This is a genomic window from Flagellimonas okinawensis (assembly GCF_029194005.1).
In the GTDB taxonomy this organism is placed as follows: domain Bacteria; phylum Bacteroidota; class Bacteroidia; order Flavobacteriales; family Flavobacteriaceae; genus Flagellimonas; species Flagellimonas okinawensis.
Map to the genome: position 1 here is coordinate 575,982 of NZ_JARFVA010000001.1, position 115,343 is coordinate 691,324.

Annotated in this window: 105 protein-coding genes (2 of these 105 cut by a window edge); 44 read left to right on the forward strand and 61 right to left on the reverse strand. The window is 42.0% G+C overall.

All coding sequences use genetic code 11. The features are described from left to right. The 5 genes from PY091_RS02770 to PY091_RS02790 all read left to right on the forward strand — a co-directional run. Positions 1 to 515: the end of a bifunctional alpha,alpha-trehalose-phosphate synthase (UDP-forming)/trehalose-phosphatase gene (locus tag PY091_RS02770; protein WP_275648228.1), read on the forward strand. Its footprint begins 1,696 nt before the window's first position; only the last 515 of its 2,211 coding nucleotides appear in the window; the start codon falls outside the window, past its left edge; the stop codon is at positions 513 to 515. Further along, positions 512 to 2,038: a nuclear transport factor 2 family protein gene (locus tag PY091_RS02775; RefSeq protein ID WP_275648229.1), complete on the forward strand. Its 1,527-nt coding sequence runs from the start codon at positions 512 to 514 to the stop codon at positions 2,036 to 2,038. Before PY091_RS02770 ends, PY091_RS02775 begins: the two co-directional genes overlap by 4 nt. Positions 2,039 to 2,146: 108 nt before the next feature. Continuing rightward, positions 2,147 to 3,481, forward strand: coding sequence for a M28 family metallopeptidase (locus tag PY091_RS02780; RefSeq protein WP_275648230.1), 1,335 nt, complete (start codon positions 2,147 to 2,149; stop codon positions 3,479 to 3,481). 16 nt (positions 3,482 to 3,497) lie between these two features. After that, positions 3,498 to 5,111 carry a M1 family metallopeptidase gene (locus tag PY091_RS02785; RefSeq protein ID WP_275648231.1) on the forward strand — a complete coding sequence of 538 codons (1,614 nt, stop codon included), beginning with the start codon at positions 3,498 to 3,500 and terminating at the stop codon, positions 5,109 to 5,111. Position 5,112: 1 nt separating this feature from the next. Beyond that, positions 5,113 to 5,685, forward strand: coding sequence for a YdeI/OmpD-associated family protein (locus tag PY091_RS02790; RefSeq protein ID WP_275648232.1), 573 nt, complete (start codon positions 5,113 to 5,115; stop codon positions 5,683 to 5,685). Positions 5,686 to 5,689: 4 nt separating this feature from the next. Here PY091_RS02790 and PY091_RS02795 read toward each other — a convergent pair whose 3' ends face one another. Further along, positions 5,690 to 6,943 (reverse strand): MFS transporter, encoded by a 1,254-nt coding sequence (locus PY091_RS02795; protein WP_275648233.1) that lies wholly within the window; start codon positions 6,941 to 6,943, stop codon positions 5,690 to 5,692. 32 nt (positions 6,944 to 6,975) lie between these two features. Here PY091_RS02795 and PY091_RS02800 point away from each other — a divergent pair, with 32 nt between their 5' ends. The 8 genes from PY091_RS02800 to PY091_RS02835 all read left to right on the forward strand — a co-directional run bounded on the left by PY091_RS02800 (position 6,976) and on the right by PY091_RS02835 (position 16,610). Further along, entirely contained in the window at positions 6,976 to 8,445 is a 1,470-nt protein-coding gene (locus tag PY091_RS02800) for an amidohydrolase family protein (RefSeq protein WP_275648234.1), read from the forward strand. A gap of 17 nt (positions 8,446 to 8,462) precedes the next feature. Next, positions 8,463 to 9,722 carry a metal-dependent hydrolase family protein gene (locus PY091_RS02805; protein WP_275648235.1) on the forward strand — a complete coding sequence of 420 codons (1,260 nt, stop codon included), beginning with the start codon at positions 8,463 to 8,465 and terminating at the stop codon, positions 9,720 to 9,722. A gap of 148 nt (positions 9,723 to 9,870) precedes the next feature. After that, positions 9,871 to 13,068: a WD40/YVTN/BNR-like repeat-containing protein gene (locus tag PY091_RS02810; RefSeq protein ID WP_275648236.1), complete on the forward strand. Its 3,198-nt coding sequence runs from the start codon at positions 9,871 to 9,873 to the stop codon at positions 13,066 to 13,068. Between the two features lie 43 nt (positions 13,069 to 13,111). After that, the gene (locus tag PY091_RS02815) at positions 13,112 to 13,807 is read left to right on the forward strand and encodes a DUF2490 domain-containing protein (RefSeq protein ID WP_275648237.1); all 696 of its coding nucleotides are present in this window, start codon (positions 13,112 to 13,114) and stop codon (positions 13,805 to 13,807) included. Positions 13,808 to 13,885: 78 nt separating this feature from the next. Continuing rightward, on the forward strand, positions 13,886 to 14,473 hold the full coding sequence (locus tag PY091_RS02820; protein ID WP_275648238.1) for a superoxide dismutase family protein: 588 nt from the start codon (positions 13,886 to 13,888) through the stop codon (positions 14,471 to 14,473). Between the two features lie 107 nt (positions 14,474 to 14,580). Continuing rightward, the gene (locus PY091_RS02825) at positions 14,581 to 15,204 is read left to right on the forward strand and encodes a hypothetical protein (RefSeq protein WP_275648239.1); all 624 of its coding nucleotides are present in this window, start codon (positions 14,581 to 14,583) and stop codon (positions 15,202 to 15,204) included. Between the two features lie 75 nt (positions 15,205 to 15,279). After that, positions 15,280 to 15,807, forward strand: coding sequence for an RNA polymerase sigma factor (locus PY091_RS02830; RefSeq protein WP_275648240.1), 528 nt, complete (start codon positions 15,280 to 15,282; stop codon positions 15,805 to 15,807). A 5-nt stretch (positions 15,808 to 15,812) separates the two neighbouring features. After that, a complete protein-coding gene (locus PY091_RS02835) occupies positions 15,813 to 16,610 on the forward strand; it encodes an anti-sigma factor (protein ID WP_275648241.1) in 798 nt (265 codons plus the stop codon). Between the two features lie 70 nt (positions 16,611 to 16,680). On the opposite strand, the gene PY091_RS02840 is transcribed toward PY091_RS02835, so the two are convergent. Both PY091_RS02840 and PY091_RS02845 read right to left on the reverse strand, forming a co-directional pair. Continuing rightward, positions 16,681 to 17,328, reverse strand: coding sequence for an OmpW/AlkL family protein (locus tag PY091_RS02840; RefSeq protein ID WP_275648242.1), 648 nt, complete (start codon positions 17,326 to 17,328; stop codon positions 16,681 to 16,683). A gap of 135 nt (positions 17,329 to 17,463) precedes the next feature. Continuing rightward, positions 17,464 to 18,444 (reverse strand): CorA family divalent cation transporter, encoded by a 981-nt coding sequence (locus tag PY091_RS02845; RefSeq protein ID WP_275648243.1) that lies wholly within the window; start codon positions 18,442 to 18,444, stop codon positions 17,464 to 17,466. 70 nt (positions 18,445 to 18,514) lie between these two features. Here PY091_RS02845 and PY091_RS02850 point away from each other — a divergent pair, with 70 nt between their 5' ends. Then, on the forward strand, positions 18,515 to 19,036 hold the full coding sequence (locus PY091_RS02850) for a mechanosensitive ion channel family protein (protein ID WP_275648244.1): 522 nt from the start codon (positions 18,515 to 18,517) through the stop codon (positions 19,034 to 19,036). A 109-nt stretch (positions 19,037 to 19,145) separates the two neighbouring features. Here PY091_RS02850 and PY091_RS02855 read toward each other — a convergent pair whose 3' ends face one another. From PY091_RS02855 to PY091_RS02865, 3 genes are all read right to left on the reverse strand, one after another. Then, positions 19,146 to 20,435 (reverse strand): tetratricopeptide repeat protein, encoded by a 1,290-nt coding sequence (locus PY091_RS02855; RefSeq protein ID WP_275648245.1) that lies wholly within the window; start codon positions 20,433 to 20,435, stop codon positions 19,146 to 19,148. 66 nt (positions 20,436 to 20,501) lie between these two features. After that, entirely contained in the window at positions 20,502 to 21,215 is a 714-nt protein-coding gene (locus PY091_RS02860) for a DUF4331 family protein (protein WP_275648246.1), read from the reverse strand. Between the two features lie 19 nt (positions 21,216 to 21,234). After that, a complete protein-coding gene (locus PY091_RS02865; protein ID WP_275648247.1) occupies positions 21,235 to 21,927 on the reverse strand; it encodes a DUF4331 family protein in 693 nt (230 codons plus the stop codon). Positions 21,928 to 22,093: 166 nt separating this feature from the next. Between PY091_RS02865 and PY091_RS02870 the strand changes: the two genes are divergently transcribed. Next, positions 22,094 to 23,284: an LETM1-related biofilm-associated protein gene (locus PY091_RS02870; RefSeq protein ID WP_275648248.1), complete on the forward strand. Its 1,191-nt coding sequence runs from the start codon at positions 22,094 to 22,096 to the stop codon at positions 23,282 to 23,284. 89 nt (positions 23,285 to 23,373) lie between these two features. Here PY091_RS02870 and PY091_RS02875 read toward each other — a convergent pair whose 3' ends face one another. The 7 genes from PY091_RS02875 to PY091_RS02905 all read right to left on the reverse strand — a co-directional run bounded on the left by PY091_RS02875 (position 23,374) and on the right by PY091_RS02905 (position 27,702). Further along, positions 23,374 to 24,129, reverse strand: coding sequence for a LytR/AlgR family response regulator transcription factor (locus PY091_RS02875; RefSeq protein ID WP_275648249.1), 756 nt, complete (start codon positions 24,127 to 24,129; stop codon positions 23,374 to 23,376). Positions 24,130 to 24,249: 120 nt separating this feature from the next. After that, the gene (locus PY091_RS02880; protein ID WP_275648250.1) at positions 24,250 to 24,585 is read right to left on the reverse strand and encodes a 2TM domain-containing protein; all 336 of its coding nucleotides are present in this window, start codon (positions 24,583 to 24,585) and stop codon (positions 24,250 to 24,252) included. Between the two features lies 1 nt (position 24,586). After that, positions 24,587 to 24,904: a 2TM domain-containing protein gene (locus PY091_RS02885; protein WP_275648251.1), complete on the reverse strand. Its 318-nt coding sequence runs from the start codon at positions 24,902 to 24,904 to the stop codon at positions 24,587 to 24,589. Next, positions 24,895 to 25,197: a 2TM domain-containing protein gene (locus tag PY091_RS02890; protein ID WP_275648252.1), complete on the reverse strand. Its 303-nt coding sequence runs from the start codon at positions 25,195 to 25,197 to the stop codon at positions 24,895 to 24,897. The genes PY091_RS02885 and PY091_RS02890 overlap by 10 nt, the downstream gene beginning before the upstream one ends. Before the next feature lie 44 nt (positions 25,198 to 25,241). After that, the gene (locus PY091_RS02895; protein ID WP_275648253.1) at positions 25,242 to 25,523 is read right to left on the reverse strand and encodes a 2TM domain-containing protein; all 282 of its coding nucleotides are present in this window, start codon (positions 25,521 to 25,523) and stop codon (positions 25,242 to 25,244) included. Between the two features lie 219 nt (positions 25,524 to 25,742). After that, on the reverse strand, positions 25,743 to 27,071 hold the full coding sequence (locus PY091_RS02900; RefSeq protein ID WP_275648254.1) for a 2TM domain-containing protein: 1,329 nt from the start codon (positions 27,069 to 27,071) through the stop codon (positions 25,743 to 25,745). A 7-nt stretch (positions 27,072 to 27,078) separates the two neighbouring features. Further along, positions 27,079 to 27,702, reverse strand: coding sequence for a tetratricopeptide repeat protein (locus PY091_RS02905; RefSeq protein WP_275648255.1), 624 nt, complete (start codon positions 27,700 to 27,702; stop codon positions 27,079 to 27,081). Between the two features lie 181 nt (positions 27,703 to 27,883). On the opposite strand from PY091_RS02905, the gene PY091_RS02910 reads away from it, so the two are divergent. Further along, positions 27,884 to 28,495 carry an FMN-binding negative transcriptional regulator gene (locus PY091_RS02910; RefSeq protein ID WP_275648256.1) on the forward strand — a complete coding sequence of 204 codons (612 nt, stop codon included), beginning with the start codon at positions 27,884 to 27,886 and terminating at the stop codon, positions 28,493 to 28,495. 7 nt (positions 28,496 to 28,502) lie between these two features. Here PY091_RS02910 and PY091_RS02915 read toward each other — a convergent pair whose 3' ends face one another. Then, positions 28,503 to 30,290, reverse strand: a complete 1,788-nt coding sequence (locus PY091_RS02915; protein WP_275648257.1) for a PorP/SprF family type IX secretion system membrane protein — start codon at positions 30,288 to 30,290, stop codon at positions 28,503 to 28,505. A gap of 267 nt (positions 30,291 to 30,557) precedes the next feature. On the opposite strand from PY091_RS02915, the gene PY091_RS02920 reads away from it, so the two are divergent. Next, positions 30,558 to 31,037 carry a GNAT family N-acetyltransferase gene (locus PY091_RS02920; RefSeq protein ID WP_275648258.1) on the forward strand — a complete coding sequence of 160 codons (480 nt, stop codon included), beginning with the start codon at positions 30,558 to 30,560 and terminating at the stop codon, positions 31,035 to 31,037. 108 nt (positions 31,038 to 31,145) lie between these two features. Then, positions 31,146 to 31,568, forward strand: coding sequence for a DoxX family protein (locus PY091_RS02925; protein ID WP_275648259.1), 423 nt, complete (start codon positions 31,146 to 31,148; stop codon positions 31,566 to 31,568). Position 31,569: 1 nt separating this feature from the next. Here PY091_RS02925 and PY091_RS02930 read toward each other — a convergent pair whose 3' ends face one another. Continuing rightward, entirely contained in the window at positions 31,570 to 33,732 is a 2,163-nt protein-coding gene (locus PY091_RS02930; RefSeq protein ID WP_275648260.1) for a TonB-dependent receptor, read from the reverse strand. Positions 33,733 to 33,943: 211 nt separating this feature from the next. Between PY091_RS02930 and PY091_RS02935 the strand changes: the two genes are divergently transcribed. Both PY091_RS02935 and PY091_RS02940 read left to right on the forward strand, forming a co-directional pair. Continuing rightward, entirely contained in the window at positions 33,944 to 34,363 is a 420-nt protein-coding gene (locus tag PY091_RS02935; RefSeq protein ID WP_275648261.1) for a DUF2141 domain-containing protein, read from the forward strand. A gap of 141 nt (positions 34,364 to 34,504) precedes the next feature. Beyond that, positions 34,505 to 35,446: a LysR substrate-binding domain-containing protein gene (locus PY091_RS02940; RefSeq protein ID WP_275648262.1), complete on the forward strand. Its 942-nt coding sequence runs from the start codon at positions 34,505 to 34,507 to the stop codon at positions 35,444 to 35,446. Between the two features lie 32 nt (positions 35,447 to 35,478). Here the strand turns inward: PY091_RS02940 and PY091_RS02945 are convergent, their stop codons facing one another. Beyond that, positions 35,479 to 35,676, reverse strand: a complete 198-nt coding sequence (locus PY091_RS02945) for a hypothetical protein (RefSeq protein WP_275648263.1) — start codon at positions 35,674 to 35,676, stop codon at positions 35,479 to 35,481. Positions 35,677 to 35,795: 119 nt separating this feature from the next. On the opposite strand from PY091_RS02945, the gene PY091_RS02950 reads away from it, so the two are divergent. Next, complete coding sequence (locus PY091_RS02950) at positions 35,796 to 37,079, forward strand: D-alanyl-D-alanine carboxypeptidase (RefSeq protein ID WP_275648264.1); 1,284 nt, start codon at positions 35,796 to 35,798, stop codon at positions 37,077 to 37,079. On the opposite strand, the gene PY091_RS02955 is transcribed toward PY091_RS02950, so the two are convergent. Beyond that, complete coding sequence (locus PY091_RS02955) at positions 37,073 to 37,660, reverse strand: NUDIX domain-containing protein (protein WP_275648265.1); 588 nt, start codon at positions 37,658 to 37,660, stop codon at positions 37,073 to 37,075. The genes PY091_RS02950 and PY091_RS02955 overlap by 7 nt on opposite strands. 84 nt (positions 37,661 to 37,744) lie before the next feature. On the opposite strand from PY091_RS02955, the gene PY091_RS02960 reads away from it, so the two are divergent. Then, positions 37,745 to 39,301, forward strand: coding sequence for a M81 family metallopeptidase (locus tag PY091_RS02960; RefSeq protein WP_275648266.1), 1,557 nt, complete (start codon positions 37,745 to 37,747; stop codon positions 39,299 to 39,301). Here PY091_RS02960 and PY091_RS02965 read toward each other — a convergent pair. The 4 genes from PY091_RS02965 to PY091_RS02980 form a co-directional block, all read right to left on the reverse strand. Then, positions 39,298 to 39,951, reverse strand: a complete 654-nt coding sequence (locus PY091_RS02965; protein WP_275648764.1) for a DUF2461 domain-containing protein — start codon at positions 39,949 to 39,951, stop codon at positions 39,298 to 39,300. The two genes, PY091_RS02960 and PY091_RS02965, sit on opposite strands and share 4 nt — an antisense overlap. Before the next feature lie 77 nt (positions 39,952 to 40,028). Further along, the gene (locus PY091_RS02970; protein WP_275648267.1) at positions 40,029 to 40,184 is read right to left on the reverse strand and encodes a hypothetical protein; all 156 of its coding nucleotides are present in this window, start codon (positions 40,182 to 40,184) and stop codon (positions 40,029 to 40,031) included. 14 nt (positions 40,185 to 40,198) lie between these two features. Beyond that, positions 40,199 to 40,999: a TIGR00266 family protein gene (locus tag PY091_RS02975; RefSeq protein WP_275648268.1), complete on the reverse strand. Its 801-nt coding sequence runs from the start codon at positions 40,997 to 40,999 to the stop codon at positions 40,199 to 40,201. A gap of 111 nt (positions 41,000 to 41,110) precedes the next feature. Next, positions 41,111 to 41,566 carry a DUF4442 domain-containing protein gene (locus PY091_RS02980; RefSeq protein ID WP_275648269.1) on the reverse strand — a complete coding sequence of 152 codons (456 nt, stop codon included), beginning with the start codon at positions 41,564 to 41,566 and terminating at the stop codon, positions 41,111 to 41,113. A gap of 167 nt (positions 41,567 to 41,733) precedes the next feature. On the opposite strand from PY091_RS02980, the gene PY091_RS02985 reads away from it, so the two are divergent. The 8 genes from PY091_RS02985 to PY091_RS03020 all read left to right on the forward strand — a co-directional run bounded on the left by PY091_RS02985 (position 41,734) and on the right by PY091_RS03020 (position 49,420). After that, entirely contained in the window at positions 41,734 to 42,216 is a 483-nt protein-coding gene (locus PY091_RS02985) for a DUF4870 domain-containing protein (RefSeq protein ID WP_275648270.1), read from the forward strand. A gap of 232 nt (positions 42,217 to 42,448) precedes the next feature. Continuing rightward, the gene (locus PY091_RS02990) at positions 42,449 to 42,778 is read left to right on the forward strand and encodes a PadR family transcriptional regulator (protein ID WP_036385693.1); all 330 of its coding nucleotides are present in this window, start codon (positions 42,449 to 42,451) and stop codon (positions 42,776 to 42,778) included. A gap of 9 nt (positions 42,779 to 42,787) precedes the next feature. Beyond that, a complete protein-coding gene (locus PY091_RS02995; protein ID WP_275648271.1) occupies positions 42,788 to 44,530 on the forward strand; it encodes a PspC domain-containing protein in 1,743 nt (580 codons plus the stop codon). A gap of 129 nt (positions 44,531 to 44,659) precedes the next feature. Continuing rightward, a complete protein-coding gene (locus tag PY091_RS03000) occupies positions 44,660 to 45,382 on the forward strand; it encodes a head GIN domain-containing protein (RefSeq protein ID WP_275648272.1) in 723 nt (240 codons plus the stop codon). 108 nt (positions 45,383 to 45,490) lie between these two features. Beyond that, entirely contained in the window at positions 45,491 to 46,501 is a 1,011-nt protein-coding gene (locus PY091_RS03005; RefSeq protein WP_275648273.1) for a dipeptide epimerase, read from the forward strand. Further along, complete coding sequence (locus PY091_RS03010; protein WP_275648274.1) at positions 46,501 to 47,544, forward strand: PLP-dependent aminotransferase family protein; 1,044 nt, start codon at positions 46,501 to 46,503, stop codon at positions 47,542 to 47,544. The genes PY091_RS03005 and PY091_RS03010 overlap by 1 nt, the downstream gene beginning before the upstream one ends. A 67-nt stretch (positions 47,545 to 47,611) precedes the next feature. Then, positions 47,612 to 48,814 (forward strand): C40 family peptidase, encoded by a 1,203-nt coding sequence (locus tag PY091_RS03015; RefSeq protein WP_275648275.1) that lies wholly within the window; start codon positions 47,612 to 47,614, stop codon positions 48,812 to 48,814. A 162-nt stretch (positions 48,815 to 48,976) separates the two neighbouring features. Then, complete coding sequence (locus PY091_RS03020) at positions 48,977 to 49,420, forward strand: hypothetical protein (protein ID WP_275648276.1); 444 nt, start codon at positions 48,977 to 48,979, stop codon at positions 49,418 to 49,420. A 77-nt stretch (positions 49,421 to 49,497) separates the two neighbouring features. On the opposite strand, the gene trxB is transcribed toward PY091_RS03020, so the two are convergent. The 21 genes from trxB to PY091_RS03125 form a co-directional block, all read right to left on the reverse strand. Continuing rightward, a complete protein-coding gene (gene trxB, locus PY091_RS03025) occupies positions 49,498 to 50,466 on the reverse strand; it encodes a thioredoxin-disulfide reductase (protein WP_275648277.1) in 969 nt (322 codons plus the stop codon). Positions 50,467 to 51,007: 541 nt separating this feature from the next. Further along, positions 51,008 to 52,378, reverse strand: coding sequence for a 30S ribosomal protein S6--L-glutamate ligase (gene rimK, locus PY091_RS03030; protein ID WP_275648278.1), 1,371 nt, complete (start codon positions 52,376 to 52,378; stop codon positions 51,008 to 51,010). A 12-nt stretch (positions 52,379 to 52,390) separates the two neighbouring features. Further along, positions 52,391 to 53,176, reverse strand: coding sequence for an RMD1 family protein (locus PY091_RS03035; RefSeq protein ID WP_275648279.1), 786 nt, complete (start codon positions 53,174 to 53,176; stop codon positions 52,391 to 52,393). Positions 53,177 to 53,201: 25 nt separating this feature from the next. Further along, positions 53,202 to 53,516 (reverse strand): hypothetical protein, encoded by a 315-nt coding sequence (locus PY091_RS03040; protein WP_275648280.1) that lies wholly within the window; start codon positions 53,514 to 53,516, stop codon positions 53,202 to 53,204. Between the two features lie 2 nt (positions 53,517 to 53,518). Beyond that, positions 53,519 to 54,493 (reverse strand): deoxyhypusine synthase family protein, encoded by a 975-nt coding sequence (locus PY091_RS03045; RefSeq protein ID WP_275648281.1) that lies wholly within the window; start codon positions 54,491 to 54,493, stop codon positions 53,519 to 53,521. Beyond that, entirely contained in the window at positions 54,486 to 55,424 is a 939-nt protein-coding gene (gene speB / locus PY091_RS03050) for an agmatinase (protein ID WP_275648282.1), read from the reverse strand. The genes PY091_RS03045 and speB overlap by 8 nt, the downstream gene beginning before the upstream one ends. Positions 55,425 to 55,444: 20 nt before the next feature. Beyond that, on the reverse strand, positions 55,445 to 56,899 hold the full coding sequence (locus tag PY091_RS03055) for an arginine decarboxylase (RefSeq protein ID WP_275648283.1): 1,455 nt from the start codon (positions 56,897 to 56,899) through the stop codon (positions 55,445 to 55,447). 459 nt (positions 56,900 to 57,358) lie between these two features. After that, positions 57,359 to 59,560: a xanthine dehydrogenase family protein molybdopterin-binding subunit gene (locus tag PY091_RS03060; RefSeq protein WP_275648284.1), complete on the reverse strand. Its 2,202-nt coding sequence runs from the start codon at positions 59,558 to 59,560 to the stop codon at positions 57,359 to 57,361. Positions 59,561 to 59,577: 17 nt separating this feature from the next. Then, complete coding sequence (locus PY091_RS03065; RefSeq protein ID WP_275648285.1) at positions 59,578 to 60,033, reverse strand: (2Fe-2S)-binding protein; 456 nt, start codon at positions 60,031 to 60,033, stop codon at positions 59,578 to 59,580. Between the two features lie 193 nt (positions 60,034 to 60,226). Continuing rightward, positions 60,227 to 61,057, reverse strand: coding sequence for an endonuclease/exonuclease/phosphatase family protein (locus PY091_RS03070; RefSeq protein ID WP_275648286.1), 831 nt, complete (start codon positions 61,055 to 61,057; stop codon positions 60,227 to 60,229). After that, positions 61,054 to 62,682: a sulfatase family protein gene (locus PY091_RS03075; protein WP_275648287.1), complete on the reverse strand. Its 1,629-nt coding sequence runs from the start codon at positions 62,680 to 62,682 to the stop codon at positions 61,054 to 61,056. Before PY091_RS03075 ends, PY091_RS03070 begins: the two co-directional genes overlap by 4 nt. Positions 62,683 to 62,691: 9 nt before the next feature. Next, on the reverse strand, positions 62,692 to 64,959 hold the full coding sequence (gene bglX, locus PY091_RS03080) for a beta-glucosidase BglX (protein WP_275648288.1): 2,268 nt from the start codon (positions 64,957 to 64,959) through the stop codon (positions 62,692 to 62,694). 28 nt (positions 64,960 to 64,987) lie between these two features. Then, positions 64,988 to 65,791, reverse strand: a complete 804-nt coding sequence (locus tag PY091_RS03085; RefSeq protein WP_275648289.1) for a carboxylesterase family protein — start codon at positions 65,789 to 65,791, stop codon at positions 64,988 to 64,990. A gap of 1 nt (position 65,792) precedes the next feature. Further along, positions 65,793 to 67,166 carry a glucoamylase family protein gene (locus tag PY091_RS03090; RefSeq protein WP_275648290.1) on the reverse strand — a complete coding sequence of 458 codons (1,374 nt, stop codon included), beginning with the start codon at positions 67,164 to 67,166 and terminating at the stop codon, positions 65,793 to 65,795. Beyond that, the gene (locus PY091_RS03095; RefSeq protein WP_275648291.1) at positions 67,167 to 68,534 is read right to left on the reverse strand and encodes a glucoamylase family protein; all 1,368 of its coding nucleotides are present in this window, start codon (positions 68,532 to 68,534) and stop codon (positions 67,167 to 67,169) included. A gap of 46 nt (positions 68,535 to 68,580) precedes the next feature. Then, a complete protein-coding gene (locus PY091_RS03100; protein WP_275648292.1) occupies positions 68,581 to 70,953 on the reverse strand; it encodes a LamG-like jellyroll fold domain-containing protein in 2,373 nt (790 codons plus the stop codon). Positions 70,954 to 70,974: 21 nt separating this feature from the next. Then, positions 70,975 to 72,519, reverse strand: a complete 1,545-nt coding sequence (locus tag PY091_RS03105) for a RagB/SusD family nutrient uptake outer membrane protein (RefSeq protein WP_275648293.1) — start codon at positions 72,517 to 72,519, stop codon at positions 70,975 to 70,977. 13 nt (positions 72,520 to 72,532) lie between these two features. Next, positions 72,533 to 75,571, reverse strand: coding sequence for a SusC/RagA family TonB-linked outer membrane protein (locus PY091_RS03110; protein WP_275648294.1), 3,039 nt, complete (start codon positions 75,569 to 75,571; stop codon positions 72,533 to 72,535). A gap of 232 nt (positions 75,572 to 75,803) precedes the next feature. Then, positions 75,804 to 78,533: a Two component regulator three Y domain-containing protein gene (locus PY091_RS03115; protein WP_275648295.1), complete on the reverse strand. Its 2,730-nt coding sequence runs from the start codon at positions 78,531 to 78,533 to the stop codon at positions 75,804 to 75,806. Between the two features lie 117 nt (positions 78,534 to 78,650). Beyond that, entirely contained in the window at positions 78,651 to 79,265 is a 615-nt protein-coding gene (locus PY091_RS03120; protein WP_275648296.1) for an alpha-ketoglutarate-dependent dioxygenase AlkB family protein, read from the reverse strand. A gap of 17 nt (positions 79,266 to 79,282) precedes the next feature. Next, on the reverse strand, positions 79,283 to 80,245 hold the full coding sequence (locus tag PY091_RS03125) for a helix-turn-helix transcriptional regulator (protein WP_275648765.1): 963 nt from the start codon (positions 80,243 to 80,245) through the stop codon (positions 79,283 to 79,285). Positions 80,246 to 80,484: 239 nt separating this feature from the next. On the opposite strand from PY091_RS03125, the gene PY091_RS03130 reads away from it, so the two are divergent. Together PY091_RS03130 and PY091_RS03135 are read left to right on the forward strand one after the other, a co-directional pair. Further along, the gene (locus PY091_RS03130) at positions 80,485 to 80,982 is read left to right on the forward strand and encodes a DinB family protein (RefSeq protein ID WP_275648297.1); all 498 of its coding nucleotides are present in this window, start codon (positions 80,485 to 80,487) and stop codon (positions 80,980 to 80,982) included. Between the two features lie 3 nt (positions 80,983 to 80,985). Continuing rightward, positions 80,986 to 81,201, forward strand: coding sequence for a hypothetical protein (locus PY091_RS03135; RefSeq protein ID WP_275648298.1), 216 nt, complete (start codon positions 80,986 to 80,988; stop codon positions 81,199 to 81,201). Positions 81,202 to 81,236: 35 nt separating this feature from the next. Here the strand turns inward: PY091_RS03135 and PY091_RS03140 are convergent, their stop codons facing one another. From PY091_RS03140 to PY091_RS03230, 19 genes are all read right to left on the reverse strand, one after another. Next, positions 81,237 to 84,251 carry a VPS10 domain-containing protein gene (locus PY091_RS03140; protein ID WP_275648299.1) on the reverse strand — a complete coding sequence of 1,005 codons (3,015 nt, stop codon included), beginning with the start codon at positions 84,249 to 84,251 and terminating at the stop codon, positions 81,237 to 81,239. A gap of 207 nt (positions 84,252 to 84,458) precedes the next feature. Next, entirely contained in the window at positions 84,459 to 86,729 is a 2,271-nt protein-coding gene (locus tag PY091_RS03145) for a xanthine dehydrogenase family protein molybdopterin-binding subunit (protein ID WP_275648300.1), read from the reverse strand. 33 nt (positions 86,730 to 86,762) lie between these two features. Further along, entirely contained in the window at positions 86,763 to 87,221 is a 459-nt protein-coding gene (locus PY091_RS03150) for a (2Fe-2S)-binding protein (protein WP_275648301.1), read from the reverse strand. Between the two features lie 106 nt (positions 87,222 to 87,327). Next, on the reverse strand, positions 87,328 to 89,529 hold the full coding sequence (locus tag PY091_RS03155; protein ID WP_275648302.1) for a DUF5916 domain-containing protein: 2,202 nt from the start codon (positions 89,527 to 89,529) through the stop codon (positions 87,328 to 87,330). A gap of 757 nt (positions 89,530 to 90,286) precedes the next feature. Then, entirely contained in the window at positions 90,287 to 90,496 is a 210-nt protein-coding gene (locus PY091_RS03160; protein ID WP_090297511.1) for a heavy-metal-associated domain-containing protein, read from the reverse strand. 27 nt (positions 90,497 to 90,523) lie between these two features. Next, entirely contained in the window at positions 90,524 to 92,782 is a 2,259-nt protein-coding gene (locus PY091_RS03165; protein WP_275648303.1) for a heavy metal translocating P-type ATPase, read from the reverse strand. A 297-nt stretch (positions 92,783 to 93,079) separates the two neighbouring features. Beyond that, positions 93,080 to 93,475: a DUF305 domain-containing protein gene (locus tag PY091_RS03170; RefSeq protein ID WP_275648304.1), complete on the reverse strand. Its 396-nt coding sequence runs from the start codon at positions 93,473 to 93,475 to the stop codon at positions 93,080 to 93,082. 279 nt (positions 93,476 to 93,754) lie between these two features. Next, positions 93,755 to 93,979 carry a heavy-metal-associated domain-containing protein gene (locus PY091_RS03175; protein ID WP_090294903.1) on the reverse strand — a complete coding sequence of 75 codons (225 nt, stop codon included), beginning with the start codon at positions 93,977 to 93,979 and terminating at the stop codon, positions 93,755 to 93,757. 204 nt (positions 93,980 to 94,183) lie between these two features. Further along, the gene (locus PY091_RS03180; protein WP_036383511.1) at positions 94,184 to 94,771 is read right to left on the reverse strand and encodes a helix-turn-helix domain-containing protein; all 588 of its coding nucleotides are present in this window, start codon (positions 94,769 to 94,771) and stop codon (positions 94,184 to 94,186) included. Between the two features lie 272 nt (positions 94,772 to 95,043). Further along, positions 95,044 to 95,745 carry a PepSY domain-containing protein gene (locus PY091_RS03185; RefSeq protein ID WP_225604824.1) on the reverse strand — a complete coding sequence of 234 codons (702 nt, stop codon included), beginning with the start codon at positions 95,743 to 95,745 and terminating at the stop codon, positions 95,044 to 95,046. Continuing rightward, positions 95,745 to 96,242, reverse strand: coding sequence for a YybH family protein (locus PY091_RS03190; RefSeq protein ID WP_275648305.1), 498 nt, complete (start codon positions 96,240 to 96,242; stop codon positions 95,745 to 95,747). Before PY091_RS03190 ends, PY091_RS03185 begins: the two co-directional genes overlap by 1 nt. Before the next feature lie 340 nt (positions 96,243 to 96,582). Continuing rightward, entirely contained in the window at positions 96,583 to 97,041 is a 459-nt protein-coding gene (locus tag PY091_RS03195) for a heme-binding domain-containing protein (RefSeq protein ID WP_036385864.1), read from the reverse strand. Further along, on the reverse strand, positions 97,042 to 97,671 hold the full coding sequence (locus tag PY091_RS03200; RefSeq protein WP_119647252.1) for a DUF3347 domain-containing protein: 630 nt from the start codon (positions 97,669 to 97,671) through the stop codon (positions 97,042 to 97,044). It abuts the gene before it with no gap. 131 nt (positions 97,672 to 97,802) lie between these two features. Next, a complete protein-coding gene (locus tag PY091_RS03205; RefSeq protein ID WP_036385867.1) occupies positions 97,803 to 99,110 on the reverse strand; it encodes an APC family permease in 1,308 nt (435 codons plus the stop codon). After that, positions 99,111 to 101,567 (reverse strand): multicopper oxidase domain-containing protein, encoded by a 2,457-nt coding sequence (locus tag PY091_RS03210; protein ID WP_275648766.1) that lies wholly within the window; start codon positions 101,565 to 101,567, stop codon positions 99,111 to 99,113. Positions 101,568 to 101,592: 25 nt separating this feature from the next. Continuing rightward, the gene (locus tag PY091_RS03215) at positions 101,593 to 103,434 is read right to left on the reverse strand and encodes an efflux RND transporter periplasmic adaptor subunit (RefSeq protein ID WP_275648306.1); all 1,842 of its coding nucleotides are present in this window, start codon (positions 103,432 to 103,434) and stop codon (positions 101,593 to 101,595) included. Between the two features lie 4 nt (positions 103,435 to 103,438). Further along, entirely contained in the window at positions 103,439 to 104,662 is a 1,224-nt protein-coding gene (locus PY091_RS03220) for a TolC family protein (RefSeq protein ID WP_275648307.1), read from the reverse strand. Between the two features lies 1 nt (position 104,663). Beyond that, the gene (locus PY091_RS03225) at positions 104,664 to 108,500 is read right to left on the reverse strand and encodes an efflux RND transporter permease subunit (RefSeq protein WP_275648308.1); all 3,837 of its coding nucleotides are present in this window, start codon (positions 108,498 to 108,500) and stop codon (positions 104,664 to 104,666) included. A 104-nt stretch (positions 108,501 to 108,604) separates the two neighbouring features. Further along, complete coding sequence (locus PY091_RS03230) at positions 108,605 to 109,021, reverse strand: HYC_CC_PP family protein (protein ID WP_417956552.1); 417 nt, start codon at positions 109,019 to 109,021, stop codon at positions 108,605 to 108,607. Positions 109,022 to 109,121: 100 nt separating this feature from the next. On the opposite strand from PY091_RS03230, the gene PY091_RS03235 reads away from it, so the two are divergent. From PY091_RS03235 to PY091_RS03290, 12 genes are all read left to right on the forward strand, one after another. Next, on the forward strand, positions 109,122 to 109,301 hold the full coding sequence (locus PY091_RS03235) for a hypothetical protein (protein WP_139297725.1): 180 nt from the start codon (positions 109,122 to 109,124) through the stop codon (positions 109,299 to 109,301). Between the two features lie 283 nt (positions 109,302 to 109,584). Next, a complete protein-coding gene (locus PY091_RS03240; protein WP_275648309.1) occupies positions 109,585 to 110,004 on the forward strand; it encodes an HYC_CC_PP family protein in 420 nt (139 codons plus the stop codon). A 166-nt stretch (positions 110,005 to 110,170) separates the two neighbouring features. Continuing rightward, positions 110,171 to 110,752, forward strand: a complete 582-nt coding sequence (locus PY091_RS03245; protein WP_036385881.1) for a helix-turn-helix domain-containing protein — start codon at positions 110,171 to 110,173, stop codon at positions 110,750 to 110,752. 107 nt (positions 110,753 to 110,859) lie between these two features. Further along, the gene (locus PY091_RS03250) at positions 110,860 to 111,234 is read left to right on the forward strand and encodes a c-type cytochrome (RefSeq protein ID WP_226789941.1); all 375 of its coding nucleotides are present in this window, start codon (positions 110,860 to 110,862) and stop codon (positions 111,232 to 111,234) included. Beyond that, entirely contained in the window at positions 111,231 to 112,388 is a 1,158-nt protein-coding gene (locus PY091_RS03255) for a hypothetical protein (protein WP_090294894.1), read from the forward strand. Before PY091_RS03250 ends, PY091_RS03255 begins: the two co-directional genes overlap by 4 nt. 20 nt (positions 112,389 to 112,408) lie before the next feature. Continuing rightward, complete coding sequence (locus PY091_RS03260; protein ID WP_139150385.1) at positions 112,409 to 112,726, forward strand: hypothetical protein; 318 nt, start codon at positions 112,409 to 112,411, stop codon at positions 112,724 to 112,726. A gap of 24 nt (positions 112,727 to 112,750) precedes the next feature. Further along, positions 112,751 to 113,203 carry a hypothetical protein gene (locus PY091_RS03265; protein WP_090294890.1) on the forward strand — a complete coding sequence of 151 codons (453 nt, stop codon included), beginning with the start codon at positions 112,751 to 112,753 and terminating at the stop codon, positions 113,201 to 113,203. A 62-nt stretch (positions 113,204 to 113,265) separates the two neighbouring features. After that, positions 113,266 to 113,472, forward strand: a complete 207-nt coding sequence (locus PY091_RS03270) for a hypothetical protein (protein ID WP_275648310.1) — start codon at positions 113,266 to 113,268, stop codon at positions 113,470 to 113,472. A gap of 66 nt (positions 113,473 to 113,538) precedes the next feature. Continuing rightward, positions 113,539 to 113,778: an SHOCT domain-containing protein gene (locus PY091_RS03275; RefSeq protein WP_090294886.1), complete on the forward strand. Its 240-nt coding sequence runs from the start codon at positions 113,539 to 113,541 to the stop codon at positions 113,776 to 113,778. Beyond that, positions 113,775 to 114,053: a DUF5676 family membrane protein gene (locus tag PY091_RS03280; protein ID WP_090294883.1), complete on the forward strand. Its 279-nt coding sequence runs from the start codon at positions 113,775 to 113,777 to the stop codon at positions 114,051 to 114,053. Before PY091_RS03275 ends, PY091_RS03280 begins: the two co-directional genes overlap by 4 nt. Positions 114,054 to 114,071: 18 nt before the next feature. Continuing rightward, positions 114,072 to 114,794 (forward strand): lycopene cyclase domain-containing protein, encoded by a 723-nt coding sequence (locus PY091_RS03285; RefSeq protein ID WP_090294881.1) that lies wholly within the window; start codon positions 114,072 to 114,074, stop codon positions 114,792 to 114,794. A gap of 2 nt (positions 114,795 to 114,796) precedes the next feature. Further along, positions 114,797 to 115,343, forward strand: the 5' portion of a protein-coding gene (locus PY091_RS03290; RefSeq protein ID WP_090294879.1) for an NAD(P)/FAD-dependent oxidoreductase. The gene runs 821 nt beyond the window's last position; only the first 547 of its 1,368 coding nucleotides appear in the window; its start codon is at positions 114,797 to 114,799; the stop codon falls past the right edge of the window.

The following is a 115,343-nucleotide window of genomic DNA, read 5'->3' on the forward strand; positions in this document are numbered from 1 at the left end:
TGATCGTAGAGCACGGGGTATGGATCTCCAGGGATGGTCAAGAATTTAAACTATTGGAGCAGGTAAAAGGCGACTGGATGGATAAAATTAGACCCGTTCTAGAGTCTTTTGTAGACAGGACACCAGGCTCTTTTATTGAAGAAAAAAATTATTCCTTAGCCTGGCATTATCGAAATACAGACCCCGATTTTGGTGAAAAAAGAGCCACTGAACTCAATACCGTACTGCGAAGTTTAATAGGCAACGACGACATTAGCGTACTCAATGGAAACAAAGTAATGGAAATAAAAAGCAGTAACGTGAACAAAGGTAGGGCTGCCACTCGTATGTTAAGTGAAGATGATTACGACTTTGTTTTTGCCATTGGGGATGATTGGACAGATGAATTCATGTTTCAAGAACTGCCCGATTCAACAGTTACGGTAAAAGTCGGGCTTCAGAAAACACAAGCCAAATACCATGTGGAAAATACCACAAGGGTAAGGCAACTTTTAAAACGATTTACAAAACCATGAAACGAGCGTTTTACCTAATTTGCTTTTTAGCCCTATCCCTACAAACTTGGGGACAGGCAGAAACTGAAGTATATCTCTTTGATTTAAAAGTAAATAACGGTAAAGCTATATTGAGCAACCCCAAAAACATTTCAAACAATCCGGGGTACGACAATCAGCCATCTTTTTGGGATGATGACACTGTACTGTTCGCTGCCACCAGAAATGGTCAAACCGATATTCTTCAATTTAATGTAAACAAGGGCAGTACCTCGTCTTGGTTAACATATACCACCGCAGGAAGCGAGTACTCCCCACTTCGGATACCGGGCAAAAATGCTTTTTCCGCTATCCGTTTGGATGTAGATGGACTCCAACGGCTTTACGAGTATAATTTTAAAACGGGTGAATCCATACCAATTTCAGATTTAAAAATTGGGTATCATGTGTGGTTGGATGAACATACCCTAGTTGCCACGGTTTTGATCGAGAACCGTATGGACCTTGTGGTCATTGACCTCAAAGAAAAAACCCATAATACCGTTTATCAAAATGTGGGTCGGTCACTACACCAGATACCAAATTCGCATTTAGTGAGTTTCATTGGTAAAAAAAATAGTGCGTGGGAGATTTTGTCCTTGAATCCGATTACAAACGAAGTCAAAAAAATTGTGGATACATATGGTCAAGAGGAGGACATCTGCTGGTTGAACGAGAACACTATCATTACAGGAGCAGGTAAAAAACTAATGTCAAAAAAAATAGGTTCGGATAGTGAGTGGGAACCCATTATCGTTTTTGACCAAGAGGAAATCAACAATATAAGTCGGATTGCCATTAGCCCAAACCATAATAGATTGGCATTTGTTGCGGAAGAATCCCCTTCAAAAGTCATTCAAAATCAAGTGAACTCCTTCAACAAAAGAGATTTGGAGGGTTTTGTAGCTTGTTTTGCTGACAATGTACTGGTTAGCAAATTCCCGGAGGAAAAAATGTACCAGGGAACAACCGCCATGCGGGAAAATTACGAACGGTTCTTCGCTAATGTAAAAACTTCAAGTGTAGAAGTTGCAAATCGCATAATTCTGGGCAATACCATAATTGATGAAGAAATTACCAAAGTAGACGGACGGGAAGGTCAGCAAGTAGCAATCTATCAAGTGGGCTCTGGCAAAATCTCTTCAATGACCTTTATATTCCCCGATGGCCCCTTAACCGATGCGGAAACCATAGTTGAAGAACAATTGAAAGCTTACAACAATAGAGATGTTGATGCTTTCGCCGAAACATATGCGGAAGATGTTGAACTGTATCAATTCCCTCATAAACTCAATTTAAAAGGCAATTCTCAACTTAAACAACAGTATAAAGGATTTTTTGACAACACTCCGGATCTTCATTGTGAAATTAAGAACAGAATAGTATTGGGCAACAAGGTGATTGATGAAGAATCTGTATCAGTGAACGGTTCCATTTTTAGAGCTGTGGCCATATATGAAGTGGAAAATGGTCAGATTGCCAAAGTTACTTTTATCCAAAACTAAGTATCACTGTTTTTAACATAACTAGAAATTCCCCATAAGGTAGCTTTGGGTAGTTTTTCCTATTTTTATAGCTTAGATTTTCTAGGAAAAACTCAACTCAAACAAATTATGAAGAATTACCTCCCCCTTCTTTCTGCACTTTTTATTCTTTCTACTACAGCAGCGCAGACCGATACGAGAATTTACGATATCATCAATGCAGTTTCCGCTGAACGAATCGAGAGTGATGTTACCACGTTGGTGAATTTTGGAACACGGCATACATTAAGCGACACTGTTTCCCAAACCCGAGGAATCGGAGCTGCCAGAAGATGGATTAAATCAGAATTCGAAAAAATATCTTCGGACTGTGATAATTGCCTCGAAGTTTTCTATCAAAAAAACTTGATAGAAAAAGGCGATAATGCCCGAATTGTGAAGGATGTGGAAATTGTAAATGTGGTAGCCATCAAAAGAGGAACCAAATTCCCGAACCGTTTTATAATAATGAGCGGTGATATTGATTCACGAGTCAGTGACCCAACCAATTACACTTCCGATTCACCAGGTGCCAACGATAACGCCAGTGGAATGGCCGGAACCATAGAGGCAGCTCGGGTGCTATCCAAATACAATTTTGAAAGTAGTATTATATTTGTTGGCTTATCGGGTGAAGAGCAAGGCCTTTATGGAGGAAAAGGATTGGCAGCCTATGCCAAGGAAAAAGAATGGGACATTGTGGGTATCCTTAACAATGATATGATCGGGAACATTACCGGAGTCGATGGGGTTGTCAGCAATAGGGATTTTAGGATTTTCTCCGAACCTGTACCTCCTACGGAAACAGAGCAAGAGCGAAGAGCAAGACGTTTTTATGGAGGTGAAGTGGATGGTATTTCTAGGCAATTGGCGAGATATGTTTACAAAACAACCAAAACCTATATGCCCGAAATGAATCCGATGATGATCTATCGTTTGGATAGATTCGGGAGAGGCGGGCATCACAGACCTTTTAACGACGCTGGCTATGCAGGCATACGGATTATGGAGGCACACGAAAACTACACACAGCAACACCAAGACATACGCGTAGAAGATGGTATTGCTTATGGTGATGTTTTGGAGCATGTAAACTTTGAATATGCAAAAAAACTTACGGCCGTAAATGCCATAAACCTAGCTTCCATTGCATGGGCACCACCTGCACCTGAAACCGTGGAAATAGGCGGAATCGTGGAACCAAATGCCAAATTAAGATGGAGTGAGGTTGATGGCGCCGTTGGATACAAGATTTATTGGAGGGATACCACCTCGCCTACTTGGGACAATTACAGATATGTTGGTGATGTAACGGAGCACACTTTAGAGGGAATTGTAATCGATAACTTTTTCTTTGGTGTTTCTTCCGTTGGCAAAGATGGCCACGAAAGTCCAGTGGTTTTCCCAAATAAGGTTTTTAGATAAAAACAAAATCATATAAATGAGATTAAGTTTTCCGACCATTACCCTCTTATTTTTGGCATGGAGCATCAATGCGCAAGAATTCACTAGACAGGACACCTTAAGGGGGACCATAACCCCAGAAAGGGAATGGTGGGACTTGAACTATTATGACCTCAACGTAAAAGTAGAGCCTTTCAAGAAATATATTTCTGGCTACAATGTGGTGAGGTACAAAGTTTTGCAAGAGGCAAAAACCCTACAGATCGACCTTCAGGAACCTATGGTCATTGAATCTATTACCCAGGAAGGCAAGAAGTTAAAGTTTACTTCGGAAGGAAACGCACATTTCATCAAACTAAAGAAAAAACAGGTTCCAGGAGATTTTAACGAGCTTAAAATTGTGTACTCTGGTTATCCTCGTGAAGCGGTCCGTGCCCCTTGGGACGGAGGTTTTTCGTGGAAAGAGGACGAAAATGGCAATCCATTTGTCGCCACATCTTGCCAAGGTCTAGGAGCAAGTGTTTGGTGGCCCAATAAAGACCACATGTATGATGAAGTGGATAGCATGCGAATCAGCATCACTGTTCCCGACCACCTCATGGATGTTTCCAACGGACAGTTGGAGAGTGTTGAAGAAAATGGTGAATCCAAAACTTTTAATTGGGTGGTTAAAAACCCGATAAATAACTACGGAGTAAATGTAAATATTGGAAATTACACCCATTTTGGTGAAACATACGAAGGTGAAAATGGTTCGCTGCAACTGGATTATTATGTGTTGCCCGAAAACTTGGATAAAGCCAAAACTCAATTTGCCCAAACCCCAATGATGATTCGCGCCTTTGAACAATGGTTTGGCCCCTACCCTTTTTACGAAGACGGTTTTAAATTAGTGGAAGTGCCCTATTTGGGTATGGAACACCAAAGTTCGGTAACCTACGGTAATAAATTTGAAAATGGTTATTTGGGCCGTGATCTTTCAGGTACTGGTTGGGGTCTTAAATTTGATTTTATCATTATCCACGAAGCAGGCCATGAGTGGTTTGCCAACAACATCACCTATAAAGATATTGCCGATATGTGGGTGCACGAGGGCTTTACAGCCTATTCGGAGAACCTGTACCTCGATTATCATTTTGGCAAAAAGGCCGCTGCGGAATATGTGATCGGAACCCGTGCTAATATCCAAAACGACCGCCCAATAATTGGTCCGTATGGGGTAAACAAAAGTGGCTCTGGAGACATGTACTACAAGGGAGCAAACATGCTTCATACCCTTCGTCAATTGATTGAGGATGATAATAAATGGCGAGATATACTGAGGGGTCTCAACAAAGATTTTTATCATCAAACCGTTACATCGGAACAAATAGAAAATTATCTGAGTGATAAATCCGGGAAGGATTTATCCGCTTTTTTTGATCAATACCTTCGAACAACCATGATTCCCAAACTGGAATATCAAATCAATGGCAAAACCATCAGATATAGATATGTGAACATTGTGGACCATTTTGATATGCCCATTAAAATAGTTGTGGATAATACCGAAAAATGGTTGTTCCCCAATGCGGAATGGAAGACAGAAAAATTGGAAAGTTCTCAAGTTGAATTTGATAAAAACTTCTACATAGAGACCCAAAAAATATAACTTGAAAAAGTATCCGGAACACTATTTTAAAAATGATACAGCGTGGCGCGAATGGCTTCATGAAAATCATGAAACCCAAACAGGTGTCCACCTTATTTTTTACAAAGTGGAGCACCATAAAGAAAGTATGCGATGGGAAGAAGCCGTTAAAGTCGCACTTTGCTATGGATGGATAGACAGCACAGTAAAAAGCTTGGGGGATGGCAAGCGCAAGCAATACTTCTGCCCCAGAAAACCAAAAAGCACATGGAGCAAAGTAAACAAGGACTATATCAAAGATTTAACCACTGATGGCCTGATGCACAAAAGTGGGCTCCTTGCCATTAAAGTCGCTAAAGAGAATGGTTCTTGGACCGAACTGGACGATGTGGAAAATGGTGTGATTCCTGTAGACTTGCAAAAAGCATTTGACAGCCATCAAACTGCCCAAGAAAACTTTAAATGTTTTACCAAGAGTCAGCAAAAAAGTTATCTCTATTGGCTTAAACAGGCCAAACGAGACGAGACAAGAAAAAAAAGAATCAAGGAAATCGTAGTGCTCGCAGAACAAAACATCAAATACAGAAACCAATAAAGGTTCACTTACCATATTTTCTATGGTAAATGAATGCGGCGATTCCGCCGACCAGAGCAAATGCGCTCAACATCCAAAACACATGTTGATGACCTATTTCTTCACCCGGGTGAGCATCCAATAGCATTCCGTAAGCAGGACCTGCAAAAACATCGGGTGTATAGCCAATCAATGAAATAAGTCCCACCGCCGTACCGGTCAAAGTCAATGGAATTTTGCCTACTTGCATCACGCCAAAATAAAGTGCCCTTGTGGCATAAACACCTGCCGCGATAACCACAACCGACATAAAGAACAAAAGTGTGGTTGTTGGGGCAATTACTCCGCTAGCAAAGAGCAAACCTCCGATCAGAGTCAAAATAAAACTGACCACCAATAACCAGGTGATTTTTAATTTATCCGCAATTAAGCCAAAAAGTATACCTGTAGTCGGCCTAAGAAATTGAAGCAGTGTTCCCACTTTAGCGGCATCCACTTGATTATACTGCATCACTTCTTCCGCATATTGAGAAATAATATCGGTAATCTTATATCCCACATAACCACAGAGAATAATAACCATCAGCAACCATACAGATGGTAACCGTAATACTTGTTTCATCTCTGGCCAAGCGATTCGCTCCAACGTATCGCGCTCCGATGTATCTTTGGATTTCATAAAAAACCATACCAATACCCCGATACATATGATTATGACCGAAGAAAAATACAGCACATAGGTAAATGCTTCCTTGCGGTCATTTAAATCTGCCAACTCTGGTGTCTTCACCAAGAAAAAAGAAAAGACGACTACACCCAACAAACTGAACAAGCCACCAGTAAGGCCACGACCTCCATCCAAAAAACCAAAAGCTTTCCCTTGAGAATCGGCTCCACCCCATATTCGGGTTGCCTTGATCATTGGGGCCCAAAACAAAAAGATAGTGGTAAATCCCCACCAACCGTATAAAATTTGCAGAATCACTAAATCAGGATATTGCGCAAAAAGAAAACCTCCCAAAGCGGTCATCCATAACGCAAGGGCAATTAATTTTCTTGGTGGGTATTTATCGGCCAAAGGCCCTCCGACAACATAGGAAACCATGGCCACCAATCCATAAACTGAAAAGCAAAGTCCGAGCTGAACATTGTCCAACTCCAAAACATCGAGTACCGTAGGTCTAAAAACACGGGGCAAAACAAATGGAAGAATAAAAATTGCCTCCCCTGACAGAATCAGTAATAGTAAATAGACCCAACTTGGTTTTGTTTCCTTCAAAACTTGTATTTGGTTAAAAATCACCAAAAAAAATGGAAAATCCCAAAGGGTTGAAGAATAAAAAATCGGGTATCTTTAAGAATTCAAAAAATCAACCATTTATGACCCGACTCCTGTTTTCCGCCCTACTATTTCTTCTTGCAATAGGATGTAAAAAGGACAAGACCAACCATTATGACCTTGCCATAACCAATGCCCAGATAATAGATTTGGAGGATGGCATAGTGGAACAAAAGAACATTTATATTACCAATGGAAAGATTGAAGCGGTGGATGCCTGTATATTTAAGGCAGACTCCATTATCGATGCGACAGGAAAGTATGTACTGCCGGGTTTTTGGGACAATCACATTCACTTACGGGGTGGTGATTCACTCATATCGAACAACAAAAATTTCTTGAAACTTTTTATTGCCAATGGCATCACAACCGTTCGTGATGCAGGTGGTGACCTCACCCACGAAGTAATGAAATGGAAAAGCCAAATCGCCAAAGAAGAAATGGTTGGGCCTACCATTTTTACGGCTGGACCAAAAATTGATGGCCCCGACGGAAGCTGGGCGGGTTCGTTAGAAGTGGAATCCGAAACTGATGTGATAAATGCCTTGGATTCTTTGGAAGCCTTGAATGTGGATTTCGTAAAAATTTACGACAGCAGAATTTCCCCTGAAAACTATATACATTCCATTGAAGAAGCCAAAAAAAGAGGTTTCACCGTTTCTGGCCATATGCCCTTCACCGTTACATTGGATGAAACCATAAATGCCGGCATGGATGGGATTGAGCACCTTTATTATATAATGAAAGGCTGCGCCAGCAACGAAATTGAGGTAACCGATAAACTGAACAAGGGAGAAATGGGGTTCTGGGGAGCCATGCCCGCTTTAATGGAAGGGTACGCGGATAGTACAGCTCAGAAAACTTTTACCAAGTTAAAGTCAAACAATGTCTTTGTAGTGCCCACGCTTCATATTGGCAAAACCTTAAGTTATCTGGATGAAGTAGACCACAGTAAGGACGAATACTTAAAATATATGGGCAGTGGATTGATCCAGACCTATCAAGGAAGAATACAATCGGCCCTAAATTCATCGGAAGAGGCCCGAGCCAACCGCAAAAATTTGGATGCATTTTTTGGCGAATTGGCTTATGATCTAAACAATGCAGGAGTACAGTTATTGGCTGGTTCGGATAGCGGAGCATTTAACTCTTACACCTACCCTGGCATATCATTGCATAAAGAACTGCAGGCTATGGTAAAGAATGGTATCTCTCCGCTTCATGCACTGAGAACATCCACAGTGAACGGAGCAGAATTTCTAGGTAAAACCGAAGGATATGGAAACATTTCCAAAGGAAAGGTTTCAGATATAGTGATTTTAGATGCCAATCCTCTGGAAGACATTAAAAACACCGAAAAAATCTTCACGGTCATCAAAGGAACACAAGTGTTTTCTAAAAGCCAATTAGAACAACTATTGCAAAACGCCGTAATGGATTAATCCAAAAAGAACAAACCATGCAACCAAAACATCTCATCCTTTTTATTCTTGTTTTAAGTTTCAATAGCATTCAGTCTCAAACCCTGCTTATACCCGAACGTGTTTTTGATGGAATCGCCATGCATGAGGACTGGGTGGTTGCCGTGGAGGAAAATCGTATCACTTATACTGGTCCCATTAATGGGTTGAAACAAGTCAATTCCTATGTAAAGCAAGAATTAAAGGGCATGACCTTAATGCCCGGTATTATCGAGGGTCATTCCCACTTATTGTTGCATCCTTACAACGAAACCGAATGGAACGACCAAGTTTTGAAGGAATCACCCACCGAAAGAGCGGTCCGCGGTGTGGTCCATGCCAAAAAGTCCTTGATGGCCGGGGTTACCGCCATGCGCGATTTGGGCTCCGAAGGTGCTGGCTATACAGATGTTTACCTTAAAAAGACCATTGATGACGGTATAATCCCCGGTCCCCGTACACTAATGGCAGGGCCAGCGATTGTTGCAACCGGTGCTTATGGTCCAAAAGGGTTCCATGATGGTGTTACCGTTCCGTTAGGTGCAATGCCCGTAACTGGAACAGATGAGGCTATAAGGGAAGTCAGAACCCAAATGGGCAATGGAGCTAACCTTATCAAAATATATGCTGATTATCGGTGGGGAGCAGGCGAACCCTCGCAACCTACATTTTTACAGGAAGAAATAAATGCCATGGTTGCTGCCGCCAATACCGCTGGACGTTATGTTGTGGCCCATGCCAGTACACCAGAAGGGATGCGCAGGGCAATTTTGGGCGGTGTGGAAACCATAGAGCATGGTCACGAAGGCTCATTGGAAATCTTTACATTGATGAAGGAAAGAAATGTAGGCTACTGTCCCACCCTTGCCGCTGTTGAATCCATTTCACAATACCAAGGATGGCAAAAGGGCAAAGAACCAGATCCTGACCGAGTGGCCCAAAAGAAGAAATCCTTTAAACTGGCATTAGAATCTGGAGTGGATATTGTTTTTGGAGGTGATGTCGGTGTTTTTACCCATGGCGAGAATTACCGCGAATTGGAGTTAATGGTGGAATATGGAATGGAAGCAATTAAAGCTTTGCAATCGGCTACTTCTTTAAATGCGCGAGTGCTTCATTTTGATGAATTGGGAATATTAAAGGAAGGATATTTGGCCGATATAATTGCCGTGGAAGGTAACCCGGCGGAAAACATTTCTACTATGAAAAACGTCAAATTTGTAATGAAGGACGGTATCGTTTACAAAAACGAACAATAGCATATTCAAGAATCTTTCATTAACATCATTTTAAGAAATGAGGCAATGGTTTTTGGTATCTTTAGGCGACCGAAAAAATGACCATACCTCTTCAATGTATGCCCTTTTATCAGGTTAAAACTAAACTCAAATACAACAAACTCAACTAATGAAAAAATCAATCCTCTACCTTGTATTGCTGGTTACCGCTAGCATCACTGCACAAGATTTTGATGTAGAATTGTTACAGGACATCAAGCCCAGAAATATTGGTCCTGCGGGAATGAGCGGACGGGTAACTTCCATTGATGTGGTACACTCCAACCCCGATGTCATGTTCGTAGGAACTGCATCTGGCGGTCTATGGAAATCTACCTCCGGTGGTATTAAATGGGAGCCTGTTTTTGATAACGAAGTAACGGCATCCATTGGTGCAGTTGCCATTCAACAGTCCAATCCATCCGTAATCTGGGTAGGTACAGGAGAAGGTAACCCAAGAAACAGTCTTAATGGCGGATATGGTATTTATAAGTCCTTGGACGGAGGCAAAACCTGGAAGCCCATGGGATTGGAAAAAACCAGGCATATCCACAGGGTGATTATCGACCCAACAAACCCCGATGTTGTTTATGTCGGTGCCATTGGCTCACCTTGGGGAGAACACCCGGAACGAGGAGTTTTTAAAACTACCGATGGTGGTGAAACTTGGGAAAAGGTCTTGTTCGTAAACAACAAAACAGGTGTTGCCGATTTGGTAATGGACCCAAAAAATCCAAACAAATTGATTGCTGCCATGTGGGAACACAAAAGAGACCCTTGGTTCTTTAAATCTGGTGGTGAAGGAAGTGGCTTGCACATTACCCATGATGGCGGTAAAACCTGGAAAAAAATTACAGAGGAAGATGGACTGCCCAAAGGAGATTTGGGTAGGATCGGGGTTGCAATAGCTAGGAACAAACCCAATATCATCTATGCCTTGGTAGAAGCAAAAAAGAACGCACTTTACAAATCTACCGATGGCGGTTTTAAATGGGAGAAAGTAAACGATAAAAGCGATATTGGAAATCGACCATTTTACTATTCAGAAATATACGTTGACCCACAAAATGAGAATCGTGTGTATTCCGTTTTCACGTACATAAATGTGTCCGAGGACGGTGGTAAAAACTTTACACAATTAATGCCATCCTATGGAGTGGACAATGGTGTTCACCCCGATCACCATGCCTGGTGGATTCATCCTAAAAACGGACAATTTATGCTAGATGGGAACGATGGAGGGCTAAACATAACCAAAAACGGAGGTAAAACATGGCGCTTTATTGGCAATCTACCTGTGGCCCAGTTCTACCACATTAATACGGACAATGAATATCCTTACAATGTGTACGGTGGAATGCAGGACAATGGCTCTTGGAGAGGACCGGCCTATGTGTGGAAAGCCCAAGGTATAAGAAACAGTTATTGGCAAGAAATCGCCTTTGGTGATGGTTTCGATGTAGTTCCAGATAGGGACGACAGTCAATATGGATATGCGATGAGCCAACAAGGTTTTGTTAGCCGATACGATTGGAAAACAGGCGATGGTTACATTGTTCGCCCTACCCCTCCCGATGCGGATACACAATTAAGATTTAACTGGAACGCTGCCATTGGTCAAGACCCTTTTAACAATAGCACCGTTTATTTTGGAAGTCAATTTGTACACAAATCCACGGATAAAGGTTTGACCTGGGAGGTGATTTCCCCAGATTTGACCACCAATGATAAAGAAAAACAAAAGCAAAGCGAAAGTGGTGGCCTGACAATGGATGCCACTGGAGCCGAAAATCACTGTACCATTATTGTAATAGAACCTTCGCCTGTGGAAGAGAACATGCTTTGGGTAGGTACGGATGATGGACGAGTTCACTTTACACAAAATGGCGGTGAAACATGGGTCGATGTTACCAAAAACATCAAAGGTTTACCCACAGGAAGCTGGATTCCACAGATCAAAGCATCACAAAATAACAAAGGTGAAGCCTTATTGGTGGCCAACGATTATAGGAGATTCAATTATGCTCCATATGCCTACCGAACCACAGACTACGGAAAAACCTGGACCCGAATAGTTGACGAAAATGATGTGGCCAGCTATGCGCTTTCCATAATTGAAGACCCAGAAAACCCAAACCTTATGTTCTTGGGAACCGATGACGGACTTTACATTTCTTTGGATGCTGGAAAAACTTGGAAAAAATGGAACAAGGATTTCCCTACCGTTTCCACCAAGGATTTGGCCATTCACCCAAGAGAACAAGATTTGGTTATTGGAACTTTTGGAAGGGCAGCTTGGGTTTTGGATGATATTCGTCCGTTACGGAAATTGGCAGGAAATACATCCATATTACAGAAAGAGGTGAGTTTGTTCGATAGTCCGGATGCTTATTTAGCGGCTTATCAGCAACCTACCGGAGGTAGATTTGGTGGCGATGCTATTTATAGTGGAGAAAACCGCAATTCAGGTGCGATGATCACGTACTACTTAAAAGAAGCGGTCAGCAAGGATAAAGAAGAAAAGAAAGAGGACAACGAAGCTGAGGAGGAAAAAGCCGAAGCAAAAACCAAAGATTCCATTTTCTTTGAATTTTATGACGGTGACAGACTCATTAGAACTTTAAAACAAAAAGCGCCGAAAAAAGCTGGATTCCATAGAATCTATTGGAACTTGGATGAAAAAGGACCTGAAAGACCTTCAAGAACCATCAGGAAAAATTCTAGAGAACGTGGCGGAGTCACTGTTAAACCTGGCACTTACAAAGTAAAGGTGATATACGGAGAGGCATCCGATTCAACTTCCGTTACGGTAAAAACGGACCCCAGACTTAAAGTTAACCTAGCTTCCATTGATGAAGTTTACGAAACAGGTAAAAAGCTGGAAGGTTATACTCAAACCGCAGCAGATGCAGTAAAACAACTGGTGGAAAGTAAAAATTTGGCCGAGAAGTTTAAAAAAGAGCTTAAGGAACTGGATAAAGACAAGTTCAAAGATCAAATCAAAGCATCGGAAGACATTGTAAAGGAAATCGATTCTGTGATAGCACTTTATTTGGGCAAAGAAGATAAAAGACAGGGAATCACCGATGACCCAAACCCTAACGTAATGTCCAGATTGGGAACTGCTTCTTACTATGTAAACACAAGGAAATCTGGTATCACAGCGACGGAAACAAGAATGATTCGATTTGCTGAAGAGGAACTAAAGGCAGCATTGGATAAAACCAATGCCTTCTTTAATGGAGATTGGAAATCGTATAGAACTTCCATTGAATCATTGGATCTATCTCCTTTTAAAGAGACCGAAAGTTTCAATTTAAAAAAGTAGAACTCCCCCATAATTGTTATGGGAGCATAAAAGAAGAAAATAAATGATCAAAAGATTAGCTGGCATACTATTTATCATATTTGGATTATCGACCGTACATGCGCAACAACCTGGAGAAGATGAACTAGGAGCTTGGTACATGTATTTTGGAACCAACAAGGTATCTGAGCGCTGGAGTGTGCATACGGAAGCCCAGTTCCGTTTTTATGAGACCACCTCCAATTTCAACCAAATGCTCTTAAGAACAGGGCTCAATTATCACATCAATGAGAATGCCATTGCAACCGGAGGGTATGCGTTTATTGATACGGACAACACTTTCTATGAGTTTGAAGGTGAACTGAACTCCAAAGAGCATAGGATTTTTGAGCAGTTTATTTTAAAGAACAAGGTGTGGGAACTTTTGTTCGAGCATCGGTACAGATTGGAACAGCGGTTCTTGGATTTTGGGGAGACCACCGATACTCAGCATCGTGCACGTTATCGAATTCAAATGACATTGCCACTCACCAACACTTTTTTTCTCAACTTTTATGATGAATTATTCATCAACTTGCAAGACGATCTTTTTGGACAAAACAGATTGTATGGTGCTGTTGGTGTGAACATTACCGAAAACAGCAATATTCAAATCGGCTACCTGCGCAATCAGTTTTCCAATGCTGTTTATGACCGTTTACAGTTGGCCATTTTTTACAATCCAGACCTAAGAGGCCTTTTTAAAAAGAACAAGCCATAAAAATTGAACGGGTAAATGGTTGACAGCAGTTCAAATATTCCCTAACTTATAGGCTAACCTTAAAAAATTTCATTTTTAATGAGAAAAGTACAAATAACGGCCCTAGCGCTAGTATTTATAACAGCTTTTAGCTGCAAACAAGCAAAAAAAGAAGCAGAAGAAACAACAGAAGAAGTTGAAGCCACTGTTGATGAAGTGGTCGAGACCATAGACCCCGAAGTCATAACTTTTTCCATGGAACCAAAAAGTGATAGCAACGTAAACGGTGAAGTTGTTTTTACCGAAAATGAAGGCGAAGTGATCATGAGAGCCACCTTTACCGGACTGGATGAAGGAGAGCACGCCATTCATTTGCACGAGAAAGCGGATTGCTCCTCTGCCGACGGTAAATCCACGGGAGGACATTGGAACCCTACATTTGAACAACATGGAAAATGGGGCTCCGAAGACGGATACCACAAAGGGGATATCGGCAACTTTACCGCAACAGCCGAAGGAACGGCCACCGTTGAGTTTGCAACAGACGAATGGTGCATTGGTTGTGGCGATGAGAAAAAGGATATTCTTGGAAAAGCGGTTATTGTACACCAAGGAACAGATGACTTTACTTCTCAACCTTCTGGTGCTGCTGGTGCAAGAATTGCTTGTACAGGCATCATTCAATAACAGCACTTACAGAATACATTATTAAAAGCTGTCCCATGTGGCAGCTTTTTTTATTGACCACCCTTTAATTATTGCCTAACTTAGACAAGAAATTTAAAATATCCAGAATGAAAAAAATTCAAGTTGCTGTTTTGGGACTATTTTTAGTAGCCGCCTTCAGTTGCAAGCAAACAAAAAAAGAAGAAGAAAAAACGGAAGAAGCAGTTACAACTTATAGCATTGTAGAGGACTCCACCAATGTTAAGTTCACTGCTTACAAAACAACGGACAAAGTTCCTGTTGGTGGAACCTTCAAAGAAATTGAGTTGACCTATACCGCAGGTGAAACGCCAATCGAAACTTTAGACGGTTTGGAATTTAGCATTCCGATCAGCAGTCTATTCACAAATGACCCGACAAACACAAGGGATCCAAAAATCATAGAATTCTTTTTTGACAAAATGGTAGAGACCCAATCCATAAGTGGGACTTTTACATTTAAAGAAGATAACAGCTGTGCCGTATTATTGAGCATGAACGGAGTGTCCACCGAACTTCCAATGGAGTATGAGATTACCGACGATAATCGCGTAAACTTCTCCGGAGTAATGGATTTAAAAGAATGGGATGCTTTGGAAGCATTGGCCTCTTTGAACGAAGCCTGTAAAATATTACATACTGGCGCCGACGGTGTTAGCAAAACTTGGGAAGATGTTGCCATTGAAGGATCTGTACTTTTAGTACAAGAGTAAAACTCCCCATACCGAACATTTATATTAAGAGGGTCGCCTTTGGCGGTCCTTTTTTTATATATTTAGGGATATAGCATGGATTTGGACAACCTCATAAAACAATTTCAACAAAAGGATTCAGTCGCTTTTGAGGCTTTGTACAATATGTACGCAGAGAATATTTGTGGGGTAATCAATGTAATCGTTAAGGATCCCGAACGCTCCCAAGAAATTTGTCAGGATGTTTTTGTCAAGATTTGGGAGAAATCAGACCAATATGACGCCTCCAAAGGTCGATTTTTCACATGGATACTCAATATTGCTCGAAATGCAGCAATTGACGAGGTGCGGTCCAAAGCACATAAAAATCAAAAAAAGAACCTAGCTGTTGATTCTCTCGTAGGTATTTTTGAAAGCGAGGAGGATTTAAACAGTAAAATGGATACCATTGGCCTAAAATCCCTTTTAAAGGGATTAAAACAAAAGTGTATTTTACTTATTGATATGCTTTACTTTAAAGGCTATACACAAAAAGAAGCTGCCAAAGAGTTGGATACTCCCATTGGCACGATTAAAACTAGAATAAGAAGCTGTATTTCCAACATTAGAAAAAATATGGCATAGGAATCATGGATGTGAAAGAATACATAGCATCTGGAATATTGGAGCTCTACGTTGCCGGAGCCCTTTCACCTGAAGAAAACCTTGAGGTGCAGCACTATGCCATTCAATATCCAGAAATTAGAAAGGAGATTGAAGCTATTGAGCACGCCATTTTAAAACTTACGGAATCTTCCTCTCCAAAAATGCCCGAAAACGGATTTGTGAAAATCAAGGAAGAAATAAAGAATGTAATCCAATTTACACCGGAAAGTTCCATGAGCAAGAAAACTGCTTGGGGCAGTTATCTGGGATGGGCAGCATCTATTTTATTGGCCATAGGCCTATTCTGGATGTATTCCGAAAATTCAAAATTGAAATCGGAGATAGAGCTCACCAATCAAGAAAAGCAAAGCTTGGAAGATATACTTACGGATACACAGGAAGAAATAACGTATCAGGAGCGTCTTCTACAGGACATTAGGGATAAAAATGTAACCGTTATCGCCCTTGGAGGACAAACGGTATCTCCTACATCCTATGCAAAAGCCTATTGGAACAAAGAAGAACAAAAAGTAATCATTGATGCTCAGGGTCTTCCGGAACCACCGGATGGTTTTACTTATCAAGTATGGTCGTTAAAATTAGACCCTCTTACGCCTACCAGTATTGGTTTGTTGGATGATTTTGCATCCCAGGACAAGAAATTGTTCACTTTGGAAAATGCCAACGAATCAGAAGCATTTGGTATTACGTTGGAACCTGAGGGAGGTAGCGAGTCGCCTACACTGGAACAGTTGTACACGCTAGGTGCAGTAGGTACATAAAAAAGAAGGTGGCCCGGATAAACCAAAACCACCTTCAAAACTTAGATTACCTAAAAAAACAATTCGAATATTAAAGTTTTAATCCTATTCCAAATCCAAATATCCATGGATTGATGTCAACATCGGCATCTACCGTAGCTCCTAAAGCACTTGTGGCATCCACTGTTGCTGTAGTGTTCAAGAACAGTTTTTTAACATCAAAGTTCAGGAACCACTTATCGTTGAGCATATAATCGAAACCACCTTGTAGCGCAAAACCAACAGCTGTATCGTATTCCACATCATCAGCGATTGGACCTTCATCTACACCATAAAACAGGGTAAGGTTGACACCAGCTCCCAAATAGGGCACAAAATCACCTCCTGTAAAGTGGTATTGTCCGGTAAGGGTTGGTGGCAATAACCACACACTTCCCAAATCAATATCACCTGCTGCCGTTCCAACAGCTTCCACATCGTGCTTGGTTGTACCCAAGATTAACTCCATGGACCAGTTATCATCAAAAAAGTAGGTAATGTCGAACTCGGGAACAACAGAAGTTGAGATATCAACGTCCCCTCCAATAGCTTCGATGTCGGCACTTTCGTCTGGAGAAACTACAATCCCCCTTAACCTAAATTGCCATTTTCCACCGTTGTCCGCTGGAGCATCTTGAGCCACTGCCAAGTTAGATAAACCTATAAAGGCCATTACTGCTACTAGTATTCTTTTTCTCATCGTGTTTAGTTTTAGAATGATGAGACAAAGCTACCGAGCTGCCTTTTCCAAGAATATGATGTTTATCATTGGATAAAAGCGGAGAAAACCACAGAAGAGCCCTAATTACTATGTAAAAATCTGATTATTTGATGGTTAGAACCATTTTTTACGTTTAAAAATGATAATGGAAATTATGGTGACTACCAGCATTACACCCAATAAAACGAAATATCCGTAAGGCCACTTTAGTTCGGGCATATTTTCAAAGTTCATCCCATAAATACCCGCTAAAAATGTGAGGGGAATAAATACTACCGAAAATATGGTCAAGGTCTTCATTACCTCGTTCAACCGATGCCCCTGTACACTAAAAAATAAGTTGATCTGGCTTTCGAGTTCCATAATATCGGAATCAATATCGGCGATCAATCCATTGATCTGCTCCCTTAATTCGCTAAAATATTTGGTTTGAAATCCCTTTACCTCTACCCTTTCCAGTTTTACAATAATGTCCCTAAGTCCGTGTGATGCCTTTTTAAAATCCTGTATGGTGGCCTTTTTTTGTTCTACCTCGAACATAAACTCCGGTGTGGGCTCACGCTTAACGATGGCATCCAGTGCATTCTCCATCAATACGCTTTCCTCGTACTTGTCTTTATAATTTGTTATCAAGGTTTCCAGAATAAAAAATAGCAGGTAGTCGGCCTTTTTTTTACGGATTATCCCTTTATTTTCGAAAATCCTTTCACGTATCCAATCAAAATGATCTCCCCTTTTTTCCTGTATGCACCAATTAAAATCCTTGGATACCACAAAATACATCTGTTCCGACTCCATACTATGGTGCTCGGTCTTTAAAATACGGGCAGCAATAAACACTTGGTCTTCCAATACAATTACCTTGTTTCCCAATTTTTGATTTAACAGCAAACGCAGTAAAAAGTCATCGAGTCCATTACCGTTCACCATCTGTCTAAACTCATCCATATAATCCAATCCGTACGTGTTCACCCAAGTGATGGATTTATCTCCCTTAGAAAGTATTTGGTCTTCCTCTATAGAAAACTTGCGGTTGTAGTAATTGTCCGGTGAGTAATTGATCACCCATGAATTTTCTTCAAAATCTGTTTTCATGGTTAAAAATATGAAAGGGTTTATTCGTAGTTTAGAACTATAAGTTAAACCAAATTTACTAAGAACGATCATGATTGACCCCATGTCCTTTAAATCGGAGATTTTATTCACTATTGTGCTGCTAGCCATTATTATAGCTTTGAATTCATTGAGCAAAAGAGCGATCAGGCGTTTTGGCAGAACCAGTTCCATTGATATGAACAGTAGAAAAATTATTTTCTACCTGAGCAACTTGCTGTTTTATCTGTTGGCATTTATCGGTATTTCCTTGATTTGGGGAGTTAATCTGGAAGACTTCTCTGTGTTTTTATCATCCATATTAGCGATTTTGGGTGTCGGTTTTGTGGCCCAATGGTCCATTTTATCCAATTTAACGGCCAGTGTTATTCTGTTTTTTAACCATCCTTTGCGTTTGGGGGATAGAATTCGTGTTATGGACAAAGATTTTGACTGGACAGGAAAGGTAGAGGATATCAGTGGGTTTTATTTGTTTATGCGGACAGATGATGGTAAAAGAATAACCATTCCCACCAACTTGGTGATACAAAAAGGAATAGAGATCCTAAAAGAAGAAACTACTGAAGCTGAATAAATACTCATCAAAAAATAGAAACGCCATGGCAAAAGCCATGGCGTACCTAAAAACAACAACCAAACTGAGGCCTAAACCGACCTCTATGTTTGCTTTTAGTGGGGGAAATCTATAAACTCGCTATCTCGGCCTCCTTGATCGGCCCTAGTTCGAACGCAGCTTCCAACAATTCTTGCTTTAACGCACTTACTTTTTCTTTTTTTCCATTGGCCTTATAAACCTCTGCTGCTTGATGAAGAATCGCGGGCTCGAAGGTAGCTCCCATTACATGCTTTTCTATAATTTCCATGGCCTTTTGCTCCTGTCCCACCTGCAATAAACTATAGGCAAGTAAACCGTAAGATTCAGGCGTAGGTCTGTTCTTGACCTCTTCCTGAGCTAGCTCAAATGCCTTCTGGTCCACTTCCAGTCCCAGTAAAAAATCGACATTGTAAGCATTGTACATATCTCCATAATCTTTATTATCCTCAATGATTTTGTAATAATTATCCAAGGACTGTACCCGGAGCAAATCATTCTTCATAAAGTCCGCTATTTCCGCCTTGAGTAAATAATATTCCGGTGACTTGTTCTTTTGCATGATACTGTCCAAGATTCGCAATGCTTCCGCTCCATTACGCTCATGGGAATAAACAATCCAGGCTATGCCTTTTTTAGCGTAGGCGTTTTGCGAATCAATTTGAAGCGTTTTTAAGTATAGATAATATGAATCTTCAATGCGTCCGGCATGACCATAAAAATCAGCGAGGTTGGTGTACGACCATACCAACAAATCTCTATTTTGAGATGATTCTGCTTTTGCCATGGCCTTTTCCATAAAATGAATAGCGGTACCCAAGTCTCCTTTATGGTCGTTCCATTTGGCAACACGAATCAAATAACCAAAATCCGACATGTTTTTAATGCTATCCAGGTATGCATTAGCTATGCGATAGTTGCCCAATTCCATGTGCAGATCATATAGCAAGCTTTGAGAATCTTTAACCCCACTCCCTAAAGACCTAGCTTCTTTGGCCAATATCAAGGCCTCTTTAAAGCGGTGCTGGGAGATATAGTTCCTGGCAAGTGCCCTTAAATAACCTGATTTGCCCACAGCTGCAATTTCTACAGCTTTATTTAAGGCTTGTTCAGCATCCTTAAGATACTTTATTTTTCCTGTACCCTTAAAAAACCTAGCATACTCTCCTGCTACATTACCCAAACTGAGTAATTGCATACTATCGGATTTAATTTTGTTGTCCCATAGTTGAAAGTATTTGGAAGTGGTTTTTACTGGTTCCGATGCCAAGTATTTGTCGTAATCCTTTCGGTTGGTTGTAAAATCGGTTTGCTTTTGTTGGCAAGCAGTTAATAATACTATGGTTATTGTAATAAAAAAGTTATGTGCTGTTGTTTTCATTATGCTGTTGTTTTTAATTAAAAAAAGGGGAAGGAAAGTATCCTTCCCCCATCCCTTTCATAGCAATTACTCGGGTGCTCCCAAATAGGGAAATGTGGTCGAAATATTGGCCGTAAGTCCAACACCATCCGATGTAAGTCTAGGTAAATCGGCCATTCCATCATCATCTAGGTCTTGACCACTAAACCTGTCTCCTTGCATTCCCCCGAAAAATAGAATTAGGGAAACATCTATAATATCATCATTGGGGTGTCTCCCAGTGAGTGCAACTTCATCTCCATCCGGCACCAATACATTTCCATCATTATCAAGATCGGTACCCGGGTTAAAATAGGTAGTTGGCAAGTCTGGAGCTACTTCCAAAACATCTGCGGCCAAAACTGTGGTAAGTGTAGCGGCATCCAACCCCAAAATGTTGTTCTCATAGTCCACATCCGCTGGGTCCAATCCAAGTTTTAAGGCGTAAACATCATGATATTGTTCTAACCTGGCCTGGAAACCCATTTGAAAGGTAGATGCCATTTCAGATGGAATAGTGGTGTTATGGGCATCCTTTACACTTGCTTCGCCTTCCATATCATAACTTAATGTTGTGTTGATTCCGGGGCGCCCTATATGGTCTACTTGAGAAAATGTTCCGGAAAAATCAAGCTCCATCATATCGTTATCCATCATCATATCGTCATCCATGTATGTTCCATTGTCATCATTACTGCAACTCACCATAATACCAAGGCTAGCTACAAGAGCTGTTATATATATCGATTGTTTAAGTTTCATACTATTGCTTTTAAGTTTCTTATTGTTTTCTGTTTGTGGTCACCCAAGTTTTATACACTGATAAACCCAAGGCATTGGTTGCCGTTGGAGTTCCCAACATACTATTGGGAATCTCAACAACTATGGACATGGTATTGGCTCCATCGAATGTATCGGCAGCTTCATCCGGTGGTAAAAATCCACCAGGCGCTGAATCCAGTTCAGGTGAAATCACGGCGTTGAACTGGAAAAAATCAAAGAAGAAAGGGTCTTGCCTAGGACCGGCAAATAGAGATACCCCGTCCGAAGTGGTTTCCACCATTGCCGTGGCGCCTGATATTTCCACATCTCCCAAAGCTGCTTCCGTATATACTGAACTGTTCAAACCTGTTTGTGAAGGTGCAACAGGGCCAAAAAAGTACATTCTGCCATCCTTGGCAATGGCTTGTATTACTTGGTCTTCGACCAAATCGCCATCCAAGTCGATATTTATTTCCGTGAGCACATCTTCATCAAAGGTTCCATAGGCCAAATCTGGCAATACATTCGATTGGAGGTCGACCACAAAAACGGTATTGTCCGAACCTTCACTTGGTTCAAATGCATAAAAATCAGCAATATCGGCCGAAGTTCCAGCTGATGATGGCGCATCAATATGGTCCGCCGACACCAATATGGCCGCTATTGTTGCCAAGGCTCCGAGGCCCATTAAATATCCTTTTCTTGTTTTCATATTAATTGTTTTTAAAGGTTTCTTACACCCCTACCTACGGAAGCTTTTTAGGGGTGGTTTGGTTTTGAAATGTTAAAATTATCTTAACAGGATTTTTAGTTAAGTAGGGCTTTGGAGATGAAAAATGTCAGATAATTTGTTTTACTTTGGATGCTAATACATTTAAATGAACCCTTCTGCCTCTGGATGGATAAACAAGTTTGGTCATCTTGTAGATAAAGAGACTTCGCCCTTTGAAGACTTTAATGCCCTGTACCGAGAACTCAAACAAAACGGATTCATTTACGGGGTCCACCTAAATATTTCTTCTTTTATTGAAGTGGAGCATGCTTTAAGTGAAGATGAGATTGCCAAGATCAACTTGCTTACCGCCCTATATTTTACCTACTCCTTTGAGGTAGGGAAAACGGATTTTGATGCATTTGTAAATAAAGTATTTGACTATTACCAATCTTTGGATGTAAGCCGAATTTCGTTTTTGAACAAAATATTGACCGGTTCCAAAACCGAATCCCAACTCGAAAAATTAATCGACTCCAGAATTTATTTGAGTGATAATACCTTTAGCAGGGCACTTGGAAACAGCTTGACCAACTCACTGCTTTATGTAGATATTTTGATCTTTATGATCTACCTCAGGGGCAATAAAAATATGATGGAACATGCCCAAATTTTGGAGTACGTTACGATCAATATTGTGTACCACGCACTCAACTCAAAAGAGACCCATGAATCGGATGCAAAACTGATTCAATTACTAGGATCTTCTTTAACATATGTTGATCTTGATGAAGCCCATTTTGATGGCAATTATTCCGATCTTTTGAAGCAAAATTTCACCTCCAATGAGAAGGATTATTTTTTGGATATGGCCTGCTTGACCATATGGGAAGATAAGACTTTGGACTACACAGAAACGGACTATATTTTTGGGTTGGGAAACGACCTCGGAAAGAGTAAAAAAGATATTGAATTTGAACTCGAATTTGTCAAAAATTTCTTTGAACAAAACAAGGAAAAAATTAGCTATTTGAACAACAAAAATTTGGCCGTTCAGTTCTACGATGGGATGTCCAAAAATGTGAGCAAATTAATTCTGAGAAATAGCAAAAGATTAAAAAAAGAGCTTACGGAAAGTCGTGAATTGGTCGCGCTTTTATCTAAGTCAACCGTTAAGGATTTAAGTTCAGAAGAGAAGAAAAAAGTACAAAATCAACTACTGGATATTTTTAAAAGTATACCTTCCTTGGCCATTTTTATGTTACCTGGAGGTGCCATTCTTCTTCCAATTTTTATTAAATTGATTCCAAAATTACTTCCTTCGGCCTTTGACGACAATCGAGTAGAAGAAAACTAGGTTTTAGGCTAAAAATAACTACTATAAGAAAAATTTATAATTATTTCTTTTACACATTATAATTTTGGAAATCAGTTTTTTAAACTGTATTATTCCAACCAAAGCTTAAAGTCCTTCACTCGTTCCCTACTAACAATGACTTCGTGCTCATCAAAACGCTTTAATTTGATTTGCAGCCTTGAATTAGTATATGAAATAATATCTCCTATGTGATTGATATTCACATAAAACTTTCGGCTCACCCGAAAAAATGTTTGTGGTTCCAGCTCCTCTTCCAATTGTTCCAAGGTTGTGTCCAATAAATAATTTCTTCCATCTGAAGTTGCGGCATAAGTACCTTTGTTCTCACTGTAAAAACATTCTACCTCATCGGCATTTATAATTTTTAAATGCTGCCCTACCCTAGCTGTAAATCGCTTCTTGTACTCCCTCTCCAAAGGGTTCACCAAAAGCTTTTTTATGTCGTTGAAATCAATCGGTATTTTTTGATTTTCGGGTTTAAAATTCCGATACTTTTTTACTGCACTTTCCAGCTCTTCTTCATCGATAGGTTTTAACAAATAATCGATACTGTTCAACTTGAATGCTTGGAGTGCATATTCGTCATAAGCGGTGGTAAAAATGATTGCACTTTTAACCTCTATGGAATCAAAAATTTCGAAGGAAAGTCCATCCGATAATTGGATGTCCAAAAAGATAAGATCTGGGTGTGGATTTTCTTGAAACCAGGCAATGGATTCTTCAACGGAATGCAACATTTTAGAGACCTCTATTTCCTGTTCAGAAAGCAATCTGGACAACCTTCTTGCTGCCGGTTTTTCATCTTCAATAATCAAGACATTCATCTATGTATGGTTTGTGTTTTTGGGTTGGTATTTTTACTTGCACCTTTTGTTTTTCAATTCAAAAATGGATCTCCATTCTTTCTGTTTTTATCAAAAAAAATGAAACATAATATCAAAGCACTATTTATACTTGTCCACTTTCTCCCGGTCCTCATCCATATATTTTTGGATCTGGCGTTCTTCCCATTTTTTAAAGAAAGAAATTTTGTTCCTAAAAACGAACAATGTATGAAAAAGCAGGATCAAGACCCAAAGCAAAACATTGGTGTTGATCCAATCGTAGTAGTAAGACTCTTTCGGAAATGCTTCTGGCAACAATGCTGTGAGCACTCCGGTTTTTAAAAGGAGTAGGATGCCATTTACAACAACAAAAATTAAAATATGTCGATAGTACCCTTTTAGTTCTTCTACGCGTTTTTCGGCCCTCTCCCTAGTCGTTTTATTATCCAATCTCATCTTACTTAAACTTGTTCATTTCTTCTTTGTCCTCCTCGATATACTTTTTAATTTGTCTTTCCTCCCAATCCTTGCCCAAAAATGGATTGACCCCAAAGACTCTGGAACCATGAAACATTAATCCAAAGCCCCAGGCCATAAGGGTAATAAAATGTTCCCAACGCCAAAAATTATCGGTGTGCATATAGATATTGAGCAAGATAAAGGTGTTTATTACAATGTAAACGGCCAAGTGAATGTAAAACCCCTTGAGTTCATCCACCCTTTTTTTTGCCCGTTTATATTTTTCTTGGCTAAAATTCTCCATCACTATTTCCATTTATTGTTTTTCTCTTCCTCGCTCATAAACTCCTTTATTTTCCTTTCTTCCCATTGTTTACCAAAAAACGGGTTCAAGTTAAATGTTTTTATTGCGTGGAATACAATCCCTATCCCCCAACCAAAGGCTGCCCATAAAAACCACATATAGGCAAAACCAGTGGTAAAATAATTGATGAGGGCCAGGCCCGAAATCACAATAACGTAAGAAGTAAGGTTGCCATAGAACTTTTTGAGTTCATCCACTCTCTCGCGAGCCCTTATATATTTACTTTCTTTTTTCGAGTTTTCCATTGTGATGTTATTTGATGTGATGTTGTAGTTAAAAGTACTCATTCTTAAAATTCTTTATCGTTCATAAATTCCTGAATCTTACGCTCTTCCCATCCTTTACCAAGTATAAAATTGTGGCCATAAGCATTCATCCAATGGCCTACAAGACCTAGCCCCCATCCAATAGCGGGAAATATGGACCATGGTATACCACTGGTCGTTTTATAATTGATATAGACTAAGGTGGGGATTACAAGACAGTAGGCTGCCAAGTTGTAGTAGAAAGATTTGATTTGCTCCACTCTTTCCTTTGCTCTTGAATAACGTTGTTCTGATGAATTTTCCATGATCTGTTCGGTTTTATTTTTTGATTACACTTCAAATCTCGCTATACATTCGGGTAAAATGAAAAGTGAATTTCCGAACTGTAATTTTATGAGGATGAATTGCTAGTTGAAGGGATCAAGGGATATTTCAATGGACGAAAACCATCTATTATAATGGCTTTCACTTAATTTAAAGACACGCTGAAAGTAATTTAAGAAGGAAGATTAAATCTATATTCCCTAGAAATCATCTTTGTCCATGAGTTCTTGAATCTTGCGTTCTTCCCAACGCTTGCCCCATAATGGATTATAACCAAATGCAGCCAAACCATGTGCGGTAAGTCCAAATCCCCACCCGAGTGTAGGGAAAAATGCCCAAAGAAAGTCCGTGGTACGAAAATTAAGCCACCATAAAAACGGAATTACGATACAGTAGGCCATAAGGTTCCCGTAGAACTCTTTGATGTTTTTCACACGTTCCCTGGCCTTGGCATAACGCTTTTCCTCAATAAAGCTTTCCTGTGTTTCCAACACCGTATACTTTTGGGTGAGCATAGGTATAAAAACACTAAAGTCCTTTTCAGTTTTTCGAATGACCATTTCTCGGTCGGTCAAAATATTATACCGTTGCTTTATGTTCTGTAGGCCGACACCACTACTCTTTTTAACGACCTGCTTTTCCTGGAGGTTGTTGCTCACCACCAACATTCCGTTCTCTTCGTACACTTTAATGTGCAGGGGTCGCGAAGAGGTAACCACATTGTGTTTAACCGCATTTTCCAACAAAAGTTGAAGCGATAATGGAACTATTTTAGCTTCTGGCTGTGAACAATTATCGGGGATGTCAAAGATTATACTGTCTTCAAAACGCATTTTGAGCAACCTAACATAGGTTCTAGCGAACTTTAGTTCCTCATCCACAGTAACCAAATCTTTGTTCTTTTGTTCCAGCACATACCGGTAAACCTTGGATAGTGATGTGGTGAAATTTTGGGCCTGGTGCGGATCTTCCTCAATAAGGCTTGTTAGTACATTGAGACTATTGAACAAAAAATGAGGGTCTAACTGGTTTTTGAGCGCATCGAAACGTGCAGAAGCAGATCCAGCAATAATTTTCTGCTCCTTAACCTGCTTTTCTTTATAAAATTTATAATAATAGGCCGCATAGAACAAAAGGGCCACTATCATCGCAATTACAAAGGAGGTGTAGTAATCCCGTGGAGTTTCGTCCAAAATAAATGTACTGAAGCTTACATTATAAATGAACACCTTTAAAACGAAACGGGCCAAGAAGATACCGATAATGGAGGCTACAATGTTTCCTAAAATTCCATAACCGATGTATTTACGGGTAAACAGTTCTTTATCGTATTTCCGCATGAGCAAAATAAACGATGCCGCATTACAGAGGTAAATAATCATCGAAAACACAATGGTTTCCCAAAAATCTATGGACAATTCCTTGAAGGTAAACTCCCAACCATTGACAAAGTAGATAATAAGGGACACTATAAAAATAGCGACCCCTATCAACAATGACTTTAATATTTCCCTTAGTAAGAGTTTCATTTTTTTATTATTTACCGCAACTGGCCAATACTTCTTTTGCCCTATCTGCACCCCAAGTCGGGTAAAAGGGTGTTTCGGATTTAAAGGTAGCAAAAAGTTCCAAGGCCTTTTCCACATCTTTACAGTAAGGTGTAGTGTCTTTTCCAAAATATCTGGCCGACCCCATATCCCATTCTGCTTTGGAAAGTATTACCCGTGGATTGTTCGGGGCAAGAGCTATCGCTTGCTGGTACAATTGGGCATTTTTCGGAGAAAGTGTCATGCCATAAGTTGCACCATCAAAAGCGATCCAAGCGGTATTTATAAGTGCTTCCTGTATCAAAAGTTCTGGGTTGTTGGGTGAAATGGCCTTGGCCACATCTAAAAACTCCTTGGCCTTTTCCAATTGTCCGGTCAATTTATCCTCATCTCGTTCCCCAAAGGAAATTACTGTATTAATCTGTGAAACATAATAATAAGGCAACCACTTATCCGGTTCTGCGGTAGCGATTCGTTCAAACATATGAGATGCTTCTGTGGTTTTTTGGTTTTTCCACAACTCAAAGGCCCTTTCCATTCCAGTGGAATAGCGGTCCTGCGCATTTGCAAGTGTGGTCCCTAGCAAAACAATGGTTAAAATAAGTTTTTTCATGACTGCTGTTTTTTGTTTTTATGATATTGTTTCTGATTGAATTATTGTTGCAGCAAAGATGAATTGATAGGGTAGCTTTTTAAAAGAAGGATTACCGAACTGTAAACATTAATGGATGAACTGTAAAACATGAAAGCTTTAATTTATACATTAGCGAACAGCGATAAAATCATCACATAATATGTATACCCCAAAACATTACAGTAACCACAATTTGGATGAAATAAAAGAGTTTGTGACACAAAATAGCTTTGGCATTTTAATCAATATTGTGGACAATAAACCATGGGGCACCCATATCCCTTTGGAATTGGAAACCGATAACGAAGGGAACCATTTATTGGTCGGTCATATTGCAAAAGCAAATCCACAATGGAAACATTTTAAAGAAAACACGGAGGTACTCTGCATTTTTAATGGCCCCCATGCCTATGTGTCATCGTCTTGGTATAAGGAAGAAGAGGTGCCTACCTGGAATTATATTGCGGTTCACATGTATGGTACATTGACCGTTCTTGACGAAGAGGAAACCATGGCATCTATGCACAGATTGGTCGATAAATATGAAAAAGCGTCCAAAAAACCACTTTCACTAAAGAACCTTTCTCCCAAAACCCTGAGACAAATAAAGGGCGTTGTTGGTTTTAAGATCAATGTTACAGACATACAAGCAACCTATAAGCTGTCACAGACCCGGAAAGATGACCATGACACTATAATTTCCGAACTTGAAGAGCGGACGGATTCAGGCAGCAATAGCATTGCTGAGCACATGAAGCATAAAAAGCCATAACCGCACTTTATTCTATATCCTGAAAAATTGCATCTGCCCAATTCGAATATCTTGGGTTCTCTACATGCATGATCCAAAGTTCATCTTGGTACTTGCCCTTCATTTGAGATTTATAGGCCGCATAAGCAGCTTCATTTTCATCATATTTAGCCAAGTACACATAGTTTAAACCGTTATCGGGATTCTTAAAATATTGTGCTTGCAAACCTTTGCTTTTAAGGTCTTCCATAAAATTTTTAAGATAGGTCTCGTTCTTAAAAACGTTGGCAACGATGTAATGCCCTTGACCTACCCCATCCAAATTGATGAACTTTTCTATGGGTTTAAAGGCTCCTCCATGAAAAGTACCTTCTTTATTTTTTTCAGTAGAAGTGGACTTGGTCTTGGTATTTTGAGCCAGCGCCTTGGCAGTGGACGCCTCAATTGCGTTGTAAACAGAATCCAAATCTTTATTCTCCGCGAGGTAAAGTCTTTGAGCTTTGGCCTCTATTCCGGGGATATCGTCTCCATTATGCCTTTTCACCAAACGCATTACCATTTCAAAACGCTTTTCCATCTCATCCTCTCTGCTTTGTTGCATCGAGTCCATCTTGTACAATAAATCGTCAATTACGGCATAACTATCTTCTTGTTGTTCCTGCAATTGGGCAATTCTCTCTTCCCAGTACGCCCTTTCCTCTTTGTTATAAGGTCTCAAAGTGGTCTGAACATCCAACTTGCTCTTTTGTTTGGTTTCCTCGGTGGCACCGTCCGCCTCGGCAACAGCTGAGTTCTCGATTTTCTTTTTCTCCTCATCATCGTTTACGATAAAGGTATTTTTAGAAAGGTTGGGAATAAAAGAATACGCAATAGAGATTTCGTGGGTAACCCCAAGATTGGCTATGCTATTGTTTAGGCTCTTTTCAAAATTATATCCGAAGGACAATCTTTGGTTAAGATTAAAACCAGTTCCTGCCGAAGCACCATAAAATTGATCATAACCACCCTGAATCCATCCCAACTTAGGAAGGTCCAAAATTACACCACCACCAAAAACTGGGTCCTCATTACCTTCAAAGCGAGCACGTGCCAACGGCATTACCCTACCATCTTCGAAAACACCCCTTCCATTCTCCAATTCATACACATATTGAATATGACCGGAAAAGGTCTTTTGGTTAAGATTGGTCAAGGATTTACCGGACTTTAAGTTATAATCCACCAAGTTTTGTGCAAATACACCAATATCAAAACTGCCTAAACTAAGATTAAGACCTGGCTGAAAGGATATAATGGAGCTTTCACTAGCCTGACTCAACAATGGATCTTCCTCTAAAGCGATAGCCCTACTAGGATCATAGCTACTCACATAATAAGGAATATTCACACCAAAAGTTAAGCTGCTCTCTTCTCCCAATTGTATGCCATGAGAGTAATTGGCCATTACTCCCAAATTGGAAATTACGCCCTCTCGCTGGTTATAAAGACTAAACCCCAAACCTATCCTATCGCTAAGTCTACCACTATAGCTCAAAAAATAGTTTTGGCGATTGTTATCGAAATCAGCACCTTGACTTCGATGAAAAAAGTTGATGTAAGACTTATCCTCACGAATAGAAGAGAATGTGGGATTGATCAAAAATCGGTTGAACTTCAATAAATTTTGAAAAGGCACATCATAACTTACATAAGGATTGTTCTCTTCTTGGGCCTGAATGGGATGACCTAATAAAAACACAACCAAAAGCGCATAAATAGAGTGCTTAAATTGGAACGGGAATGTAAGTTGAAAAAACGGGGGTAGTTTTATCTCCATAGCCGATTGGGATTTGTAGGTTAATATTCCTGATTGGGACAGGTTGATATGTTATTAGTAGTTTCATTCGCAAGATTTGGGACTTGTAAGAATTTTATGACTAATACTAATGTAAATCTACATATTTTATCGTCCAAGTGATAATTTTTTCGTTGAACGGTTTATTGATTTGATACTTCGAGCGTTCCATTCGATGAAAAGCATACTTCAATTGATATTCATTGATAAAATCAAATTAATTTTAACGAAACTGCAAACCCTGATCCAATGGATATTCATTGCACCATTGTGCCCTACTCGGAAATTTACAAAGAGGATTTTAGAAAACTCAATGAAGAGTGGATCATCAAATACTTTGAGCTGGAAGATATGGACCGAAAGGTACTTCAACATCCCAAAGAATATATTTTGGACAAGGGAGGATACATTGCAGTGGCTTTATTGGACCAAGAACCAGTTGGGGTATGCGCACTGATTCCATGTAAATATGAGGGATATGATTTTGAACTCTCGAAAATGGGTGTATCCCCAAAAGTTCAGGGTAAGGGCATTGGCAAATTATTGGGGATGCATATAATAGAAAAGGCCAGGCAAATGGGGGCAAAAAAATTGTTCTTGGAAAGCAATCGAATACTGGGCCCTGCACTTTCTCTTTACAAAAGACTTGGTTTTAAGGAGATTACAAAAATACCATCTCCTTATACAAGAAGTGACATACAAATGGAACTTACAATATCCGATGTATAGCGTTCTCCCATATTAGAAACCATATAATTCCTACGGTTTTTATAGATTAATTTTTATATGTGACTCAAAACGAGTATCTTATAGATTCAAACCTCTAAGTTCATCACCATGGGTCTCATTAAAAAGCTTAATAAATGGGCAAATGCCCATACCTATCTTATTTTGGACCTGATTCGTGTAATGCTCGGCATTGTTTTCTTTGTTAAGGGTATTGAATTTATGACCAACCACGACGAAATGGAAAAATTGGCACGCCCGTTCCAAGACGTGCCAGGTGGAATGATTCTACTTCACTATTTAATTCCGGCGCATTTTGTGGGTGGCATCCTCATTACAGTTGGGTTACTTACCCGATGGGCGGCCATTGCACAGCTACCGATTATTTTTGGTGCCATTCTCACCAATTTTTTGGGAGAAATGAATACAAACTATCTGCTATTGGCTATAATCGTTTTGGTAACATCCTTGTTTTTTATTGTTTACGGTTCTGGGAAGCATTCCGTGGATTACTACCTTAAAATGCAACAATAACCTATAGGTTGTCCAATTGATTACTTTTTTTATCAGTACTGATCGTCCAGAAGAATCCAACAAAGAAAAAACTATCCGCAGGCGGCGTTACCGCCCTTCTGTTGAATACTCCATTCATGTCCGGTGTATTGGCATATTGGTAATTGCTAATATTATTGATGCTCAACAAATTGCTCACGGAAAAGTATAGGATTTTCTGCTGGTCTATTAAATAGGCCCAATTAAAACTTAAATTATTGTACGACTTGGTTTTCTCTTGCATAAATCCCTGCGAATTTGGGTTATGGTATGGTCTGCCCGATCCATAAGAATAAGAAAGCCCAACTTGGGAACGGAGCTTATCCACCCAATACTTGGTGACCAAAGATGCATTATGTTTAGGTGCAAAATTTGGGGTGGCCTTCTGAGGAAAGTTTTGGTAATCCCGTTGTGTATCCAAAAAAGAATAGGAAACCCAATAATCCAAATTAGCAATGCTTTTACTGTCCCGCCAAAAAACGTCTACGCCTTTCGCATATCCATTTCCCATATTATCGTATGTTGAATTGAATTGTGGCAAGTCTGTATCAAACTTAACCAACCGATCATAATCCTTGTAGTAAAGTTCAGTTCTAAACGTTTTTCCGTTTTTGATGTATTGATAATTTAAAATATAATGCGAGGCTTTCTCCATTTTGAGTTGATTCTCGAATTTTACAACATCGGTTAATGGTCTCTGGTAAAAATCGCCGTACGCCAACGAAAACTGTCCATCCTCTCCTGGCTTGTATGCCAAGGAAACCCGTGGCGAAACCTCAAAGCCATCCAATAGGCTACTATGCTCTGCGCGAATGCCCAACTTCATCGCAAATTTATTGGACAGGAAAATATCGGATTCTGCAAAGGCTGCGAACAGACCATCGGAATACCCATTATTGAACTCACCCATATCCAAATCGGAATATGTTTCGTCATATTCGGTCCTGAAATATTCCGTACCAAAACTCAAATCGTACCTGTTACTGAAGTTTTTTCGGGCCTTTACCTTGATATGGGTTGATGTTTCCTTGGCATTGAGCTTATCCTGCTCTATACCAATATCATTTGTATCCCAGGCTATGGAGGCCCCAGAGGTCAAGCTCCAATCATTGGCAAAAAAATATTTATAGGAAGAATTAAAGTACAGGTTATTGTTCTTAAGCTGAAATCGGACAAAATCTTCAAAATTGATATCCTCCTGCTCAATATCCAAATTCGTATGATTGAATCCTGTATACATTTTGAACATACTATTTTCTCCCTGACTCCTAAAAACAGCTTCTCCCGAAATGGATTCGAATGGACTGTTCCATCGAACCCCTTGCGTGGATGGAATCAATGCTTCATATGGAGCAAGATTCATATAAGATGTGTTGATGCTCAAAGATTGGTCGCCCCAAATTTCGGTATGCCCCACACCTCCACCTACGCTCATAATGGATATATCCGTCTTTTCCTGCAGTGGTACATCGGTAGTATTCAATAAAAGCACACTGGACAAAGCTTGACCATACTCCGCAGAATACCCCCCTGTACTAAAGGAAATTCCTTTAAAAAGAAATGGAGAAAACCGTCCACGGGTAGGTGAATTGTTCGGTGTGGCATTAAAGGGTTGAAAAACACGCAATCCATCAATAAAAACCTGGGTCTCGCCTGCGGTCCCACCCCTCACAAACAAACGCCCGTCCTCGTTAACCGCGGAAGTTCCCGGCAACGTCTGTAAAGCTGCTACAAAATCACCTGCAGCTCCGGCAGTGGTTACAATGTCCATGGGTTTTAATACAGATACCTTGGAATTATCCCCGGCCTCAAATGTACCGGCAGTCAAGGTTACGCCCGATAAAGAGTTAACGGATTCTATCAATCTAATTTGGAGGTCTTTAAAGTAGGACACATCCCCTGCCTCATAATGGGGCTCGTAGGACAATATAGAAACGATAAGTGTTTGCAAACCCTCCTCGGAGGTCTCGAAACTAAAATTTCCATTGGCGTCGGAGGAAGCTCCATCGTATGTGCCTTCCAAATATATATTGGCCCCTTCAATTGGATTGTTCTTTGCGTCTGTTACCCTACCGGATATGGTCTGCTGTGACATTACAATTCCGGTACTTAATAATAATGTGATTAGGTTGATGATGATTTTCATGACTGTTCGTTTTGTTTGACAGGACAAATTTGCCCCAGTACTTTAGGCCAAACCAAAACGAAATACCCAATTGTAGTTTTTAATAGCTGAATTGAACTAGAAATCTCAGTTTGCAGTTCACTCCAAAAAATCGACATTTCGGTAGTAATGAATTTTTAAAATGGATTGACTTCCAGAATTTTGGAGCATACAAACATCAAAAACAAACATTATGAAAACTGTTACACTAGCTTTAAGTTTCTTATTTGTAAGTATTGTTGCCATGGCACAAGAAAAAACCGGAGTAGACATCATCGTTACCATTGATAACATTACCAGTAACGAAGGAAATATTCTAGCGGGGCTCCATACCGCTGAAACATTCATGAAAGGACCTGGTATTCAAAATACGCAGAGTAAGATCGAGGATGGAAAAGTAATCCTTACGTTTACCAATGTAGTTCCAGGAGATTATGCCATCATGGCTTTGCACGATGTTAATGAGAACAATCGTATGGATTATCAATCGAACGGTATGCCAAAAGAAAGTTATGGTATGTCCGGGAACGATATGACATTGGGCCCACCCGATTTTAAAAGTGCAATGTTCACCGTTGGCGATGAAAATTTGGAAATGAGCATTCGATTCTAATAAAACACAATCATCAATCAATGGAAAGCCTGCAGAAAGCAGGCTTTTTGTTTGGTCTTACTTTACCGTTTAACGATTCCTTTTTTTCTATAGATTAACCTAATGGATTTTTATACTTTTATGCCATAAATCTATAATTGAATGACGATTACCCAGCTTCAATACGTATTGGCGGTTGCCGAACACAAGAATTTTACCTTGGCAGCAGAAAAGAGTTTTGTTACCCAACCTACCTTGAGCATGCAGGTGCAAAAATTGGAAGACGAACTCGATGTGCTCATATTCGATAGGAGCAAAAAACCCATCACAATTACGGAAGTGGGCAAAAAAATCGTCGCACAGGCAAAAAATATTGTGGCCGAGGCGGAGCGTATCAAGGATATCGTGGATCAGGACAAAGGATTTGTTGGAGGGGATTATACCTTAGGAATCATTCCTACTGTTATGCCCACCTTGCTTCCCATGTTTTTAAACGCCTTTATTAAAAAATATCCTAAGGTGAATTTGATCATAAAAGAGCAATCTACACAAACCATGATCAAAAATATTTTGGACGGGCATTTAGATGCAGGTATAGCAGCGACACCTTTAGAAATTGAATTTATAAAAGAACGTCCGCTTTATTATGAGCCTTTTGTGGGATACGTCCCAAAAAGCCATCGATTGACATCGCAAAAAGAACTTACGATGGACGATTTGGACGTTAACGATATTCTATTGCTGCAGGATGGACATTGTTTTAGGGAAGGTGTGATCAATCTATGCAAAGCTTCAAAGAGCGGTGTTGGCGAACAATTTAAAATTGAAAGTGGAAGTTTTGAAACCTTGGTCAGTTTGGCTGATGAGGGTATGGGAATGACACTTTTGCCCTATTTGAACACATTACATCTGGAAGAAGAAAAAAGAGCCAACCTCAAATCTTTTCAAAACCCGACCCCAGCGAGGGAAATAAGTTTGATCTATCACAAAAGCGAACTAAAGATTCAAATTACGGATGCACTACGAGAAGTTATCTCAAGTATAGTTCGTGGAGCCATTGCTTTTCAGGATGTGAAAATCATCAGCCCTTTGGCCAAAAATTAAAAGAGCCGCTTTTCAGCGGCTCTCGTTAGTGTTTAAACTTTTAATAATAACAATGTTGGTTGTAATTCTGGTTTGTCAACAATAAAAAACTGCAACCAGATTTTCAATTCCTCTACTTCATTTGGTAACAATCTAGAAATTGCTTTCTGAAGTTCCCTAGTGAAGAGTTTAGCATCAAAACTCACCTTTTGAAGGATTGTTTTGGTGTAATCTAACATAGCTCTAGGCATATTAATTTGATTATATTGGGTAATTGGTTGTCTTCTAAATTAGAAAAAAAGATGTTTATAAAACCTAAGTTCCAGTTAAAAATTGAATAACTTGGTGTTAAAATCGATGAACGGCACAAATGTATAATTCGCACCAACTATATTTTAAAACATTGGTTATCAGTGCTTTTTTAGCACTTTTTTTATGTTCCGGCTGTAGTTCGGTTAAGAAGGGACTCCACGCAACTTTTAACAACAATCGAACAGAAAATTCCTTTCACGGCTTACTGATCATCGACTCCAAAAACCAAAAGGAAATATATGCCCACAATGCCAATAAATATTTCACCCCGGCCAGTAACACAAAGATTGTAACCTTTTATACAGCTCAAAAATTACTTCCCAAGAACATTCCTACTTTAAAATATGTTGTGGCAAACGACACGCTCTTTATTCAAGGTACTGGCGACCCTTCTTGGTTACATCCATATTTTATGGACAGTACCGCGATACAGTGGTTACAACACCAAGAAACCATAGCACTTTACACTAAAAATCATAATGAAAAACGATATGGTCCTGGTTGGGCATGGGAAGATTACGACACCTATTTCTCCCCAGAGAAATCTCCTCTGCCTCTTTACGGGAATGTAGCTACAATTTCAAAACAGGAAGAATTAAAGGTTACCCCTAAAATTTTTCAAAATCAAACTATACTAAAGGATACCACCATAAACCGAATAGAATTTAAAAACCAATTTTACATAGCACCAAAGGAACAGGATACTATGGAGATTCCTTATATAATCAGTGATGATTTAACCAAGAAGTTGTTGGAGGAAGTGTTGGGAAAAGAAATTTACTTGACCCAGCATTTCCCCGAAGGAGAAAAACAAACACTGTACGGTATGGAGACCGACTCCATTTACAAACGCATGCTATTTAAAAGCGATAACTTTTTGGCCGAACAATTGCTGTTGGCTGCTTCGGGCACCATTTCCGATACCCTGGGCACCAAAAATGTCATTGATTATATGTTGGACACCCAACTAAAAGACTTGGAACACCGACCACGCTGGGTAGACGGTTCGGGACTTTCCCGATACAATTTGTTCACACCAAGGTCTTTTGTACAAATTCTTGAAAAACTCCATAATGAAATTCCAGAAGAGCGCTTATTCGCCATTTTTCCAATGTGGGGCCCCGATAACACTGTTGAGCAATGGGAAGACACGACAACGGAACCATTCCTCTTTGCCAAATCGGGATCTGTGGGCAATAATTACAATCTAAGCGGCTACCTAAAAACCAAATCGGGGAAGCTGCTTATCTTCAGTTTTATGAACAATCATTTTAGAGTCCCATCCAAAGAAATTAGGGAAACCATCTACTCCAATCTAAAAAAGGTTTATGAAAACTACTGATCAAATATTCCTTGAACTTGCGCGTATTGCAGTAACATAATGGTCTTGGCATCTTTAATTTCACCAGATTCCATCATGGCTATGGCCTTAGCAAAATCGATTTCCAATACCTCTATATTTTCCGTTTCATCTTCTGCACCACCGCCTTCTCCTATCTTCATGTCATCTTCATAGGCTCCGATAAAAAAGTGAAGTATTTCGGTGACCGAACCAGGTGACATATAGGATTCAAACACTTTTTGCACTTTATCTATTTTATAACCTGTTTCCTCCTCTACTTCCATCTTTATGGTTTCTTCGGCATTGCCTTTTTCCAAAAGGCCTGCACATACTTCTATCATCATTCCATCTTCATTACCGTTCACATAAGTGGGCATCCGGAACTGCTTTGTCAATACTACTTTGCCCTTTTCAACATTGTACAAAAGAATGGCAGCTCCATTGCCACGATCATACGCTTCACGAATTTGTTTTTCCCAAATACCGTCATCCCGTAAATATTCAAAAGTTATTTTTTCAAGGGAGTACCAATTGTCCGATAATAACTCCCTGTGCATGTTTCTGATTCTATCGCTAGCCAAAGTGAATAAGTTTTTTCTAAATATAAAGGTTATGCCAATAATGACGATATTTATGCATTATTGAAACCGACCAAACCAATGTATATGCGTAACCCCATACTTATTCTATTCCTTTTTGCCCTATTGATGGGCTGTGAGAAAAAAACTGAAAAAAAACTGCCCAGAATCGCTATTGCAGGACTAGGGATTGAATCCAGTACATTTTCACCTGCCCTTACCCATGAAGAAGCATTCCACCCCAAAATTGGGGATTCCATATTTAACCGTTACCCGTTTATGGAAGTAGATTCTTCTTTGAGGCAACGGGCCGAATGGGTTCCCACTTTAGTGGGAAAATCGTTGCCAGGTGGTACGGTCACCAGAGAAGCTTATGAATCTTTGGTAGGCAAAACCTTGACCATGCTAGAAGAAAACATGCCCTATGACGGTCTTTTCTTTGACATTCACGGTGCGATGAGCGTTGTTGGATTGGACGACCCGGAAGGTGACCTCATTAAAAGAATACGCGAAGTGGTAGGGACCGATGTGTTGATATCCACTTCCATGGACTTGCACGGCAATGTGTCCAAACGATTGGCGCAACACTCCGATTTGATAACTTGTTACCGAATGGCACCGCACGAGGATGCCACAGAATCGCGTAAAAGAGCCGTGGAAAACTTGGTCACCAGATTGGAAAATGGAAAAGGAAAACCTGCATATAAAGCTTGGGTACCAGTACCTATTTTGTTGCCCGGCGAAAAAACAAGTACCCGAGTGGAACCTGGAAAAAGTCTCTATGCCAAAGTTCCCGAAGTAGAGCAACAAGAAGGTGTAATCGATGCCGCTATTTGGATTGGCTACGCGTGGGCGGATGAACCACGAAACCATGCCGTGGTGATGGTAACTGGTGATGACCAAGAGCAGGTAACCGAAGGAGCGGAAAAACTGGCCAATAGTTTTTGGGATGTCCGCGAGGAGTTTGAGTTTGTCGCACCAACAAAACCCTATGAAGAAGCCTTGGAACTTGCCCTTGCTGGTGATAAAAAACCTTTTATGTTGAGTGATATGGGCGATAACCCTACCGCAGGTGGTGCTGGGGATGTTACCTGGACCTTGACAGAACTTTTAAAACGTGAGGAATTCCATGCAGCAGATGGAAAATCTTTGATTTATGCATCCATTCCGGGACCTAAACTGGTTGAGGAAGCCATAAAAGTTGGTATTGGCGGACAAGTAAGTGCACCCGTTGGTGCTGCAATTGATGACAGATATGCCCCACCTCTGGAATTGACCGGAGAGGTGACCGCCATTAAACATGGAGATGTTCATGCGGAGACCGAAGTAGTGGTAAAAGTGGACAATGCCCATGTCATCGTTACCAAAAAAAGGAAGCCGTATCACAGAAAATCTGATTTTACCAACTTGGGGCTGACCCCTAGTGAAACGGATATTATTGTGGTTAAAATCGGATATTTAGTGCCCGAACTTTACAATATGAGGGGCGACTGGATCATGATGTTGACGCCTGGCGGTGTGGATCAAGACTTAGAGCGTTTGGGACACAAAAGAATCATCAGGCCCATGTTCCCTTATGATAAGGATATGGAACGCCCAGACCTGTCGGCACGATTGATCAAGGCTTCGGACGAGCTGGACTAAACGGTAACTGCTTGGTTCAAATATTGACGAAAGGGTAGCATTTCCTTGTAAACCTCAACGATTTTTTCCTTGAAATCATTGCTGAGGACGTCCTCCTTGGTCAAGCCATATTCTACCGCGAAGGTTTTGTTACGCAACAATTCAATGTGCGGATGGTCATTGGAAAATCCTTTGGGGGATGACACCAGTTTTTCATCTTCATATAAACCACCGAACATTTTTTTGAAAGAAGGTTTATCAAGAATAGCCTGCAATTCCTCCCCGTTGTAATCGATAGCATCACGAATACTGCGAAGGGTTTTGGAATCGGGTCGCCAACGACCGCCGGCCAACAAACAATTTTTCAAGCCTATTTCAATATAAAAATCGGCAGAATTGGGCGCTTTGTCCAAGCCAGCACCAAAATGGTCCTTATAAATAGGTTTGTTCGGATGGAACATCAAATTATTGTTGATGCGATTGATGCCCTTTTTGCCCGGAGTTGGGTAATAATCATCATGGAGCTGGGCCATGGTCATATCCAAATCATCAAGCCAAGCAATGAAATCGTTACGGAGGGATTTGTACCATTTACGGTTCGCATCCATCCATTCCTTGTTATTGTTTAGCTGCAATTCTTCCAGAAAATGGAACAGGTCGTTGAAATTCATATCCACAAAAGAAGTGATTTTTTTAGATATCAGATGTTGGATTTTCGGAAGGTTGGATTCTTGGAGTTGGGCGCTTGTCATTCCGCACCTGATTCGGAATCCATTTTTTGATGAGATGCTGAAACAAGTTCAGCATGACCTTGAACCTCGGCTCTCCTAACTCCTGACTTCTTGATAACGGATTTCTCGACTGCTCCTTCGACTGCGCTCAGGATGACAGCTCGAAATGTCATCAAGGTTCATTCTTCTAGAATCTATTATCCCCATCGAGCAAATCACCAAGACCGCCTAAGATGCTGCCTTCGCCTTTGTCCTTTCCGCCACCTCTCGGTGCAGCGGCCCATACACGGCTGGCCAATCTACTAAATGGTAAGGATTGAATGTAAACGGTTCCAGGACCTCGTAATGTAGCAAAGAAAAGTCCCTCACCACCGAAAACGGAATTTCGGATGCCTCCAATAAATTCAATGTCGTAATCTACGGTATGGGAGAAACCAACAATACATCCCGTATCCACTTTTAAGACTTCACCGGGAGCTAATGTTTTTTTGGCCATAGTTCCTCCAGCGTGCACAAAGGCCATGCCATCGCCTTCCAGTTTCTGCATAATGAAGCCTTCACCTCCAAAGAAACCACGTCCCAGACGTTTGGAGAATTCAATTCCCACGGAAACGCCTTTGGCCGCACACAGGAAAGCATCTTTTTGGCAGATAAACTTCCCTCCTTTTTCAGATAGGTCGATAGGAACAATTTTACCTGGGTAGGGCGAAGCAAAGCTTACTTGTTTTTTTCCTTGACCAACGTTTAAGAAAGCGGTCATAAAAAGGCTTTCACCTGTGAGCAATCGCTTACCTGCAGAGAATACCTTGCCCAAAACACTGGTATCTTGGTTGGAGCCGTCACCAAAGATGGTGTCCATTTTAATATCCTGGTCCATCATCATAAAAGTGCCTGCTTCGGCAACAACAGCTTCTTGAGGGTCCAGTTCTATTTCCACATATTGCATTTCCTCGCCGTAAATGTGGAAGTCTATTTCGTGTGCGTTCATTTTGTATTGATGTTTTTTGATTTCTATTTATATGTTGGGGAAATGGTTGTTTTGTTACAGTTTAAAGAAAACAGATGTACTCAATCTTATGCCATAAACCTTTAGCCATAACTATCCCTTCACCTTCACTGTCCATTCAAAATGAAAGGTGGATACCTCTACCCCATCTTGGTTTACACCTACGGCTTTCATCCAACAGGTTTGCCCCTCTCCAGTTTCAACGGTCTTTCTTATCGCATCGGCAATCAGTTCGCCATCCTCGCATGTAAAATTGATTCGTCCCGTAGCCTTTTTGGTAAAGGTGGCTTTATTGTTGGCCACCAGCATGGAGACCTTTTTGCCACTTTTCTGTATTTCGTTCATCACCAATGCGCCGGTACTCAACTCGGCGGCCATTCCTTGAACGGCCCAAAACATGGATTTAAAAGGATTTTGATTGATCCATTTATGTTTTACCGTGGTTATTGCCTTTTTCTCATCTATATATTTAAGTCGAATACCCGTCCACCATGCCGAAGGGAGTTTCATAAAAGTGAACATATTGATTTTACTGGGTGTAAGTGCCATACGATTTATTTAGTTCCGCTAAAAATAGGTAAAAAGATGGTATTGAATATTGTTAATTTTTTGTTAATTTATAGTACTTTGTTTTGCATAGTACCATCTTTTGGATATATATTTGCATGGTAAGCTAATAGGTAAACCCTTTTACAATCAAAAAACATCAATCAAAAATGGCAACTACAATCACCAAACACGAACGAAATTTATCCGCGATCATCCACGCGTCCATGTTCTCGAAGTACTTTATTCCTTTTGGAAACTTTATACTTCCGTTGATCTTATGGACCGCCAACAAAAAAGAGCACGCGTTTGTCGATTACAATGGCAAACAGGCTCTTAATTTTCAAATTAGTATGTTGCTTTACTCCATCGTGGCAGGTTTGGTCACCATCCCATTTTTTATCGGATTTTGGCCAGACTTGTTCGATTGGAACTTTTACGGGTTCAATGGACTGAGTGACTTTAACAACCTTAATATTCACTTTGATAGTGACGATTTCAGGTTTGGAAGATTGTTTTGGCCTGTAGGCATATCAGGTTTTTTACAAGTGGCCCTAGCGGTTGTAAACATTGTATTTACCATTTTGGCCACTATTAAAACCAATGACGGAGAATATTTTAAATACCCGTTTACCATAAAATTCATCAAATAACACAGGAGCTTAATCACCTCCAAAGCATTCATCATCAATCAAAGAAAAAGGAGTTTAACCATCAATCAAAAAACGAAAGAAACAATCATCAATCAAAGAACCGTTTCCACTCCCCTGCCCAATTCAGGGGAATGGAGTGGAAACGTAACCAAACCAAAAGTTTGGTAGAACAAAAACGAACTGTTAATCAGATGCCGAACCCAGTTCAGCATAAATTTAGAACCATGAAATTATGAACATAGAAAACACAAAAGCACAAATGCGCAAGGGGGTTCTGGAGTATTGCATCTTGTCCATCCTAAAGGATGATGACAAGTATGCCTCAGAAATTCTGGAAGCCTTGAAAGACGCAAAGATGTTAGTAGTGGAAGGTACCATATACCCTTTGCTCACAAGGCTTAAGAACGCCGGATTGCTCAACTACCGTTGGGAAGAATCCACATCGGGACCACCCCGTAAATATTACGCGCTCACCGAAACAGGCCAGTTGTTCCTTAACGAACTCAACGGCACCTGGGACGAACTAAGAAATGCAGTCAATCTGGTAACCAACACAAAATAGAATCAAAAAATGAACAAGACAGTAAATATAAATCTAGCAAATACGCTCTTCCACATAGACGACGATGCGTATAACAAGCTGAGACGGTACCTGGAGTCCATAAAGCGCTCCTTTTCCGGTACCAAGGGAAGCGACGAGATCATTGCCGATATAGAGGCCAGGATTGCCGAGCTCTTTCTCGAAAAAATGGAGAACGAACGCCAAGTGATCACACATAAAGAGGTTGATCAAGTAATCGACGTAATGGGACAACCCGAAGATTACATGGTGGACGAAGACATTTTTGAGGACGAACCCCAAAAGAGACATTCGGAACCAACATCTGCCAAGGCAAAAAAACTGTATAGGGACATCGACCACAAATATATTGGTGGTGTCTGTGCCGGTTTAGAGCATTATTTAGGAATAGATGCACTATGGATTAGGCTTATTTTTATCCTATTGGCCGTATTTACCAGTGGTTTTGGACTTATTGCCTATATCCTATTATGGATATTGGTTCCCGAGGCCGCCACAACCTCCCAAAAATTGGATATGCGGGGGGAGCCCGTCAACATCAGCAATATAGAACGCAAAGTTAAAGAGGGGTTTGATGATGTTGCGGACAAAGTAAAAAGCGTTGACTACGAAAAAGTGGGCAACAAGGTCAAAAGCAGCTCCAAGACCTTTTTTGATACCATCGGGGATATTATACTGTTCCTGTTCAAGGTATTTGGCAAATTCATTGGAATACTATTGATCATTATCGGGGCAGCGACCTTGGTAGGCCTATTCTTTGGTCTGTTCACCGTAGGTATGTTCGATGCTGTTCATGTGCCCGGCGTAGATTTCTATGAAATTGTAAACACCTCCGGAGCACCGGTTTGGGTAGTATCCATCTTGTTGTTCTTTGCCGTGGGTATTCCGTTCTTCTTCTTGCTTTACTTAGGCTTGAAGATATTGGTCACCAACTTAAAATCCATCGGAAACATTGCCAAGTTTTCCTTATTGGGTCTTTGGTTGATTTCCATAGGACTATTAATGTACTTTGGAATCCGACAGGCAGCCGAATTCACTTTTACGGGCAGTGTAAATGATAGCAAGGAATTGGTTATGGAAGTGCCTTCCGATACCTTGATCATTACAATGAAGGAAACCGACATGGATTGGGACCGAGATGAAATTCATTTTGGTAGAATGACCTTTGGTTATGACGAAAACGACAACCGTATTTTAATGTCCGATGACATCGATATCAAAATTCGAAAGTCGGACACAGATTCCATACGTGTCAATGTTAGAAAAGATGCCGATGGCAGTTCTACACCTGCAGCTCGCGACCGTGCAAGAAACATAGCATATACCTACACGGTTGATGGTAATGAAATGGTACTCGATAAATTTTTGACCACGGATATATCGAACAAAGCAAGAAACCAAGAGGTTACGGTAACCATTTATGTTCCCGAGTCCAAAACGGTTTATTTTGATGATTCCACAAGCAGATACATTGGAAGAGGCATAGACAACGACCAAGGTTTTTACAGAAGTGGCATGGCTGGCCAATACTGGTTGATGAATGACGACGGGGAGTTGCAATGTTTGGATTGTCCTGAAGATGACGACGATGACGACGATTCCAATGGTAAAGGCAAAATTATTATCAACGAAGATGGTATAGACATCAACATTAAGGACGACCAAGATTCATTTGAAATGAAAATCAACGAAGATGGCGTAAAAGTTAAAGCCAAAGAAAAAAGTAACAATTGAGACCCTTAATTCGTCAATTCAGTAAAGCATTATTTAAAACACACATATAAAAACAGACATTTGAACTGATTTTAGTATCAGTAATCATCAAATTATTTTTCAAAATCAATCAATAGTAAAACAACAATCATGACAACACTAGCAAGATTAGCAATCGCCGCACTCCTATCCCTCTTTGCATCCTCATGCATGATGGATATGAACTTCGGCAACGGAAAAACAGGTAACGGCGAAATCGTAGAGGAAAGCCGCGACGTAAAAGAGAGTTTTGACATCGTTTCTGCATCCGAAGGTATCGATGTATTCGTAACCCAAGGTTCTGATTTTAAAATTTCTGTGGAGGCCGATGAAAACATCATAGACCTTATTGGAACAGATGTTAAAGACGGTAGACTAAAAATCCACGCCATTGAGAATATTGGGCGTGCCACTAAAAATGTATATGTTACCCTACCGGAGATCATTGCTTTGGAAAGTTCTAGTGGTGCCGACCTTATCGCTCAAAATGTCATCAAGGCAGAAAATATTGAGTTAGATGCCAGTAGTGGTGCCGACCTTCATGTAGAAGTAGTTGCCAGAGAAGTATCTGCCGATGCCAGCAGTGGTGCAGACATTAAGGTATCCGGGCAGGCCGATGCCCTTTTTGCCGATGCCAGCAGCGGTTCGGATATCAAAGCTCAGGATTTGACCGTAAAAAGATGCAATGCAGACGCCAGTAGTGGTGCAGATATCTCCGTAAATGTATCGGAGTCGCTTGTAGCAGATGCCAGTAGCGGAGCAGATATAAGGTACAGTGGCGATGCCAGTGTAGAAACAAAAAAATCGGTTTCTGGCAGCGTTCGTAAATATTAATCCAATTCCCTTTAAATATGCAATGGCCCGCTGAATTTTCAGTGGGCTTTTGTCTTTATTATGTTTGCTTGAAGCCCTATCTTAGCAGGACTCAATACCTAACTAATTATGCAGATAGCGCTCAAAAAATACACCCTTCAATTAGCACATACCTTTACTATTTCCAGAGAATCCAGAGACGAACAGGATACCTTGGTCGTTTGTTTATCACTCGATGGCAAAACTGGTTATGGAGAAGCTACCTCCAACCCTTACTATAAAATTACAATAGAAGGGATGATGGCCGAAATAGAAGCTGTCAGACACCAAATTGAAGCATACGAACTGGATACTCCAGAAAATTTTTATACGTTTTTAGAATCGCTCGACCTCCACAAATTCACACTATGTGCCTTGGATTTGGCCGCGAATGATCTATACGGAAAACTAAAAGGTAAACCACTTTACGAAATATGGGGCACCACTACGGATAAGTATCCTAAAACAAATTACACCATTGGTATAGACACCATAGAAAAAATGGTGGCCAAACTGCAGGAAAAGCCTTGGCCGTTGTACAAAATTAAATTGGGAACCTCCGACGACGTAGCCATTGTAAGGGAACTACGCAAACATACCGATAGTATTTTTCGGATTGATGCCAATACCGCATGGACAGCAGAGGAAACCATTAAAAATGCCCCCTTATTGAAAGAATTGGGGGTGGAATTTCTGGAGCAGCCTCTCAAAGCCGATGATTGGGAAGGAATGGCATTGGTGAAAGAACAATCTGTTCTACCCGTTATTGCCGACGAGAGTTGTATTATAGAAAGTGATGTGGAACAATGCGGCCCCTATTTTCATGGCATCAATATTAAACTGACCAAATGTGGGGGACTCACCCCTGCCCGCCGCATGATAAAAAAAGGACGAGAACTTGGACTGCAGCTTATGGTAGGATGCATGACCGAATCTACCGTTGGTATCTCTGCCATTGCCCAACTATTGCCCCAATTGGACTATGTGGATATGGATGGAGCCATGCTTTTAAAAGGTGATATAGCAAAAGGTGTTGAGATTTTGGAGAACGGAAAAGTTATTTTTCCTGAGCTGCCAGGAAGCGGAATAGAATTGCTATAATGGCCTATTCGATACAAAGCATACCAGACCGGCAAATCTTGATCAACGGAAAACCTCATTTATATTTTGGTGGAACCGCCTATTTGGGATTGCAGAACCACGGTCCTTTTAAAGAGCTGTACATAAACAATGTCTCTAAATACGGAATGCATTACGGAGCTTCTAGAAAATCGAACGTAGCAATTGACATTTACGAAGAAGGCGAAAGCTATTTGGCAAAATGGGTGGGCAGTGAAACCTGTTTGACCATGTCCAGCGGATACTTGGCAGCCCAATTAGTGGTCCACACATTATTGGAGAAAGGACACCAAGTTATCGCCGCCCCATTTGCACATACGGCACTATTGATTAACGGTGTAAGGACCACCAACAGTTTTGAAGAGTTGCACGAGTGCTTAACAAAAGAGTTGGATAAGGAGAAAATGCCCGTGGTTCTATTTGACACCATTGACTTTTCAGGAAAACAATTTCCTAATTTTGATGCCTTGCACGCACTTTCTTTGGAAAAGGTAATTCTTGTTGCGGACGATTCCCACGGCATTGGTATTGTCGGCCGCGAAGGGAACGGCTGCTACCAAACCCTAAAAAAATTGCAACCGGCAAAACTTTTGGTCTGTTGTTCTTTAGGTAAGGCCTTGGCCATACAAGCAGGTGCCGTTTTTGGTACCGAACAAGATATTAGAATGTTGGAAGCAACACCTTTTTATGGTGGTGCTAGTCCAGCGTCACCTGCATTTATAGCAACCCTTAAGGAGGCAGGTAATTTGTACATGGATCGCCTAAAACTACTGAAGAGCAATTATCAATATTTCAAATCCCAATTAAAAAACCCTTCTTTTTTTGATCACATGGACGGACACCCGACATTTGAATTTCAAAATTCCGAAGTGGCCTCGGCATTGAGCCAAAACGGGTATGTATTTACTAACTTCAACTACCCCGACGAAAATGGTCCTTTGGTAAGTCGCATAGTACTAAGTGCTTATCATAAAAAAGAGGATATTACCAGGATTACACATCATGTTAATGCCATTACCAATTAGAATTGCTTTATCAGATATTGGTTATTTTGCGTCTATCAACTAAACTCAAAATCCATAAAATCACTTTATGAAACTTACAACTAAATATAACTCTGGACCTCGTTTGCTCATATTGATTGCATTAATTATTTCCAGCTGTAAAACCGAAAATAGTGCAGCGATCAATCAAGTTGATGAAATAATCACATCGATACAAGAGACATACGCCCCAGATAAAAGGGTGGCTCTTTTTGATGTTCAATCCGAAAAGAAATCTACAGGATATGTTTTAAGGGGAAAGACCAACCTGCCTGAGGCCCTTGACAACCTTAAAAATGAATTGGAAGCTCAAAAAATCAATTATACCGATAGCATTACACTACTACCTTCAGCCGATCTTGACGGTAAATTTTATGGTGTCATCTCCAACTCGGTTGCCAACATAAGGTCCAAACCCTCGCATTCGGCAGAATTGGTCACACAGGCCACCTTAGGAATGCCCTTGAATGTATTTCAAAAAGAAAGAGGTTGGTATCTTATTCAAACCCCCGACAAATATTTAGGATGGGTAGATAGTGGAGGTTTGACTCTTATGGAAAAGAACGATTTTGATTCGTGGCAAGCAGATAAAAAATTAATATACACCCACACTTATGGGAAATCCTATGAAGATGCTGATGAAACTTCCCAAGTAGTTTCCGATGTAGTGGCCGGGAACATTTTTAGTTTAATGGCGGATAAGGGTGCATTCTATAACGTACAGTATCCAGATGGTAGAAACGCTTTTATATCCAAGACAGAAGCCGAACCCTTTGAGGCATGGAAATCCAAATTGACCTTTGAAACGGATAATTTGGTCGAAACATCCAAAACGATGCTTGGTGTTCCCTATTTATGGGGCGGAACTTCCACAAAAGGGGTGGATTGCAGTGGTTTCACTAAAACAATCTATTTTATGAACGGTATGATCATTCCTCGTGATGCATCCCAACAAGTGCATGAAGGTACCTTAGTGGACGACTCCAAGGAGTTTGATAAACTTATTCCCGGAGATCTTCTCTTTTTTGGTCGCAAAGCTACGGACTCCACCACCGAACGTGTAGTGCATGTAGGAATGTGGATCGGCAACAATGAGTTTATCCATTCATCGGGCAAGGTACGTATTAGTAGCATGGATCAAAATGCAGAAAACTTTGATCAACCCAATTATGATCGCTATTTACGCACTAAACGTATTTTAAACAATACCGATGAGGGGCTTATCTATTTAACTAAAAAAGAGATTTTTTAAAATGTAGGCGATCTACTGACATTATCTGAAAGATGAAATTGTCATTTTCCCAAAAACAATAATTATTAATTGCAATAAACTCATTTTTAAGCTCTAATAATTTAATATTGTTAATATTATTTCTTACCTTTTAAATATTAACAAACTTAAAAGTAGGGCATTATGAAAAAATCGGTTTTACTTTTCACTCTCATCTTTGTTTTTGTAATTGCAGGAAGCTTTACAGAGCATGATCCCAATAGCCCATCCATTGAAGGTACCTGGGAACTCCAAAGTTTTTACAATTACGACGGGGAAAACGTGATAGACACAATTAAAAAATCTGATGGTTACCGTCAGGTTAAAATGTATTCCAAGGAAAAAATTATGTGGACCCGTTATGTACCGGACGATCCCAATGGAAGATTTGGCTACGGTTCTTACAGGGTAACGGATAATTCATTGATTGAGATTATTGAATATGGTGATGACGATATGATGAAAGCATTAGACACCATGCGCAACTTTACCTTTGAACTAATCCTTAAAGAAGATACATTTAGTCAGATTACCGTTGATTCGGACGGAAACAGAACATTTTCAGAAAATTACAAGCGGATTGATTGAGTTGCAATCAATAAAAAAGGCGCTGAAATTTTCAGTGCCTTTTTTTATTGAAATTTATGTAGGCTGCTACACTTCCATTAAGAAGCCAGCATTTCTTTGCTTTCTACAGCAGCTAGATATCTCTCTGCATCCAAGGCAGCCATACAACCTGTTCCTGCAGCAGTTACAGCTTGTCTGTAAATCTTGTCCTGAGCGTCTCCACTGGCAAACACTCCCGGTTTATTGGTCTTTGTGGATTTTGGTTGCGTAACAATGTATCCTGTTTCATCCATGTCCAATTGCCCCTTGAACACATCGGTGTTCGGTTTATGTCCAATAGCAATGAACAATCCGGTAACCGAAATTTCTTCCTTCTCCCCTGTTTGATTGTCCACTATTCTAATTCCTTCTACAACTTGGTCACCCAATACCTCATCTACCTCTGTATTGTAACGGATTTCGATATTGTCGATACTGTTCACCCTGTGTTGCATTGCCTTTGATGCTCTCATATGGTCCTTACGCACCAACATGGTAACTTTGGAACATATATTGGCAAGGTAAGAGGCTTCCTCGGCGGCAGTATCCCCTGCTCCAACAATGGCGACTTCTTGTCCTTTATAGAAAAAACCGTCGCAAACAGCGCAAGCAGATACTCCACCACCTCTTAAACGTTGTTCACTGGGCAAATTCAAATATTTCGCGGAAGCACCAGTGGATATGATTACGGTTTCGGCCTCCAATTGAGTCGACTCGTCCACGGTAACTTTATGTATTCCTCCAACTTCATCACTGAACTCCACAGCTGTGATCATACCAATTCTTACCTCGGTACCGAACCTTTCGGCCTGTTGTTGCAATTGCATCATCATAGCGGGTCCATCTATTCCTTCTGGATACCCCGGAAAGTTGTCTACCTCGGTTGTAGTGGTCAACTGTCCGCCTGGTTCCATCCCTGTATATAAAACTGGTTTTAAATCTGCTCTTGAAGCATAAATTGCTGCAGTATAGCCTGCAGGTCCTGACCCAATGATCAAAGTTTTAATTCTTTCCACTTGTTCTGACATAAATCTTCTACTGAAATGTTACCTTACAAAAGTAGGTTTTTTGTCCAAAAACTTACACCACTGTCTTTTTTGGTTTTCTCAAAAGATGTGAACAATTGTGAATGAAGGGTATAAATGGTAGGTTAAAATGGTGCCAAATAAAAAAGAGCCGCATAAAAGCGGCTCTTTTTCGAAAAAGTAGGTCAAATTTATGGGAACATATATTTGATCTTAAAACCGTTACAACCAAGGGGCTCAACCTCAAAAACCCCTTGGAGCAACGTAAAACCTTATAAGTAATAAGAAGTTAGGTAAAGAACACAAAGTACCCTATAATCACCCCATCCTATCAAAGGTTTTAATTTAAGCTAAAAAGCTTCGTGTTAACTGGAACAAACATACTACTGTCCAGCCATTCAGATGGGGTACAATTAATCAATGGGGCTTTTCCGTTAACGAATGCCCATTTTCAATTTATATTCGAATTTTAGGAGGGTCTTGTAAGAAAATATTTATGAAAAATTCAAGATATTGAACTCCAAACAATTACAGCAAATCCGATTTATTGTTTGTATTTCAATTTTTTCTCGATGGTTTCTATCATAACATTGGCAATATCCTTACCTGTAGTATTCTCGATACCTTGAAGTCCGGGTGAAGAGTTCACTTCCAACAACAATGGCCCTTTATTGGAGCGAATCAAATCAACACCTGCCACATCCAAATTGAATACTTTGGCAGACTTAATAGCCAGCTTACGCTCTTCTGGGGTAATCTTTACTTTAGAGGCGGCTCCACCTTGGTGGATATTTGCCCTGAACTCTCCCTTTTGAGCAGTTCTTTGCATGGATGCCACTACTTTTCCGTTCACTACAAAACAACGAATATCATGTCCGTTGGCTTCTTTTATGAATTCTTGAACCAATATATTGGTCTGGACGCTTTTAAAAGCATTGATCACACTCTCCGCTGCTTTATTGGTCTCCGCCAACACCACACCTTTACCTTGGGTACTCTCCAATAATTTAATGATCAACGGTGCTCCACTCACCATACGAATCAAATCCTTGGTATCCATAGGGGATTTGGCAAAACCCGTTGTTGGAATGTGGATATCGTTTTTGGAGAACAATTGGGAGGCAAACAATTTGTCCCTAGACCTACCAATGGAATCGGCCGAGTTGAGGCAATACACGCCTAAAGTATCGAACTGTCGCAGAAGGGCACAACCATAAAAGGTTACCGCTGGTTTAATACGAGGGATTACCGCATCGAACTTGTCCAATATGTTACCGCCTCGATACCTGATCTCTGGAGTACTGGCATCAAGTTTCATATAAACGTGCTCCACATTAAGGAATACGACCTTGTGCCCCCTCATTTCCCCTGCCTCAATAATTCTTTTATTGCTATAAAGGTTGGGGTTACTTGCCAATAGGCCCAAACGAAGTCCTTTCTTCTCGGTAATATAGGGTTTGTATTTTTCCTCCAATTCTTCTTCTGTAATATCGCCTTGGATAAAACTTTTTGAAGGGTCGACCAAGTAACGGCCATTGATGGCCTCACGCCCCAAAAGCATGCGATACTCCATAGTATCCCTATTGGCCAGGGTCAATTCGATCTCAAAGGCATCCCCGTCGATATTCATCATAGTTTTTATGACTGGGCGTTCTTCGGATATTCCTTGTGAGCTTTTTACGTGGCGTACATCCACCAATTTTGCCTGACATAAAATGGATATGCTCCTATTGTCTTGAACCGGGTTAACTTCAAAACGTACCCATTCCTCCAAGCCTTTTGAAAAAATTTTGATCTTACTGGCTTGTATAGATGATGTTTTTGCTCCAGAGTCCACTCTGGCCTTAATGGCCGGTATTCTCAAATCATCGAATTGGCACCATTCTTCGCTACCCAATATTTTATAATCGCTCAAAACAATATGTATTTAACTGATTAATCGCATTATGAACAAGTCCATCACCTCCACCAAGATCAAAATAATAATGATCCACTCGAGCCTACTGCTCTCCCTGTGGTCCATTATATTCATGAACAGACTTAGGTTTTCCTTGATCACAATGCCTTGTTCCTTTATATTTCGGTACCGTTCCTTTAGATCAAAGATTTGTTTTAAACCCTTGTCCAATCGGTCCAGTTCCAAATCTTCCCACACTACTTCATGGGAATCAAAAATATATAGGTTTTCAGAAATTTGATTGTTTATGTTCAATACTTTGGCAATATGCCGTTTCAATTTCTTTCCACCTATATCCAACTTTCCATTTTGTTCCAGATAGGTCGTATGCCTACGAGTTTCTTTCATGGCCTGATCCGATAGCCCTGCAAAATAATCAAGGGCCACAGATTGGGATAAGTGCAACAATGCCAAACGAATGCCTTCGACATTGGTTTCCGGCAAAATTACCTTGTCATGATCAATAGTGGCCTTATCTATATTGGCAACAAGCTCCATTTCCATGGTCTCGGTGCTGTCTGTTGGCCTCCATTCCTCGCAATATGGTTTGATTTCCATCAAAAGTTGTGAAATCTCGTTTTCGTTGTATCCAAAAAAGGATACGACCCCATATCTGAAGATATAAAGGTAACGTGATGTATCGGAATAAAAAAGTTCATCCCTGTCCCCGTACACAAGTTCTTTGCTCAATGCTTTCCTACAAGCAGTTATGTTTATGCTTGTAGCCAGGTGAAGGGCCATTGCCTTGGATTCCATCGTAGAATGTTAGGTAAATAAGAATTTATTCTTCCTCGGAACTTTCGAGTTCTTCGGTGTCCAGTGAACGGTCCTCGTCATCTTGGTCATCAGTATCGGAATCATCAAAATCTTCCATGGCCATAACTAAACGTTTGCTCACTTTAACAAGGTAGGCGGTGTCCTCGGTTCTCACCTCAACACACTCCACCACCTCATTACTGGCATTTCTATAGGTAACAATATCGTCGTCGTCGTAACCATCAGGAAACTTTTCAACCAATAAATTGAGCATGTTCTTGTCCAATTTTTTAAAATCAACGATTACTCGTTTTAATGCGGGGGTTTGTCCTTTTCTCATGGTTACATGTCTAATAAGTAGGCAAAAATCAGGGGCGCCACAATGGTTGCATCTGATTCAACAATAAATTTTGGGGTATCGATATCCAGTTTCCCCCAGGTAATCTTTTCATTGGGAACTGCCCCGGAGTACGACCCATAGCTTGTGGTGGAATCACTGATTTGGCAGAAATAGCTCCAAAACGGGGTTTCTGTTTGCTCCAAATCCTGATACAACATAGGCACCACACAAATAGGGAAGTCTCCTGCAATTCCTCCTCCAATCTGGAAGAATCCAATACCATTTTCAGAGTTTTTGGAATACCAATCGGCCAAGAAAGTCATATACTCAATACCGGATTTTACGGTACTCGCCTTTAGTTCTCCTTTGATCACATAGCTGGCAAAAATATTCCCCATGGTGCTGTCTTCCCAACCTGGAACAACTATTGGCAAGTTTTTCTGTGCCGCAGCGTACATCCAAGAGTCCTTGATGTCGATTTCGTAGTATTGCTCCAAAACTCCGGAAAGCAACAGTTTGTACATAAACTCATGAGGAAAATAGCGTTCGCCTTTTTCGTCAGCCTCCTTCCAGATATCGTAAATATGTTTTTGTAACCTTCTAAAGGCTTCTTCTTCCGGAATACAGGTGTCGGTAACACGGTTTAATCCATTTTCCAATAGATCCCATTCTTCTTTTGGTGTCAAATCCCTGTAGTTGGGCACTCGCTTATAGTGCGAATGGGCTACAAGGTTCATAAGGTCTTCCTCAAGGTTGGCCCCGGTACAGGATATAATATGAACTTTATCGGTGCGTATAATCTCTGCAAAAATCTTTCCGAGCTCAGCTGTACTCATGGCACCCGCCAATGAAACCAACATTTTAGCGCCATTGTTCAATTGATCCTCATACCCTTTAGCGGCATCTACAAGGGCTGCAGAGTTAAAGTGTAAAAAGTATTTTTGAATGAATTGTGATATTTCTCCTTTGTTACTCATCGTAATCGTCTAAATTATTTTTGGATTTTTTGAAGTCGTCGTCACCGTCATCAAAATTATCATCCATGTATTCGTTATTGTTTGAAAATTTATAGCTCAACATTTTATAGTAGAGCTTAGCGGCCAAAAAGTCTGATGACCTATCAATATCGTTTGGACACAATTCTACGATATCGAAACCTACTACGTTCTTTTCTTTAAATACCCTTCTTAAAAAATCCAGGGTTTCGTACCAAAGTAGTCCCCCTGGCTCAGGTGTACCGGTCGATGGCAAAATTGAAGGATCAAAAGCATCCAAATCAAAGGTGATATAAACGTTGTCAGTCATCAAATCAAGAGCGGAATCCATCCAAAAATCATCTGAAACCATTTCGTGGGCAAAAAATACTTTGTCCCGATCCATAACCAATGTTTCAGTATAATCCATGCTCCTTATACCCACCTGTACCAAATTGGTAGTCTCGTTGGCCTCGTACAATGCGCATGCATGATTGTATTTGGTTCCCTCGTACTCCTTTCGCAAATCGGCATGAGCATCTATTTGAAGTACCGTTAGATCTTCGAAATATTCGTTGAAGGCCCTAATGGCACCAATGGAAATTGAGTGCTCCCCGCCGACCATGGTTACTAGCTTGTTGCGGTTAATATACTCTTTAACGGTCTTGTGAACTGCCGCTACCATGGAATCCGGTGTTTCAAAATCGTCAATGGCATCTGCCAAATACACCCCTTGTTTGTAAACTTCGCTATCGGTTTCGATATCGTAAACCTCCATGTTTTCTGAGGCTTCCAAGAAGGCTTCCGGACCTTTGTCCGCACCTTTTCCCCAAGTACTGGTACCATCATAAGGAACGGGCAACAATACTACTTTGGCTTTTTCGGCCGAACCGTATTCCTTTGGAATACCGGCATATGTTCTTTCTGTTTTCATTTTTTTAATTACTGTCTTTTTCAATTATTGCTTGGCACTGGTAAATCATCGACTTTGACCTTGGTCTCTGTCGCTTTTTTATTGCCATAACCCAATATGGAAAGGAATTCCCCAGCGGTTTGTTGCTCTGAAAAAACAGAGGACACCAAATTTCCATCTTCATCCCTGCTTATGAGTATTTGTTTGGGATTTGGGATCAAGCAATGTTGTAATCCTCCGAAACCTCCAATAGTTTCTTGGTAGGCTCCTGTATTAAAGAATCCAATATATAGGGGCTTATCTTTTTTGTACCTGGGCAGGTAAATAGCATTCATATGCTGTTCGGAATTGTAATAATCGTCGCTATCACAGGTGAGTCCACCCAATAGTACACGCTCATACTCTTCGTTCCAACGGTTTATGGGCAACATTATAAACCTTTTGCTAATAGCCCAAGAATCCGGCATAGTGGTGATGAAAGATGAATTGATCATGTTCCATTTTTCACGGTCGTTTTGTTGTTTTTGATAGAGGACTTCGTAAATATTTCCTCCACTCTCCCCTACTGTGAAACTACCGAATTCGGTAAAAATGTTGGGCGGTGCTACACCAGCCTCCTCGCACGCTTGCGAGATTTGATGGATAATCTCATCTACCATATAGGCATAGTCGTATTCGTATGCCAACGAGTTTTTGATGGGAAAACCACCACCAATATTTAAGCTATCCAATGTGGGGCACACCTTTTTTAAGTTAATGTACACTTTTAAACACTTTAAAAGTTCGTTCCAATAATACGCCGTATCCCTTATCCCTGTATTGATGAAGAAATGAAGCATCTTTAATTGAACTTGGGTATTTGGCTTTATGGATTGGTTGTAGAACGGAACAATGTTCTTGTAGCCAATGCCCAACCTTGATGTATAAAACTCGAACTTTGGTTCTTCCTCCGATGCAATTCGTATTCCTATTTGGAACTTTCCGTCTATGGCTTCGCCCAACAAGTTGATTTCTTCATAATTATCTATAATCGGAATACATTTCTTGTGGCCTTCGTTAATCAACCTAGCTATATTCTGTATGTACTGGTCCCTTTTAAAACCATTACATATTACATAGTTGTCCTTGGTGATCTTACCCGCCTTTTTTAAATGCTCCACGATATCAATATCGAAAGCTGAAGAGGTTTCAATGTGTATGTCGTTTTTTAACGCCTCATTGAGTACATGCTCAAAATGTGAGCTCTTTGTACAATAGCAATAATGATACTTCCCTGGATAATTATGTTTTTCAATTGCCGAGTTGAACCAGCCTTTGGCCCTTTGGATGTTCTCCGATATTTTGGGCAGGTAGGTAAACTTTAATGGGGCACCATATTGTTGCACCAAATCATAAAGATCTATGCCGTGGAATTGAAGTTTGTTATCCTTGAGTTGAAATTCCTCTTGTGGGAAATCATAGGTTTGCTCGATTAAATCGATGTATTTTGTTTTCATTTAAAATTCGTAATTGTTTATTAAGATAAAGAGAAAAATAGAAGTCTAAAAATCTATCAAACTTCAGATACGAAATTCAAATACAGTGCAGGGTACAAAGTAAGGTGTACGTGAGAAATCACGATAAAATTGATGTTGTTCTTCGAAAGTCAGCCCGTGTATTCGGTGTCTTAATCTTAAGACGGCTTGTTGGGTAGACTTTCTTATCCCCAAAAGCCCGAACATGAAAAAAGTCTTCAAAGCTTGTAGGCAATGCGTCCAAATTAACTGGACTCATTTATGGAGCAAACATAAATAAAAATCCAATACTGCAACTTTTTTTTGAAAAAAAATTAAACGGTTTAATTAATTGATTTTCAATATTTTAAATTCAATAATAAAAACTAGAAACCATTACTAATAAAAACTGGCCAGCAGAAAACATCTACCGGCCAGATATAATTTAAATGAATTTAATGGCTATCCTACCAAAGGTGGCCTATCATTTATAAATGGCTGTTTGTAATAACGTCTTCCAGTGGCTTTGTACAATGCATTGGACAGCGCTCCGATTGCAGGTGGCAAGGAGGGCTCACCCAAGCCTGTTGGGTCTATGCCATTGTCCACAAAGAATACCTCAATATTCTTTGGTGCCTCCGAATGTCGGATAAGACGATATCTATCAAAATTGGTCTGCTCCGGTTTACCATCATTAAAGGTCATTGCGCTATAGGTCGAGTGTCCTATACCATCTATCATACCTCCTTCAATTTGGTTTTTGGCAGCCAAGGGATTTATAACAATACCGCAATCTACTGCACACCAAATATTATCAACACGTGGCATATCGCCGCCATCTTCCAGTTCTATCACTTGGGCCACATAAGAATTGTGACAGTAATATGCGGCAACTCCCCGTGCTTTTCCGGATTCTGAACCCCAATTGGCTTTCTCTTTCACCAACTTAAGTACGCCGGCATAACGTTCTGGGTCGTAATCATTCTGCTTTGGGTCACCTACAGGATTGTTGATAGCTCTATCAAAAAGCTCCAATCGGAAATCCAAAGGATCTTTCCCGGCAGCTTCTGCAACTTCATCTATAAAAGCTTGTTCAGCTCCAGCGATAAAATTAGATCGCGGTGCTCTCCAAGCACCAGTGGTTACATTGGTCTGAAGACTATGCTTTTCCGCCAAGTAATTGTCTACTGCGCCGGCAGGGAAACGATTTTCAAATATTAGATCATCATTGGTACCTGCTCCTCTTACATGCCAAGCTATAAGGTTGCCCTCTGCATCAAGGCCAGCTTTAAACTTAACTTTATAAGATGGTCTGTATGTACCTTGTGTCATATCATCTTCCCTTGAATACACCAATTTTATGGGGGCATTCATTTTTTGGGAGATAACGGCAGCTTCGATTACAAATGGTCCATATAGTCGGCGACCGAAACCACCTCCCATACGGGTCATCATAATATCTATTTTTTCAACGGGCATACCCAAACGGGCGGCAACCGTCTTTTCGGTGAATTCCGGCGTCTGTATCGGCCCCAATAATTCCGCTTTCTCAGGGGTTACATGGGCGAAAAAGTTCATCGGCTCCATAGTATTATGAGCCAGATAAGGTGCCGAGTATGTGCTTTCTACGATTTTGGCCGCATTTTTAAAAGCGGAATCGACATCTCCATCTTTTCTTGCTGGAGTTTCAGTGGGTTTTTCGAGCAATTCTGCCAAGGCTTCCTCATGGTAAGATGTACTTTCGGCAGTGGAATCTTGCTCCCACTCTACCTCAAGTGATTTTTTTGCCTGCATGCATTCCCAAGTGCTGTTACCTACTATAGCAACAAGTTCTGCAATGCCTCCTTGATCGGACCATTGTTTCTCGATACCTTCTGGATACACTTCAAAATGGAACACATCTTTAATACCTGGCATGGATTTTACCGCATCTGCGTTCATACCTTTGTATTTCATCCCGAATGCTGGTGGGTGTACGATCATGGCCGTTAACATGCCTTCTTTGTATACATCCAGTCCAAACAATGGTTTTCCTGTGACTATTTTTTCTCCGTCTACATTTTTTTTATCCGTTCCGATAATGGAAAAGTCTCCGTTATCCTTCAATGCTACCTCTTCGGGCACTTCTATGTTTGCAGCGGCTGAGGCCATTTCCCCGTAGCCTGCGGAATTTCCACTTGCTTCGTGGGTAAGTACTCCATCTTTGGTAGTAATTTCATCTGCGGATACCTCCCAAGCTTGTGCAGCAGCTTCTTTTAACATATGTCGTGCAGTAGCTCCTGCCATTCTAAGACTTTCCCATCCTTGTCGGATAGACTGGCTACCACCGGCCAACTGTCTTGTGAAAATGTCCGTGTTTAAAGGAGCTTGTTCCACAATCACGTTTTTCCAAGCCACATCGAGCTCTTCGGCCACGATCATAGGCATGGAAGTTTTTACGTTTTGGCCGATTTCTGGGTTGGGAGACATAATGGTAACCATACCATTGTCACCGACTTTTAAAAATCCGTTGAGTTCAAACCACTCCTTTGGCAAGCTGTTAACCTGTTCAGGAGTCATTTTACAAGATGCCAACCAGCTAAACCCAATTACAAGTCCACCACTAGCCAATCCTGTATTTCTTATAAAGGCACGTCGTCCTATTTTTGTTTTTACAAGTGTCATGATACTAGTTTTATGGGTTAGGATTTAGATGCCAGTTTCACGGCTTTTTTGATTCTGGTATAGGTTCCACAACGACAAATATTACCGTTCATGGCCATTTCTATTTCTTCGTCTGATGGGTTAGGATTTTTATCCAAGAGCGCCGAGGCTGTCATAATCTGACCTGCCTGACAATACCCGCATTGTGGAACGTCAACTTCCAACCATGCCTTTTGAACTGGATGGTCGCCATTTTCAGATAACCCCTCAATTGTCGTGATTTCCGAATTTCCTACTGATGAAACAGTGAGCATACATGCTCTTGTTGCTGTGCCGTTCAAGTGAATGGTGCATGCTCCGCATTGGGCAATACCACAGCCATATTTTGTTCCGACTAAATTTAAGTGATCTCTTAAAACCCAAAGGACCGGGGTGGACGGGTCCACATCGACCTCTTGTTTTGTTCCGTTGATGTTAAGTGTAAAAGTTGCCATAATGTTGATTAATTCCTTTGAAGTTAAATATTTCTATTAACAATTCGAGTAGTTCTCCCAAAGATCCCCATAAAATTAACATTGTTTTTGGGATTTTTGTCAGTTACTTAAAATGAATACAAATAAGCTATGGAAAAATAGCTGAATACCACCTGGCTACACTAAATTTAACTGTTGCCAGTGGATAGGTATATTAATATTTCAAGCGAGCAAAAACAGGTAAGTGGTCAGATGGGTACCTGGTATCCTTGGAATCACTTAAAATGGCGCTTTTGAGCACCTCAAATTCATCTGAAACAAAAATGTAATCGATTCTTCGTTCTACAGGTTTATTGAATTCAAAGCCGTTAAAGGTTCCTTCCGGGCCAAAGGCATTTGTACCGGCAGCAATGTGAGTATCCGCCATTTCCGTCAATATCACTTGTACGCCAGGACTATCACTTTCCAGATTGAAATCTCCAGTGACCACAACCGGGTAATCCTCGGTGTTCAATTCCTTTATTTTTTCAAGGATGAGCTTAGAGCTTTCTTCTCGCGCCTTTACTCCTACATGATCAAAATGAGTGTTGAAAAGCATGAACTTTTTGCCATCACTTTTGTTCTGAAAAATTCCGTAGGTACAGGTTCTTGGCAGGGCAGCATCCCATCCTTTGGATGGTTTATTTGGAGATAGAGAGAGCCAAAAGGTGGATTCTTGCAGCAATTCAACTCTTACTGTATTATAAAAGACAGCTGTATGCTCCCCTCTTTCATCACCAAAATCACGACCTACCCCAAAGTAGGCATACTCCTTTAATCCATTGTCGATTTCCTTCACCTGATGAATCAACCCCTCCTGAATTCCAAATACATCCGGATTATAAAAGTTCAGCTGGGAAATCAAAAAATCCTTCCGGTTGTCCCAGTTGTAAGGAGCATCATTAGGGTTATCGTATCGGATATTATAGGAAATCACATCGATAGTTTGCGCATAAGAACACATTAGGGAACTTATAGCCAATAGGGTTAAGAAAATGTTTTTCATTGTATGGGTGTTCCTCGTAATCTTTCAAAGGCTTCGTAGGTTTTGTCCACCTTTTCTTTTGGGGTGGTCTCGAACTCCTTGTCAGTTACTTTGTAATACGACTGCAAACTATCCAATTTTTGGTGCATCAAGGTTACGATATCTTTATATTCTTGATCGTTGATGGCATTGTGTAGTTCCTTAGGGTCTTTTTCCAAGTCATAAAATTCCCATTCATCAATATCATCATAAAAATGAATGAGTTTATACCTATTGGTCCTGACACCATATTGCCTTTTAACCATATGAAAGGCCGGAAAATCATAATAATGATAATAAACGGCATCCTTGAAGTCATCGCGGGTACCTTCCAACAATCCCCTAAATGATTCGCCCTGCATGTTTGCTGCATATTCCTGTCCACCTGCCAAATCCAAAAAGGTCGGGGCAAAATCCAAGTTTTGGACCAAGGCATCAATATTGGTTCCCGGTTCAATAACGCCCGGCAATTGCATCAACAAAGGCATTTTCATCGATTCTTCGTACATAAAACGTTTATCGAACCAACCATGCTCGCCCAAATAAAAGCCTTGATCGGAGGTGTAGACCACCAAGGTGTTCTCGTCCAAGCCTGTCTCCTCCAAATAATCCAAAATTCGTCCAATGCCCTCATCAACGGACTTTACTGTCGCTAGATATTCGTGCAGATAACGTTGCCCTTTCCATTCTGCCAATTCCTTTCCGTGCAGATCGGCCTCATAAAAAGCATTGTTTTTAGCCAAATAAGCCTGGTCCCAAATATTGCGTTGTTCGGGTGTCATACGGTCAAAATCGGTGGTCCAAGGATTATGTGCAAGTTCAGTACTCCCCAAACCATCACTCATTTTTAAATCGTGCCCCTCGTACATATCCTTGTAAATGGTCTGTTGCTGTTCCGCTGCAGCTCTTTGATTTTCGAATTCAGGAAAGTAGGTGTCTGGCAATGGAAAAGTTATGGAATCATATACATTTAAATGGCGCAAAGCCGGCATCCAGTTGCGATGAGGGGCCTTATGGTGCACCATTAAATAGAAAGGTTGTTGACCATCTTGCCTTGCCTTTAACCACTCCAAGCTTTTATCGGTAATCAAATCGGTGGCATATCCCTCGACCACCGTGGTATCTTCCCCTTGTATAAATTCCGGGTTATAATAATTCCCCTGATCATTGAGAATATCCCAATAATCAAATCCTGTTGGCTCTCCGTGAAGATGCCATTTCCCCACAATAGCGGTCTCGTAACCGAGCTTTTTCAAGTGTTTTGGCAATGTCGGTTGACTATTGTCAAACCGTTCGCCATTCATCCGAAAACCGTTGATATGACTATGCTTCCCCGTTAAAATAACGGCTCTACTTGGGCCGCAAATCGAGTTTGTACAGAAGTTGTTCTGAAAAATGGCACCATTCCTTGCTATCCTATCAATATTCGGGGTCGGAGCCAACTTGCCCAATTCATGGTTATAAGCACTAATGGCCTGATACGCATGATCATCCGACATTATAAAAATAATGTTCGGTCGACTTTGGACAACTTCTTCTGCAGGCTTTTCTTCTTGCTTACAGGAAACAACAAGTAAGAGTAGAAGAAGCGTTAATCCAATTCGCATATCAATATTTTATTTTAGGGTGAATTTTTCCGACAGTTCAGCATCTGAATTGGTTCCCACAAAGATTTCAAAATCGCCAGGTTCACTAACAAATTCCAGTTGTGCATTGTAGAATTTTAAATCATCCGGCGAAAGGGTAATCGTCACCTCCTTGCTCTCCCCTTTCTTCAGCATAATTTTTTGAAAGCCTTTCAATTGACGTTTTGGAGGGGTAATGCTCCTCACAACATCGCGTAAGTACAATTGAACCACTTCTTCACCATCATAATCTCCCGTGTTGGCAACTGTCACTTTTACGGTAATCCCTTCGCCTTGAGAGATTTCCCTTGTATTCAATTTTAGATTTGAATAATCGAATGTAGTATAGCTCAACCCATAACCAAATGGCAATAACGGTGCATTAGGCGCATCTAAATAGTTAGACCTGAATTTTTGGAACTCCCCGCTCTCAGTAGCAGGCCTACCTGTAACTTTTGCACTGTGATACACTGGAATCTGACCCACGTTCACAGGCCACGTAGCTGTTAATTTTCCTGATGGGTTGTAATCCCCAAAAACCACATCGGCAATAGCATTTCCTGCCTCCACACCTGGGTGCCAAACTTGTAGAATGGAAACTGGCATATCAAATTCTTCAGGTATGGTCAGAGGTCTACCGCTCATCAAGACCAAGGCGACAGGTTTCCCCGTTGCCACCAATGCCCTAATTAATTTCTTTTGACTCTCTGGAATGGAAATATCGGTACGACTTGAGGATTCCCCACTCATTTCCGTAGCTTCCCCCACAACGGCCACTACAACATCAGAGTTTTTGGCCAAATCCACCGCTTCTTGAAGCATGGTTTCCGGGGAACGCTCGTCGATTAGGATTCGTTCTCCCAAAGAATTCACATTTTTGGCAAAAGCGACATCATCGGAAATATTGGCTCCTTTTGCATGTTCAATAGTTGCGCCCGAGGCCACATTGTTAAATCCTTCAAGAATGGTTACAGCAAGATTAAAATCCCCCGTGGGTGCCCAAGTCCCCAACATATTTTCCCTGCTATCGGCCAAGGGACCGACCAAGGCAATCTTTCCATTCTTTTTTAATGGGAGTAAATTGTTGTGATTTTTCAGCAAAACAAAGGAACGGGTGGCCAATTTACGTGACAAGGCCCTATTGTTCTCGGTCAAAATATCCTTTTCAGGACGTTTAGAGTCCAAGTATTTGTACGGATCATCAAAAAGTCCAGAAACATATTTAGCTTCCAATACCCTTCGACAAGCATTGGTGATGTCTTCCTCGGTCACTTTTTCTTCTTCCAAAGATTTCTTCAAGGTGGTCAAGAAACCTTCGCCTACCATATCCATATCCAATCCAGCTTTTAAAGCTAAGGCCGAAACTGCTTGAAGATCGCCCAATCCGTGTGGTATCATCTCGTTGAGTGAAGTGTAATCCGACACTACAAAACCTTTAAATCCCCATTGATCACGAAGCACATCGGTCAATAACCATTTGTTGCCCGTAGCCGGCACACCATCAACATCGTTAAAGGAACTCATTACACTGGCCGCTCCAGCATCGATAGCCGCTTTGTACGGTTGCATGTATTGGTTGAACATTTTTATCCTGCTCATGTCAACGGAGTGATAGTCACGTCCAGCTTCGGCAGCGCCATATAGTGCAAAATGTTTTACGCAGGCCAACATAGTATGGGCCGCGGCCAAATCGTCCCCTTGATAACCTTTCACCATGGCTTCGGCAACTTTGGAGCCCAGGTACGGGTCTTCCCCTGCACCTTCGGAAATCCTACCCCAGCGAGGGTCACGAGCAATATCCACCATAGGAGAGAAATTCCAGTTAATACCATCCGCTGTGGCCTCCCTTGCCGCCATTTGTGCAGCTTGTTCAACTAGGCCCATATCCCAACTGGACGAGAGCCCTAAAGGAATGGGATAGGTGGTTTTGTATCCATGAATCACATCGGACCCGATCAACAACGGAATGCCCAATCTACTTTCTTTAACGGCTATTTCTTGAGCTTTTCTAACCCTATCCGGACCAGTTACCCCAAAAAGTCCGCCTACCTGACCTGATTTTATCTTGGTCCCTACATTTTCACTAACCACTTCACCTGTGGCCACCCCGCCACCCGGGGTCAACAGGTTTAACTGACCAATTTTTTCTTCAATGGTCATTTTTTGCAACAATTGTTCTACTTCGGGGATTCGCTGTTGGGCGCTGGCACTGCCCACAACTAAGGCCAAAATGGCGAAAAGTGATTTCCTATAGTTCATGATCAGGTTGTTTTTCGGTTTTATTTCTCTATTCTGATACTTCCTGAGTTGTTTTTTTGGTATGAGAGAACAACCAAGGCAATAAATCTGGTTCTGCAAATGCTGGGTCCCAGCTATTATGATTGGCGAAATCGTACATTGTGAATTTTGGATAAACTCCTGCTTTCAACAATGCGGATACCATTTCCATGGATTGCAACGGATGTACAACATTATCCTGGGCTCCATGAAACACCCACAATGGCGTATTATTGGCGTATACCGAAACAGATTCCGGTTCGCCACCTCCACAAATGGGGACAGCTGCAGCAAAGGTTTCCGGTTTTCTGCTCAATAATTCAAAAGTTCCCATTCCTCCCATGGAAAGTCCCATCACATAAACTTGATTATCCTTGGTGTAAGGTTCTGCTATGGTGCTATCCAGTAAATCCATCACCATTTCCAATGCTTTGGTAGGTCCTTCACTATACTTGAAATCCAAATTGATGGGATAGGAACTTCTGTCCACATCTACATTGGCCCAGTAACTATCGCTCGGACACTGCGGAAATATCACAATTGCCGGATATCTCTCCTGCAAGTAATCAGTGGCAAACAGTTTAGCGCCGTTCCAAAGTTGTTTTTCGTTATCGCTACCCCGCTCACCAGCTCCATGGAGAAAAAGTACCACAGGATAGTTCCCATCTTCTTTAAAATTCTTTGGGTACATGATACGATACTTTAAAGTATCGTTCCCATCAACAAGCATTTTAGCTTCATATTTTGATTGCCATTGTGCAGCCACCAAATTACAGGCGAAAAGCAAAAGAAAAAATGATAATTGTTTTGTCATATTAAAATCCAAGTTTGGTCAAACCGGCTTGAACATCTTCGTTACCCATAAACAAGTTCCAAAGCAAACCAGTCCGATAGTTTTCGATCATGATAATTTGCGGGCCTTGATCTATGGCCAAATATGCTTCTGCCACCCAATCGTATTCTGGGCTAAAGGCATCGTAAAACCCAGCCGGACCCAACAAATCATCCCTATTCCTATAAAAGTAATGCATTGCATCCAAAGATTCTTCGGGCGCGTAAGGAATAGAACTGATTGCTGCAGTGGGAGATATGACTCCTGTATCGTTGCTGGGACTATGGGCGTTGTATCCGATGCTTCCATCGTTGTTTCGGGAGTAACTGGCCGTTAAACCCCAACAATCTTCGCCATAATCTTGATAAAAATCGGGATTGGCCACGCAGTACTCGTAATTGATCATGGTATGATTGACATTTACATCCCAGTAATCCACATAATCATCGGATAGATTTCGAGGGTCCAATCCTAAATAGGAATAATGTGCCCAAAATAAAGGTCCTCCAAATTGTTCGTTTCCATTATGCCTTACTAAAAGCGGATAACCGTATTGGGTGTTTGCTGATCGGATACCTCCTCCAGAAGCCCAGCCGTTGGAATAAACTTCCTTTTCGATTCCGAAGTCGGGAGAAGCCGCAGCCATAACATAGGTGATCAATACCTCATTATAACCTTTAAGCTGCATATTCATGCTAAAATCGTGGTTGGGGCTCCAATGCCAATAGAGTACATTTTGGTTTTGGGTATACCAATCCCACTCTACGCCCTTCCATAAATCATCGGCCTGTTGTGCCAAAGCTTGTTCTGCATCCGAACCATTTTTAAAATATTCCTTAATGCAAATAAGGCCTTGGGCCAAAAAAGCGGTTTCCACCAGATCGCCGCCATCGTCCAAATCACTAAAGGGAATAACCGCACCTGTGGAACCATTGATCCAATGCGACCATGCTCCATGAAAACGATCGGCATTTTCTAAGAAGTCCAACAAGGTGTTCAATCGCTCCAACCCTTCGGTCCTGGATATAAAACCCCTTTCTATTCCTACCAAAATGGCCATAAGACCAAATCCAGTACCTCCCGCCGTAACAACTCCTTCACTATTACCGGGATCATTGGGGTGATACCTTTCCCTTGCCCCACCGGAATTGGCATCGGCATAATCCCAGAAATATTTAAAAGTTGTTTCTTGGGTCAGGTCCAATAATTCGTTATCGGAAATTGTAGGCTCCTGTTCATCATCCGAACCGTTTCCAGGCAATTCTGGTGTGGTTGGGACATAGGTATAATCATCCCCTCCCCCACATGATAAAATCAATGTGGAGAAAAGGATTAGATATAAAGTTTTTTTAATCATTTATTGTTGCATATCAGGGTATTCAAAACCCAATTTCATCAAGCCTTTTTGCACCTCCTCATTTGCCATAAACAATTTCCAGAACAGGCCGCTTCGGTAATTTTCTATCATTACAGGTATTGGTCCTTGGTCAATGGCCAAATACCTTGGCAAATACCAATTATCTTCCAAACTAAAAGCATCGTATGGTCCGTATTTACCGATCAAGCTATCTTGCTGATTGTACATGAACCGCATAAACTTTTTACTTTCCTCTGGCGTGTAAGGCATGGAAGATAGTGCTGCCGTAGGTGAAATAACCCCTAAATCCTCTCCAGGACGGTGCCCAGCATACCCATTTATGGAGTAACTGGAGGTCATTCCCCAACAATCTTCTCCATAGCCTTCATAATCCTTTGGATTGTCCACTGCATATTTATAATGGATCAATGCATGGTTTTGGTTCAATTTCCAGTAATCACCGAATTGATCCTTCAGTCCTTTTGGATTTAAGCCCAAATAGGAATAATGTGCCCAAAACAATGGTCCAACGGGTGCATCGCTATGCTCATAATGGTTCAATTCCGTTTCCAAACCATAGTAGGTGGTGTCCTTGGCAATCTGTCCATCCACGGCCCATCCTTTTTCGTAAACCGATTTTTCTATGGAATGGGTCGGAGAAGCTGCCGCCAAAATATACATAATGAGCGCTTCGTTATAACCGCCAACCGGAAAGTTCATTTCCCATTGGTATTCTGGACTCCAATGCCAGTATAGGACATCCTCACCATTTTTGGTGTACCAGTCCCACTCTACTTCTTCCCAGAGCTCTTGGATTTTTTGTGATAGTTGTTGTTCACGCTCATTTCCATCTTTAAAATAGGCTTGAACGGTCAAAAGGCCTTGTACCAAAAATGCGGTCTCGACCAGATCACCTCCATTATCCTTTTTACTGAAAGCGGTCACTTTTCCCGTTGGCAACATCCAGTGTGGCCATGCTCCATGAAAACGATCTGCTTTTTCCAAAAAGTCGACGATGCGCTCGTAACGTTCCAAGGCTTGTTCCCTTGTTATAAATCCTCTTTCCACTCCCACCAGAATGGCCATAAGTCCAAAACCTGAACCTCCAGTAGTGATTATGTCCTTATCGTGGTTGGGATAAATCCCATCCATATGAATACGCTCTCTAGCCAATCCTGAAACAGGTTCTGCTCCGTCCCAAAAATAATTGAAGGTTTGGTACTGCAATGTATCGAGCATTGCCTGGTCGGCAATATTTAAACTGTCGAAATTGTTTTCTACAGTTTTATTGGCCTTTTCTTTAGTTTTTTGGCCATTGCACCCTACAAATAAAGTGGCAATGGCCAATGGAATTAAAATTAACCTCATACAAACTAACTAACTCAAATAATTTATAGTGCTGAACAAATGCACATTAATTGTTCATGATTTCTTGAATCTCTTCTTGGGTCAATGTTCTATCAAAAAGATATAGATCATCGATATAACTTAGATCGGACAGGTGGTTCCAACCAATAAAATTGGGTGCTCCCGAACCTATGGATAGTATGGAGCAATTTTCCCAACTAATGGTCTTTCCTGCCATATCACCAACATTTGCAACCGGTTCCCCGTTCAAATAAATTAGGGTCTCGGTCTCTGTAACGGTAAATGCAACGTGTACCCACTCATCAACAGTAGCATCAATCACATCACCATCGTTCCAGACATCACCGGCATCGGTACCCAAATGTAGTTTGATGCGTTGTTCGTCTGCACTTCCTTCTCTAATCAATCTAAAACCAGCAGAAAGATCGTTATCGGAACCATTCATTGGTGGGCTTACTGTTAAGATACCTGCCCTATCTGGGTCTGCATTGACCTTGTACCAAAATGCTCCGCTAAATTGATTGTTAAAGAGTCCATCTATTGGGAATGTGAGATAAGAATCTGTAGCACCGGCATAGGCATTGGTACCTACTGCACTTTCACCTGCAAAATCAGGAGTACCTACCACAGTGGCTTCTTCACCCGAATTGTCATCTATATTGGAACCATCAAAAGGCATATAAAATGTTGACCCGTAATTTTGAGGTGTTACTTCTCCTCCAAATACTTCGGCTACTTCTTCTGCTGATAATGACTTACTGAAGAATCTTAAATCATCGATAATACTGTTATCAGATGCATGTCCCCAGTAATCAAATGTGGGGCCGCCTGCTCCGATGGTGAACGTATCACATCCTGTCCAATCGATAGGAGCGGACATCGCTGAAGACAATGCTTCGGCACCGTTCAAATAGATTACACTTTCTGTGCTTGAAATGGTGAATGCAACATGCACCCACTCACCTGCGGTTACATCGATAAATCCGCCATCATTCCAGCTTTCGCCACCCCCGGTTCCAACATTCAACTTTATTTGTTGTTGGTCGGCGTTTCCTTCACGGAACAATCGGAAACCTTGGTTTCTATCTGCTGCATCATCACCAATGGTAATAATACCTGCCCTATCTGGAGTTGCATCGACTTTGTACCAGAAAGAACCACTGAACTCAGAAGTCATCAATCCATCTGCCGGATAGTTAATATATGAATCGGTAGCTCCCAAATATGCCTGTTCCCCTACTTGACTTTCATCGGTAAAACTTGGAGAACCTACTTCAGAGGCTGCTTTACTACCGATCAAATCGATATAATCCCCATCAAAAGGCATATAAAGGGATTCACCTGCATATTGAGGCATATACGGATTAGCAGCATTGATCATTATTTGAATATCGTTCTGGGTCAATGCTTTGTTGAAGATACGCAGCTCATCCATTTGACTGGCATCGTATCCGTGGTTCCAATAGTCGAAAGTGGGCCCACCAGAGCCAATATGCAACTCTTCACAACCGGTCCAATCTATTGGAGCAGGTAAATCGGCGGACAACATTTCAACTCCATTGAAATAAATTTTACTTTGGGTTTGGGAGATGGATAGGGCAACGTGCACCCATTCTCCAGCGGTTACATCTATAACTCCACCATCGTTCCAACTTTCACCAACTCCTGTACCCACGTTTACTTTAATGCGTTGTTCATCTGCACTTCCTTCGCGGAACAGTCGGAACCCTTGATTTCTATCTTCAGCATCATCACCAACCACTAAAATTCCAGCTCTATCCGGTGTGGCATTTACTTTATACCAGAAAGCAGCACTAAATTCAGGACTTGTAAGCCCTTCCATCGGGAATGTCAAATATGAATCTTGTGCTCCTTCGAATGCATCTGCCCCTAAGAATCCGTCTCCGGCAAAACCAGGATTTCCAACTTCACCAGCTTCTTGGAAGCTTATGAAATCCATATAATCGGAATTGAAGGGCATGTAGAGCACTTCACCATCAAACTGAGCGCTGTAAGGAGCCAACTTGGCAAAGTTTACTTCTTGCGTAGTTGACTTTCCTTCAATATCGGTCGCCGTTACGGTTACTTTGTGCTCGCCGTTCCCTAAACCATCATAGGTTACTTCTTCCATTACAATACGGTAATCGAGAAAGGAATTGAAACTTGCAATCTGTGAACCGTCCATGGCGACTGTAACGCTTGCCACTTCGATATCATCCGTAACTTCGAAGCTAATATCTATTGATGTTTCCTCCTCAAAAGGCATTAGTTCCACTCCCTCGGTGGGGTATGTTATGTTTACCTGCGGTGCAGTTTCGTCCACTCCCGCATCCACTGCCGTGATAGGGTCGATTCCTTCGTTACAAGAAATCACCAAGAACCCTACTAGCATCCATATGGATTTTACTATATGTTTCATTTTTTTAGTTTATTTAGTTTGTTAGTCTTCACTTCCGCCTCCCAAGCTTGGAAGTGCGTCCAACTGTGCTTGTGGATATGGCAATAGTTCCTTATCGGCGGTAAAGGTTCTTCCATCATAACTGAGCTCCGAGTAGTTGTCCAAACGGATCATATCGTAATATCGGATTCCCCATTCCATTCCGAGTTCTGCAAACTTCTCATCCATTACATCATCTGCGGTAACTCCTGAAACCGATGGCATTCCTGCTCTGTTTCGAACCATGTTCACTGCTTGATCAGCGGTCATTCCAGAACCACTGGCCCCACGCGATAAGGCCTCTGCGTACATGAGCAATATTTCGGCATATCGCATTACGATCATGTTTTTACCTCCCCCGTAATCATTGCGTTGTTCGGTAAGCTGTACGGAAGGTAAATAGTGCTTTCCACTTGCAAATAATGCTCTGGCATAATCGTTGATCACATCGCCATCTCTGGTTGTATTGTTTACAAAAGATGGAAGTGTTGCATAATTTGGATCCGTCTGAAGTTCTGCGATTCCTCTATCGGTCCACAGTACACTGGTTTCCAAACGGACGGATTCGTCCCTATCCAACATAAATTTGATAAACTTCATACTTGGTTCATAGAAGCCCCATCCGCCAGATGCATTTTCTCTGGCAGGTGTCCACCCTTGGGGACCAAACGGAGCGTACAAGTGATAAAAAGTATCTCCTGTACTGGAACCATAATCGGAAAACTGAAGTTCGAACAAGCTCTCATCACTCAACTCTCCGGGCTTTTTGAACAAATTGTAAAAATCGGGGTACAAGGAAAATCTATTGGAGTTTATGATAGCGGCACATGCATCGGCCATTCCTTGATAGTCTTCCATTTCCATATGCGCCATCGCTTTTAAGGCATAGGCGGTATATCGGGTTACCCCACCTGGTATATCCGTTCTTTCATTTGGCCTAAGATTGGGCAACAATGGTATGGCTTCATCCATTTGATCGGAGATATATTGCATAATCTCCTGCTTGGTGGCCGGCCCATTGGCAATCTCAGCATCAGGCTGTGTGGATTCAATAATAAATACATCGCTCCATACTCTTGCCAAGTTAAAGTGCAACCATGCGCGCATCACTTTTATTTCAGCAATGTACTGGTCCGCTGTTGCTCTTTCTGTGTCATCGGCAAAATCCTTGAAGTTTTCGATCAATTCAATTTCCGTATTCAATTGCACAATATCTCCGTAATGTACATTCCACAAAGAGTTGTACATCCAATATCCTTGCGCATACACGTAATTATCGGTATCGGCGAATGGTTGTTGATCTCCAAGACCACCGGCATTTACATCATCTCCACGAACAGAGAGCAACAATGGTTCTTCCCACCCTCTTGTTGCAATGATGTAATAAGAGCCTATCAAGGCCTGCACCATATCCTCGGTTGCCGAGTAGTCTAGGTCATCGGCATTTAATTGTCCCTCGATGTCCTCGAATTTATCGGAACATGATTGGATAGCGAGTATCGCAATCAGGATCAATGCCATTCTATATAATAGGTTGCTATTCTTCATCTCAATTTTCTTTTTATAGTTTAACATTAACACCTATAGTGTAAATCGACGGTACTGGGTATGTCTGACGATCCACCCCATCCGAAACTTCTGGATTAAATCCATTGTAGCTGAAAACGGTCAAAGGTCTTTCTGCGGTCAATGTAAATTTAAAGTCAGGCATATTGCCCTTAAGTTTGTCACCACGAAGGGTGTAAGCCAACTGTATATTCTGGATTCTGAAGAAATCACCATCCTCTACCCAGAAATCACTCAATCTTTGGTTCCAACTATCTCTTAAACCAGCGGATGATGGGTAACTATTTGTTGTTCCCTCTCCATGCCAACGGTTTTTTGCCAAATCGGCATCCATATTGGTATCGTTGGTGAAGATTACCTCACCACGTTTTCTGTTCAAGATTTTGTTGCCGGTTTGGCCATAAAAGTTCATGGAAAAACCAAAATCCTTGTAGTTCAGTCCAATGTTACCACCATAAGTGAACTTTGGCAAAAATGAACCAAGTACCATTCTATCCTCATCGGTTATGGCTCCATCACCATTCCTATCGTTGAAAATAAAGTAACCAGGTTGAATGTCCTGCCCGTCTGCAATGGCACTCTGAGCAACTGGGTCGGCATCAATTTGTGCTTGATTTTGATAAACTCCCGTGGTTTCATATCCATAGAACGCATAGAGAGGTTCACCTACCAAGGTTCTTTGTCTAAACTCTGCCGAACCTGAATCTATATATCCACTTTCATCTTCGATCTCTATGGCCTCATTTTTAACAGTGGTAAAGTTGGCTCCTATTGTATAGCTGAAGTCAGGAGTAATTTCATCACTCCAATTCAATGCAACTTCTACCCCAGAGTTTCGAATTACTCCTGAGTTCCTGGATACTGTTTGGTTAGCGATCGGGATATAAACCGGCATAATGGCGTCCTCTGTATCCCTTATATAATAATCGGCTTCTACAGACAACCTATTATTTAAGATGTTCATATTGAATCCAAAATCCAATTCTTCTACAACCTCCCAAGTTAAATCGGTAAATGTACTTGTAGCTGTGATACCTGTATTGGGGTTATCACCCAAATCCACGGTTTGATTGGAAATGGTGTTGGCTCCGGAACTTGCAGGTACGTTATCGTTACCCAAACGACCCCATGCTGCTCTCAGTTTTAGGAAGTCAAAGAATTTCACGTTTTCCATGAAAGGTTCTTCGGATAGTACCCAACCTGCACCTACGGAAGGGAAATAGCCCCATTGCTCCCTGGTAAACTTGGAAGATCTATCCGCCCTAAAGGTTCCGTACAAGAGATAGCGGTTTTTATAATTGTAGGATATTCTTCCAAAATAAGACTGCCCATAAATTCTGCGGTTATTCTCCTCTACATTATTGTTGAAGGATAGTGGGTCGGCAAAATTCAGGTACCACGATGTTTCATAATCGATACCTGCAATATCACTACCGGTCGCTTGGAATTGGTTTGAGGCTTCATCCCTAAAAGATGTACCTGCCATTACCGTTACATTATGGTCTTCGGCAAACGTATCGTTATAGGTTAAAACGTTATCCCAAATTTGGTTGTAGTAATTATTCTGCCTTCTGTTTATGGATGAAATTCGCTGATCACCAAAACCCATGTTATAAGGTAGGTTCACATAGCGCTCTTCCAGTGCAGAAAAATCGACATTATAGGTTGTTTTAAAGGTAAGTTTATCCTTTATAATGTCGGTTTCCAAATAGATGTTTGCCAATAACTTACGTATTTTCAATCGGTTATCGTTATAATCCATATCAGGAAACGGGTTCTGGGTTCCCCTATAGCCCAAGGCTTGGGCACTGGCATAACGTGTTGGTGTAGCTTCAGTATTCAATTCATCGAAAACCGGTAAAATAGGCACCGCAAAGTACGCTTTAAACCACGCTGAATTTTCAGGTGTTTGCTGTGTAGCATTACTAAAAACGGTATTCACCCCTATTCTTAAATTATCCAACACGTCCACATCCAGTTTGGAGCGGATATTAAATCTTTCATAATCATTCTTCATATCCAACAAACCTTCTTGTGAGAAGTAGTTGGCTCCCATGGAATAAGATACGTTATCGGTTCCTCCGGTAACGCTCAAACTGTGGTTTTGGATAACTCCGTCGCGAATAATTTCATCGTACCAATCTGTGTTTACATCGGGCACGTTCGGATTGATTCGGCTTCTACCATAACGTTGCATGGCATTTAAAATAAACTGAACATCCGCCTCGGAACCGGATTCCACAGCCATGGTCACGAATTGTTCGGCATTGGCCATTTGCAATACATTTTGAGCTCTTTGGATACCGGTGTATCCATTGTACTCAATTTGTGGCTTTCTGTTTTTACCACCAGATTTTGTCTCGATGATAATAACACCATTCGCTGCCCTTACCCCGTAAATTGCGGAAGATGAAGCATCTTTAAGAACGTTCATCGACTTAATGTCGTTGGGGTTTAAGAAGTCGATATTACTATAGAACATCCCATCCACTACATACAAAAGACTTGTAGCATCAGAATAGGTTCCAAGTCCACGAATTCTTACTGTTGGTGATGCGCCCGGAGAGCCAGGGGAAACAATCTGCACCCCTGCCACTTTACCTTGAAGTGACTGAACCGGGTTTGCAGATGGAGTCTTTTCAATTTGTTCCGCATCTACTGTTACAATAGAACCGGTTAAATCGGCCTTTTTCTGTGTACCATACCCAACTACAACAACCTCATCAAGGCTTTGCGTGTCTTCTAGCATAGTCAGGTCGATTGTTGTCCTATTATTAATAGGAATAGTTTGTGTAGTGAATCCAACGTAACTGAACACCAATGTTCCGTCACCTGGAACGTTTTCCAAACGATAATTTCCATCAAAATCCGTTTGGATTCCTGTTGTAGTGCCCTGAAGCACCACACTTGCCCCGGGCAACGGTTGTCCTTGATCATCCATTACCGTTCCCGAAATCGTTATATTGTTTTGAGCAAAAAGTACTGCTTGAAACAACAAAAACGAGATTAGCAAAAGTTTGCTTTTAATTTTCATAATTGTGCAAAAATAGAGTTAGATTTTTACTAAATTAACAAAGAGGGTGCTTTCAACCCTTGAGTCGGAATACATAATAAATACATCATAATTATAAGCTTTGGAAAGCCTTATTTCACCGTATTTGCAGTAGTATCGCCTTGTTTTGATGTAAAAAGAATTAACATAGTGATGTAGTGATGATGTAGTCCAAAAAACATGGATTTTAACCGCTCGAACCGCATTAGCCCTTTTAAAATGTGATAAGAAAATTGGATAGGTTATCCGAACTATCCATATCTAGCTTTTTTCGTAACCGGTACCGATGTATTTCCACTCCCCTTACAGTTATTCCCATTAGTGGAGCAATTTCCTTGGTGGATAGATTCATCTTTAGGTAAGCGCAGAGCTTAAGATCTTTTGGTGTTAAGGATGGGTATGACTTTAATAACCGCTCAAAGAAATCTTGGTGCAATTCTTTAAAGTTGACCTCAAATCGTTTCCAGTCCTCGGTATCTTCAATGGAATTGTTCAATTTTTTGATGAACGAACGATATCGCTGTGAATTTGAAAATTTATCCTTGTTCATCACCAACATATTCTTCAGCTCCAAAATCATTTCATTTTTACGGGCAATATTCAGGGTTGTACTCGCCAGCTCGTTCTGCTTTAACTTTACCTGCTTGGCCAATTCCTCTTTTTCCATCTTCGCCAATCGTTCCTGCTGTTCCTGCTTTAAATGCTCTTCCAGCTCCCTATGCTTTCTTTCGAGTTTTTTTCGGTTATATCTCCGAACAATATAAATACCCAAAACAGCGAGTGCAGCATATAAAAACAAACTTCCCCAAGAAAAATACCATGGTGGAGCAATCTCAAATCTCAAACTATTGAAATCTGAAACGGAATTCTCCATCCCAGCCGTGGAAACTTGCAGAGTATATTCACCATAAGGAAGGTTTTGAAAATTAATAAACCCACTTTCCGAATATTCCGTGTATTCTTTGGGTCCTTGAAGCTTATAAAAATATCTAGGTGAAATATATTCCGGTGAGGCAACTTCGATGGTCAAGGTCTGTGAATGCCTGAAAGGTATCCGTATGGATTCCTGTACAACGGAATGCATGTTTTCTTGATCGTGCAGTACCACAAAATAAGGCACGGGCAACTCTTGGCTCTCCGAAATATTTTTAAGTCCGGGGTCGTTTATCTTTGCGAAACCATCTGTAAGTGTAATGTAGGATGTGCTATCGTTCACCTGAACCACAGTTTGGGAATCTGGAGCCAATCGCTCCCGCAATGGCAAATCCGTTACCAAAAGACTGTCCCCTTTTAAATTTGTATAAATAATGGCCTTTTGCTCATTATCATCTACAAACCAATAGAACTGTTCATCAAAAAACAGTAATTCCTTGCCCTTATAATCCTTGAACTCTTCAAAATCCTCGATACGATCACCAATTGGGTTATAGGTAAACCAATTGCCCTCACTGTTGAGTACAATGTTGTTTTTAATATTATACAGTTTTACATTATACTCGCTGGGAGCTCCTTTACCCAAAAACGCTTGGATTTCATCAAACTCTTTATAGCTGCCATTGGAAAAGTGCATGCGATAAAATCCTTTATATGGATGGGCTACCCATACTATTTCTGGAGTCTCAAAACATAGTTGTTTTACAGGGGCATCAAACCCTTCTATTTTAGACACATTCCATTGGTTGTTGTCCGTTTTCTGAAATTTGGCCAACCCATTATAAGTTCCTTGCACATATGTGGCGGTTTGGCCGGGTACCTTTATCATTTGATAACCTCCGGCAATTTCGCTCACTTGATCAAAACTGTTCTCTGTAACCTTGTAAGTTCCGGTATTATGCCCGCACAACAAGTCGCCCTCTATAACTTCTAAATCCCACACATGGCCCTGCGAACCACTTACAAACTGCAATTCGTTATCATCAAAATAGAATACACCTGTGTTACTCCCCAAAAACAGTTTACCATTGTACCATGCTATATCGTAAACCATTCCCAAGGTACCTGAGTAATCGGTGTAGTAAGATATTGGATTGTTCAATTGAACTCTGGCAAGCCCATTATCGAGTCCCAACCATAATTGTTCTTTAAACAACAAGGTCGACAATACAGTATTATTTTGAAGCCCAGATTCCCTATTTAGAATACTGTACAGCCCTGTATTGGTATCATAGAGGTACATTCCATTTTTAATGGTCCCAAACCCTATAACCCCGTTTCCCAATAGGACTATTTTATTTAATTGATGCTGCTTTAGTTCCTCGTTTATCGGAGCAGACCATGGTGTAAGTGTATTTCCATCAAATAAAAAGCAGCCGTGCAATTTGGTCCCTATTAAAAGTCTGTCTCCCCAAACAGCCATATCGTTGACCGTTTTCCCCATTAAAAAGTCCTGGCCCGGCAAACGAACAAGTTCTTTGTCCTTTACTTCAAATAAACCTACGGAGCCTCCCGCAACAATCAAGCTATTGTTGAATTCAATAAAATCGGAAACTACATCGGGGGGGTCCACCACTACGATTTCATCGTTGCCATAGGCATAAATCGCAGAAAATGAACGGAACATTACCTTTCCGTCCTTAGCCGGAAAAATTTCCCAGAACTCTTCACTGGTAAAAGTATGATCTTGAATAAGGTTGGTCAGGGATGTATAGCCGAGCTCTCCGAATTCGTTTTTGGTCCAGTATCCAAATTCTTCATAGGAACCCGTGTAAATTCTATCCCCAATACTCTCCACAGACCGTATAATGGTATTGTTGGGAAGTTTGTTCAAAGTCCACTCCTCTCCATTGTAATGTAACAACCCTTTATTGTTCGCAACAAAGAGTTCCCCATTTTCATTTACGGACACATCCCAATTTTTACTGCCCCCTTTGTAATCCAATAACTGATAGTTTTGTATGGGAGGCAATAATTGTTGCCCTGTCACCGAAAGACAGGTCAAAAACATGATGATTTTGAAGAGCCTAGAAAGCATTCTGTTCTATTTGTGCGGTAAAGGTCTTTCGAAACAATGAATATACAAAACTACTGGACCAAATATAGCATACGGACCATTCTCAGTGCACTAGGTTTTCCGAATAATGGTCCTAAATGTAAGGTTGATACGGGCCGTATTGACCTTTTTAGTAGGAGGCAAACGATGATGCCAATACTCCTGAGTTTCTCCTTTCATGAGCAATAAACTCCCATGGTCCAGAAATAGCTCTGTTTTTTCTTTGGTGGTTTTGTGCTTAAAGGCAAATTTACGCTCCGACCCCAAACTAAGAGAGGCTATTGCACCATGCTGTTTCAGTTCCTTTTCATCATCGCTATGCCATCCCATCCCTTCTTCTCCTGTATGATATAAATTGAGCAGGCACGAATTAAAGGCTTCATGTGTTTGCTTTTCGACCAGTTCCTTTATTTCCAGGAGTTCTGGTGTCCAAATTGATGCCTTTTTGGTGTTTTTTGAATAGGTGTATTTAAAGGGTTCATCGCCAAACCAAGCCACTTTTCGCTTGGTCACTATTTGTTTGCCGAACATTTGGACTACATCATGTTCCCAAGGCATATGATCCAACAATTGTTGAAAATAGAAATCTGCCTTTTCTTTATTCAGTATGGGGCCAAAATAATTGACAATGCCATCTTTTGGCAAGATATTTTGGGTTGAATCAATCTGGCTGGTAAATAAATCCATTTTTACTTTTCGCTGAATTATTGCGTTAACCTTTCTTGGCTTTTAGCCATTATTTCCAATACACGCTCTTTTAGTACTTCAGGTTCCAGTATTTTGGCGTAATCGCCAAACATCACATACCAGCGGGAAAATCCATTTTTCCAATCGGTAGTCATAAAAGTCATCTCTATTTCGTTTCCCTTCGCCTCGCTGGAAACCAATCCATAATACTTGGTTTGTCCTTGAATATATTTGGCAACGGTCTTGTCCACCAAAATCCTAACTTTGGTTTTTTCAACTTCTTCCTTTCTATTTCTGTGCTCATCAATGGTTCCATGCTCTAACAAAAAATCCAGCGAAGTCCTTTCTATTTTATGGATTCTATCCGTTCTAAAATGTCGGTAATCCGTCCGTAAATGGCAATACCCCAAAATATACCAAAATCCGTTTTCATTAAAAAGACCAACGGGTTCTATCTTTCGCTCCGATGGGTATTCTTCCCTCAACGATTCATACCGCAAAAATACTTGCTTACGTTCCGCAATACTCTCAAACAAAATTTCCAAGGCATTGGGAACCTCATCATTAAACAGCTCTTGTCCTGGAACTATCGACACTTGGGATTCCAAAGCTTCCACCCAATCTTTTTCGCTGCCCCTAAGGACTGATTTTAGTTTGAACATTGCCGATTCATAATAGGCACCAAGGGATTTATCGGTAAATTGTTGCATCAGCTTTTCTGCGGCCACAAAACTTCCAGCTTCTTCACGAGTAAACATTACCGGCGGCAATCGATACCCCTCCATAATAGAATAGCCAACCCCAGCTTCGCTTACAATAGGGACCCCAGAAGCTTCCAAGGTTCTAATATCCCTGTAAATGGTACGCAGGCTCACCTCAAATCGGTCTGCGAGTTCCTGTGCCTTTACAATCCGCTTGGTTTGTAGCTGAATCAAAATGGCAACTATCCTATCAAAACGTTTTACGGTATCCATTCCCATAATTGCGTGAGCTATCTCCCAAAGATAGGATTTCAATCCAAGCAAGGGAGGTGATTTCCAGCTCATCTCATTTCATTTTAATTAATCGATCAGGTTTATTGAACAAAACTATTCTTGGTCAATGACAACAGCCTGTCAGCATCCTTTTTTTTGACTTGTTTTTTACTGCTGACACGGGGCTGTCACCCACCCCTCCTAACTTTGGTTTCAGAAACAATAAACCTTTAAATCACAATTACATGGAAAACACCATTAATGAACAGACAACGGCCCAAGTAATGACACCAGAGCAATTTTTAGAGCAATACCAAGGCCACAGAAGGCTTACCCGAAAAGTAATCGAATCCTTTCCCGAGAAAGAATTTTTTAATTACAGTATTGGCGGTATGCGCCCATTTTCCGAGATGGTGAAAGAGCTCTTGGCCATTGCCGTTCCCGGACTTACCGAAATTGTAACGGGAAATACCAGTGAATTTGACGAGAACAGAGACTATGGCGACACAAAGGCCCAATTTTTGGAAAAATGGGACCAGGATACGGTGGAAATCAACAAACTGTGGAAACAGCTCAGCATTGCACGATTCCAAGAGGTCATAAAACTTTTTGGGCAATACGAAGGAACCGTACTTTCCAATTTGCTCTATTTTGTGGACAACGAAATTCACCACCGTGGCCAGGGTTATGTATACCTGCGCGCTTTGGATATTGAGCCACCTTTTTTTTATGACCGCAGTTAAACCATGACCGTCCATGTGTTCAAAACATCTGTAAAACGAAAAGGTGAAGTGAACCAACTTCGTCCGTGGCTGAACAGATTAATAGACAATAAGGGTTGTTGGAATTTTGACCTTGAAGATTGCGACAATATTCTCCGGGTAGAAACCCAGAGCCTGAACATTCCAACAATTACTTCCTTGCTGCAAAACAACGGCTACCAATGTGAAGAATTGGAGTAAAAACAAAAAAGCCCCTTTAAAAAGGGGCTTTTTTATTAAAGATTTGCTTTTTCCTTAAGCTCGGTAAACTTGGTCAACAGCTCTTGGCACCTGTCTTTTTCTTCTTGGCCCGGTAATTTGTCCGCGCTGCTCAAAATATAATATAGATAGGAGATTTGTGCCACCATCACAACTTCCGGGTAGGCACCCTCATCATTTTTAAGCTCCTTTAAAATATCCTTGTACTGTTGGATTTTGGCCTCGCCCACTTTGGATTTTTCCAGTTCCTTGATCTTGTCCTCTACCTTATCTTGCAGCATCCTTGCTTCGGACAATAGATCAATTACTTTGAGCTGTAACTCTTGTTGTTTTTCCATGTCAGCCAAGGAAACTCCATCATCCTCAAGTTTAGGATCCATAAGTACTTGAAAGGATTTTTCGAAAGATTGATCACCAACCGTTAGTTTAGCGGTATAGGTGCCCGGCAAGACCATTGGACCGTTCATGTAACGTCTCCTTTTGTTCTTTGCCCAAGGTCCTTTTTGTTCCAAGTTCCAGTTAAAACGGTTCAAGCCTTTTTTTGTCTCCAACTTTTCATCCATATAAACAAAAGTCATACTTAAGCTCATATCCTCTACCTTTTCGGTCGTGGATTTTAGTTTTGTAGAGTCGCTTACAATGGTCGCCACTTCTTTTCCCTGGGCATCCATTATTTGAAGGCTTACACCATCCTTTACATCAGAAGGCAGGTAATAATCAATGATCACACTTGTTGATGGGTACTTTGGAAAATCTGCTCCACCCCAAGGGGTTTGATACCTGTAGGTGTTGTCCGGTTTGAACAATACCGGAGCATCTCCCAATTTTGTAATATTCTCATCCTGAAGCGCGGTTATATTATCCAAAATCCAGAACCCGCGTCCCATGGTACTCAACACCAAGTCACCCCTGAACAAGATAATATCCGTTATTGGGGTCACAGGAAGATTTTGTTGGAATTTTTTCCAAGATCCACCGTCATCAAAAGAAACGAACATACCATACTCCGTACCTGCATATAGCAAACCTGCACGTGATGGATCTTCACGCAGCACTCTTGTGGTATGGTCAGAAGGAATTCCGTTGGATTCTGTACTGATCAATTCCCAACTTTCACCATAATCATCTGTTTTGTATAGATATGGTGTGGTATCTCCCAATAAATGACGATCCACTGCGATGTAAGCTTTTGCTGCATCAAATTGAGATGGTTCTACAGACTCTACCCTTCCACCCTTCGGTAATTTTTTCGGGGTTACATTCTTCCAAGTCGCACCACCATCTTTGGTAACAGAAATAACTCCATCGTTGGAACCAGTCCAAATCACACCTTTACTGATCTTTGATTCCCTGATGGAATAAAGCGTACTATAATATTCTTCACCTGTAATATCCCTGGTAATCGGGTTTCCGGAAATCACCTGCTTGTCCGGCTCGTTTGCGGTTAGGTCTGGAGAAATAATTTCCCAATTTTTACCGCCATTACTTGTTTTGTGAACAAACTGAGATCCCATGTACACCACTTCGGGGTCGTACGGAGACACATGGATAGGTGCCACACGCTGGAATCTATATTTTAAATCCTTTGGGTTGTGCCCATATATATTGGATGCACCGATGGAATACTCTCGGCTTTGTCCAGTTTTTTTACTGTAAACACTAAAACGCCCCTTACAGTTATTGTATACCATAAAATGGTTGCCGGGCATTGGAATAACCGGACCAGTTTCGCAACCTCCCACATCCATCATTATGCTACCATTTGCCGGAGAAGTGGCAGAAGGTGCCAAGCTGGGAATGGCAATGGTCGTATTGTCTTGTTGTGCTCCATATACCCAATATGGATATTGGTCATCTACTGCTACTTGATAAATTTCCGCGGTCGGCTGATTGTATTGTGTGGACCATGTTTTTCCTCCATTGTGGGACACATTGGCACCTCCATCATTACATTGGATCAATAAATCGGGATTGTCAGGGTTAAGCCAAATATCGTGATTGTCTCCATGGGGAACACTCATGCGCTTCCAAGTTTTTCCTCCATCAACAGATTTGATCAACGGGTTGGCATTGGAGTAGACAATATCTGGATTGGTAGGGTCCAATTCAATATTGGTATAATAGAATGGTCGGTTAACCAAGCGTATATCGTCCGATACATGTGTAAAGGATTTACCTTGATCTACAGATTTGTACAATCCACGATCATCACCTGGGGCTTCGATAACCGCATAAAGTATTCTGGAATCCGCAGCCGATACGGCCAAATCAATTTTTCCAATTAATCCTTCCGGCAAACCATCTTCAAGTTTTGTCCAATCTTTGCCTCCATTAACGGATTTATAAATTCCACCTTCGCTGTTTTTTCCTCCAGAGTCTATCGTCCAAGGGGTACGCCTTGCTTTCCATGCAGCGGCATAAACCACGTTTGGATTTCCAGGAAGCAGCTCTAAATCGGCAAAACCGGTCTCCTCGGATACATAAAGAACCTTTTCCCATGTTTTTCCACCGTCTGTAGTTTTATAAATACCACGTTCCTTGTTGGATTTAAAAGCATTACCAATAGCTGCCACCCAAACAATGTTACTATTGGTAGGGTCTATTTCCACGGCACCGATCTGACCAACATTTTCCAAACCAATATGCTCCCATGTTTTTCCGGCATCTATGGATTTGTACATGCCCTTACCTTCGATAATGTTACTACGGATTCCATCCGAACCTGTACCTACATAAACGATGTTGGGGTCATTAGCAGCGATTTCTATTGCTCCAATAGATGGTGTTTTAAAAAATCCATCTGATACATTGAACCAACTGGTTCCATAGTCTTCGGTTTTCCAAACACCGGCACCAGTAGCACCAAAATAAAAAGTACCCGGCAACATTGCCGTACCTGTTACGGTAGTTACCCTACCACCTCTAGCAGGTCCAATAGTACGGTATTCTAGGGCGTCAAAGTCTTGGGCAAAGGTTGCACAAGTCAATAAAAAAGTAAATAGAAAATAAAATGAGCGTTGTTTCAGGTTCATGAGTTAGTTAGATAGTTTGGTTTCTTCCCAAATCTACTAAATACCTAGCCAATCTGAAATGCTCAAGCGTATGAATTACAGCCTTTTTGTTCGAAACACGCTTTAATTACAAAATCCACAACGACTGCACGAAATTTTATCACTTTACAAATAGTGCGTAACAGGACCTAACCCCTAAAAGGAAGTCTGGATATTGTACTTTATAAATCAACCTACAATTGGAGGTTTTTCATTTATAAACGGTTGATTATAAAACCTTCTGCCCTCTGCTTTATACAAGGCATTGGCCAATGCTCCCATTACTGGCGGGAACGGGGGTTCGCCCAATCCCGTAGGGTCTATTTCATTCTGAACAAAATGCACTTCGATATTCTTTGGTGCCTCACTGTGCCTGATTATTCTATAGCGATCAAAATTACTTTGTTGCGTAGCTCCATCTTTAAAAGTAAGTCCTCCGTACATGGCGTTGCCCACTCCATCTACAATACCTCCTTCGCACATATTGGCAGCTGCATCGGGATTTACAACGATACCACAATCCATGGCACAGACCGCATTTTCCACACGAGGTGTTCCATCATTGCCTTTTACCACATCTATGACATGGGCAGCATAGGTGTTGTGACAAAAATATGCCGCCACACCACGGAACATTCCGGGCTTTTCGGTCCCCCATTCGGATTTGTCCCGCACTAACTTTAAGACACCGGCCAATCTATCCGCTTCATAATCATTCTTTTCACCTACAGGGTTGGTCATGGCTTTGTCCAGAAGTTCCAATCTAAATTCAATAGGGTCTTTTCCTGCCAATTCTGCAACTTCATCCAAAAAGGCCTGCTCTACACCCGCCATAAAGTTTGACCTTGGCGCACGGAATGCACCTATGGTGATATTTGAGTTATGTTCCCACTGTTCAGCCATGTAATTTTCCACAGCTCCTGCCGGAAACCTGTCGGCAAAAATGGGAGTTTCTGGAATTCCACCAGCCTTTACATGGAATGCTACCAAATTATTGTTTTCATCTAAAGCAGCCCTATAAGTTGCTTGGTAAGATGGCCTATAAATTCCAAAGGTCATATCATCTTCTCGGGAATATACCAATTTTACAGGCGCTTTTACTTTTTTGGAAATTAGTCCGGCCTCAACAGCATAATGGGCATAAGCCCTTCTTCCGAAACCGCCTCCCATTCGGGTCATTTCAATATCCACTTTTTCCGCAGGAAGTCCTAAACTAGCTGCAATGGCTCCCTCAATAAGCAAAGGTGCTTGCAACGGTCCGGCCAATTTTGCCCCTTCATCGGTAACATGTGCAAAGAAATTCATTGGTTCCATGCAGTTATGGGCCAAAAATGGACAGGTATAACTTCTTTCTATAACCTTAGCTGCATTTTCAAAAGCTTTCTCGGGATTTCCATCCTTTCTTACCACTTGTCCCGGTTTGGCCGCCAATTCTTCCATTTTGGCATAATGTGCATCGGAACTTTCCAGACCACCGGGAACTTTTACTTGGGACTTATTTCCAAATCTATCTGCCGTGTACTCATAATCGGAGAATGGCTCCCATTCCACTTGCAATTTCTTTTTGGCATTCATTACTTCCCAAGTGGTTTTCCCCACAACTACGACCAATTCTGTAAATGCATTGGTATCGAAAAAATTTCGTTCATAGTCGTCGGAATAGGTCTCTATTTTGAAAACATCCACAATTCCTGGCATGGATTTGGCCTGTGAAGCATCAAAAGACTTTAATTTTAAACCGAAAGCTGGCGGATGTTCGGCCATGGCCACCAAGGCTCCGTCATACTGATAGTCTACCCCAAACATGGGTTTTCCTGTTACTATTTTTTTGCCTTCAACATTCTTTTTGGAATTACTGATAATCTTAAAGTCTTTGGGCGATTTCAGAGTAACCTCTTCTGGCACTTCTACTTCCATGGCCGCAGATGCAACTTCTCCATATCCCAAAGTATTTCCGGTAGGGTCATGGGTCAACACGCCTTCAGCAGTGGATATTTCCGAAACTGGCACTTGCCATTGTTTTGCTGCTGCTTGTTTAAGCATTTGTTTGGCCGACGCACCAACGGTCCTAAGCCCTTCCCATCTAGTTCGTATCCCTTGACTACCACCTGTAAACTGTCTTCCATAGATTTCCGCATTGTAAGGAGCAATCTCCACCAATACCTTTTCCCAAGAAATATCCAATTCCTCGGCCACTAACATGGGCATGGATGTCATAACACCTTGTCCAAATTCCGGGTTTGGGCAAAAAATGGTGGCTACCCCATTTTCTCCAATTTTTAAATACGAATTGATTTCGAACCACTCTTCGGGCATTTCCATTACCTCAGCTTCCGTAACCTGTTTTGGCTTACAGGAGTTAAGCCAGCTAAAACCTAAGATAAGCCCTCCCCCAGCCAAACTGGAGTTTCGTAAAAAAGCCCTACGTCCAATGGTATTTATATCCTTTTGTTCTGACATGATGTGGTAGTTTTTAGATGATTAATTCTGTTCCTATTTGGAACTGGCGGCCAATTTTACAGCCTTTTTGATGCGGGTATAGGTTCCGCAACGGCAGATATTGCCATTCATGGCCATTTCAATTTCGTTATCGGTAGGATTCGGATTGTTCTCCAGTAAAGCTGCCGCGGTCATTATCTGACCCGCCTGACAATAGCCGCATTGGGGCACATCAACTTCCAACCATGCTTTTTGTACCGGGTGATCGCCCTCTTCGGATAAGCCCTCGATGGTAGTGACCTGTTGATTTCCAACAGAAGCAACCGTTAGCATACAGGCACGAGTTGCAGTTCCTTCCAAGTGGATGGTGCATGCGCCACATTGAGCTATACCGCACCCATATTTTGTTCCCACTAAGTTTAAATGGTCTCTAAGTACCCATAGCATTGGAGTTGATGGATCAGCATCCACCTCGTGACTTTTACCGTTGATATTGAGTGTGTATTTTGCCATTATTTTGAGTTTGTTTGAATTTACGAACAAAATCCATTCAATCGAAATAAAGATGTAACGGATTCACAATTAAACTGTTAAATGTTTGATGTTTACAATATAAAAGCTAAAGGTTTAGCCAATACGTTAATTTTAGATTGATCGACCTAAAACGTGGTGCAAAGGTTTGGGTAAAATAGTTGTCGTTATAGACCAAATAGAGATCGGACAAAGGTGCAAACCTCCATTGCAACCTAGAATTAATACCCAAATTATCCCTTTGATTGGAGTACTGAACCAGTGTGGACCAGAACAAGTTCTTGGTAAATGTCACATCTATTTTGGGAGTGACCAGCCATAAATCTGCATCCTCATAAGGGTCGGGAAGATCTATTTTATCATAATTGGCCCCTAGCGTAAATTGCACCCATGGCTGAATACGATAAGCCACCTGACCTCCCAAGGATAAAATGTCCCCATTAAAAAATCGTCCTACCGTTCCCTGTACGCCATAGGTCAACAAGTTGACATTATTGGATTGATAAACAAATTCCATTTGATTAAAATGATATCCCTGACCTCCTGGCAAAGGCTGTCCTCCCGGTGTCCGTGTTGGGTCGAAAGGGGCTGTTAAATAAATAAAGTTGTTGGTGAAAGATGCTTCTGCCACGGCCTGGTTCTTAAAGGCGGTATCCCATGTAAACGAATACCTATGATCGGTTTTTTTGTAATCTAATGAAGGCCTCCAATACATAATGGTCAATGCCCTAAGCCCATGTGTATTGAAAATTCCGCTGCTAGGGTAAAAAATCCGTTTGATACCGTTACCCCATTTAACAATATCGCGCCGGGGAACAAACCCCAAATCCGCCCTAAAATCCTCATTTACGTAAACCAGGTCCTCCGTAATTTCCCAACGTCTGGGATTATAGGTCACTGTTGCCTGCGATGAAAAATTACCTTCGTGATCATTGGGCTGAAAAGATTTATGCAGGTAAAATCTACCACGCCAAATATCATCGGAAGATGCTAAATTATAATCCGCACCAATAACACGGTTGTATTCATCCAAAGGGTCCAAAAATGCCTTTTCACCTGTAGCCTGACGGTTTACCCAAAACAAACCTATGTTAGACCTACTTCCGATTTTACGTTGCAAAGCCAACATCATGTTGTTATTGGAGGCAATCCTATTTTCCTGATCCTTTGCCGTTTGAATATTCAAAACACCTAACCGCCAATCCTTGTTGAGCTTTCCGCTTAATCGAACCCCACCAATAATATCGTTCTGGATAAGATTTCCAAGCGTATCCCTTGCTAGTCCAATTCTTCTTGAGAAAAATGGTTTGGCCTCATTAAAGGAATTTCCGAAACTTTCAAAAAGATCACTGTTATCAATAAAAAACTGTCTTTTTTCGGGCAAACGAAGTTCAAAACGCGTCAGATTGGTGAAAATATCATCTACCTCCACATTGGAAAAATCAGGGTTCAGTGTTATGTCCAAATTCATCCCGTTTCCGATGGCCACTTTGGCATCTCCCCCAACTTTAAATTTGGTATTGGATTCATCCGTAGTAAAATCGTGATCGTTCAGGGCATTTATATAGGGAATCAAGGTAAATGGCGTTCGCGATTGCCCCAATGGGCGTTCAAAGCGCAATTCTCCCATATATGCCAAACTTGATAGTCGTTGTTGTTGCGGCACCTGCACCCATGTAGATTGCTCATTGGATTGATTGTTCCAGCGATAGCTTCTGAACCTCCATTTTGTGCTGCCTTCCACAAATTTGAGTGAAGTAAATGGGATGGCCACTTCTATAACGTAATGATCATTGAACCGTGTGGCCTCAGCCTTCCATTTTACATCCCAAGTATTATTAAAATTATTGCCGCCTTCCGAAACCAATCCTTCCCTACGAACACCATATGGTGTTATTCCGAAAAAATAGGCCGTTGTTCCATCGTTAAAAGTATCGAACAGCAAGGAAACATTATCGTTGGTGGTCCCTCCAAAGTCTCGTTTTAAGGAAGATACCACATAATTGCCGTTGTCCGCTTCCGCTCGAATACCAATATATAAAGTGGTTTCTGAATAAAGAATTTTGAAAGTGGTTGGGTAGTCTGCCAATTTGGAATCTGTTGGAAAAAACTGCATGAAATCAGTTGCCATTTCAGCCTGATCCCACAAAGGTTCGTCCATTACACCATCTAAATTAATACTGCCTTCGATAAACTTTGCCGTGATGGTTTTTGGAATGCCCTGACCTTGCATGGTAGCGCACAGGAGAATAAAAAAAATGGCACAACCCCATTTTACTGATTTTCCCATTTTACTTTACTTTGATTGTTCAATTAATTGTGCTTCACAAAAATAGGAGGTCAAAGAAGGATTTGGAGTACCTAAGTTACGGATGTTCCTACCATTATTACAGTTGTAGTGTCACTAATTTGATTTACTGAATATCAACGCCTTATAAATGCCCGTAAAAATTGGAATAAAAAAAACCAGTAAAATAAATTTTACTGGTTTGTCGGGATGACTGACCTCTTGACGAGGTGCTAACCCATTAATATCCAGAATATTATGTCGATTTTCCCAAAATAGGACATCCCATAGGACATCTTCGTGTGAAATAATGATTTTCACAACGTAAATATCGATATTTAAAATCAAACCACACCATCTTGTTTTATTTAATTTTAAATCAAAATAGACAAAGGAATTTTTGTGAGTTCAAAAGCTCATCACAAACAAGTTAAGCATCTATTCGGCCTATCGACAAGCAGATATAATAAGAACTTTGATTGTCAATTTTAACCTAGCCGTATAAATTACAAGATTTAGATTTTTGCCACCGGTGTTCCAGCCAAGCCATTACTGGTCCACCTTACATGATGGACACGATCGAGTTTAGAGATTTTGATTGCAGTGATACCTGAATCTTGTGATGTTTTCAATACTACCAATGACCATGCCTATACCGAAGTTGTGTAGAAAAATCCAATAAACTTATACAACCCGAATAGGATTAAGGTAACCCCCAATCCTATTCGAACCTTTTAATATATTCTTCTGGACGTTCCTTTTATTTCTTGGTCAAATGATATCCAGCCGATTCAACGGCAGAAGTGATTTCCTCTTCCGTGGCACTTGTGGTCTGTACGATCAACAATTTGTCTTGGGAGGCAAAGTCTACAGACCAATCGGTCACGCCATCCACCTTATCCAAAAATGGTTTTACGGTATTGGCACACCCACTGCACTTAATATTTGATTTGAATTGTAATGTACTCATGTTCATCGATTTTAAATTAGAAAATTACTATAGTTTAATCGTTTTAAGCCTCAAACTGTTCAATACGACCGATACACTGCTAAAGGCCATAGCGGCACCAGCTATCATCGGGTCCAACAAAAATCCATTGATTGGATATAGAAGCCCTGCAGCTATAGGAATTCCAATGATATTGTATATAAAGGCCCAAAAAAGATTTTGTCTTATACCTATAACGGTCTTATGGGAGAGCTTCAGCGCTTTGGGAATCGCATTTAAATCAGAGGTGATCAGGGTCATTTTCGCGACATCCATGGCTATGTCGGACCCTTTGCCCATGGCGATGCTGACATCTGCTTGGGCAAGTGCCTGCGAATCATTGATACCATCGCCCACCATGGCGACCACCTTTCCACTTTCTTGAAGCCTTTTTACAAAATCAGCTTTCTCTGATGGGAGCACTTCGGCTTCATAGCTTTTGATACCCACCTGTTGTGATACGGCTTCGGCTGTCATCTTGTTATCACCGGTCATCATGTAAACTTCCATACCATTCCCCTGCATTTCCCGTATGGCTTCCTTTGAGGACTTTTTTATGCTATCCATAATGGCCAAAATCGCCTTTACCTTGCCTCCACCGCCAAAGTATATGACCGTTTTGGCCTCCTGCTCTAACCCTTCGACCATGTGCCCCAGGTTGTCATCCATGGCGATTCCTTTTTCGACCATCAACTTATGATTGCCCACAAGGTATTGGGTTCCATCCAATGCCTCAGCTCGAACACCTTTTCCTGTAATACTATTGAAGTTCAAAATTTCGATCGGATTTACCTTTCTATTTTTTAAAAAGGAGACCACGGCTTCAGCCAAGGGATGTTCGGACTGTCCTTCCATGGCATATAAAATTTGCTCCAGGCCCCTGTGATCGGTCACATGGTCCGCAAAGACCATATCGGTCACCACTGGCTTTCCTTCTGTTATGGTTCCCGTTTTATCCAGGACAATGGCATTTACTTTGTAACCCAACTCCAAACTTTCCGCATCTTTGATGAGGATATTGTGTTCGGCCCCCTTGCCGATTCCCACCATGATGGCTGTGGGGGTTGCCAAACCCAGCGCACAAGGACAAGCTATTACCAATACGGCAACTGCGGTCAACAGTGCATGGGTAAAAGCGTCCTCACCTCCCAGGAACATCCAGGTGATAAATGTCACCACTGAAATCGTCATTACCACGGGAACAAAAATACCGGCAATCCTGTCCACCAATTTTTGTACGGGCGCCTTGCTCCCCTGTGCTTCCTGCACCATCTTGATGATCTGGGACAAAAGGGTCTCCCCTCCCACCCGGTCAGCTACAAACTGAAAGCTTCCTTTTTGGTTTACGGTACCGGCAAAAACTTTTTCACCCTTTGTCTTTTCTACAGGGACGGGTTCGCCCGTGATCATACTTTCATCAACATAGGAACTTCCTTTGGACACTGTTCCATCCACAGGGATTTTCTCTCCCGGTCTGACCAATATCGTTTGACCTACCTTGACCGAAGAAATAGAGATTTCCCTTTCCTCCCCATCTTCTATCACCTTTAAGGTCTTGGGCTGCAACCCCATCAATTTCTTTATGGCGGAGGATGTATTTGATTTCGCCTTTTCTTCCAATAATTTCCCCAATGAAATAAAGGTGATGATCACTGTGGCCGCCTCATAATATACATGGGGTTCCATGCCTTTACTGAGCCAAAATTCAGGAAAAAAGGTATTGAATGCACTGAACAAAAAGGCAATGCCCGTACTGAGTGCGACCAAGGTATCCATATTGGCCTTACCGAATCTGGCCTGTTTGAAGGCATTTATGAAAAAACTTCGGCCAAACCAGAACAGGATAGGAACGGCAAGTACCAACGAAATCCACCTACCCAGGACCCAATCCATAAAAAACATCCCCAGAAGGAAAATGGGAAGTGTCAAAATAGCGGACCAAAGGGTTCGCTTTTTTATGGATACATAATGCTTTTTCGAAAGCTCTTCCTGTACTTCGGTAGGATCCTCGGCATCCACAATTATATCATAACCGATTTGACGTACCGCATTTTGAAGATCGCTTAGGTCCATAGCACTGTCATACTCCACAAGGACCGTACTATTGGCAAAGTTGACACTGGCATTGTAGACCCCTTCCGTATGGCCTAGCATGGATTCCACGCTGGATGCACAGGCAGCACAGGTCATTCCAGTGACCGGGAAAGATTTTTTTGACACCGTCTTCGGTTTCCTTTCGGTGTCCTCAATAATATCGATTGCATCCATTTTCTACTCCGATTTGTATGGTACAAATTTCAGAATAGACCTAAAATGCACTGTTACGTTATTTACTGAAAGAGTTGTAGAATTTTCCGAAAAATCAACCTTTACCTTTCTTCGTCAAGTACTTAACCTTAATTGGTGAGTGGTTTTTAGAATTCGGCAACATCTATGAGATCAGGTTCGCCCACGTCAATCTTTTTTGGAGAATTTGCCCCGATCAGTTTAGAATATATTCGATAGGACAAACCATTGTAGTGAACTTGGGGCAAAACGAAAGCATTGGTAGTAAGTAATCGCCTCTCATTCGGCCAGATTCTTTGTTTCTTCGCTAAGCGATCCCTCGAATTTAGGAATAGGCCGCTTTTCTTTCCCAGCTTCGGTTTCCACTATTCCATTTTCCTTGATGTCGTTTATCAACCATTGCATTTCCATTATCTCCCTGCGTTGCGCCTTGATAATTTCATTGGCAAGCTCACGTACCCTGACATCTTTTATTTGAGAACGTTTACTGGTCAAAATAGCAATGGAATGATGGGGTATCATTCCTTCCATGTAGTCGACTCCTGAAACGGTAACCTGACTCCTGACCAGCCATATCCCACCTGCAATCAACAAAACACCCAAGGCTAAAATTGACATGTTCTTGCGTCGGTCTTTATACATCTGTAGCATATATAGCAGCATAATAATGATCATCGATCCCCCCATTATCAAAGTCATGAAAAATCTAGTCTCACTATACCAAAAATGATCAATGATTTGATATGAGTGGGTGTACATTAAAAAAAACATGGCGACCATTGAGGTGCCAATCATCGCAAAAAACTTTAAATAATTATTGGATTTCCTTTGACTATCTTCCATTGTGCAAATTTTATCTGGTTATTGTGATTATTCCTTGACTTTCGATTATTGTATTGTTCCATTCCAATTGTAGGCCTGACAATTTACCTGTCCCAGTTATCATATATTGGTTCAATTGGCTTTGCTCATCGCTTGTATTTTATATTGACCTCCGTTATTTTCCAATGCCTTTTGTAGATTTTCAAGGGGGACCTCAAATTGCGACTCCACTGTAGCTTCTGCGTTTTTTAGATTGACCGCTACATCGGCTACACCGGCCACATTGAAAAGAGCTTCTTCAACGTGCCCCCTACAGCCATCACAAGTCATTCCTTCTATTTGGTATCTTCTTTTCATGTTGTGATGATTTTATATTTTAACAATTTTACACATAGAATCAACAATGTTGGTTCCAACACGTATGGGAAAAGTAACACTTTCTGTATAAGGGCATTGTTTGAAAAAAAACAAACCTTGACCCATTTGCGAAGAAAGATGTTTTTTAAATAGCGTTTAGGAAGCTGGTTCCTTGGAAAGGTATTGCGCCCTTAATGGTAGAGGTTAAATATCATCAAGCGATATTCTATTTTGAATGGCACTTTTCTTAAATTGTGTAGGTGTCATTCCAGTTACTTTTTTAAATTGGTTGCTTAAATAGGCAACGCTGCTATAGTCCAATTGAAACGCTATTTCTTTTAAGCCCAATTCGTCATAAACAAGAAACTCTTTGATCTTTTCAATCTTTTGGTTGATGATATATTGCTCCAAGGTAATGCTTTCCACCGCGGAAAACAGCGAACTAAGATACTTATAGTCAAGATGCAATCCATCGGAAAGGTATTCGGGCCATTTGACCTTTTCCATGGGTCCGGTGTAGTGTATCGCCTCAATCACTAGGTTTTTGATCTGTTCTATCAACTGACCTTTACGATCGTTGATGATCGTAAATCCAATTTTCTCAAGTCGTTCGTTGAGACCTTCCCGTTTTTCAGGCGTGATTTTCCCATTGAGGGTTATTTCACCCAACGACACATTCATATAGGGAATGCCCTCATCGTCCAAAATACCTTTGACGGCCATGATGCATCTCGGACAGACCATGTTTTTGATGTACAACACATCTTTCGATTTACTGGACCCAACTTCCATATTATGTAGTGAATTTCCACAGGGCCTTCAAAAAAATGACGACCACTGCCAATATTACAATCAGCACTAATGCCAATATGCCAAGGATTTTCATTCTTCTTTCCTTTTTTTTCTTGGCCCGACTCTGTTTCCTTTTTACCAGCTCCCTTTTTTTCTTTCGCCTTTGTCTCCTAAATTCGCTCATTTTTCCAACAATGATTCAACTGGTTCAATGGTCAACTATTTGCTCCTAACAGGAGTCCTTTGCCAAATAATATGTCAATGTGTTTGAACTATCGCCTTTTCCATAGTTTTCTGATCGTTGGGGAGCTGACATACCACAACAAGAATCCGCTCAAAACGGTAATCAATCCCATCAGGGAAAAAATCCGTAAAACCATGGTGTTAAAATCGTCCCGTCCCTCATAGTCCATGGTATGGGTCATCCATAAAAAATCGAACCATCTCCAGGCCCGATGCCTCACACGTTGGAACGACCCATCGGCCTCTGAGACATACGCTTTCAGGTTTTCATCCGTTTCATAGGTTATCACATAGGCCGCTAATGGACGTCCCCGATACTCGTGCTGCCCACCTGTTTGGGTGAGTCTTTCGACATCTTTGACCTTAAGTTCTGGCAACATATACTGTGAGGCAACGGCCAAGGCCTGTTGTTCATCGATACCCTTTTTGATCTCCCCCGTTTGTGCATCCATCAAAACCCCACCATTGATCCAATAATAGGGACTTCCCCCTATATTTCTCAATTCCAAAGATGTGACCTTAACGTTCCCGTGTCCATTGGGAGCAATCAAATTGCCAAACTCGGGCTGGCTCACATGCTCCTTGATGAATTGATCCCCATGGATCTCATCAATGTCCGTCCAACTAAAATATAGTCCGCTGATAGTCCACATAAGGAACTGGATACCAATAAATAGGCCAAGATACCTATGTATCTTTCTGACTTTCATCGATGTTTTTCTTCCGACCATTAGTTCTTCCAGTTGTTCCGTGAGGAATTATGCATCTTCACAATTTTCCATTCCCCATCCATTTTTTTAAGGATTGAGGTGGCAACCCCTTTTCTGCTGATCATTTTGCCCTCACCTCCATTTTCCGATTTTAGGCCAATGGTATAGACATAGCTTTCCGTGGTAAAGGCAAAGGGTAGCTCCACCTTCACCTCGATGGTATAATCCGAAAACTTAAAACTGTTGAAATGTCCGAGTTCTGGACCTATATGATGGTCGAGATAATGTTGATAGGTGCCTTCCACGCCCCCGGATTCAAAAACTTCGGAATCTTCCGCAAAAAGCTCCAAGGTACCTTCCGTGGTCAAGTTTTGCAGTGCTTCTTTATAGCTTTCCAATATCCTCAGCACAGCGGCCCTGTCCTGGTCTAGGTTTTCCTTGTTAGGGTTTGTTTGGCCAAAGCTTGTCCCTGTGAGAAATACGGCCATTAGAAAAATCTGTAAAGTAATACGTTTCATTGGTTTGTTTTAACATTGTTTAGGTTAGTATATATTGTATGATAAAGGCTCCCAGGACAATCGAAATGACGATCCCATACAGGATATGGGCCAACCATTTTTTTAAAATGGCCTTTTTCGGCTGCACAGGTCCATTGTCACGACAACAATCTTTCATCCTTTTTTTCCATTAGTGCCTGACAAGGGAAGGGAACGATTAACTAACTAACTCACCAACCAATCAACTTTGGGTGTTCCCCTCCCTTTCAGGACTTTATTTCCTCATTCATAGTAACCGGACATGACCAACAACAATAGCAATATCGTTTGTCCCGGTTTTAGGGTAATTTCCATGTCATTTTCAATTATCCAATTCTTCCATTAGATCATTTACCAAGGTCAATATCCGTTCTTTCTCTTCCACCGATAATTTTGCATCCTTATGGATCAGGGTATAGGAAGATAGGGGCATCTTATCGTCTTCGATCTGACTTGCGATGGACTTTAGTTTGCTCCTTTTTCTTCGATCCGAATAGTCGCCCCATTCATTGAAATTGAGTTCTTCCTTTCCCTCTTTGATGTGTTCTTCCAAAAACCAGGCGATGGGTTGGACCTTATTGTACCACGGGTATTGGGTGTTGTTACTGTGGCAATCATAGCAAGATACCCGCAAATCGTGTTCGATATCCTTGGCAACCTGGTTCACCGACATGAAGTCCGTATCGGGAACCACATCGCTCAAGTTGGGATCTGTGGGCACAAACTGGATGCCCACAAATCCCAACAGCACTACCAATACTATGATTTTCAGTACTTTCATTTAATTGATTTCCTTTTGCACCTTACCACAGGTCAACATCTTACTTCCAAAAAATGGATTCTGGATTTCGCTGCTTGCGCTGAGCCACGTTCCTCCTTGGTTGTTGTTGTACATGGGGCAGAATTGTTGGTACAAGGTTTTGGAAGTCCCGGTTATGGCAATAAAATCGACCATATCCTTGCCCAGTCCCTCAAAGTGTTCCCGTTGGTGACCGATATCACTTTTGGCGATATGCTCCCCATGTTCCTTGGCCACTTCAATGATATCGGACAGCTCCTTCTGTTGCTGTTCATCGTATCCGCTGATATCAAAGCTGCCCAAGGCACTGGCCAAGGCTTGGCCCGATTTGGCCGCTTCATCCTTATTGTCCGCCACCAGGGCATCCTTCAGTTGGAGGTAGCTATCGATCACGGATGTGCCCTGTGCATCGGACGAACCCATATCATGGTCCATGGTCCCGTGGTCCATTTCCCCCGCAGAGCTCTCATGGTGATGGCCCTCTTCCGTTCCCATCTCCATATGGGCTCCTTCCTTGTCATTTGTTTCCTTCTTACCGTCCTTACAGGAAATCACGGTAATGGTCAAAAGCGCAATGGCAATTGTACTTAATGTAACTGTTGTTCTTTTCATTGTAATTGATTTTAAGATTAATTCCTCATTTTGATTGCCCAGGGTCGGCATATTTGTATTATCCCCCATTATTGTTGCTATTTTAATTTTTTCATCTAATTTTCCATTTCTCCCACGCAGGCACTCTACCCTTATTCTTCCTCGACCGTACGCTTTTTCCCCAAAAACAATCGTTCCCCGAAAAAAATAAGCACCATCAATACCAGGGCAACAATGACCACCAAAAGATCACTACCGGCCTTTGACCAAATAAAGGCGCCCAACACCAGTACATCCAGCACAAGGGCCGTAATGAGGATAATGGGATTTGCACCGATTTCCTTTCGTAGATTGTTTAGGACCCCCCAATGGATCCCGATATCCATGATCAAATAAAAGATGGCCCCCAATGCAGCGATCCGGCTCAGATCGAACAACATGGTGAGCCCTATGGCAATCACCACGGTATACACCAACATATGTTTCTGTATGTCCCCGGGAATCCCAAAATGTCGATGTGGTATCAATTCCTTTTCAGTGAGCATGGTGGTCATCCGGGAAACGGCAAAAATGCTGGCAACGACCCCGGAAACGGTGGATATGATCGCCAGACCAACGGTGAACCAGACCCCATATTTTCCAAAAGCGGGTCTGGATGCCTCGGCCAGCGAATAGTCCTTGGCCGCAATGATTTCCTGGATGGAAAGATTGGAAGAGACCGCAAATGCCACCATGAGATAGACCAGGGTACATATCACCAAAGAAATGACAATGGCCCGTCCCACGTTACGTTTGGGATCGACGATCTCATCCCCACTATTGGTAATGGTGGTAAAACCCTTATAGGCCAATATCGACAGTGCCAATGCCCCCAAATAATCCACCAGGGAATGCTCGGTCAAGGACTGGGAAGGAACGACCTGATCAAAGGTAAATCCAGCTGCCCAAAGGCCACCAATGGCAAAAACCGCTATCCCGCCGATTTTTAGTATGGCCATGACCAAGGACGATCCCCCGATAGCTTTGTTTCCCATCACATTGACAATAAAGGCTGTGATCAACAACAATACCCCAAGGATCGGGGGCCAGAATCCTTTCGACTCCACATCAAAAAGCTCCAATACGTAGGTCCCGAACGTCCGGGCCACCAAACTCTCATTGATGACCATGGAAAGGGCCATCAGCAGTGCACCGGTGGCGGTCCAGGCCGTTTTACCGTAAACCTTTTTGAGGTACATGCCAATGCCCCCGGCAGAGGGGTAGGTATTGGACATTTTGACATAGGTGTAGGAACTGAAACCTGAGATGACTGCCCCGATTAAAAAAGCAAAGGGAAACCATTGGCCGGAGAGTTCGGCAACCTGACCCAAGAGCGCAAAAATTCCCGCACCGATCATCACACCGGTTCCCAAAGCAATGGTATTGGTCAGACTCAGGCTATTTTTTTTGTATTCTGCCATTTAAAAACGGGCTAGCAGGCCTCCGCCCCAACCATATCGGTTGTTGTAATTGGCCTGGATTGAAAAATTACGTGAAAGGATATAGGAGGCCCCTACCAGCCATTGGGTCTCACTTTCATAGGATGAATTCCCCAAATCGTTGACCCATCCAAAATCGGCCCGAAATTCATATTCCCCCTCGAGGAAAATCCTGGGAAAAAGCAATAGTTCCCTATCCAACCTTATTCTTGGACGCAGCTGGTGGTCCATACTCACATCCATATTAAAGCGGTATGGGGTAAAATACTTGACCCCTATCAGTCCCACTGTATTGAAACGGTCATAGGAATCAGGGATGGAGGTTTCCGTGTTTACCCCTGCATAGACCCGTACCCAGTCATTGAGATACCTGTTATAATTGACTTCCACCTCGGCATTTTGGTCGTAGTCAAATTCTGCCCGTACCCCAAATTCATTCCTGATATTACTTGAAACAAGGAAGAGTTCATTAAAATTGGAACCCAATCTGGCAGCACCCCAAGCATAATAATGGTCAGTTTCATCTACCAACTTTTGAACAGGAAAATCCTTCATCCTCAGATCCCTTGGGGTATCATAACTGAAAACCCTGGCCATGCCCCCCATCATGTGGTAGAGGATATGACAGTGGAAAAACCAATCCCCGTACTCTTCATTATAAAATTCGATGACCACTTTCTGCATGGGCGGCACATTGACCGTATGTTTCAAGGGTGACTTTTCACCATTCTCATTGATGACCCTGAAATAATGCCCATGGAGGTGCATCGGATGGTGCATCATGGTCAGGTTGTTGAGGGTGATCCGGGTTACTTCCCCACCTTTGATCTTGATCTTATCGGTTTCTGAAAGTGGCACACCGTTCATACTCCAGATATACCGTTGCATATTTCCCGTCAGGTTCAACAGAATGTCATTGACGGGCAGATCGGCATTATAGGTAGTACTTTCCTTTGCTTTTAAGAAGTCATAGTTGAAATACGTTTTACGGGTATCGTAATCAAAAGCTGAAGTGTCTTTCTGCATCATTGGCATAGTCTGAACCATAGGGTTTTCCATCTTGTCCTTATGTCCGGTGGATTTCATTGACGTTGAATCCTTTTCCATTCCTGCCATATCCCCCATCTTTTTATCCATCTCCATGTGCCTATGATCTTCATTCGCATTCATAGGCCTTTTATCATCCATCTTCGCAATGGGTTTATCCTTTTGACCGCTCATTTTGGTCTTATCCATAGACATCCCATTGTGCATACCCATATCCATGCTGCCATCCTTCATGTCCATCTGCATTCCGTACTTGTGCATGAGATATTCGGGTGTGTTCTTTTTTTTGTTGCCGGCCATTGCCGGAGCCCCCATTTTCATGTCCATTCGGGCCATTTGTTTCATCATCGCCACTTTGTCGGGCCTATCGATGGTCGTTGCGGGAAAAAGCGTTCCCTGACCTAAGTGCAACGAGGTATGCCCGGAGCCGTCCTGTGCCGTGGCGGTTACCTCCAAAGTGCCTTCAGGAACGGTCACGATGACATCATAGGTCTCGGCAATGCCAAAAAGAAAACGACTTTTGGAAACAGGCTCCACATCGACACCATCCCCGGAAACCACCATGGGGTTACCGCCACCGAAATCCATCCAATAATAGGTGGAGGCAGAGGCATTGACGAACCTGAGCCGCACTTTTTCCCCTGGTTTGAAATCAGGGTATTCGGCCAATGTTTTCCCATTGGTCAAAAATGCGGGGTAGTAGATATCCGCAATATCCGCTCCCTCCATACGATCTCGCCAAAATTTGAGCTGTGCACCTAGTGCACCTTCCTTGATGACCCTGCTCAAGGGCACCGCGGTCCCTTTTTTGACCTGGTACCACTCGTTTCCCCGTTTAAGGTTTCGGAGCACGTTCATGGCCTTTTCGTTCGTCCAATCGGAAAGCACCACGACCAAATCCTTATCGTAGTCCAACGTCTTTTCCTTGGGATGGATCAGTATCGAGCCATACACCCCCTTTTGCTCTTGCAGCATGGTGTGGGAATGGTACCAATAGGTACCTGATTGGTTGATCGGAATCCGATATTGGAAAGTTGTGCCAGGTTCTATGGGCGGTGTGGTCAAATAGGGAACCCCGTCATAAAAATTGGGCAAGATCAATCCATGCCAGTGTACGGAGGTTTCCACATCCATCTTATTGGTCACGTTGATCAGGGCGAGGTCACCCTCGTTGAATTCCAAGACCGGTCCCGGAATACTCCCATTGATGGTCATTGCATCGGCAGTGACCCCACCGAGGGTCAATTTGTTCTGTTCCAGTACAAGATTGTATTCCCGAACGGGTCTACCTTCCTCTTTTCTGTCCTCACCATTTGTCCCCACTTGCCCAAAAACATGGGTCGTCAAGGCAGTTAGGACAAAAAACAAGATTTTAGATTTCAATATTTTCATCATTCATTCATTTACATTTGTTCAATTACATTTCATCGGTGATTTCACCGCAGGTCAACATAGCCTCTCCGAAATAGGGATTTTTGATCTCTTTGGTCGTACTCAACCAATAGGCACCTTTGTTGTTATCGGCCATCGGGCAAAACTGTTCGTATATCTTTTGATCGACCCCAAAAAGCTTGACACCTTTGGATAGATGGGCGGACAGATGTTTAAAATGATCGCGTTGCGCTTTGATATCCGATATCTTTGAAATGGAATTCGCCGAATTGGAGATTTCCTTCGATATCGTCATCCAATGGCCGTGCGCCTTTTTGTCCGTCAATTGTTTCATATCCACATGTTCCAAGGCCGACAACACTTTTTTTGCAGCGGCATTGGACTTGGCGGCATTATCATTGACAAGCGCATCCTTTAACTCCAAGTAGGCGCTCAACACCTGTTTCAATTGGTTCTGAAATATCCCTGTCGCCGCTATTCGCTGGTCCATGTCGGAATGGTCCGTTTTACTTTCCTGTTTGACATCCCCCATATCCATTTCCGAATGATCGCTACCGCCTGTACCCTTGTCATCCCCCATCTTCATGCCTCCGTGGTTATGTCCCGTCATGGCGGGCCCACCTTCAGGATTCATCATGCTCGGTTTCCCGGCCAATTGGGCCGCCGCGTCGATACTAAAGGTCCCGTTTACCGCGATCTCATCCCCTTCTTGCAGCCCCTCCTTGACAATGAAACCATTTCCCAACGATGGTCCCAAGGTGACATCGCGCAACACAAAATTCACCCCATTGGATGTGGTATTCTTGATGTATACCACAGAACGTTCCCCGGTCCACATCACTGCCGACTTAGGAATGGTTATCGCTTCTGATGCAATGGGCTGTTTTGCTTTTACGGTTCCGGAAGCGAACATTTCCGGCTTTAACCTTAAACCGGTGTTCCCGATCTCGATTCTGGCCTTGGCAACCCTTGTCATGGGATTGATCACCGGGTCGATATAGGAAATCCTGCCTTTGAAGTTTTCGCCCGGGAGCGAGGGTATGGTAAAGACCACTTCATCGCCTTTTCTTACCCAGGGCATGTCGGACTCATAAATATCGAACAGTACCCAAACGCTGTTCAGGTTGGCAATTTGATATAATGCCTTGCCCTTGTTGACATAGTCGCCAAGGTTTACCATTTTTTCGGTAACGTAGCCTGAAACATCGGCATGTATCGGCAATTCCTCCTTAACGGTCCCGGATTGAAGTATCTGTGCGATTTGGTTGTCGGAAAGCTTCCAGTTTTTTAATTTTTCCTTGGCGGCATTAAAAAACTGCGGTTGGGTGTCCGCCACCTTTCTTGCTTCAAAAAGTTCCTCTTGTGCAGTGACCAGGTCAGGGGAATAAATATAGGCGATGATCTGCCCCTGCTTGATATACTCCCCTGTAAAATTCACCATTAGCCTTTCCACCCTGCCGGGAATATGGGAAGATTGGGAATAGATCGATCGTTCATCCGCTTCCACCTTGCCATTAAGATCGATCAATTTGACCGGGGCGGTCTTGCCCACGATTTCCGTAGTGACATTGGCAAGCTGCATGGCGGTTTTCGACATGCTAACGGCCATGGGGTCAAGTTCCGAACCGTTGTCATTTTCCAAAGGGATCAAGTCCATCCCACAAATGGGACAATCTCCCGGTTCCGTCTGTCTGATCTGGGGATGCATGGAGCAGGTCCAAATGGTTTCTCCCGATACTTCCGAAGTATGTTGGTGTTCCTCTGTGGCATTGCCCTTGGAGCCCCCGAACAATAGCCATCCCAGCAAAAGTCCAAGAACCAAGGTGGACAAGGCTATTTTTACTATTTTTTGTGTTTCTGATTTCATCTGATTATTTTTTTGCCGTGATATAGTTAAACTTGGCCAACGCTATTTCATATTGCGTCAATGCGCTTATTTTCAATTTAGTATACTTCAACAATTGTTGCTGCATTCGCAACACCTCCTCGAAGTCCTTCCCGGAATTCCCATAGGCTGTGAACAACAGATTGAGTGCTTGTTCCGATTCCATGATCTGTTCATCAAAGAGGGAAATCAAATCCGTCTGCTGCCTTATGTCAAAAACGGCCATTTCATAATTGGTCTTCAATGTATTGGTGACTTCCTTTTTTTGCAGTGCATAACTTTCCTGCATCAATTGGGCCTCCTTTTCGGCTGCCCTGTACTTACCCCTGAATAGGGGCAGGCTCAAGGTAACCATGGGCATCAATACATCCTTGCCATTATCGGGAACCACCATGTCGGTACGCTTATCAACCATTACATAGTCCAGTCCGACCCCCACTTTTGGCAGGCCTTGTTTAAGGGCTGCCCTTTCGGATGCCGCTGCAGCCTTGACCTTTAATTCCAGGGAATTCAAGAGCGGATGGTCCACTACCAAGGAATCTTTGACATAATCAATGGGCAGTACATTGACCCCAAAGGTCTCAGGGATGTTTATTTGTTCATCTTCCTTACGGTCCAATAGTTTATTGAAGGACGCCAAAAGGGGGATTTCCTTGTTTTTCAGGACGCCCAAATTCGTCCGGGCTTCCTTTAAAAGCACGTCCACCCTTAAGACATCGACCAATGATCCCAGGCCATTTTTGAATTTCGTATTGGAAACCGTCCTGTAGGATTCCAAAATGGCGATGTTGTCCTCTTCGATCCGTACCCACTCCTTAAGTTCGTACAATGGGAAATAAGCTGCCGAAACCTCGTAATAAAGTTTGTTCCTGGCGTCCAAAAAGGACTGGTACTTGGCCTCTGCCATAAGTGCAGCGGCATCACCTTGGGCCTTTAGCGTTCCAAACCAAGGAAACATCTGGGTCAGTGAAAACCTTGCTTTTTGGGGCCCTACCCTGGTTTCGACCGGGGAGATGAAGTACCCAAAGGACAAGTTTGGATCTGGTAAAGCCTTCACCTGCGGTACTTTTTGTAACGCCGCCTCAAAATCTTTGTACTGTGAAAGCAACCCTGGGTTGTTCTCAGCCGCTACCTTAAAGTAATCCTCCAAGGTCTGGCCGTTGGAAAGGATACTTGTCAAGACAAATAGGATGGTCAATACATTTTTCATTTTACTGTATTTTTTTCAATGCTTTGTTGCGATTTTTAATGACTGTTTCCCTCCAATATGCTTGGAGTACCGGGACCACGAACATGGTCATGATCTGTATGGCCATTCCCCCAAAAGTCGGGATTGCCATGGGAATCATGATATCGGCCCCTTTTCCGGTCGAGGTCAGTACCGGCAAAAGGGCGATGATGGCCACGGCGGCCGTCATCATGGCGGGACGGACCCTTTTTTTCCCTGCCTCCAAAACCGCCGCTCTTACATCCGGTACGGTTTGAGGGTTCTTTTCCTCAAAAACCTGGTGGATGTACGTACCCATGATGACACCATCATCGGTGGCAATACCGAAAAGTGCGATAAAACCAACCCAAACCGCAACGCTTAAATTGATCGTGTGCATTTGGAACAGATCCCGCATGTTGACCCCTGAAATGGCAAAATTCATGAACCAATCCTGACCATAGAGCCAGAGCATTATGAAACCTCCCGCAAAAGCAACAAAAACCCCGGAAAAATGGATGGAGGATGCGATGACCGTCTTGAACTGAAAAAACAGGAGCAAGAAAATCACAATCAAACTGATCGGTATGACAATGGACAGTCTTTTCACTGCCCTGATTTGGTTCTCATAACTCCCTGAAAACTTATAGCTTATTCCGGCGGGAACCGTTAATTCCCCTGCATCGATTTTTTTCTGGATGGCTTCCTGGGCATCGTTCACCACATCGACTTCCGCAAAACCGTCCCGTTTATCAAAAAGCACATAGCCTACCAAAAAGGTGTTTTCGCTCTTGATGGCCTGAGGCCCGCGGACATATTCAAAATCCACCACTTGGGATAAGGGAATTTGCGCCCCTACCGGTGTGGGAATCAAAATTTTCTTCAACGATTCCGGGTCGTCCCTCAATTCCCTCGGGTAGCGCACCCGCACGGGAAAACGTTCCCTACCTTCAACGGTGGAGGTGATTTTCATCCCACCGATCGCTGTTTCGATGCTTTGCTGCACATCTTCAATGTTCAAACCATATCGGGATATCCCGTCCCTGTTGATATTGAGGTGCAAATAAGGTTTGCCCACTATTCTATCGGCGAATACGGCTTCTGCCTTGACCGAGGGCACTTCCTTCAAGATACCTTCCAATTGCATCCCAAAATCCTCGATGGTCTTCAGATCGGGACCAAAAACCTTGATCCCCATGGGAGCGCGCATTCCGGTCTGCAACATCACCAACCGGGTTTCTATGGGCTGTAATTTGGGAGCAGAGGTTATGCCCGGGATCTTGGTGACCTTTACGATCTCATCCCAGATATCGTTGGGGGATTTGATATGAGGCCTCCAGTTTCGGAAAAACTCACCGTCCTCATCCACGATCAGGTCCTTCTCGGCAATCCCTAACTGCAAGGCCTCCTCATTGGTCAAAGTGTCTTTATGCTGGGTAATGAACCTGTCCTTTCGATCTACTTTATAACGGACCCTATGTCCGTCTTCATTCACAATGAATTCAGGTTTATAGTTGATGATGTTCTCATACATGGAAATGGGTGCAGGGTCCAGTGCGGATTCAACGCGACCGAGTTTACCGACAACCAAGTCCACTTCGGGTATGCTTCCCAAGAGCATATCCAACTGTCCAACCACCCTTTTGTTGTATTCCACCCCTGAATGCGGCATGGATGTCGGCATCAACAGGAACGAACCTTCATTGAGCGATGGCATGAACTCGGATCCTATTCCCGGGAATCTCTTGGAAGCTGCCTGCCATCCCGAGGTCTGTCTGACACTTTTCCAACCTACCGATTCAAAGCCTTTGGCCACGATTCCAAAGGTGCTATCGAACCCCAGCCAAACCAATACCCCAAAAAACAGGGTCACGAATGGGATGAGCATGAACTTTCCTTTGTTTTCCAGACACCACTTTAGGACCGGGGTATAGAAATGTACGATTCCCATCAAAGCGGCCAGGATAATGCCCACTAGGAACAACACAAAAAAGTAGTTGACCACAATACCGTTTTGGGGTCCCAAGGGCATCCATTCCTCGGTCAGGAAGAAGGAAGCGATAAAAACGGTCAGTCCCAAATTGATATAGTTGGGAAACGATTTATAGTGCTCCGGCCATTTGGGTTCCATCAAATTGTTCAACCCAATGAGTGAAATGACCAATGGCAACCACATCTGGGCATAAAATGCAAAAATAAGCCCGGTGGATATCAATAGAATGGACCAAAACCGTCGCACCCGTTTCTTGTCATAATCCACCCCCATTACAAAATGGGCCAATGCCGGAAGCACAACGATTCCCAGCACAAAGGCGCTCAACAGGGCAAAGGTCTTGGTAAAGGCCAAGGGCCTAAATAGCTTCCCTTCTGCCGATTGCATGGCAAAGACAGGCACAAAGCTCACGACGGTGGTCGCCAATGCGGTCGTAATTGCCGAGGCCACTTCCACGGTGGCCTTATATATTACCTGAATGAGTTCCTTGCCCTTGGCACCATGGTTCTCGGGCATTTCCAAATGACGGATAATGTTCTCGACGAACACGATCCCCACGTCCACCATCACCCCTATGGCAATGGCTATCCCGGAAAGGGCCACCACATTGGCATCTACCCCGGCATATTGCATGACAATAAAGGTCATTAGGACCCCGACAGGCAATAGACTGGATATGATCACAGAGGCCCTCAGGTTGAGGACAAGTACCAGTACAACGATGATGCTGATCAGTATTTCGTGGGACAGGGCATTTTCCAAAGTACCTATGGTCTCGTGGATGAGCTGTGTCCGGTCATAAAACGGGACCACGGTCAATTGGCTTTCCACACCATTGGCCAATGTCTTTTTGGGCAAACCGGGTGCGATTTCCTTGATCTTGTCCTTCACATTATTGATGACCGCCAAAGGATTGGAACCATAACGGGCGACCACGACGCCACCTACCACTTCGGCGCCCCCTTTATCGAGCACGCCCCTTCGTGTGGCCGGTCCCAAGCTGACCACCCCAATATCCTTGACCCGAACCGGGACATTGTCAAAGACGGCAACCACGGCCTTTTCTATGTCTTCCGTATTTTTGACATATCCCAAGCCCCTGACCAAATATTCTGCTTGATTGACTTCAATGGTCTTGGCGCCCACATCCCTGTTCGACTTCCGTACGGCCTCCATGACCTTGTATAAAGGAATATTATAGGCTTTCAGGGCATCTGGATTTACATCCACTTGATATTCTTGGACGAAACCACCGATCGAAGCCACTTCGGACACCCCGTCCACGGCATTCAACCCGTATTTCACATAAAAATCCTGGGCAGTCCGTATTTCGTGCAGATCCCATCCTCCTGTAGGGTTCCCATCCTTGTCCCTTCCTTCCAGGGTATACCAATATACCTGTCCCAATGCCGTGGCGTCAGGACCCAAAGTCGGGGTTACCCCATCGGGCAACAGCCCTGCGGGAAGTGAATTCAATTTTTCAAGGATCCGGGAGCGCGACCAATAAAATTCCACATCATCATTAAAAATGATATAGATACTGGAAAATCCAAAGATGGATGAACTACGGATCGTTTTCACCCCTGGAATTCCAAGTAAATAGGTCGTCATTGGATAAGAAATCTGATCCTCGATATCTTGTGGCGATCGCCCGGGCCATTGCGTGAAAACAATTTGCTGGTTTTCCCCAATATCGGGAATGGCATCCACGGGCACCGGGTCTTTTGGGAGAAAGCCCGTATTCCAATTGAAGGGGGAAGTGACAATCCCCCAGGTAACCAACGTTATTAAAACGAGAACGGTCACCAGTTTGTTCACTAAAAAGTATTTTATGATTTTATTAAGCATATCATGAGTTTATTGTGTTGGAAATAGTGAAAATGTTCCAAAGGCAATAAATACCTAGGGCCATGCCAAAAACCATAGCACGGCCAAACGTCATCGATATGCTCTTAAATAAGGAAAGTTTGATCAAGAATCTGAATATCCTTGACCAAAAGGGGCGGAGGGTAATGTACGACAGAAACTATATTTTCCTGTAATCCCTCAAAAAGATTGATGTAACTGTACGTGAAGGCAACCAGGAACTGATGCTCCCCAACACTTAAATTTTCAACGGAAAGCAATAGATCCCCATTTCCTTGTACGGAAAGCGTTTCGTCATCGCAACACTGTTTTTTCTGCAGCTTGTGCTGGTGTGAATCCGATGGCTGCTGCATATCCATTCCACAGGATTCCGCTTTACCGAAGAAGGAAAAATCAACAAGATCTTCCCCACAATAGTGTTGTGCCACCGCAAAGGAAAAGGTGGATGCCAGCACGTTGAGTGCCATAAAACAAGATAATATTTTGAACCAAAATACTCTCATAAGCGGTTACAAAACTACAAAAATTTTAACAACCTCATTAAATTTAACACAATTTATACAAGGATTCCGCATAAAGCCCCTGCTTTTCAAAGTACCGACCATGGCACCCCATACTTTTGACCATCAATCATTTATACGACCATCGTATCTGGTCCGGGACGGTATAAAGCACATCGTGGTTCGAAGGCCCTCCTTACTGGCAACGGATGGAACCCTGACCAATAGCATTGTATTTTCAACCCGATTAAAGGTGGAACCCTTGTCTTCAATCGAACCATAACAGACCTTAAAGTTCCTCGATACCGAATCCGATCGTTGGACAGCTGACGGTCATTCCTTTCCCCACATATTGTATACCAGTATAGTATTGTGATCCTTGTGGTGGCCCAATGCCAGTACTTTTGGTAAACCTGATATTTGTCATGTTTTTTCCGAATCCCATACCTTACATTTGGAACCAAATCCTGCTGAAATCACACACAAACAGTAATCATATGGATAACTGCATAATTGATTACAGTTTGATTTTTAGCGAGTTAAACAAAATTTAGTAACTTTAGGAAGTGAAGCAAACCACATCGAAAATATTGTCCCTGTTTCTGGCCTGTTCTGTATTGATCAGTACCACTTCCTTTGCATCGAATGCCCATTTTTGCTGTAACAAGTTGGTCAGTTTTTCTGTGACCGGCAAAGCAAAACCCTGCGACCAAAAGCTTCAAAATCCCAAAAACACCTCAAGGAAGTGCTCTTTGGAACAAAAGGATTGCTGCAGCACCGATACCTATGCCAATATTGGCAAGGATGACCTGATGCTGGATTCCTTTGACCTTGATTTCGGCACACTTGTATTTCTAAATGCCTTTATTTTTTACCATATCGATTGTTTCGAAGGGCTACAGGAAAACATAATCCCTTTTAAAGACTACGATCCCCCGTGGATCGAACAGGATCTCCTTGTCCTTCATGAAACTTTCCTAATTTGATTTTTACACTGGCGGAACGTCAATGCAATCGTTCGCTCTTCACATTGGTCATGGCCACTAAATGACCTTTTTTGTCGTGTGCTATCTCCACGACGGCATATCCTGATCGATTCTCCTATCGGGTTTTGACCCGATATTATTTACGCTTAACAATAACTCAGACACCATGGATTCCAAAAAGGAATACTGGATAAAGCATATGGTCTGTAGGCGATGCCTCAAGGTCATAAGACAAGAATTGCATGACCTGGGCATTGAGGTTCTATCCCTTGAACTGGGGAAACTTACGGTAAATGCCCCGGAAATAGGGATTGCCGAAGTTGACCAAAAAGTCGTGGACGTCCTACATTCCAATGGCTTTGAAATAGCCAAAAGCGAAGAGGAAATGATCGTTGAGAAAATCAAGATAGGCTTGATTTCCTTAGTGACCAACGTCCCGATTAACCACAAAGGGAACACCTCGGACTACCTTGTCGATTTATTGCATCGCGATTACAAAGTACTGAGCAAGGTTTTTTCCAGAAATGAAAACATCACGATCGAAAAGTACTTTATCAAGCTCAAGATCGAAAAGGTAAAGGAGCTTATCCAACTGGGACAATATTCATTTTCCGATATCGCCTATATGCTCGATTACAGCAGCGTCAACCATTTGTCCGCACAGTTCAAGGAAATTATGGGGATGAGCATGACGGATTACAAAAACGGACAAATGTGGCAAAGGGATTTTCTTGACGAAATAATATAAAAATCCAGGAATATTATGAAGATGGCCTGTCAGGTCAAACAGTAGTTTTAACGCAACAACCTAACAAATAATAAAATGAAACTTACACAAAAAAATCAATACCCATAATGCTAACGTTCCTAATGACCCTTTTGGCCCTACAGGCGACCAGAGCACAGACCCAATGGGAAGCCCCGGCCAGTGCGGACAATTTGAACAATCCCTTAAAAAATGATGCCACGGCGACAGAAAGCGGCAAACGGACCTTCAGAATGCTCTGTGTGATCTGCCACGGGGCCAAGGGTAAGGGAGACGGCATGGGCGGAGCCGGATTGACCCCAAAACCCACCGACTTGACCAGTGCCAAGGTACAGTCCCAATCGGACGGTGCCCTATTCTGGAAATTGACCAACGGTAAGCCCCCTATGGCTTCCTATGAAACCGCACTTCCCGAAAACAAGAGATGGGAATTGATCAACTATATCAGAACCTTGAAAAAATGAAAAAACTACTAATGACCCTAATTATCTTAGGGTTGGGATCTTCGGCTTTGGCCCAGACCTACAACACCTTTGAACCCAGTAAGACGCAGTTCATGCTGCGTGGTTACGGACACACCGGATTTGAATATTTGGATACCGGTGGTGAACAAGAATCCACCTTTCTAGGGGCCACATTCGCCCCTATATTCCTCTACAAGCATTCCGACAAGCTCATGTTCGAGGCCGAACTGGAGTTTGAGCTCGAAGGAAATGAATTGAAAACGGGACTGGAATATGCCGATGTGATGTATGTGCTCAACAAGCACATGACCGTAAGGGCCGGTAAATTCCTGCTTCCCTTTGGAACCTTTATGGAGCGTTTGCACCCTGCATGGATCAACCGACTTCCAAGCAGACCCCTTGGATTTGGTCACGACGGAATTGCACCGGCCTCCGATATCGGTGTCGAACTCAGGGGGGCATTCGATCTGGGCGGTCCCAAAATGAACTATGCGGTTTATGTGACCAACGGTCCGCGCATCAAGGATGGAAGTGAGGAGCCTGAAGAAGCGGGTATGCTGGATTTCGGTTATTATGAAGATGTGAACCTGGCCAAGGCCTTGGGTGGCAGGATCGGCCTACTCCCGCTCTCGGATTCATCCATGGAATGGGGGATTTCCGCCTATACCACCAACAGTACCGGCGCAGAGGACTCCGATTACAAGGAAGTGGGTGCCTTTCTTTGGGCGCTGGATCTTTCCTATGTAAAATCGATCACCCCCTTACAAGGGGTTGTGGACATCAAGGCCCAGTACAACAGTTCCAATGTGGATACCGCCACCTACTATGAAATCGAAGATGGGATTTCCGAACCTTACTCCTTTGACAACCAAAGCAGCTCCTTTTATACACAATTGAGCTATCGCCCCATCATGTCGGGAAGCGACTTTATAAAGCAACTCGAATTTGTGGGTCGATATTCCGATTTTAACGCCCCTGAAGGAGCGGAGTGGGAAGAGAAGTCAACGCAGTACGCTTTTGGTTTGAACTATTGGCTGAGTTGGCGTTCCGTGGTCAAACTCAGCTATCAAACCACCAAGATGGAAGGTGGTCATGACAGTGATGGCACGACCCGAACCAATGGATTGTTTGTGCATTGGGCCATTGGATTTTAAAATCAAAAAAAGAAAGTGAAATGAAAACAACAACGAATTTTAAAGCAGCAATAATCCTGTCCGTCATGGCATCGATCATGGTCGCCTGCTCCTCCAATAAAAAACCCATTGCGACGGATACCGCGACCGAGGTGGCGGGGAGTGAAGTGGATTTCAAAATTGAAAAATCCGGGGCGCAGCTCTGGGGCGAGGTGTGCAACCGATGTCATATCGCCCCTTCACCCGCGGATTACAACGATACCGATTGGGAAACCATAAGCCTGCACATGCGGGTTCGGGCCAACCTGACGGAAGAGGAGATCACCAAAATCGAAACCTTTCTGAAATCAGCCAATTGACGTATAATCTTTAATTCATATACAATGAGAACTTTAGTAATTTTTTTTTCAGTGATGGGTCTTATGTCCTTAAACGGTTGCAAACAATCAACCGATGTAGAAGCCTTGCTTCAAAACGAGGAAACAAGAAGCGAGATCCTTAAAGATCTGGTACAAAACCATGATTATATGATGGAATTCATGGAACAGATGCAAGGGAGCGACCATGCCATGCAAATGATGCAGGGAAACAAAAAAATGATGGGCACCATGATGAAGGGACAAGGCATGCAAATGATGATGGGCGACAGCACCATGATGAACCAAATGATGGGCAACAGACAAATGATGCATTCCATGATGAACGGAATGATGAAGGATGGCGAGATGATGGGCGAAATGATGCAAATGATGCATGACAAAGGGATGATGAGCGAGGAATGCATTCAATCCGGCATGAAAATGATGGGGGACAAAGGAATGGGGATGAACCATTAGACCATGGGTTCGATCGGCCATGCCGAACACTTTGAATTCTTGACAACTAAAACGGATATCTCATGAAAAATCACTGGATATGGATGGTCCTGGGATGTGGACTACCACTGCTGTTCATTTTTTTGGCGCCTTCAATCGGGATGGGCGAGGGCGCTTCCCTTTTCATTTTCATCCTGGTCATGTTCGCCATCCACCTGTTCATACCGCACGGTTCGCATGGACATGGTGGAAATGGCCACACCCATGACAGGGAAAACGAACAGGGTTGATCGGAACAATAGCACCCATGGACTCCAAGGAACGAAATATTTTAATACAACCTTAAATCAAGTATCATGCATTATTACGACGGACATTTTGGAGGTATGCACCTTATATGGTGGATTATCTGGATCATCTTTTTGGCTTGGATATTCTTTATCCCATCGGACATTCCCTATAAAAGGCACCAAGAGGATAGCCCACTGGAAATTTTAAAAAAAAGATTTGCGAAAGGCGAAATTTCCAAGGAGGAATTTGAGGAATCAAAAAAGGTCCTTCAAACTGACAATGAATCTAAAACAGAAAAACCATGAATCGATTTAATGTAAAAAAATTAGGCTTTGCCTTTGGTCTTACTGGGGCCATAATCTATTTGGGCTGTATGATCGTAATGGCAACGGCCGGCAAAGAGGGTACGATATCCTTTTTCAACAGTCTACTGCACGGATTGGACACCACCAGCATCATACGAATGGATGTGCCCCTGTCCGAGGCTTTTTTGGGGCTTGTACAGACCTTCATCATAGGTTGGCTCATCGGGGCGTGCATAGGTGGGCTTTACAATGCCCAGATCAAACATCGAAAATAGCCTTACGTTTCGAAGATCATGCAGTACGTTTGGTTCATATGGTCCCTTATCATCCTGGCACTCTGGGCACTCCTTTTTGTGTTGAAAAAAGGGTATAGGGAAGAAATGCTCAAGATGAGTCTTATCACCATGCCCTTTGGATTGACCGAGCCCCTGTTCGTGCCGGAATATTGGCTTCCCCCCTCTTTGTTCCAATTGGCCGAAAAAACGGGTTTTGACCTGGAAAGCTTGCTGTTTTCCTTTGCGATAGGTGGGATAGGCACCGTGCTCTACAATTTGATATTTGGAAGGGTCCTTTCCAAAATCCCTTTGATCGAGCGCCATCATAAAAGGCATAATCTGCACCTATATCTTCTTTTTGTGCCCGCATTGGTCTTTGTCCCCATGGCGTTGTTCACCAAGCTTAATCCCATTTATTGTGGTGTTTTGGCCCTGCTTGCGGGTGGGTTGGCCACCCTTTATTGCAGGCCCGATCTAAAGGGAAAGGTCTGGGTGGGCGGCTTCCTGTTCACCTTGTTGTATTTTTTGTATTTCGGGAGCATACTTCCCTTCTACCCCCAATACGTCGATCTGTACTGGAACCTGGACAATCTTACCGGTATCCTTGTTTTCGGCATTCCCATGGAAGAGCTATGGTTCGCTTTCACTTTTGGAATGTACTGGTCCGGTTTGTACGAACACCTATTCTGGAGAAAAACCGTGAAATCCGAAACCCTATCCATTGACCCAAACCCTAATTGAACATGGACACAACAAATTGCGACACATCAAAGATAATCTGTCTACCAGAGCCGGGTATGCCCCGGATAGTGGTCATTGGCGGTGGTTTTGCCGGACTGGCCTTGGCAAAGGAATTGAAAAACAAGAAGGTTCAAGTGGTCCTATTGGACAAAAACAACTTTCATGCGTTTCAGCCTTTATTGTACCAAGTGGCAACGAGTGCCCTGGAACCGGACAGCATAGTTTTCCCATTCAGAAAGCAGTTCAATGGCTTCAAAAACCTAGTGTTCCGATTGGCGGAAGTATCAGAAATCCAACCTTTGTCCAATACGGTAGTGACCGACAAGGGGGCCGTTTCCTATGATTACCTGGTTTTGGCCACTGGGACAACGACCAACTTTTTTGGTATGGAAAGCGTTGCTAGGAACAGTTTGGGCATGAAGGGCATACGTGATGCCCTCAACATCCGGCATTTGATGCTGCAAAATCTGGAGCAGGCCGCCATTACCTGTGATGGGGAGGAACGCGATGCCCTCACCAATTTTGTCATCGTGGGCGGCGGTCCGGCCG

Excerpts from the sequence above, each read along its gene's own strand:
- PY091_RS02775 (WP_275648229.1), top strand. The coding sequence starts at position 512 with ATGAAACGAGCGTTTTACCTAATTTGCTTTTTAGCCCTATCCCTACAA.
- PY091_RS02780 (WP_275648230.1), top strand. The coding sequence starts at position 2,147 with ATGAAGAATTACCTCCCCCTTCTTTCTGCACTTTTTATTCTTTCTACT.
- PY091_RS02785 (WP_275648231.1), top strand. The coding sequence starts at position 3,498 with ATGAGATTAAGTTTTCCGACCATTACCCTCTTATTTTTGGCATGGAGC.
- PY091_RS02800 (WP_275648234.1), top strand. The coding sequence starts at position 6,976 with ATGGAAAATCCCAAAGGGTTGAAGAATAAAAAATCGGGTATCTTTAAG.
- PY091_RS02805 (WP_275648235.1), top strand. The coding sequence starts at position 8,463 with ATGCAACCAAAACATCTCATCCTTTTTATTCTTGTTTTAAGTTTCAAT.
- PY091_RS02810 (WP_275648236.1), top strand. The coding sequence starts at position 9,871 with ATGAAAAAATCAATCCTCTACCTTGTATTGCTGGTTACCGCTAGCATC.
- PY091_RS02815 (WP_275648237.1), top strand. The coding sequence starts at position 13,112 with ATGATCAAAAGATTAGCTGGCATACTATTTATCATATTTGGATTATCG.
- PY091_RS02820 (WP_275648238.1), top strand. The coding sequence starts at position 13,886 with ATGAGAAAAGTACAAATAACGGCCCTAGCGCTAGTATTTATAACAGCT.
- PY091_RS02825 (WP_275648239.1), top strand. The coding sequence starts at position 14,581 with ATGAAAAAAATTCAAGTTGCTGTTTTGGGACTATTTTTAGTAGCCGCC.
- PY091_RS02830 (WP_275648240.1), top strand. The coding sequence starts at position 15,280 with ATGGATTTGGACAACCTCATAAAACAATTTCAACAAAAGGATTCAGTC.
- PY091_RS02835 (WP_275648241.1), top strand. The coding sequence starts at position 15,813 with ATGGATGTGAAAGAATACATAGCATCTGGAATATTGGAGCTCTACGTT.
- PY091_RS02840 (WP_275648242.1), bottom strand. The coding sequence starts at position 17,328 with ATGAGAAAAAGAATACTAGTAGCAGTAATGGCCTTTATAGGTTTATCT.
- PY091_RS02845 (WP_275648243.1), bottom strand. The coding sequence starts at position 18,444 with ATGAAAACAGATTTTGAAGAAAATTCATGGGTGATCAATTACTCACCG.
- PY091_RS02850 (WP_275648244.1), top strand. The coding sequence starts at position 18,515 with ATGATTGACCCCATGTCCTTTAAATCGGAGATTTTATTCACTATTGTG.
- PY091_RS02855 (WP_275648245.1), bottom strand. The coding sequence starts at position 20,435 with ATGAAAACAACAGCACATAACTTTTTTATTACAATAACCATAGTATTA.
- PY091_RS02860 (WP_275648246.1), bottom strand. The coding sequence starts at position 21,215 with ATGAAACTTAAACAATCGATATATATAACAGCTCTTGTAGCTAGCCTT.
- PY091_RS02865 (WP_275648247.1), bottom strand. The coding sequence starts at position 21,927 with ATGAAAACAAGAAAAGGATATTTAATGGGCCTCGGAGCCTTGGCAACA.
- PY091_RS02870 (WP_275648248.1), top strand. The coding sequence starts at position 22,094 with ATGAACCCTTCTGCCTCTGGATGGATAAACAAGTTTGGTCATCTTGTA.
- PY091_RS02875 (WP_275648249.1), bottom strand. The coding sequence starts at position 24,129 with ATGAATGTCTTGATTATTGAAGATGAAAAACCGGCAGCAAGAAGGTTG.
- PY091_RS02880 (WP_275648250.1), bottom strand. The coding sequence starts at position 24,585 with ATGAGATTGGATAATAAAACGACTAGGGAGAGGGCCGAAAAACGCGTA.
- PY091_RS02885 (WP_275648251.1), bottom strand. The coding sequence starts at position 24,904 with ATGGAAATAGTGATGGAGAATTTTAGCCAAGAAAAATATAAACGGGCA.
- PY091_RS02890 (WP_275648252.1), bottom strand. The coding sequence starts at position 25,197 with ATGGAAAACTCGAAAAAAGAAAGTAAATATATAAGGGCTCGCGAGAGA.
- PY091_RS02895 (WP_275648253.1), bottom strand. The coding sequence starts at position 25,523 with ATGGAAAATTCATCAGAACAACGTTATTCAAGAGCAAAGGAAAGAGTG.
- PY091_RS02900 (WP_275648254.1), bottom strand. The coding sequence starts at position 27,071 with ATGAAACTCTTACTAAGGGAAATATTAAAGTCATTGTTGATAGGGGTC.
- PY091_RS02905 (WP_275648255.1), bottom strand. The coding sequence starts at position 27,702 with ATGAAAAAACTTATTTTAACCATTGTTTTGCTAGGGACCACACTTGCA.
- PY091_RS02910 (WP_275648256.1), top strand. The coding sequence starts at position 27,884 with ATGTATACCCCAAAACATTACAGTAACCACAATTTGGATGAAATAAAA.
- PY091_RS02915 (WP_275648257.1), bottom strand. The coding sequence starts at position 30,290 with ATGGAGATAAAACTACCCCCGTTTTTTCAACTTACATTCCCGTTCCAA.
- PY091_RS02920 (WP_275648258.1), top strand. The coding sequence starts at position 30,558 with ATGGATATTCATTGCACCATTGTGCCCTACTCGGAAATTTACAAAGAG.
- PY091_RS02925 (WP_275648259.1), top strand. The coding sequence starts at position 31,146 with ATGGGTCTCATTAAAAAGCTTAATAAATGGGCAAATGCCCATACCTAT.
- PY091_RS02930 (WP_275648260.1), bottom strand. The coding sequence starts at position 33,732 with ATGAAAATCATCATCAACCTAATCACATTATTATTAAGTACCGGAATT.
- PY091_RS02935 (WP_275648261.1), top strand. The coding sequence starts at position 33,944 with ATGAAAACTGTTACACTAGCTTTAAGTTTCTTATTTGTAAGTATTGTT.
- PY091_RS02940 (WP_275648262.1), top strand. The coding sequence starts at position 34,505 with ATGACGATTACCCAGCTTCAATACGTATTGGCGGTTGCCGAACACAAG.
- PY091_RS02945 (WP_275648263.1), bottom strand. The coding sequence starts at position 35,676 with ATGCCTAGAGCTATGTTAGATTACACCAAAACAATCCTTCAAAAGGTG.
- PY091_RS02950 (WP_275648264.1), top strand. The coding sequence starts at position 35,796 with ATGTATAATTCGCACCAACTATATTTTAAAACATTGGTTATCAGTGCT.
- PY091_RS02960 (WP_275648266.1), top strand. The coding sequence starts at position 37,745 with ATGCGTAACCCCATACTTATTCTATTCCTTTTTGCCCTATTGATGGGC.
- PY091_RS02965 (WP_275648764.1), bottom strand. The coding sequence starts at position 39,951 with ATGAATTTCAACGACCTGTTCCATTTTCTGGAAGAATTGCAGCTAAAC.
- PY091_RS02970 (WP_275648267.1), bottom strand. The coding sequence starts at position 40,184 with ATGACATTTCGAGCTGTCATCCTGAGCGCAGTCGAAGGAGCAGTCGAG.
- PY091_RS02975 (WP_275648268.1), bottom strand. The coding sequence starts at position 40,999 with ATGAACGCACACGAAATAGACTTCCACATTTACGGCGAGGAAATGCAA.
- PY091_RS02980 (WP_275648269.1), bottom strand. The coding sequence starts at position 41,566 with ATGGCACTTACACCCAGTAAAATCAATATGTTCACTTTTATGAAACTC.
- PY091_RS02985 (WP_275648270.1), top strand. The coding sequence starts at position 41,734 with ATGGCAACTACAATCACCAAACACGAACGAAATTTATCCGCGATCATC.
- PY091_RS02990 (WP_036385693.1), top strand. The coding sequence starts at position 42,449 with ATGAACATAGAAAACACAAAAGCACAAATGCGCAAGGGGGTTCTGGAG.
- PY091_RS02995 (WP_275648271.1), top strand. The coding sequence starts at position 42,788 with ATGAACAAGACAGTAAATATAAATCTAGCAAATACGCTCTTCCACATA.
- PY091_RS03000 (WP_275648272.1), top strand. The coding sequence starts at position 44,660 with ATGACAACACTAGCAAGATTAGCAATCGCCGCACTCCTATCCCTCTTT.
- PY091_RS03005 (WP_275648273.1), top strand. The coding sequence starts at position 45,491 with ATGCAGATAGCGCTCAAAAAATACACCCTTCAATTAGCACATACCTTT.
- PY091_RS03010 (WP_275648274.1), top strand. The coding sequence starts at position 46,501 with ATGGCCTATTCGATACAAAGCATACCAGACCGGCAAATCTTGATCAAC.
- PY091_RS03015 (WP_275648275.1), top strand. The coding sequence starts at position 47,612 with ATGAAACTTACAACTAAATATAACTCTGGACCTCGTTTGCTCATATTG.
- PY091_RS03020 (WP_275648276.1), top strand. The coding sequence starts at position 48,977 with ATGAAAAAATCGGTTTTACTTTTCACTCTCATCTTTGTTTTTGTAATT.
- trxB (WP_275648277.1), bottom strand. The coding sequence starts at position 50,466 with ATGTCAGAACAAGTGGAAAGAATTAAAACTTTGATCATTGGGTCAGGA.
- PY091_RS03035 (WP_275648279.1), bottom strand. The coding sequence starts at position 53,176 with ATGGAATCCAAGGCAATGGCCCTTCACCTGGCTACAAGCATAAACATA.
- PY091_RS03040 (WP_275648280.1), bottom strand. The coding sequence starts at position 53,516 with ATGAGAAAAGGACAAACCCCCGCATTAAAACGAGTAATCGTTGATTTT.
- PY091_RS03045 (WP_275648281.1), bottom strand. The coding sequence starts at position 54,493 with ATGAGTAACAAAGGAGAAATATCACAATTCATTCAAAAATACTTTTTA.
- speB (WP_275648282.1), bottom strand. The coding sequence starts at position 55,424 with ATGAAAACAGAAAGAACATATGCCGGTATTCCAAAGGAATACGGTTCG.
- PY091_RS03055 (WP_275648283.1), bottom strand. The coding sequence starts at position 56,899 with ATGAAAACAAAATACATCGATTTAATCGAGCAAACCTATGATTTCCCA.
- PY091_RS03060 (WP_275648284.1), bottom strand. The coding sequence starts at position 59,560 with ATGACACTTGTAAAAACAAAAATAGGACGACGTGCCTTTATAAGAAAT.
- PY091_RS03065 (WP_275648285.1), bottom strand. The coding sequence starts at position 60,033 with ATGGCAACTTTTACACTTAACATCAACGGAACAAAACAAGAGGTCGAT.
- PY091_RS03070 (WP_275648286.1), bottom strand. The coding sequence starts at position 61,057 with ATGAAAAACATTTTCTTAACCCTATTGGCTATAAGTTCCCTAATGTGT.
- PY091_RS03075 (WP_275648287.1), bottom strand. The coding sequence starts at position 62,682 with ATGCGAATTGGATTAACGCTTCTTCTACTCTTACTTGTTGTTTCCTGT.
- bglX (WP_275648288.1), bottom strand. The coding sequence starts at position 64,959 with ATGAACTATAGGAAATCACTTTTCGCCATTTTGGCCTTAGTTGTGGGC.
- PY091_RS03085 (WP_275648289.1), bottom strand. The coding sequence starts at position 65,791 with ATGACAAAACAATTATCATTTTTTCTTTTGCTTTTCGCCTGTAATTTG.
- PY091_RS03090 (WP_275648290.1), bottom strand. The coding sequence starts at position 67,166 with ATGATTAAAAAAACTTTATATCTAATCCTTTTCTCCACATTGATTTTA.
- PY091_RS03095 (WP_275648291.1), bottom strand. The coding sequence starts at position 68,534 with ATGAGGTTAATTTTAATTCCATTGGCCATTGCCACTTTATTTGTAGGG.
- PY091_RS03100 (WP_275648292.1), bottom strand. The coding sequence starts at position 70,953 with ATGAAACATATAGTAAAATCCATATGGATGCTAGTAGGGTTCTTGGTG.
- PY091_RS03105 (WP_275648293.1), bottom strand. The coding sequence starts at position 72,519 with ATGAAGAATAGCAACCTATTATATAGAATGGCATTGATCCTGATTGCG.
- PY091_RS03110 (WP_275648294.1), bottom strand. The coding sequence starts at position 75,571 with ATGAAAATTAAAAGCAAACTTTTGCTAATCTCGTTTTTGTTGTTTCAA.
- PY091_RS03115 (WP_275648295.1), bottom strand. The coding sequence starts at position 78,533 with ATGTTTTTGACCTGTCTTTCGGTGACAGGGCAACAATTATTGCCTCCC.
- PY091_RS03120 (WP_275648296.1), bottom strand. The coding sequence starts at position 79,265 with ATGGATTTATTTACCAGCCAGATTGATTCAACCCAAAATATCTTGCCA.
- PY091_RS03125 (WP_275648765.1), bottom strand. The coding sequence starts at position 80,245 with ATGGGAATGGATACCGTAAAACGTTTTGATAGGATAGTTGCCATTTTG.
- PY091_RS03130 (WP_275648297.1), top strand. The coding sequence starts at position 80,485 with ATGGAAAACACCATTAATGAACAGACAACGGCCCAAGTAATGACACCA.
- PY091_RS03135 (WP_275648298.1), top strand. The coding sequence starts at position 80,986 with ATGACCGTCCATGTGTTCAAAACATCTGTAAAACGAAAAGGTGAAGTG.
- PY091_RS03140 (WP_275648299.1), bottom strand. The coding sequence starts at position 84,251 with ATGAACCTGAAACAACGCTCATTTTATTTTCTATTTACTTTTTTATTG.
- PY091_RS03145 (WP_275648300.1), bottom strand. The coding sequence starts at position 86,729 with ATGTCAGAACAAAAGGATATAAATACCATTGGACGTAGGGCTTTTTTA.
- PY091_RS03150 (WP_275648301.1), bottom strand. The coding sequence starts at position 87,221 with ATGGCAAAATACACACTCAATATCAACGGTAAAAGTCACGAGGTGGAT.
- PY091_RS03155 (WP_275648302.1), bottom strand. The coding sequence starts at position 89,529 with ATGGGAAAATCAGTAAAATGGGGTTGTGCCATTTTTTTTATTCTCCTG.
- PY091_RS03160 (WP_090297511.1), bottom strand. The coding sequence starts at position 90,496 with ATGAGTACATTACAATTCAAATCAAATATTAAGTGCAGTGGGTGTGCC.
- PY091_RS03165 (WP_275648303.1), bottom strand. The coding sequence starts at position 92,782 with ATGGATGCAATCGATATTATTGAGGACACCGAAAGGAAACCGAAGACG.
- PY091_RS03170 (WP_275648304.1), bottom strand. The coding sequence starts at position 93,475 with ATGATCATTATTATGCTGCTATATATGCTACAGATGTATAAAGACCGA.
- PY091_RS03175 (WP_090294903.1), bottom strand. The coding sequence starts at position 93,979 with ATGAAAAGAAGATACCAAATAGAAGGAATGACTTGTGATGGCTGTAGG.
- PY091_RS03180 (WP_036383511.1), bottom strand. The coding sequence starts at position 94,771 with ATGGAAGTTGGGTCCAGTAAATCGAAAGATGTGTTGTACATCAAAAAC.
- PY091_RS03185 (WP_225604824.1), bottom strand. The coding sequence starts at position 95,745 with ATGGTCGGAAGAAAAACATCGATGAAAGTCAGAAAGATACATAGGTAT.
- PY091_RS03190 (WP_275648305.1), bottom strand. The coding sequence starts at position 96,242 with ATGAAACGTATTACTTTACAGATTTTTCTAATGGCCGTATTTCTCACA.
- PY091_RS03195 (WP_036385864.1), bottom strand. The coding sequence starts at position 97,041 with ATGAAAGTACTGAAAATCATAGTATTGGTAGTGCTGTTGGGATTTGTG.
- PY091_RS03200 (WP_119647252.1), bottom strand. The coding sequence starts at position 97,671 with ATGAAAAGAACAACAGTTACATTAAGTACAATTGCCATTGCGCTTTTG.
- PY091_RS03205 (WP_036385867.1), bottom strand. The coding sequence starts at position 99,110 with ATGGCAGAATACAAAAAAAATAGCCTGAGTCTGACCAATACCATTGCT.
- PY091_RS03210 (WP_275648766.1), bottom strand. The coding sequence starts at position 101,567 with ATGAAAATATTGAAATCTAAAATCTTGTTTTTTGTCCTAACTGCCTTG.
- PY091_RS03215 (WP_275648306.1), bottom strand. The coding sequence starts at position 103,434 with ATGAAATCAGAAACACAAAAAATAGTAAAAATAGCCTTGTCCACCTTG.
- PY091_RS03220 (WP_275648307.1), bottom strand. The coding sequence starts at position 104,662 with ATGAAAAATGTATTGACCATCCTATTTGTCTTGACAAGTATCCTTTCC.
- PY091_RS03225 (WP_275648308.1), bottom strand. The coding sequence starts at position 108,500 with ATGCTTAATAAAATCATAAAATACTTTTTAGTGAACAAACTGGTGACC.
- PY091_RS03230 (WP_417956552.1), bottom strand. The coding sequence starts at position 109,021 with ATGAGAGTATTTTGGTTCAAAATATTATCTTGTTTTATGGCACTCAAC.
- PY091_RS03235 (WP_139297725.1), top strand. The coding sequence starts at position 109,122 with ATGGCACCCCATACTTTTGACCATCAATCATTTATACGACCATCGTAT.
- PY091_RS03245 (WP_036385881.1), top strand. The coding sequence starts at position 110,171 with ATGGATTCCAAAAAGGAATACTGGATAAAGCATATGGTCTGTAGGCGA.
- PY091_RS03250 (WP_226789941.1), top strand. The coding sequence starts at position 110,860 with ATGCTAACGTTCCTAATGACCCTTTTGGCCCTACAGGCGACCAGAGCA.
- PY091_RS03255 (WP_090294894.1), top strand. The coding sequence starts at position 111,231 with ATGAAAAAACTACTAATGACCCTAATTATCTTAGGGTTGGGATCTTCG.
- PY091_RS03260 (WP_139150385.1), top strand. The coding sequence starts at position 112,409 with ATGAAAACAACAACGAATTTTAAAGCAGCAATAATCCTGTCCGTCATG.
- PY091_RS03265 (WP_090294890.1), top strand. The coding sequence starts at position 112,751 with ATGAGAACTTTAGTAATTTTTTTTTCAGTGATGGGTCTTATGTCCTTA.
- PY091_RS03270 (WP_275648310.1), top strand. The coding sequence starts at position 113,266 with ATGAAAAATCACTGGATATGGATGGTCCTGGGATGTGGACTACCACTG.
- PY091_RS03275 (WP_090294886.1), top strand. The coding sequence starts at position 113,539 with ATGCATTATTACGACGGACATTTTGGAGGTATGCACCTTATATGGTGG.
- PY091_RS03280 (WP_090294883.1), top strand. The coding sequence starts at position 113,775 with ATGAATCGATTTAATGTAAAAAAATTAGGCTTTGCCTTTGGTCTTACT.
- PY091_RS03285 (WP_090294881.1), top strand. The coding sequence starts at position 114,072 with ATGCAGTACGTTTGGTTCATATGGTCCCTTATCATCCTGGCACTCTGG.